The 102,158-nt window shown below is 43.1% G+C and carries 68 protein-coding genes, 1 tRNA gene and 4 pseudogenes (1 of these 73 only partly in view); 28 read left to right on the plus strand and 45 right to left on the minus strand.

Annotated elements, in window-relative coordinates:
* The 4 genes in view from sufB to ACHLI0_RS15055 are tightly spaced (at most 15 nt apart) and all read left to right on the plus strand, a layout consistent with a single transcriptional unit that may run on beyond the window.
* A protein-coding gene (gene sufB / locus ACHLI0_RS15040) for a Fe-S cluster assembly protein SufB (RefSeq protein ID WP_008767607.1) crosses the window boundary here: on the plus strand, positions 1 to 669 show its end. The gene continues 786 nt to the left of window position 1, outside the view; the window shows 669 of its 1,455 coding nt (coding positions 787-1,455); its start codon lies beyond the left edge, outside the window; the stop codon is at positions 667 to 669.
* Positions 670 to 684: 15 nt separating this feature from the next.
* Positions 685 to 1,437: a Fe-S cluster assembly ATPase SufC gene (gene sufC / locus ACHLI0_RS15045; RefSeq protein WP_008763669.1), complete on the plus strand. Its 753-nt coding sequence runs from the start codon at positions 685 to 687 to the stop codon at positions 1,435 to 1,437.
* A 2-nt stretch (positions 1,438 to 1,439) separates the two neighbouring features.
* Positions 1,440 to 2,783 (plus strand): Fe-S cluster assembly protein SufD, encoded by a 1,344-nt coding sequence (sufD, locus tag ACHLI0_RS15050; protein WP_195211405.1) that lies wholly within the window; start codon positions 1,440 to 1,442, stop codon positions 2,781 to 2,783.
* A gap of 12 nt (positions 2,784 to 2,795) precedes the next feature.
* Positions 2,796 to 4,007, plus strand: a complete 1,212-nt coding sequence (locus tag ACHLI0_RS15055) for a cysteine desulfurase (protein ID WP_490749511.1) — start codon at positions 2,796 to 2,798, stop codon at positions 4,005 to 4,007.
* Between the two features lie 261 nt (positions 4,008 to 4,268).
* Here ACHLI0_RS15055 and ACHLI0_RS15060 read toward each other — a convergent pair whose 3' ends face one another.
* The 10 genes from ACHLI0_RS15060 to ACHLI0_RS15105 form a co-directional block, all read right to left on the minus strand.
* Positions 4,269 to 5,789 carry an arylsulfatase gene (locus tag ACHLI0_RS15060; RefSeq protein ID WP_490749512.1) on the minus strand — a complete coding sequence of 507 codons (1,521 nt, stop codon included), beginning with the start codon at positions 5,787 to 5,789 and terminating at the stop codon, positions 4,269 to 4,271.
* Between the two features lie 7 nt (positions 5,790 to 5,796).
* Entirely contained in the window at positions 5,797 to 7,746 is a 1,950-nt protein-coding gene (locus ACHLI0_RS15065; RefSeq protein ID WP_315864116.1) for a RagB/SusD family nutrient uptake outer membrane protein, read from the minus strand.
* Between the two features lie 18 nt (positions 7,747 to 7,764).
* On the minus strand, positions 7,765 to 8,859 hold the full coding sequence (locus ACHLI0_RS15070) for a TonB-dependent receptor domain-containing protein (protein ID WP_490749597.1): 1,095 nt from the start codon (positions 8,857 to 8,859) through the stop codon (positions 7,765 to 7,767).
* Positions 8,860 to 8,916: 57 nt separating this feature from the next.
* Positions 8,917 to 11,178 (minus strand): SusC/RagA family TonB-linked outer membrane protein, encoded by a 2,262-nt coding sequence (locus ACHLI0_RS15075; protein WP_490749513.1) that lies wholly within the window; start codon positions 11,176 to 11,178, stop codon positions 8,917 to 8,919.
* A gap of 143 nt (positions 11,179 to 11,321) precedes the next feature.
* Positions 11,322 to 12,404, minus strand: a complete 1,083-nt coding sequence (locus tag ACHLI0_RS15080) for a FecR family protein (protein WP_490749514.1) — start codon at positions 12,402 to 12,404, stop codon at positions 11,322 to 11,324.
* A 62-nt stretch (positions 12,405 to 12,466) separates the two neighbouring features.
* Positions 12,467 to 13,036: an RNA polymerase sigma factor gene (locus ACHLI0_RS15085; protein ID WP_490749515.1), complete on the minus strand. Its 570-nt coding sequence runs from the start codon at positions 13,034 to 13,036 to the stop codon at positions 12,467 to 12,469.
* 515 nt (positions 13,037 to 13,551) lie between these two features.
* Positions 13,552 to 14,451 carry an alkaline phosphatase family protein gene (locus ACHLI0_RS15090; RefSeq protein ID WP_490749516.1) on the minus strand — a complete coding sequence of 300 codons (900 nt, stop codon included), beginning with the start codon at positions 14,449 to 14,451 and terminating at the stop codon, positions 13,552 to 13,554.
* 72 nt (positions 14,452 to 14,523) lie between these two features.
* Positions 14,524 to 17,097, minus strand: coding sequence for a M60 family metallopeptidase (locus tag ACHLI0_RS15095; protein WP_490749517.1), 2,574 nt, complete (start codon positions 17,095 to 17,097; stop codon positions 14,524 to 14,526).
* A 243-nt stretch (positions 17,098 to 17,340) separates the two neighbouring features.
* On the minus strand, positions 17,341 to 19,530 hold the full coding sequence (locus ACHLI0_RS15100; protein WP_490749518.1) for an alpha-galactosidase: 2,190 nt from the start codon (positions 19,528 to 19,530) through the stop codon (positions 17,341 to 17,343).
* A gap of 89 nt (positions 19,531 to 19,619) precedes the next feature.
* Complete coding sequence (locus ACHLI0_RS15105) at positions 19,620 to 22,037, minus strand: TonB-dependent receptor (protein ID WP_490749519.1); 2,418 nt, start codon at positions 22,035 to 22,037, stop codon at positions 19,620 to 19,622.
* A 242-nt stretch (positions 22,038 to 22,279) separates the two neighbouring features.
* On the opposite strand from ACHLI0_RS15105, the gene ACHLI0_RS15110 reads away from it, so the two are divergent.
* From ACHLI0_RS15110 to ACHLI0_RS15125, 4 genes are all read left to right on the plus strand, one after another.
* Entirely contained in the window at positions 22,280 to 25,126 is a 2,847-nt protein-coding gene (locus ACHLI0_RS15110; protein ID WP_490749520.1) for a two-component regulator propeller domain-containing protein, read from the plus strand.
* A gap of 374 nt (positions 25,127 to 25,500) precedes the next feature.
* Positions 25,501 to 27,705, plus strand: coding sequence for a sodium-translocating pyrophosphatase (locus tag ACHLI0_RS15115; RefSeq protein ID WP_008763676.1), 2,205 nt, complete (start codon positions 25,501 to 25,503; stop codon positions 27,703 to 27,705).
* A 463-nt stretch (positions 27,706 to 28,168) separates the two neighbouring features.
* Positions 28,169 to 28,771: a ribonuclease HII gene (gene rnhB / locus ACHLI0_RS15120; protein WP_490749521.1), complete on the plus strand. Its 603-nt coding sequence runs from the start codon at positions 28,169 to 28,171 to the stop codon at positions 28,769 to 28,771.
* 172 nt (positions 28,772 to 28,943) lie between these two features.
* Positions 28,944 to 30,401 carry a DUF5723 family protein gene (locus ACHLI0_RS15125; RefSeq protein ID WP_490749522.1) on the plus strand — a complete coding sequence of 486 codons (1,458 nt, stop codon included), beginning with the start codon at positions 28,944 to 28,946 and terminating at the stop codon, positions 30,399 to 30,401.
* 175 nt (positions 30,402 to 30,576) lie between these two features.
* On the opposite strand, the gene ACHLI0_RS15130 is transcribed toward ACHLI0_RS15125, so the two are convergent.
* Positions 30,577 to 31,506, minus strand: a complete 930-nt coding sequence (locus ACHLI0_RS15130; RefSeq protein WP_008763680.1) for a magnesium transporter CorA family protein — start codon at positions 31,504 to 31,506, stop codon at positions 30,577 to 30,579.
* A gap of 204 nt (positions 31,507 to 31,710) precedes the next feature.
* Here ACHLI0_RS15130 and ACHLI0_RS15135 point away from each other — a divergent pair, with 204 nt between their 5' ends.
* Positions 31,711 to 31,956 carry a hypothetical protein gene (locus ACHLI0_RS15135; RefSeq protein ID WP_490749523.1) on the plus strand — a complete coding sequence of 82 codons (246 nt, stop codon included), beginning with the start codon at positions 31,711 to 31,713 and terminating at the stop codon, positions 31,954 to 31,956.
* Positions 31,957 to 32,544: 588 nt separating this feature from the next.
* Here ACHLI0_RS15135 and ACHLI0_RS15140 read toward each other — a convergent pair.
* Positions 32,545 to 35,016: a TlpA family protein disulfide reductase gene (locus tag ACHLI0_RS15140; protein ID WP_490749524.1), complete on the minus strand. Its 2,472-nt coding sequence runs from the start codon at positions 35,014 to 35,016 to the stop codon at positions 32,545 to 32,547.
* A 174-nt stretch (positions 35,017 to 35,190) separates the two neighbouring features.
* On the opposite strand from ACHLI0_RS15140, the gene gpmI reads away from it, so the two are divergent.
* The 7 genes from gpmI (at position 35,191) to ACHLI0_RS15175 (ending at position 47,962) form a co-directional block, all read left to right on the plus strand.
* Positions 35,191 to 36,705: a 2,3-bisphosphoglycerate-independent phosphoglycerate mutase gene (gene gpmI, locus ACHLI0_RS15145; RefSeq protein ID WP_490749525.1), complete on the plus strand. Its 1,515-nt coding sequence runs from the start codon at positions 35,191 to 35,193 to the stop codon at positions 36,703 to 36,705.
* A 271-nt stretch (positions 36,706 to 36,976) separates the two neighbouring features.
* A complete protein-coding gene (locus tag ACHLI0_RS15150) occupies positions 36,977 to 38,503 on the plus strand; it encodes a transglutaminase-like domain-containing protein (protein WP_055219422.1) in 1,527 nt (508 codons plus the stop codon).
* A gap of 24 nt (positions 38,504 to 38,527) precedes the next feature.
* On the plus strand, positions 38,528 to 39,814 hold the full coding sequence (locus tag ACHLI0_RS15155; protein ID WP_490749526.1) for a hypothetical protein: 1,287 nt from the start codon (positions 38,528 to 38,530) through the stop codon (positions 39,812 to 39,814).
* Positions 39,815 to 39,826: 12 nt separating this feature from the next.
* Positions 39,827 to 42,544, plus strand: coding sequence for a hypothetical protein (locus ACHLI0_RS15160; RefSeq protein WP_490749527.1), 2,718 nt, complete (start codon positions 39,827 to 39,829; stop codon positions 42,542 to 42,544).
* Between the two features lie 138 nt (positions 42,545 to 42,682).
* Complete coding sequence (locus ACHLI0_RS15165) at positions 42,683 to 43,375, plus strand: hypothetical protein (RefSeq protein ID WP_490749528.1); 693 nt, start codon at positions 42,683 to 42,685, stop codon at positions 43,373 to 43,375.
* A 186-nt stretch (positions 43,376 to 43,561) separates the two neighbouring features.
* Complete coding sequence (locus ACHLI0_RS15170) at positions 43,562 to 46,300, plus strand: hypothetical protein (RefSeq protein ID WP_490749529.1); 2,739 nt, start codon at positions 43,562 to 43,564, stop codon at positions 46,298 to 46,300.
* Between the two features lie 51 nt (positions 46,301 to 46,351).
* On the plus strand, positions 46,352 to 47,962 hold the full coding sequence (locus tag ACHLI0_RS15175) for an O-antigen ligase family protein (protein WP_490749530.1): 1,611 nt from the start codon (positions 46,352 to 46,354) through the stop codon (positions 47,960 to 47,962).
* A 31-nt stretch (positions 47,963 to 47,993) separates the two neighbouring features.
* Here ACHLI0_RS15175 and ACHLI0_RS15180 read toward each other — a convergent pair whose 3' ends face one another.
* Positions 47,994 to 48,167, minus strand: coding sequence for a hypothetical protein (locus tag ACHLI0_RS15180; protein WP_258894378.1), 174 nt, complete (start codon positions 48,165 to 48,167; stop codon positions 47,994 to 47,996).
* A 98-nt stretch (positions 48,168 to 48,265) separates the two neighbouring features.
* Here ACHLI0_RS15180 and ACHLI0_RS15185 point away from each other — a divergent pair, with 98 nt between their 5' ends.
* On the plus strand, positions 48,266 to 48,847 hold the full coding sequence (locus ACHLI0_RS15185) for a DUF3109 family protein (protein WP_490749531.1): 582 nt from the start codon (positions 48,266 to 48,268) through the stop codon (positions 48,845 to 48,847).
* An 8-nt stretch (positions 48,848 to 48,855) separates the two neighbouring features.
* Here the strand turns inward: ACHLI0_RS15185 and ACHLI0_RS15190 are convergent, their stop codons facing one another.
* The 5 genes and pseudogenes from ACHLI0_RS15190 to ACHLI0_RS15210 form a co-directional block, all read right to left on the minus strand.
* Positions 48,856 to 49,056: a hypothetical protein gene (locus tag ACHLI0_RS15190; protein ID WP_258894380.1), complete on the minus strand. Its 201-nt coding sequence runs from the start codon at positions 49,054 to 49,056 to the stop codon at positions 48,856 to 48,858.
* A 169-nt stretch (positions 49,057 to 49,225) separates the two neighbouring features.
* Positions 49,226 to 51,187, minus strand: coding sequence for a DNA topoisomerase (ATP-hydrolyzing) subunit B (gene gyrB, locus ACHLI0_RS15195; protein WP_008763685.1), 1,962 nt, complete (start codon positions 51,185 to 51,187; stop codon positions 49,226 to 49,228).
* 199 nt (positions 51,188 to 51,386) lie between these two features.
* The gene (gene rpsT, locus ACHLI0_RS15200) at positions 51,387 to 51,641 is read right to left on the minus strand and encodes a 30S ribosomal protein S20 (RefSeq protein WP_008767624.1); all 255 of its coding nucleotides are present in this window, start codon (positions 51,639 to 51,641) and stop codon (positions 51,387 to 51,389) included.
* Between the two features lie 42 nt (positions 51,642 to 51,683).
* Positions 51,684 to 51,755: transfer RNA gene (locus ACHLI0_RS15205), tRNA-Glu, on the minus strand.
* A gap of 341 nt (positions 51,756 to 52,096) precedes the next feature.
* Positions 52,097 to 52,219 (minus strand): annotated as a pseudogene (locus ACHLI0_RS15210) (integrase); the annotation flags it as partial.
* A gap of 141 nt (positions 52,220 to 52,360) precedes the next feature.
* On the opposite strand from ACHLI0_RS15210, the gene recO reads away from it, so the two are divergent.
* Complete coding sequence (gene recO, locus ACHLI0_RS15215) at positions 52,361 to 53,089, plus strand: DNA repair protein RecO (RefSeq protein ID WP_008763694.1); 729 nt, start codon at positions 52,361 to 52,363, stop codon at positions 53,087 to 53,089.
* 4 nt (positions 53,090 to 53,093) lie between these two features.
* On the opposite strand, the gene ACHLI0_RS15220 is transcribed toward recO, so the two are convergent.
* Positions 53,094 to 54,833, minus strand: a complete 1,740-nt coding sequence (locus ACHLI0_RS15220) for an ATP-binding protein (RefSeq protein WP_055222063.1) — start codon at positions 54,831 to 54,833, stop codon at positions 53,094 to 53,096.
* A 138-nt stretch (positions 54,834 to 54,971) separates the two neighbouring features.
* Between ACHLI0_RS15220 and ACHLI0_RS15225 the strand changes: the two genes are divergently transcribed.
* Both ACHLI0_RS15225 and ACHLI0_RS15230 read left to right on the plus strand, forming a co-directional pair.
* The gene (locus ACHLI0_RS15225; RefSeq protein ID WP_490749532.1) at positions 54,972 to 55,907 is read left to right on the plus strand and encodes a hypothetical protein; all 936 of its coding nucleotides are present in this window, start codon (positions 54,972 to 54,974) and stop codon (positions 55,905 to 55,907) included.
* Positions 55,904 to 57,139 carry an acyloxyacyl hydrolase gene (locus ACHLI0_RS15230; protein WP_055222058.1) on the plus strand — a complete coding sequence of 412 codons (1,236 nt, stop codon included), beginning with the start codon at positions 55,904 to 55,906 and terminating at the stop codon, positions 57,137 to 57,139. The genes ACHLI0_RS15225 and ACHLI0_RS15230 overlap by 4 nt, the downstream gene beginning before the upstream one ends.
* A gap of 870 nt (positions 57,140 to 58,009) precedes the next feature.
* On the opposite strand, the gene ACHLI0_RS15235 is transcribed toward ACHLI0_RS15230, so the two are convergent.
* The 21 genes from ACHLI0_RS15235 to ACHLI0_RS15335 form a co-directional block, all read right to left on the minus strand.
* Positions 58,010 to 58,378: a hypothetical protein gene (locus ACHLI0_RS15235; protein WP_070750003.1), complete on the minus strand. Its 369-nt coding sequence runs from the start codon at positions 58,376 to 58,378 to the stop codon at positions 58,010 to 58,012.
* Positions 58,375 to 59,724, minus strand: a complete 1,350-nt coding sequence (locus ACHLI0_RS15240; protein ID WP_070750004.1) for a M12 family metallopeptidase — start codon at positions 59,722 to 59,724, stop codon at positions 58,375 to 58,377. Before ACHLI0_RS15240 ends, ACHLI0_RS15235 begins: the two co-directional genes overlap by 4 nt.
* Before the next feature lie 119 nt (positions 59,725 to 59,843).
* Positions 59,844 to 60,263 carry a hypothetical protein gene (locus ACHLI0_RS15245; protein WP_070750020.1) on the minus strand — a complete coding sequence of 140 codons (420 nt, stop codon included), beginning with the start codon at positions 60,261 to 60,263 and terminating at the stop codon, positions 59,844 to 59,846.
* A 1-nt stretch (position 60,264) separates the two neighbouring features.
* The gene (locus ACHLI0_RS15250; RefSeq protein ID WP_070750005.1) at positions 60,265 to 61,551 is read right to left on the minus strand and encodes a C10 family peptidase; all 1,287 of its coding nucleotides are present in this window, start codon (positions 61,549 to 61,551) and stop codon (positions 60,265 to 60,267) included.
* Between the two features lie 44 nt (positions 61,552 to 61,595).
* Positions 61,596 to 61,970 (minus strand): DUF3244 domain-containing protein, encoded by a 375-nt coding sequence (locus tag ACHLI0_RS15255; protein WP_070750006.1) that lies wholly within the window; start codon positions 61,968 to 61,970, stop codon positions 61,596 to 61,598.
* Between the two features lie 159 nt (positions 61,971 to 62,129).
* Positions 62,130 to 63,821 carry a BT3442 family protein gene (locus ACHLI0_RS15260; RefSeq protein WP_070750021.1) on the minus strand — a complete coding sequence of 564 codons (1,692 nt, stop codon included), beginning with the start codon at positions 63,819 to 63,821 and terminating at the stop codon, positions 62,130 to 62,132.
* Positions 63,822 to 64,456: 635 nt separating this feature from the next.
* Positions 64,457 to 64,906 carry a GatB/YqeY domain-containing protein gene (locus ACHLI0_RS15265; RefSeq protein ID WP_008763705.1) on the minus strand — a complete coding sequence of 150 codons (450 nt, stop codon included), beginning with the start codon at positions 64,904 to 64,906 and terminating at the stop codon, positions 64,457 to 64,459.
* 55 nt (positions 64,907 to 64,961) lie between these two features.
* Positions 64,962 to 66,269, minus strand: coding sequence for a cell division protein FtsZ (ftsZ, locus tag ACHLI0_RS15270; RefSeq protein WP_008763706.1), 1,308 nt, complete (start codon positions 66,267 to 66,269; stop codon positions 64,962 to 64,964).
* 17 nt (positions 66,270 to 66,286) lie between these two features.
* Positions 66,287 to 67,729, minus strand: coding sequence for a cell division protein FtsA (gene ftsA / locus ACHLI0_RS15275; protein WP_490749533.1), 1,443 nt, complete (start codon positions 67,727 to 67,729; stop codon positions 66,287 to 66,289).
* A gap of 76 nt (positions 67,730 to 67,805) precedes the next feature.
* A complete protein-coding gene (locus ACHLI0_RS15280) occupies positions 67,806 to 68,552 on the minus strand; it encodes a cell division protein FtsQ/DivIB (RefSeq protein ID WP_008763709.1) in 747 nt (248 codons plus the stop codon).
* Between the two features lie 84 nt (positions 68,553 to 68,636).
* The gene (murC, locus tag ACHLI0_RS15285) at positions 68,637 to 70,040 is read right to left on the minus strand and encodes a UDP-N-acetylmuramate--L-alanine ligase (protein ID WP_055222050.1); all 1,404 of its coding nucleotides are present in this window, start codon (positions 70,038 to 70,040) and stop codon (positions 68,637 to 68,639) included.
* Between the two features lie 202 nt (positions 70,041 to 70,242).
* Entirely contained in the window at positions 70,243 to 71,361 is a 1,119-nt protein-coding gene (gene murG / locus ACHLI0_RS15290) for an undecaprenyldiphospho-muramoylpentapeptide beta-N-acetylglucosaminyltransferase (protein ID WP_258971151.1), read from the minus strand.
* 29 nt (positions 71,362 to 71,390) lie between these two features.
* Positions 71,391 to 72,707: an FtsW/RodA/SpoVE family cell cycle protein gene (locus ACHLI0_RS15295; RefSeq protein ID WP_008763712.1), complete on the minus strand. Its 1,317-nt coding sequence runs from the start codon at positions 72,705 to 72,707 to the stop codon at positions 71,391 to 71,393.
* 1 nt (position 72,708) lies between these two features.
* Entirely contained in the window at positions 72,709 to 74,043 is a 1,335-nt protein-coding gene (gene murD, locus ACHLI0_RS15300; protein WP_048696462.1) for a UDP-N-acetylmuramoyl-L-alanine--D-glutamate ligase, read from the minus strand.
* A gap of 405 nt (positions 74,044 to 74,448) precedes the next feature.
* A complete protein-coding gene (gene mraY, locus ACHLI0_RS15305) occupies positions 74,449 to 75,717 on the minus strand; it encodes a phospho-N-acetylmuramoyl-pentapeptide-transferase (protein ID WP_008763716.1) in 1,269 nt (422 codons plus the stop codon).
* Between the two features lie 97 nt (positions 75,718 to 75,814).
* Entirely contained in the window at positions 75,815 to 77,263 is a 1,449-nt protein-coding gene (locus ACHLI0_RS15310; protein WP_490749534.1) for a UDP-N-acetylmuramoyl-L-alanyl-D-glutamate--2,6-diaminopimelate ligase, read from the minus strand.
* Between the two features lie 23 nt (positions 77,264 to 77,286).
* Entirely contained in the window at positions 77,287 to 79,413 is a 2,127-nt protein-coding gene (locus ACHLI0_RS15315; RefSeq protein WP_032814227.1) for a penicillin-binding protein, read from the minus strand.
* A 60-nt stretch (positions 79,414 to 79,473) separates the two neighbouring features.
* Positions 79,474 to 79,830 (minus strand): FtsL-like putative cell division protein, encoded by a 357-nt coding sequence (locus tag ACHLI0_RS15320; protein ID WP_008763719.1) that lies wholly within the window; start codon positions 79,828 to 79,830, stop codon positions 79,474 to 79,476.
* Between the two features lie 8 nt (positions 79,831 to 79,838).
* On the minus strand, positions 79,839 to 80,753 hold the full coding sequence (gene rsmH / locus ACHLI0_RS15325; RefSeq protein WP_054959785.1) for a 16S rRNA (cytosine(1402)-N(4))-methyltransferase RsmH: 915 nt from the start codon (positions 80,751 to 80,753) through the stop codon (positions 79,839 to 79,841).
* A complete protein-coding gene (mraZ, locus tag ACHLI0_RS15330) occupies positions 80,740 to 81,210 on the minus strand; it encodes a division/cell wall cluster transcriptional repressor MraZ (RefSeq protein ID WP_008763721.1) in 471 nt (156 codons plus the stop codon). The genes rsmH and mraZ overlap by 14 nt, the downstream gene beginning before the upstream one ends.
* A 456-nt stretch (positions 81,211 to 81,666) precedes the next feature.
* Positions 81,667 to 82,170 carry an RNA polymerase sigma factor gene (locus ACHLI0_RS15335; protein ID WP_008763722.1) on the minus strand — a complete coding sequence of 168 codons (504 nt, stop codon included), beginning with the start codon at positions 82,168 to 82,170 and terminating at the stop codon, positions 81,667 to 81,669.
* Positions 82,171 to 82,428: 258 nt separating this feature from the next.
* Here ACHLI0_RS15335 and glsA point away from each other — a divergent pair, with 258 nt between their 5' ends.
* Both glsA and glsB read left to right on the plus strand, forming a co-directional pair.
* Entirely contained in the window at positions 82,429 to 83,247 is an 819-nt protein-coding gene (gene glsA, locus ACHLI0_RS15340) for a lyso-glycine lipid O-acyltransferase GlsA (protein ID WP_195440320.1), read from the plus strand.
* 24 nt (positions 83,248 to 83,271) lie between these two features.
* Positions 83,272 to 84,285: a glycine N(alpha)-acyltransferase GlsB gene (gene glsB / locus ACHLI0_RS15345; protein WP_008763724.1), complete on the plus strand. Its 1,014-nt coding sequence runs from the start codon at positions 83,272 to 83,274 to the stop codon at positions 84,283 to 84,285.
* Here the strand turns inward: glsB and ACHLI0_RS15350 are convergent.
* Positions 84,257 to 85,609: a deoxyguanosinetriphosphate triphosphohydrolase gene (locus ACHLI0_RS15350; protein ID WP_008763725.1), complete on the minus strand. Its 1,353-nt coding sequence runs from the start codon at positions 85,607 to 85,609 to the stop codon at positions 84,257 to 84,259. The genes glsB and ACHLI0_RS15350 overlap by 29 nt on opposite strands.
* 124 nt (positions 85,610 to 85,733) lie before the next feature.
* Between ACHLI0_RS15350 and dut the strand changes: the two genes are divergently transcribed.
* The 6 genes from dut to ACHLI0_RS15380 all read left to right on the plus strand — a co-directional run bounded on the left by dut (position 85,734) and on the right by ACHLI0_RS15380 (position 95,574).
* Entirely contained in the window at positions 85,734 to 86,168 is a 435-nt protein-coding gene (gene dut / locus ACHLI0_RS15355; RefSeq protein ID WP_008767650.1) for a dUTP diphosphatase, read from the plus strand.
* An 18-nt stretch (positions 86,169 to 86,186) separates the two neighbouring features.
* Positions 86,187 to 87,941: a tetratricopeptide repeat protein gene (locus ACHLI0_RS15360; RefSeq protein ID WP_490749535.1), complete on the plus strand. Its 1,755-nt coding sequence runs from the start codon at positions 86,187 to 86,189 to the stop codon at positions 87,939 to 87,941.
* Positions 87,938 to 88,519, plus strand: a complete 582-nt coding sequence (gene lolB1, locus ACHLI0_RS15365) for a lipoprotein insertase outer membrane protein LolB1 (protein WP_490749536.1) — start codon at positions 87,938 to 87,940, stop codon at positions 88,517 to 88,519. The genes ACHLI0_RS15360 and lolB1 overlap by 4 nt, the downstream gene beginning before the upstream one ends.
* Positions 88,516 to 89,823 (plus strand): murein hydrolase activator EnvC family protein, encoded by a 1,308-nt coding sequence (locus tag ACHLI0_RS15370; RefSeq protein WP_490749537.1) that lies wholly within the window; start codon positions 88,516 to 88,518, stop codon positions 89,821 to 89,823. The genes lolB1 and ACHLI0_RS15370 overlap by 4 nt, the downstream gene beginning before the upstream one ends.
* A 23-nt stretch (positions 89,824 to 89,846) precedes the next feature.
* A complete protein-coding gene (locus tag ACHLI0_RS15375) occupies positions 89,847 to 93,884 on the plus strand; it encodes a hybrid sensor histidine kinase/response regulator transcription factor (protein ID WP_490749538.1) in 4,038 nt (1,345 codons plus the stop codon).
* A 589-nt stretch (positions 93,885 to 94,473) separates the two neighbouring features.
* Positions 94,474 to 95,574 (plus strand): glycoside hydrolase family 43 protein, encoded by a 1,101-nt coding sequence (locus ACHLI0_RS15380; protein ID WP_234120031.1) that lies wholly within the window; start codon positions 94,474 to 94,476, stop codon positions 95,572 to 95,574.
* Between the two features lie 62 nt (positions 95,575 to 95,636).
* Here ACHLI0_RS15380 and ACHLI0_RS15385 read toward each other — a convergent pair whose 3' ends face one another.
* The 4 genes and pseudogenes from ACHLI0_RS15385 to ACHLI0_RS15400 all read right to left on the minus strand — a co-directional run.
* Entirely contained in the window at positions 95,637 to 96,344 is a 708-nt protein-coding gene (locus ACHLI0_RS15385; protein WP_490749539.1) for a DUF3823 domain-containing protein, read from the minus strand.
* Between the two features lie 20 nt (positions 96,345 to 96,364).
* Positions 96,365 to 98,229: pseudogene (locus ACHLI0_RS15390) on the minus strand (RagB/SusD family nutrient uptake outer membrane protein).
* Between the two features lie 6 nt (positions 98,230 to 98,235).
* Positions 98,236 to 101,432, minus strand: a pseudogene (locus tag ACHLI0_RS15395) (SusC/RagA family TonB-linked outer membrane protein).
* A 124-nt stretch (positions 101,433 to 101,556) separates the two neighbouring features.
* Positions 101,557 to 102,158: pseudogene (locus ACHLI0_RS15400) on the minus strand (DUF1793 domain-containing protein); the annotation flags it as partial.

The raw sequence follows: 102,158 nt of genomic DNA on the forward strand, positions 1-102,158 counted from the left end.
GATCGTGCAGAAGTGAAATACAGTACGGTTCAGAACTGGTATCCGGGTGATGCCGAAGGTAAAGGTGGAGTCTACAACTTTGTGACGAAACGCGGCAACTGCAAAGGGGTGGACAGCAAACTGTCCTGGACACAGGTGGAAACCGGTTCGGCTATTACGTGGAAGTACCCTTCCTGCATATTGACAGGCGATAATTCGACGGCTGAGTTTTATTCTGTAGCTGTGACAAATAATTATCAGCAGGCAGATACCGGAACAAAAATGATTCATCTGGGAAAGAATACCCGCAGCACGATTGTCAGCAAAGGTATCTCTGCCGGACATAGCGAGAACTCTTATCGCGGACTGGTACGTGTAGCTGAAAAAGCCGATAATGCACGAAATTACAGCCAGTGTGACTCTTTGCTGCTGGGTGATAAATGTGGTGCGCATACTTTCCCGTATATGGATATTCACAATGAGACGGCTGTAGTGGAGCATGAGGCGACTACCAGCAAGATCAGCGAAGATCAGATATTCTATTGCAATCAGCGGGGTATCCCGACGGAGGATGCTATCGGGCTGATTGTTAACGGATATGCGAAAGAAGTATTAAATAAACTTCCGATGGAGTTTGCAGTGGAAGCACAGAAGTTGCTTACTATTTCGTTGGAAGGAAGCGTGGGATAAAAAATAAATAAGCTTATGTTAGAGATAAAAGACCTGCATGCCAGCATTAATGGCAAAGAGATATTGAAAGGTATTAACCTGACGGTGAAACCGGGCGAAGTACATGCGATAATGGGGCCGAACGGTTCCGGAAAGAGTACGCTTTCTTCTGTTCTGGTGGGAAATCCTGCTTTTGAGGTGACAAAAGGTTCGGTCACTTTCTATGGCAAGAATCTGCTGGAGTTGAGTCCGGAAGACCGTAGTCATGAAGGTATTTTCCTTAGTTTCCAGTATCCGGTAGAAATCCCCGGAGTAAGCATGGTGAACTTCATGAGGGCGGCTGTCAATGAACAGCGCAAGTATAAAGGTCTGCCTGCGTTGACTGCCAGCGAATTTCTGAAACTGATGCGTGAGAAGCGTGCCGTAGTCGAACTGGACAATAAACTTGCCAATCGTTCGGTGAATGAAGGTTTCTCCGGTGGTGAGAAGAAGCGTAACGAGATCTTCCAGATGGCAATGCTGGAACCGCGTCTGAGCATTCTTGACGAGACAGATTCCGGTCTGGATATTGATGCCCTTCGTATTGTAGCGGAAGGCGTGAATAAGCTCAAGACTCCCGAAACAAGTACGATCGTCATCACTCACTATCAGCGTCTGCTTGATTATATCAAACCGGATATAGTGCACGTACTCTATAAAGGTCGTATTGTGAAAACCGCCGGACCGGAACTAGCCTTGGAACTGGAAGAAAAGGGATACGATTGGATTAAGAAAGAAGTAGGAGAATAACGATGAATGTAGAACAACAATACATAGATCTCTTCTCTCAGACGGAAGCCATGATCTGCAAGCATAGTGCGGAAGTGCTGAATGCACCCCGTGCGGCTGCTTTTGCCGATTTTGAGCGTCTCGGATTCCCGACCCGTAAGATGGAGAAGTATAAATACACGGATATAAGCAAGTATTTCGAGCCTGATTACGGTCTGAACCTTAACCGTCTTCAGATTCCGGTCAATCCGTACGAAGTGTTTAAGTGCGATGTCCCGAATATGAGCACAGCCTTGTATTTTGTGGTAAACGACGCATTTTATAATAAAGCGCTTCCTAAAACTCACTTGCCGGAAGGCGTCATCTTCGGCAGCCTCAAAGAAGTCGCTGCGGAACATCCCGAACTGGTGAAGAAGTACTACGGTAAGCTGGCTGATACCTCCAAGGATGGCGTGACAGCTTTCAATACGACTTTTGCACAGGATGGAGTCATTTTCTATGTTCCGAAGAACGTAATCGTAGAGAAGCCTATCCAACTGGTGAATATCCTTCGTGCAGATGTCAACTTCATGGTGAACCGTCGCGTGCTGATCATCCTGGAAGATGGAGCGCAGGCACGCCTGTTGATCTGTGATCATGCGATGGATAATGTGAACTTCCTTGCAACGCAGGTGATCGAAGTATTTGCCGGAGAGAATGCGGTATTCGATATGTATGAGCTCGAAGAAACACATACAAGTACGGTTCGTATCAGCAACCTATACGTGAAGCAGGAAGCAAACAGCAATGTTTTGCTGAATGGCATGACGCTGCACAACGGAACTACCCGTAATACAACAGAAGTTCTGCTGGCCGGCGAAGGGGCTGAGATTAATCTTTGCGGTATGGCAATCGCTGATAAAAACCAGCATGTGGACAATAACACCTCCATTGATCATGCAGTACCGAATTGTACCAGTAATGAATTATTCAAGTACGTGCTTGATGACCAGTCGACCGGTGCTTTTGCCGGACTGGTATTGGTACGTCCTGATGCCCAGCATACAAATTCTCAACAGACCAACCGCAACCTCTGTGCCACACGCGATGCGCGTATGTACACGCAGCCGCAGCTTGAAATCTATGCGGACGATGTGAAGTGCTCTCACGGGGCAACTGTGGGACAGTTGGACGAGAATGCTTTGTTCTATATGCGTGCACGCGGAATAGCGGAGAAAGAAGCACGCTTGCTTCTGATGTTTGCATTTGTCAATGAAGTCATCGATACGATTCGTCTGGATGCATTGAAAGACCGTCTGCACCTGTTGGTAGAAAAACGCTTCCGTGGCGAATTGAACAAGTGCCAGGGATGTGCAATATGTAAATGATGAATAAGTAAAATGGATATTCAAAAGATACGTGAAGACTTTCCGATATTGAGCCGTACGGTGTATGGTAAACCATTGGTTTATTTCGATAACGGTGCGACCACTCAGAAACCTCGTTTGGTGGTGGATGCGCTGGTAGATGAGTATTACTCTGTGAATGCGAATGTGCATCGTGGAGTACATTACCTTTCCCAGCAGGCAACGGAACTGCATGAAGCCTCCCGCGAGACGGTACGGCAGTTTATCAATGCCGGCAGTACGAATGAGGTCGTCTTTACACGGGGTACGACGGAAAGTATCAATTTGCTTGTTTCCAGTTTTGGAGATGAGTTTATGCAGGAAGGCGATGAAGTGATCCTTTCGGTGATGGAGCATCACAGTAATATCGTTCCCTGGCAACTTCTGGCTGCCCGCAAAGGAATTGTCATCAAGGTCATTCCGATGAATGACAAGGGCGAACTGTTGCTGGATGAATATGAAAAGTTATTCACCGAGCGTACAAAGATAGTCAGTGTAGTTCAGGTGTCGAACGTATTGGGAACCGTAAATCCTGTCAAGGAAATGATTGCGACGGCTCATGCGCACGGAGTACCTTTTCTAGTGGATGCTGCACAGTCTATCCCCCACATGAAGGTGGATGTGCAAGACTTGGATGCCGATTTTCTGGTGTTCTCCGCACATAAGGTTTACGGTCCGACAGGTGTCGGTGTGCTTTATGGAAAGGAAGAATGGCTGGACCGTATGCCCCCTTATCAAGGAGGAGGAGAAATGATTCAGCACGTCTCTTTTGAAAAGACTACCTTTAACGAACTGCCTTTCAAGTTTGAAGCTGGTACGCCGGACTACATCGGTACTACCGGACTGGCAAAAGCCCTTGACTACGTTAATGGCATCGGACTCGACCAAATCGCCGCCCATGAGCACGAGCTGACGACGTATGCGCTGAAGCGATTGAAGGAAATACCCAATATGCGTATTTTCGGTGAGGCGGCAGATCGGGGAGCAGTGATTTCATTTCTGGTGGGAGATATTCACCATTTCGATTTGGGAACATTGTTAGACCGTTTAGGTATCGCTGTCCGCACGGGGCACCATTGTGCGCAACCGTTGATGCAGCGGCTCGGAATCGAAGGTACGGTACGTGCATCATTTGCCATGTACAATACACGATCGGAAGTGGACGCATTAGTGGCTGGGATCGAACGCGTCAGCCAAATGTTCTAAAGATATTAATCGCTATTCCTGCAAGAATAGCGATTTTTTTATTCTTTAACTAAAAAAGTCTCTTTGAAGTGCAGTGATTTGAAGTTTCCTGCGTCTAATAAGAAAGAATAAAAATCATTTTAGGTATATTAAGTTGGTCGTGAGACCGCGCTTTCTATAAATTCTCTCTCTCTTTAACTCTAATTGGCGGCTATATCGCATATTCTTGCGGTATAGCCGCACTTTTTAAGGAATCGAAAAAGATACTGTGTGCTGTGATGGTCAGTCAGGCATCTTAAATGAGGCTAGTTCCGGTTCCGTATGTTCTTTCTTCATAATATCTTCAATTCTCTTTATTACGTCCGGGTGATATCTTGCCACATCGGTCTGTTCCCTTGGGTCGGATTCAAGGTCATAGAGTTGGATCCTTCTGTTTCCTTTGAAGATATTCAGGATAATGGCTTTCCATTTACCCATTCGGACTGCCTTTTGTCCTCCGCTGTCGGGATATTCCCAATATAAGAAGTCATGTTCACGTTGCTTCTTGCCTAATAATTCTGGCAGAAAGCTGATTCCATCTGTAGGAGGGCACTCTACTTTTGCAATTTCACAGAAGGTAGGCATGATATCCCAAAAGGCACAAAGGAGATCACTCCGGCTTCCTGCCTTTATTTTCCGGGGCCAGCTGGCAATCATCGGTACACGGATACCTCCTTCACGAAGTGAGGCTTTGCCCCATCCCCATTCGCTTTTAAATGGTTTGGCACTGTCGAAGAAGAAAGAATCGCTTCCTCCGTTAAAGGTCGGTCCGTTGTCGCTAGTGAAGATGATGAGGGTGTTATCATAGATTCCTTCCTCTTTGAGTTTCTCGATAAGTCCTCCGATTTGTTCATCCCAGTAGCTAACCATAGCCGCGTATGTTGCCCGTGGATAGCGGCAGGGGAAATAATCCTGATTGCCTGTATATGGTTTTTCATCACCGAACTTGTTGACGTAATGCTTTATCCATCTTTCCGGTGCTTGCAAGGGGACATGGGGGACGGGAGTTGTCCAGAATAGAACAAAGGGGGTATTTTTAGTAAGGTCGATAAAGTTGATTATTTCTTTGTACATTAGGTCCGGAGCATATTCATTGAGAGTATATCGGGCATAACTCTTTTCGTCATACGGGTCGGCATCTTTATCCAGTCTGGTATGGGGGACTACCAATGGATTGTTCAGATACTCTCTTTGTTCATTTCTATATAAAAATGGGGGATAATAGGTATGAGCTTCCCGTTGACAATTGTATCCGTAGAAGAAATCGAAACCCATTTTGTTGGGCGTGCTATCTGAGCCGGGATATCCCAAGCCCCATTTGCCGATACAGGCTGTTGTATAGCCTGCCTGTTTCAGTAGGGCCGGAATCATGACGGTTTCTGCCGGGACAGGGCGTTGCCCTTCCAGTGTAGAGTCTGCCAGTACAGCTTGGTGATTTTTTACATTTCCGCGTTCGGGCATTTCGTCATTACCACGGATATAGGCATGTCCAGAATGCAATCCCGTGAAGAGGATGCAACGTGACGGGGCCGAGACGGCTGTTCCGGAGTAATGGTTGCTGAATGTCATTCCTTCCTTCGCCAGTCGGTCGATATTGGGCGTTTCGATGAGTTGCTGTCCGTAGCATCCCAATTCTGCAATTCCAAGATCGTCGGCGAGGATATAGATAATATTGGGCTTTTTCTTATTAGCCCCGTGCTCCTCCGCAACGGAGGAGAGCGGAGCTAGTAAGGCAAGACCCATCATAAGATGGTTTTGTTTCATGTGCTGATTAATAGAATGGATTTTGAATAATCTGAGGAGTCTTCTCCAGTTCACTGGCACTGATTGGCAACAGATACTGTGCTTTGTTGAAATGGTTGGTCAGTGTCTTGTTCACTGTGGGCTCCTTGAAGAATGTTTCTACATTGGCTCCTTCGATGTTCCAACATAAGAAAGGTTCGTCCAGTTTCTCAGCCATCTTCCAGCGGCGCAAGTCCCAGAAACGTTGCCCTTCCAGGTAGAACTCAATTTGCCTTTCCTGACGTACCAGTTGGCGGAGTGTTTCCTGGTCGTTTTCTTTTCCTTTCCATTCGGAGTTGGCATAGCTTTGAATCGACTCATCTATTCCCGGGATGCCGGCACGCTTTCTTACTTTATCCATATATTCTTTGGCAATCTTGAAGTTGTTGTCGCCTCCCATTTCAATCAGTGCTTCGGCATAGTTGAGGTACAGCTCGGCCAGACGGAATGTAGGGAACGGATATTTAATGATGCTGTTCGTGAATCCGGGATGGGTGAACTTCTTGTTCAGATATCCCGTTACTGAATAGTGTACGGTCATGTCTTTCTTGAAACCGTGTGCTCCGTTGAACAGCATTCTCAGTCCGCCGGGTACGTAAGACTTGTTGAGAGGAAGTGCTACTGCATTATATCGTGCTATTTCGTAATTACTATTATGGAAACCTATCCATGAGTAGAAACGAGGTTCGCGATTGAAATGTAGTTTTATCGACCTGTCGTTGGGACGATCTTCGTAGTTGTTTCCGTCGAAGTTGTGGGGCAGATAGGCTATTTGGTAACGGTTCGGATAGTCATATGTCTTATCTTTGTCCATAGGTAATCCGTGTTCCGTATAGAATAGTTCGACCATTTGCAGCGTGGGAGCTGTAGAATTCGTTTGAGTATACGGAATCTGTGAGGTTTGTCTTACTGACGAACGAATCTGTACACCGTATGTCGATTCGCTACGATTATCTCCCCAGATGATTTCACATAAGTTCTGGTTATCAATCGTACAATATCTGACTCTGCGTTGAGCTCTTCCGCTTTCCGTTTCGCTGGTGAAGCCCGGTTTCTCTTGTGTCGGTGCTCCCGCTTCTACGTCTCCGTATAGCTTATATCCTGCTTTCTCCGCATTCTGAATAGCGTCCAGCGTTACTTCCGCGCATTTCTCCCATTTCTTCACATCATACGTTTGTGAGATTAAATGTTTTCCGTCTGCATCAACGAAGTTGCTGTAGAATTCACTATTACCGTTGAATAGAGGAGAGGCAGCGTATAAATGTACACGAGAGCGAAGAGCGCGTGCCACGTGTTTGGTTGCCCGTCCGAAGTACATCGGGTTATGTGCTTCAACCAGTCCGGGCATTGCTTCATCGAGCATCTCATCAATAAACGCTACTACCTCATCGTAAGAACTACGCGCGGGTAACTCGGATAACTTAGTATCCAGGTCATATTTCTTCCGGATGATAAGAGTAGGGCCGAAAGCTTGTAATGAGCAGAAGTGGTAATAGGCAATTAAGAACTTAGCTTCTGCTCTGTAAATCTCCCGGTCGGCTTCCGTATACACTTGTGCCTTATCTATAACATCCAGGAACTCGTAGCATTGACGAACTCCTTTCCAAGTTGGCCACCAACGGTCGGAAACGATAGAATTATTCGTCGGGTTGTAGAGTCCCATAGTGAACAACTGTTCCGGTTCGTTTGCCTTATAGTAGGTCGTTACTTCTCCTCCGGTCAACAGTGCTGTCGGATACCAGCTTTGGTATGGCTGGCTGTCCTGAGAACTGCGGTTCATAGGCATATATGTGTAGCAAGAATAAAGAAATCCTTCGGTCTTGGCCGGAGTGTTATAAGAGTCCTCTATCTTGGTACGTTCATCCGGCATAATATCCAGATAGTTGCATCCACTTATCAGGATGCACAATGCAATCGCATAAATATATTTTAGTTTCATAGCAATCATCTGTATTTATCAATTAATAGTCATCTGGAAACCAACGTTAAATGTTCTCTGAGTGGGGTAAGCCATACCGGAACCTCCTCCCATTTCAGGGTCCCATAACTTGAACTTAGAGAATGTCAGCAGGTTATTGCCGCTTACATAAATTCTCATATTCTTAAAACTGTATCCTATTTCTGCATTCTTCAGCTTGATGAAGGCAGCGTTTCTCAGCCAGAATGTTGAATTCTGGTTATTGTTTGTATTATAGGCGGTAGTGAGTCGGGGATATGTTGCGTTGGGATTCGGGTTGTCGGTAGTCCAACAGCCGTCTGCTACATAATCCAGAATACCCCTTCTGGCAGTGTTGTCATCGTTTGCGAAAGGATGGAATCCGCTCATCATTAATGATACACGTCCCGTCCCTTGGAAGAACAGAGAAAAGTCTAACTGTTTATACTTGATAGAAGGACCGAATCCATATACGATTTCCGGTACACTGGGGTATCCCAAAGCCACTTTGTCATATTCGTTAATTGCATTATCCGTACCTCCCAGTGCATCCGGGGTATCTTTATATCTGATGTCGCCGGGCATTAACGGAAGGTTGGCAAATTGCTGGGGTAAACTATTGTTAATCATATTCTGGTCGGTGAACAATCCGTCGGCAACGTATCCGAAAATCGTATTAAGTGGATGCCCCACTTTCAATCGGTTAGGATATAATCTAAAGTCAGGTTCATCCATTTCAAGAATCTTGTTATGAGCAAAGGTAAAAGTACCTTTGAAGGATACGAATAAGTTCTTGTTTATTTGGTTGTTGTAGTCTACGCTGGCATCTACACCCCAGTTCCGCATCTTACCCAGGTTACCCTGCACGGTTACGTTCCCAAGTCCCATAAGCGTAGGAATCGTTCCCCGGTCCATAAAGATATCTCTTCTCACTTCCTTGAAGACATCGGCAGAAAAGCTGAATCCTTTCAGTATTCTGACGTCGATACCGGCATTCCATTTCTCGCCGACTTCCCAAGTCAGGTTCGGATTAGCATATCTTTTCCATACAGGTCCTGAGTTGGAGTGAGTCTGGTTACCGGTTCCGGTAGTGAATCCTGCTCCCGAATTAGTCAGGTTCTCAAGGAAAGTAAATCGGCCTGCACCGGTCTGATCGTTACCGACAAGTCCCCACTATGCTCTTATCTTAAATTGAGGGATGATGTCTTTGAGAGGTTCCCAAAACTTTTCTTCCGATATATTATATCCGATGGCTACCGACGGGAAGAAGCCGAATTTCTTATCTGCCGGGAAATTCTCCGAGCCATTATAACCGAAGTTAGCTTCAACCAGATATCTGCCGTCGAATCCGTATGATAAACGACCAGCTATACCTTGTTTTCTTTTAGGAAGCGAAGTTAAGAGGTCCGAAGGATTATTGACATCATTTTGCTCCTGATTATACAGGAACATGACATTCACTTTATGTACATCATTAAAGGTCCGGTTATAATCCAAGCTACCTTGTATGTAGAGTCGGCGGTTACCGCTGTTAGAACCTCCGGTTTTGAGGTCTGTACTCTTTTCGTTACCAATGATATTCAAATCATATGTATCTTCCTGTGCATTGTAGGAAGAGGTTTCATATTGGTTCACGTCACAATAACGATATACTTTGGAATATGAATAGTTGTAATATGAGACAATGGCATTCAGTTTTAGTCCTTTAATAAGCATATCCAGGTCCTGGTTGAGGCGCAGATTGGCTGTCACACTTGTAGAGTAAGTGGAACTATAACCGGATACAAAACTGGCGACAGGGTTGATATAACTTCCCTTAGGAGCCCCTGAACGTCCTCCCCATCGGATATGCGTATCTTCTTCTTCGGCGGGAAAGCGTGTCGGGAAGTCTACAGGATTAGCGTTGAGTGCACTTGAGAATACACTACCGGCGCTGTTATAAGGTCCACTCCAATCGCGTACCGATACGTTAAGCCCTAAAGATACTTTAGTTGTATTGGTAGCCTGTATATTAAGGTTGTTCACAAAGTCGTAGTTGTAGACGTTGATATTGTTATTGAAAGAATAGAAGTCTTTACTCAATGACTTTAAATTACCGTCGCTATGCTTCACACTTGCACTCATGAAGTAGTCCATACGCTTACTACCACCACGGATATTAAAGTTGAAACGTTCTGCAAAAGTGTTATTCTTGAACATCTCGTCATACCAGTCGATATTGGGGTACATATAAGGATTGACTCTGTTTATGGTGCCGTTAATCTTTTCGTCCGAATAAATGTCCGTAGTTCCCGGAGTACGTGTTTGCGCTTCATTGTACAGCTTCATATATGTAACTCCATCTACCATTTCCGGCACATTCGTAAGTTGCGATACAGCTCCTTCTACACGAAAGTTGATAATCGGTTTCTTTAAGTCAGCTCCGTTTTTGGTGGTTACTACCATTACTCCGTTAGCTCCTCTCGTACCATACAATGCCGTTGCCGTTGCATCTTTCAGGATAGAAAAACTTTCGATCACTTCGGGGTCCAGCGTATTTAGCTGAGTGGCATCAATTTCTACTCCATCCAGAATGATAAGAGGGTCGGTTGCACCGCTGAATGTAGAAGCACCACGAATCCAGAAACTTGCACCATCGGCACCCGGTTCGCCGCTTCTTTGGATAGCTATTACTCCCGACAGACGACCGGCGAAGGAAGTAGACAGGCGTGAAGAAGGAACCCTCAGTTGGTCGGGACGTACTTGTTGGATGGCTCCTACAAGACTTTCTTTCTTTTGTCCGATACCGAAGGCGGTAACAACTACTTCTTCCAATGCCTTAGCATCTTCTGCCAGTTGGACGTTGACTACTGTTTTCTTTCCAACTTTCACTTCCTGAGTCACATACCCCATGAAAGATACTACCAGAATAGAATTCTCATCCTGCAAGTCGATTTTGTAGAAACCTTCAAGGTCGGTCAGAGCACCTGTGGCGGTGTCTTTAACTTTGACTGTTGCTCCGGTAATCGGGTTATCGTCTTTGTCCAATACAAACCCCTGTACTGTTTTCTTTTTAGAGTTTTGGGGCTGGACTTTCTTCTGAGTTACTTTTTTAAGAGTAATTTGCCTGTTGTCTATCGTATATTCCACTGACATACCTTTCAGTAACTTGTCGAGTACGGGACGGATAGGTTGATTAGTTACTTTGATAGATACTTTGCGATTAGGATCTATTGTTTCTCCGTAATAAACGAAGATATATTCACTGTTTTTCTCAATATAATCGATGACCTTTTTTAACGGTACGTTTTCAAAACTGAATGTGAAGGTCTTTGCCTCTACATAATCAGGGTTTTCTTCCGCGAAAGCGGATAAAGAAGATAAAAGAATTGCCAGTACAAACAGGATTTTATATCTTTTAATACTCCTGCTTGCAATAAATTTACTGTTTTTCATAACTTTGTGATTTTAAGAACGCTACTTAATTCTGATAGGTAATGTTTTTAGATAATCCGGATAATACTGCGAATATTATTCGGATTTTTTTTGGTATGTGTTTTTCTTTATGTCATAGGCATCGTGAGTATTTGGGTTAGTACTTAGTTTTCTTTTCTCATATGTACATAATAGATATTATCTTTCTCTTCTACCGTAACCGGTGCAGTGATAGCAATGGTCGACAATACTTTCTGAAGTCCTTCATTCAGGTCCAGTTTACCATGCATAGGCATTGTTTCTATGCCTGCATCGTAGTTTATTTCTTGTCCGTAGTATCGGTGCAACTGTTGCAGCACCGTGCTTAATGAGTGGTTTTTCAGTATCAGGATACCGTCAATCCAACTGATATAATCGAGCGCGTTTACTTTCTCCTTATTCATATAGGTGCCCTCATTGAGTGCAATTAATTCATTAGGCATAAGCATATAGTTCTGCTCATTTTTATCTTTCACTTCCACTTTTCCCCGTAGCAGTACTACTTCTGCTTCGGCATCCTCTTTATAGGCTTTCACGTTGAAGGCGGTGCCCAGCACATTAACATCGAAGAGCGATGTCTTTACTATAAAAGGAATATTGTTTTCTTTATGAGTGACGTCTATGAAGATTTCTCCCTCGACGAATATCTCCCGGCAATCCTCTTTAAACTTCTGCGGATAAACGACCTTACTGCCAGAATTGATATCTAGCCGTGAACCGTCGGACAGTTGCAGTTTGATATGTTTTCCCATCGGCACAATAATCTGATTCATCGGTTCTTCTTCCTCGGTTGTATGCTGAGTGGCGACTTTCTTTTCATCGATGAGCAGAGAACCGTCTTGCGCGTATGAGATAGTGGCTTTCTCGTCTACCTTTATTTTTGTCCCCGTAGCTGTGATTAACTCAATATGATTCGTTTGAGCATCAGCGGCAGATACCAGGTCTCGAACATTTCCCGGATTGATAGTATCATAAGCCTGATTGTTCAGCCAGAAAACAAATAATAGAGAAGCGGCTGCAACGGCTGTCACCGGGATAAGCCAGCGATAGACAGGAACGTGCTTCCTCTTCTTATTACTTATCTGCTTGCTGATTTTGCTCCACACCTCATCTTCGGCTTCCTGAGAAGCTGTGCTTTCTCTCTTCCGGAGATAGTGGAACAACAGTTCGCTTATAGGTTTAAAATTTCCTTTTTCTTCTTTCATCATTCAATGTTCTGTTATTATAATGGCAAAAATGAATTTACTCCTCACTTTTAGCGAAAAAAGTTTTATTTATTTTCAAATAAACGTCGTAGCTTGACGATAGCCCTACCTATCAGGTTCATGGAGGAGTGCACGGTAATGCCTAATATCTCGGCTACTTCGTCCCAGGTGAGTTCTTTTATATAATATAGATAGATGGCATGCCGTTGGTTGGCAGATAACTTCCGGTAGGCTTTTTTCAGCAATAAACTTTGTTCCAGGTATGCGTCGTCGTGCGAAAAGAGCTCTTCCAGTTCGTCATTGGTCAATGGAACCTCAAATTCGATGTCTTCTAGCTGGCAGGCTTCTTTTGTGGACGACATCTTATAGATGAGATTATTCTTAAGAGCCGTATACAGATAAGACTTCACATGTTCTATGGGGCGGAACTTAGGATTGTCGAAGACATTGACGAAAAGGTCTTGGATACAGTCTTTTATCAGTTCTTCATTCGTAGAAATGGTATGTCCGTAATTTAATAGATGCGGAAAGTAACGGCGATACAATATCTCCAAAGCCAGATTGTCTCCCTTGATTAGTAGACTCCATAGCTCTGCGTCTTCCTTATTCTGATATTGTGTTTTTCTTTCCTTCATACACGGGTGTTTCTGTGTATCGTTTGTTATGACTATACTATAGAATGATTAACAATCGTTGTATTTTGTATCAACGAGTGGCAAATGTATGAAAAATAAATTTAATTTAGTAGGAGAGGTTATTATGATTTTCTGTTTACTTTAAAGATAAATGCGGTGAAGAGAGATCTTAATACGTGAATATGTCAAAAGTCGCCCGTAGTTGTTCGTCTGTCTTGCTTTTGTTATTAGTCTGCCATACTGTTATTGTTGGTCTGTCATGCTGGAATCATTGTGTTAAGATACCGATGTTGTTACTTGATCACGGACGTGAACAAGACTGCTCACGTCTGTGATAAGATCTGCTCACGAACGTGATAAGGGCTGTTCACGTCCGTGAGCAAGTAACTATATCGGCATCTTAGGGCAACTATGTCTGCTTGTTAGCGCAAGTATCTTTGCTTCTTAAGGGATAAACAAGTGCTTCTTGTTGTTGGAATCGGGTTGATGTATCGGACAGACCGATACATTCGAATCTATTTGAAGACTTGTTTCACCGGACGTCCGATCCATGATTGTGGTTGTTTCAGGCCGAGTATGTAGGCAATCATCGCGGCAGTGTCATATTGCATCATGCTTTCTTTGATTTCTCCTCCTTTACGGACATTCTTACCGGAAATGATAAACGGTATTTCCATCTCTTGCAGTGTTTTGCCTCCATGACCGGTTTTGATGCCTCCATGGTCGGCAGTCATGATGATAATGGTATCATCCCATATACCTGCCTTTTTGATAGCTTGCAGGATGCGGCCTACATAGCCGTCCAATTCTTTGAGCATGTTGTGGTAGGCAGGAGTGTCGTGTCCTTTGGTATGTCCTGTGTGGTCCGGTTCTTCGAAGCAGATAGCCAGCAGTTTCGGTTTCTTTTCTATGATGTATTTTTCGGCAGCTTCGCACAAAGCGGTAGGGGCTTTGGCATAACCCGGCGTTTGATATTGATAGCTCATAGCTAATGTGTCTACCAGATATTTGACTCCGGGCCATTCGTACAGGCAACCGATTTCGGCTTTGGGGCGTTGTTCGCGTAGAATGGAAAAGATAGTAGGGGCAATGCCTCGTTCATTTACTTCCCGCGAAGGTATTTCCGGTGTTTTCGAACCCCAGGTGGTGTATCCGTGCAGTTCGGTTCCTACTCCCATAAACATGGATGCCCAGTTGATGGCACTCGAAGAGGGGAGTACGCTCCGGCTGTGCAGTGTATAGCACCCGTCATTCATTAAACTTTTGATATTAGGTATATCTGCTTTGGGGACGCTATAGGCTCCCCAACCATCCATGCCGATTAGAATGACGTGTTTAGCTTTTTGTTTTGCCGCATTTACGTTGACGGTCATACCTGCCATTAGCAGGCATACGAGTAATAATACTTTTCTCATGTTGTTCTTTTTTAGATTATTATTAAATGAAGTAGATACTGCTGATTAATAGGGCCATATTAATCGAATGTTTTACTTCTTGGTTATTTCAAATCGTGCACCGTCTGCTTGTACGGCATATAGTTTGACACGGTCTAATGCAACGTTGGCGGGTACTTCAAATTCGAAAGAAGTGCCGAAATAGACTACTTTATCGTTGACTTTCACTTCGAAGGCTACGGCTTGCTCTCCGTTTTGGATATTCACTCGCTGCCCGGATGTGGAGTAAGTGATTTGCTTGTTGATTTTCATATCATTGGCAAACTGAGTGTAGTAACCTACATCCGGAGGAGTGGTATCGAGTCCCGGGTCGCCCTTCTTTCTGTCTTCCAGATAGTAAAAGGCATGTTTGGGAGCCGGAAACTGTTTCATGAATTCCTTCGTTTCTTTAATCATGGCATCTGTTACAATGTAGTTGTATGTGCCGTATTGATTGATTTTGGTAGATATCGGTACGAAGAATCCCCATCTTTCAAAGAAGTCGGTCAGGTTTTCATTTGCTGCGCGGCAGGCCATCTTTGCATACATCATTTGGTTTTCTCCCGGGTCAGTGGTCGGTACACGGTTTTCGCGCATTAACTTGAAGAGGGTGGGGAAGAACCGGTCGTTGTAGCCACATCGATGGTAATAGTTCCACAGTTGCCAGTTCATGCGTGCGTGCATTTCGGGGTCTTCACCCTGGTAGTCGGTTCCGAAGTCACACCAAGCTCTGTTTTCTACACATCTTCGGAATACTAATGTGGCTTTCTTGACATTTGCCGCATAATCCGGTACGGCCAGTTCCGTACCGCGGGAACAGTTCTGCCCGAATTTGTAGATGGTATAGTTGGAGAACAGATTGTTGGAAGACTCTGATGTGCTGGCCCAGTTAATGGCGCCCTGATGCACGTGTCCTATTTCGTGTGCCGGTCCCCAGGAGTTTCGGGATGCTATTAAATAGGGTTTCCGCAGAATATCTTTGAGTACGGTGTACACGAATCCTATTCTGCCTTCTGATGCCCACATATATCCGCCTTCGGGAGATATGGCGAAGATATGGTTATTCATCTGTTTGGGGTGTATATCTTCGATACCCATCAATTCCTGTTGCCATTGGATGATGTTGTCCCATAGTTCGATAGCCGACAGAATATCGTATGGAACCGCCTCCTTCAACTGTTTATGGTGGAAATAGAGAATGATGGCATCGCCTATGACGCAGAAATATTTGTAGTTGGCTTTATCTATTAACTCTTTGTATTTCTCGTTCGTCTGATGCTTCTTTAAGGAAAAGAAACCGCATACTTTTCCACTGCCTAGTGGTATGTGTACTTTAATGAGTTGTGCGTTGGGGGCTTGCAGGTCGGTGTTGTACATTACAAACAACATTCCGGGGTACTTGGCTGTTATTTTATTGACTCCTTCTTTCAGAGGATATACATCACCGCTGACAGACGTTTCTGCATAACCTTTACTTGTGCTCTCTCCGATATTCTGGATGGAGATACTTTGTCCGTGGGTGTCGCCTACTAATACAACGACTTCCTCGCCCTCGTCCACATAGATTCCGGTAGGGTTGTCGAGGTCTCCGTATTTTCGGGTCATTAGTTTTTCCGCCCATTCGTCTGCCGAGCTATAAGGTGCGTATTCCTGTATGCGGAATTCTTTTTCCCATTTATTATAGCTGTCGCTTTTGAGTGCCGATGCGGTCTGTATGAAGAATTCGGGCAGTTGTTCTATTTGTTCTTGGGTAACTTCGGGTTTTACTTCGGTACAAGTGATGTCGGTGAAAACTGTCAGCAACTGTTCTTCAAGCGTATTCTTCTTGTTCTTTCTGAAGAATTGCATTTCGTCGCAACTGACATAGCCGTTTTTCCCACTGTGAACTTCGAATTTTACTTTCGTAGCTTTTACCGGCGTGTTGAGTGAGGCGATAGATGGTGCATTGCGCATGTGGAAGTCGTAACTGCCTTGATGCACGTATTCCGGGTTCTCTTTCGTTTGGGTGTATACGTCGAATTCCCCGAATGTTCCGTTGCTGGAATTGGTATGATAGATAAAATAATCGATGCTTTCATTCCCCTCGAAGTAGTATTCGAGGATGACCGGGAAGTTGGCCGATTGTCCCCATTTGCTATGGTAAGGCACTCCGCCGTCGGCCACGAACTTATCATCAAAGGAATGTTCGATGCTGCGGTCCGGGTTTGTTTCTTCTTCACTTGCTTTACCTGCGTATGGTTTCACCTGAATATCGTCTTCGATTACTATCTCGTTGGCTGCATATTGGGTGACTGTAATGGTGTAATATTTCGTTGCAGATGCTACCTTAACACTGGCAGTACGTCTGTCGGTGCCTATGTTTGCATCTACCGATATTTTCAAACTGCTTTTGAGCTGTGTCGCTCTAAGCCACTTGTCGGTAGTTTGGGCCTTCCACCCATCTGTATTTAAGTTTGTCGCGATGGGGATGGTTACACTTGACGCGTCTTTACTGAAATTCTGTATCAAGTCTTCTGCTGCAATTTCAAAAGTTTCAGTTATACTTTCTTCTGTGTTGTCTTTACATCCGTATAGGCACATAGATATAAAGAACCAGATGAAGCCTAAGCAATATCCGGAGTTTCTCATGGTAATGTTTTCTGGGTTATAATTAATACTACTACTTATTTTATTGGCCCTATTATCAAGCAGTAACATTACTATAATGGGAGAAGTCAGTTTTACTCCTCACTTTTCTGAAGAAACTTTCATCAATAAGATGAGTTCTTATCTCAGGCTTATATGAAAAGAATTCGCAGGTAGTCCGGTTTCCCTTTTCTGGAACGACCGGACTACCTGCGAAAGGTATGGCTTTAGATATGGATATGAGGCTTATTCTGCTGTCAGCTCAATCACCCGGCTAAAAGCCTGATTAGTCGTGAAAGCATTCATACCTACCTTCATCAGATAATCACCTGAGTAGGTCTTTTCGTTGGCAGCCAGGCCGGATTTACTATTCGGCATCAGATTGATTTCTTTTACCTTATACATTTTCTTGGCATCCAATCCCTGCAGTTTTACAGGCAGTAGTTTCTCTCCGAAACGTGGGTGTATGTCGTATGTATAAAGCACAGCCTTATTCTTATCAGGTGAAGCATACATTACTGACATGTGATTTCCGTCATACGGAGAGACAAGTCTGTATTGATCGCCGTCCAGGATTACTTTTTTCAGACGCGTCCAGTTGGCAACTGCTTCCTGACAGTATGCCAGCTCGTCAGCGTTCAGTTCTTTCAGACCGAGGTCAAAGCCCAGTTTGCACATACTGGCTACATCGGTACGGAATTTCACACTTGTCTTTTTGTTCCAGCTGGTCACGTGTGCGCACATTGCCTTTGCCGGGAAGATTTGCGAGAATCCCCATTGGATGAACAGGCGTTCTATCGGGTCGGTATTGTCGCTGCACCAAAACTCAGTATAGTATTTCAATGCTTCGTAGTCGCAACGTGCGCCGCCACCGGAGCAAAGCATCATGGGGACGTTCGGGTATTTCGCTTTTACACGTTCCAGCACTTTGTAAATTCCGCGTACATGATCGATGTAAAGTTGTCCTTGCTTGTTCTTCAGATACGGAGAATAGACGTTGGTGATAGGAGAGTTACAATCCCATTTGAAGAATGCCACTTCCGGATTCTCAGTCAGAATCTTGTCTACTACGCCGAATACGAAGTCTTGTACTTTCGGGTTGCTGAGGTCAAGAACCAACTGGTTGCGGTAGTAATATGTCTCGCGGTTCGGCAGGGTGATAGCCCAGTCCGGATGCGTTTCGAACAATTCACTTTTCGGATTCACCATTTCCGGTTCAATCCAGATACCGAACTTGACTCCTGCTTCTTTGGCTGATTTGACAAGGGCAGGGATACCGCCGGGCAGTTTGGATTTCATGGCATCCCAGTCGCCCAGTCCGGCGTGGTCGTCGTTGCGTGGATACTTGTTGCCGAACCAGCCGTCATCCAGCAGAAACATATCCACACCGAGGTGTTTGGCTTCCTTCATTAGTTCGGCAAGCAGTTCTTCGTTAAATTTGAAGTAAGTATTTTCCCAGTTGTTCAGCAGGGTAAGGCGGTCGCCTTGTCCGTCTTTCAGTTGGTAGTTGCGTGCCCAGGCGTGCAGGTTTCGGCTGGCTTCGCCTGTACCGTTGTTGCTCAGGGTGAATATAAATTCCGGAGTTGTGAATACTTCGTTGGGCTTCAGTTCGTAGTTGGAGGCATACGGGTTGATGGCGGGAATCACACGCAGATTGCCGACATTGTCTACTTCGAATGTGAACTGGAAGTTTCCGGTCCATCCGATTGTACCCAACATTACACGGCCTTGCGCTTCCTGTGCCGGTTGTTCCAGTCCCAGTTCGAAGAACGGATGAGTGTGCATGGCGGCGCGGCTGCCCAGTTTCGTGTCGATCACTTTCTTTCCGAACTGTAGTTGTTGCGAACTCATCTGTGCCTCCTTTGCCCAGTCGCTGCTGAACTCCGTCAGATAATAACTGTGGTCGGAGAAGTAAAGCATGGTGGAAGCATAACGCCACAGAGTGACGGGCTTCTTTTCATTATGCTTTATTTCGCTCCATGTCTTGATGACGTTTTCTTTCGGGTAAGCGATATAAAATAAAGTCACTTCAACCGGATACTGGTCATCTTTCAGATGGATGACAGTTTCCGTCCCGCCTGCTACCGCTTTCTGCTCGGAAGATACATAGCGGAAGATGGAACTCGGATTACCGTCATGGTGGGTGATGGCCACAGCAGGTTCAAAGTAGTCTTCGGCTCCGGAGCCCGGATAGACTTCCCAGCCGCGGGTAGATACGCTGCCGTCACTGCCACCTTTTACGGCGTAAGAGAAGTGGTTGATGTCCTGTTCGTTCAGTAGTTTATCGCCCAGATAAGTCTGATAGAGACGTCCGTTGGGGGCTACCTGAAGGATTAAGTCGGTGTTGTCCGTAGAGATACGGATGTTCTTTTTCTCTTGGGCGTTCATTTGCGTCAGAGCGAATAAAGCCGTTAGTAATACAAAAAGTCTTTTCATGGTTGTAAAATAGATTGTTTATTGGTATTAGTTAGTTTGCGGACATAAAGAGCCACAAAGATAATCATATTTGGTTATGTACAATAATCTCAGAATTTGATGCCGGCACTAAATTCGACGGTAAACGGGCGCAGGTAGTTTCCGCTCATATAGCGTCCTGCATAGTTGCCCGCTTCTTCTTTGGTGATCAGTTCCGAACCGTTGATGGTGCCGCTGGCTCCTTGCTGGTTCAGGAAGTTGATCACCGTTGCCCCCAGTGACAGATGCTTGTTTACGTTCCAGTTGATACCTCCGAACGTTTCCCAGCGGCCGTTGAAGTAAAGAGCTTCCTGAAGGTTGGCATACGTCTTCCCGAAATAGCGGAAACTGAGCCAGAGACGTAAATCTTTCGTGATATTATAACTGGGGTCCAGTTCGACGAGTACCTGTGGAATTTCTTTAACTATCATTCCGTTGGCATTGACGGACATTTGGGCACCGTCGTCGAAGGTCACGCTGGCATTGTAGTTCTTGTATACAGGTTTCTGATAAGTGAACAGTGCGTGCAGGTGAAAACCTTTGAAGGGGTCGATTTCGGCAGAAGTGGTCCATCCCAGTGTTTTGATATTGTAGATCAGCAGTACGGTTTTTCCTTCTTTGGTTCCCGGTTTGGTCAGATTCTGCTGGTCGATATTATTCGATTTGGAGATGTAGGTGACCATGGAAGTGAGGTTGAGCCAGTTGTTCTTGTAGAACAGTCCGCCCCGGATCAACGGTATGGTGACGCGTTTGTATTGTTCTTCGGTGGGACCTGTTCCGGCATATTCGTTGATGCGTGGGAAGCGGGTGGCTACTGTTCCGTCGGCTGTCAGGCCGAATTGCTTCGTCATATTATAGGTCATGCGGAGGGTAGCGGCGTAGTTTAGTTTGTTTTTTACCACTTTGGCAGGCTGGATGCTGTGTGGTGTGGCAATAATGTTTCCGGTTTCTTCGTCTTTACTATAAGTGTTGAAGTCGCCGATATGAAATCCGGGGAAGCGTGATGCGGAGATTTGGTCGGCACTCATCCGGTAGTATTCAAGACGACCGCCATAGTAGACGTTGAATCGGGGAGTTACCTGCCAGTTGTCCGTAAAGTAAAGGGCGAGTTTGTTTTCGTATCCTTTGGTGTATTCGGGGCTGAGTTCGTTATAGCCGTAAGTCTGCACACGCTGGCTGCTGAGTGTCGGGTCCAGCGGGTCAACGGCAGTGGAGTGGAGCAGTTGCGGGTATTCCTGTACACTTGCCATCCATTGCAGGGAAGAAGAATGATAGTCCAGATGATAATACCACTCATTAACTCCCAGTCGAAGGTCGTGGGTACCGAAGCGTTTGCTTAGTTCGGAGGTAACGAGGAAATTCTTTACTTTTCCTACATGCAGCCAGGTGCGGCGGCCTTCTGCCAAACCTTCATACACGTCACCATTGGCGAGCGTATAACCATCGGCAGCCGTTGCTTCACTGATGGTGCTGCCTCCGAAGTCCACATAGTTGGCACGGGGAGCATCCATATATTTCAGGTTGAACTTCCAGAGAAGATCATTCTTGAAACGATAGTCGGCAATCAGGGCCACTTCATTGGCACGGTTCTCGTTGCCGTCATTCAGATTCCATGTTTTCATCTTTCCGTCCATAACGTCCATGTATGGGAAAGAACCGCTTTGCGGAACATACGAGTTGGTACCCAGCTTGAATCCTTCCACTTCCTTGACCGATCCGTCGCCTACGTAGATGAAGGGCGCTGCATTGGCAAAGTTGCCGGGATTCCTGCTCCGCGAATGTTTGTAGAGCAGAGATATTTTTCCGCGTCCGTCGTTGAAGAGGCGCGTCAGACCGGCATGATAGATTTCCGTCCGGTCGACAAAGTTCGTGAATTTCAGATCGAAACTTCCCGGATCGAAGTTCTGATAAATACCGGCAGTATACAGCCACTGGTCGCTGATGCCTCCCGATACATTCAGATCGAAGTTCTGCATACCGAAATGATTGGCACGATAGTTGAGTATTCCTTGGAAGTCTTTTTGTCCCAGTTTGCTGAAAGCGTTGACGGAGTAGGCAATGTTTCCTGTGGTGATAGCCGATTCCGAAGGAGACAGCAGACCGACTTCTCCCAGACTGGAATCACTTCGCCAGTGGGCGGCTAGTTTATGTACGGCAGATGAATATACGGCAGGCAATCCGTTCTCGTATACATTAACGTCTTCACTGGGCAGTCCGATTTGGATTTCACGTGGCTTGTTGGCATCTGATGCGTTCAGCATCACGTTGCGTTCGCCTTCTTCTCCTTCTTTTTTCGGGCTGGAAGATGCTGTCCCGGAAATGTCTTTTCCCGGGCGACTGGCGGAGTGTACGGCAGAGATAGTATCCTGCTTTATCTCTGTGCGATTGTTCTTTTCTTTTTGATTCCGGATGTCCCGTGCGTTTCCGTTGGCGGGAATCAGTTGTAGCAGGATGACTGCGGCAAGGCAACTAAAGGTTATTCTTTTCATGTCGGTATTAATTTAAAGATTTTATTCGTTCACATGGGTGTGTCGTATTGACGGAAGCAAAGGTAGGCGGTAGCGGTACAGGTGGCTATATACTCGTTTGTCAAGATGTGCAAGAGATGTTGCAAATGCAGGACAGCACGTTGGAATCGCTACATTTGTAGTATAGGTTGCAACAAATGTTTCATTCATCCTCTGCTTTTTACACGAAAAAAACTATATTTGTAGGCATCTAATATCCATATATGAAAAAAGGACTCCTATTTTTCCTTCTGTCAGTCTGTTTCTTTTTTCCGTCCTCCTTTGCGACGGAACAATACAACTTTATACATATCAATGGTGTGAACGGGCTTTCCAATAGTCATGTCAAATCAATCATTCAGGATAGTTACGGATTTATCTGGCTGGGCACACGCAATGGGCTGAACCGTTATGACGGCGTTTCGATGCAGGTATATCCTTGCTTCGATGAGGCTTCGGGGCGTGGCAATCAGGTGATCTCCGCACTATACGAGGACGACCGGCGCCAACTTTGGGTGGGAACGGACAACGGAGTCTATATTCAGGACTTATCGACCGGAAAGTTCTCCTTTTTTGATGCAAAGACTGACAAGGGCGAACAAATCAGCGGGCAATGGGTGGAAGATATTCTGTCCGATCCTTCCGGCAATATATGGGTGAACGTACCCAATCTGGGAGTATACCGTTATCACGTTCCCACGAAGAAGTTATTCCGCTACATACTTCTTCCCGGTAGCGATAAGAGCAAGAATTTCCCGCAGTCGATCTGCATCGACAAGGAGGGAACGCTATGGGTGGGAACCAACGGAGCAGGTATTTTCCGTTATTGTCCCGCACAAGATACTTTCGAAGCTTGTGCAAAGGAGGCATTGAAGGATGATTTCATCTTCACACTCTGTGATTATGGAGATGAACTGATTGTCGGAGTACACGAGGAGGAACTGAAACGATTTGATAAGAAGACAGGCGAAGTCAGTATCTTCCCTGCACCGGCGGTACACCGTAAGATAATTCGCTATGTCGTTTGTCTGGACAATGATCTTTGGGTCGGTACGCAAGATGGAGTTTACGTCATCGACGAACGGGAGAATACCGTCCGGCATATTCCGGCAGATGCGGGAGGAGCTTATGGACTCAGTGATGCGATTGTAGATAAAATCTATCGTGACCGTGAAGGCGGGACGTGGATTTGTACACAGTTTGGAGGAGCAAGCTATCTGCCTGTCCGTACACTTGACTTTTCTATTTACCTGCCGGATGGCAAGCCCGGTTCAGTCAGCGGCAGGCGTATCAGTGAACTGGGCGAAGGGAAAGATGGAACGATTTGGGTTAGTACGCAGGATGGCGGTGTCTGTTATTGGAATCCGGAGACAAGGCTGTTCACTACTATTCCCGAATCCGCAGACCGGCAGAATGTTTTAAGTTTATTCACCTCTGACGATTTGATCGGTGCAGGCTACTTTAAAGGAGGAATCGACTTGATTACACCGGCCGCATCCGCCCTTTCCGGCAGCATTGCTTTCAAAGGACGTGTACAGACAATACGTCCGCAACAAATGGGTATCAGCGAAGGAACCGTCTACGCCTTGCATCGTGACCGTCAGGGAACCATCTGGCTGGGAGATGGCTGGAATATCTTCCGTTCTGCCGACGGGGGACGGACATTTGAAGAAATGAAACAGTTCGGCTATGCCTTTATGCGCGATATTCTTGAAGACAAAGAAGGGAATATATGGGTGGCGACTATGGGCAACGGAGTCTTCCGCTATCAACCGCAAACGGACGAAACGGTGAACTATCTGCATATAGAAGGAGACAGTACTTCCATCGGCACCAACGAAGTGACCGGAATTTCGGAAGACAGCAAAGGTCTTCTCTGGTTTTCCACCGACCGTGGCGGACTTTCATGCTTTAACCCCCAAACAGGAACTTTCCGTACCTATACGAAGGCGGACGGCCTCCCTGACAATGTAACCTACAAGGCGGTAGAAGATCGGCAGCACCGCATCTGGTTCGGTACCGACCGTGGCCTGGTCTGCCTGTATCCGGAGACGGACAGCCTGCACGTCTTTACCCGAAACGACGGTCTTCCTGACAATCAGTTCAACTACAAATCGGCATTGGCTGCCGGCAACGGCACGATCTGGATGGGAACCATCAACGGATTAGTCTCTTTTAATCCGGATCAGATACATCGAAATACGTTTGTACCGCCCGTGTATATCACCCGTATCAAGGTGCAAGGGAGGGAAATACTTTTGAAGCCCGAAGGAATGCGATTGCCTTACCGTTCTAACGTCAGCTTTGACTTTGTCGCATTGAGCTATACTTCACCGGGAGCCAACCGCTATGCCTACAAGATGGAAGGCATTGACGATGACTGGAACTATACCTCCGATGCACATACCGCCTCCTATGCCCAGCTTCCTCCGGGAGATTATATATTCCGTGTGCGCGGGAGTAATAACGACGGCGTCTGGAATCAAGAGGAAGCGACTCTGTCCGTACAAATCCTTCCTCCCTGGTGGCGTACGGTATGGGCATATCTGATATATATCATTCTCCTGTCCGGCAGCTTCGTGCTGACTCTCCGCACTTATCGGCGACGGGAAGTGCAGAAGATACGTGAACAGCAACTACTCGCAGAGTTAGCCCGTGAGCGTGAAGCGCATCGTACGCACGAGAGATTCATTAATCAGATTACTTATGGCGCCTGCACCCCGCAGGGAGATGCCATGACACGTGCCGATGAACAACTGATGTCGCAACTCATCACCAGGGTACGTGAGAATCTTACGGATGCGAACTATAATGTGGAAGCACTGGCTGCCGCCATGAATATGTCCCGGTCCAGCCTTCATCGGAAAATAAAGGCATTGACAGACCTTTCTCCGCTCGATTTTATTCGGGTCATCCGCTTAAAGCGTGCGGCAGAACTCTTGCAGGAAGGAGAATTACGCATCAATGAGATATGTGATCGGGTAGGTTTCCAGTCTCCTTCATACTTTGCCAAGATATTCCAGAAACAGTTTGGGGTGACTCCTACGGAGTTTATGCAGAAAAAGGCATAAAAAAAGGCTATCTATCCCAGACAGCCAATCTTTTGTTAACCTTAAATCTAATACTATGAAAAACACACTACAAAGATAGGGACTTTTCGGCTATCTCCAAATTTTCGGGGCAAAGTGCGGCTCTTTATAACATGGTTTAATAGAAATAATGGGTTTGTTAACGATTAACGTAATTAGACTAAAAATTAACTAACGTGCTGTTGGCCTGATGCTCTTCTGTAGGATTCTCAGAGGACTTTTTTACTTGTTTTCCCTTCGCTTCATTGAGAGTTACCGCATCAATCGGCAAGTCGGATTTTTTTCCTTTTTTGCTTGCTTTTTTCGTTTGATTTCCATACTTTTAGCCTCCATAAAACCCTTTAATAATTAATTCTATGGATAGCATTCTTTTCTGGCTGGTTCCGGTCGCTTCAGTGTTAGCCCTCTGTTTTGCTTATTACTTCCATAAGCAGATGATGAAAGAGAGTGAAGGTACTCCCCAAATGATAAAAATAGCCGCTGCGGTACGCAAGGGAGCTATGTCTTATCTGAAACAACAGTACAAGATTGTAGGTTGTGTTTTCCTTGGGCTGGTTATTTTGTTTTCAATTATGGCTTATGGCTTTCATGTTCAGAATGCGTGGGTTCCCATAGCTTTCCTGACGGGTGGTTTCTTCTCCGGTCTTTCCGGTTTCCTGGGTATGAAGACGGCAACCTATGCTTCGGCACGTACGGCGAATGCGGCACGCAATTCATTGAACTCCGGGCTGAGAATCGCTTTCCGCAGTGGTGCGGTAATGGGACTCGTAGTAGTCGGACTGGGGTTGCTCGATATATCTTTCTGGTATCTGTTGCTGAATGCGGTGATTCCCGCTGACGCACTGACACCGACTCATAAACTTTGCGTAATCACTACCACGATGCTGACGTTCGGTATGGGAGCTTCCACACAGGCGCTCTTTGCCCGTGTAGGTGGCGGTATATATACAAAAGCTGCCGATGTAGGCGCCGACCTTGTAGGTAAGGTAGAAGCCGGAATCCCCGAAGACGATCCGCGAAACCCTGCCACCATTGCCGATAATGTAGGCGATAACGTAGGCGACGTGGCAGGTATGGGAGCCGACTTGTACGAATCTTATTGCGGTTCTATCCTGGCGACTGCCGCATTGGGTGCTGCCGCCTTTATACATTCGGCAGATACGGTCATGCAGTTCAAAGCAGTTATTGCCCCGATGCTGATTGCTGCGGTAGGTATTCTGCTTTCCATTATCGGCATCTTCTCCGTGCGCACCAAAGAAAATGCGACGATGAAAGATTTGCTCGGCTCGCTGGCATTCGGAACAAACCTGAGTTCCGTGCTGATTGTGGCTGCTACCTTCTTAATCCTGTGGCTCTTGCAGTTGGACAACTGGATTTGGATTTCATGCGCTGTCGTAGTCGGCCTGTTGGTCGGCATTGTGATCGGACGTTCTACCGAATATTATACTTCCCAGTCATATCGCCCCACTCAGAAACTGAGTGAAAGCGGAAAGACCGGACCTGCCACCGTCATTATTTCCGGTATCGGTCTGGGTATGCTTTCTACGGCTATTCCCGTGATTGCGGTGGTGGTGGGCATCATTGCCTCCTTCCTGCTTGCTTCCGGTTTCGATTTCTCCAACGTGGGTATGGGGCTCTACGGAATCGGTATTGCCGCTGTCGGTATGCTGTCCACATTAGGAATCACACTGGCTACGGACGCTTACGGCCCGATTGCTGATAATGCAGGCGGTAATGCGGAAATGGCCGGTCTGGGTGCCGAAGTCCGCAAGCGTACCGATGCGCTCGACTCTTTGGGAAATACAACCGCGGCAACCGGAAAAGGTTTTGCTATCGGTTCCGCTGCGTTGACCGGACTGGCTTTGCTGGCATCCTATATCGAAGAAATCCGTATCGGTCTGACCCGCTTGGGAACAATAGACCTGAGTATGCCGAACGGTGATGTTGTCTCAACCGCCAATGCTACCTTTGTCGATTTCATGAACTATTACGACGTGACGCTGATGAATCCGAAAGTTCTTTCCGGTATGTTTCTCGGTTCGATGATGGCGTTCTTGTTCTGTGGATTGACGATGAATGCGGTCGGCCGCGCAGCCGGACACATGGTAGATGAGGTGCGTCGTCAGTTCCGTGAGATCAAAGGCATTCTGACAGGAGAAGCCGAGCCGGATTATGAACGTTGTGTGGCTATCTCAACCAAGGGTGCGCAGCGCGAAATGGTGATTCCGTCGCTGATTGCTATCCTTGCGCCTATCGCTACCGGATTAATCTTCGGAGTGACCGGAGTACTGGGACTGCTGATCGGCGGTTTGAGCACAGGTTTTGTGCTGGCTATCTTTATGGCCAACGCAGGCGGTGCGTGGGATAATGCGAAGAAATATGTAGAAGAGGGGAACTTTGGAGGCAAAGGCGGTGAAGTGCATAAGGCAACCGTAGTAGGCGATACTGTGGGCGACCCGTTTAAGGATACTTCCGGCCCGAGTCTGAATATTTTAATCAAGCTCATGAGCATGGTAGCCATTGTGATGGCAGGGCTTACCGTCGCCTGGAGTTTGTTTTAACTAAAAGAAGGTTTGTTTATTGAAGAGGGCGATAGCCGGAGATAAGTCCGGTTATCGCTTTCTGATTATATAGAACCGGGTAAACACCTTTTTTGCGCACTTAATCACTTTTTTCCGGCAGATAATCCTGTTTCGGGGCATTTCATGCAAATACTCGCTCAAAGCCATTTTCCCGTCTCTTATTATTTAGATACTTTTGCAAGACGATATATTATAAGTTATAAAGGGGAAATGGAAGAAATCTATCATAATGGCTAAGGGGAAAGGCTGATGTTATCAACGAACAAAATCTGTAAAACGAATGGTAGGGTGATGGTTCCGGTCGCTAGGGCTGTGAACCGGTAGAATATATTTGGGGAACAATTGTTTGTTTGTGTGAATGAATGACGGAAAAAGGGGACCTTGGATGAGGTCTCCTTTTTTATTTCCTTTATCTTTGTGGCAGATAAAAAAAAGAATAAGTATGCTACTACCTTACTTAAATAAAGACCTGATAGAGGCCGGCTGCGATGAGGCCGGCCGCGGTTGCCTGGCAGGATCAGTGTATGCTGCCGCCGTCATTCTTCCTAGAGATTTCAAGAATGAGTTGCTAAATGATTCGAAGCAACTGACCGAGAAGCAACGCTACACACTTCGTGAAGTGATAGAGAAAGAAGCGCTGGCATGGGCGGTAGGAGTGGTGTCGCCCGAAGAGATAGACGAGATAAACATTCTCCGCGCCTCCTTTCTGGCGATGCACCGGGCTGTCGATCGGCTCTCTGTCCGTCCTCAGCATTTGCTGATCGACGGAAACCGTTTCAATAAATATCCTGACATTCCTCATACTACCGTGATAAAAGGAGACGGTAAATACCTCTCGATAGCCGCCGCTTCTATACTGGCTAAAACCTACAGAGATGATTATATGAATCGTCTTCACGAAGAATATCCGTTTTATGACTGGAATAAGAATAAAGGATACCCGACTAAAAAACATCGTGCCGCCATCGCCGAACGTGGAACGACTCCCTACCACCGAATGACCTTCAATCTGCTTGGTGACGGGCAGTTGAACCTAAATTTCTGATATTTCCTTTTGTTTCACTTTCTACATATTTTTGCAGAATAAGCACGATTTTTCTCCAAATAGCCATGAAAATGTTCGGTTTATGCTAAAAAAGTGTTGACTTGTGCTTTTATTTGTTACTTAAATGCTATATATTTGCATTCGATAACAAGAATTAAAAAAAGATAAAATCATGACAACAAGCAGACTTTATGCATCTAAGAAGTTGATGGGGGCTTTACTTCTTATGATGGGTTTTGTTTTACCTGCCAATGCGCAGTTTTTACGTACTTCTTATTTTATGGAAGGTACTCATTATCGTATGCAGTTGAATCCGGCTTTGGCACCGACTAGTGGATATTTTAATATTCCGGCAATTGGTTCGTTGAATGTATCGGCAAGTTCAAATTCTTTGGGTACACAAGATATTATAGATATTATTGATAATAGCGATGGTTTCTATAATAATCAGAAATTCATGAATCGTTTGTCTAATGATAACCGGTTGAATGTCAATGTCAATACGGATATTCTCTCTTTCGGATGGTATAAAGGAAAGAACTTTTGGTCGGTTAATGTAGGTGCCCGTGTAGATTTAGGTGCTCAGATACCTAAGTCCATGTTTAGCTTCTTGCACGATATTGATCAAGATGGTTTCAGTTGGAATAATTCAAAATTTGATATTGGAAAGGAAGAATTGAATATAAATGCTTATACTGAAGTTGGTATTGGTTATGCCCGCGCTATTAATGATCGCTTGTCAGTAGGTGGTAAATTTAAGGTATTACTTGGTATGGGTAACTTGAATTTGAAGGTAGACGGAATGAATGTAGATGCGAATTTGCCACTAAACATTAACGATATTACTGATGTCAATCAGATTCGTGATTATCATGCTAAAATGAAAGTAAATGCGCGTCTTGAGAGCTCTTTCAAAGGAATGGATTTGGTGGAAAATACGAGTGATCCTGATCCTCGGAAACACTATATTGATGATTTTGATTTTAACGGATTTGGCATTGCAGGTTATGGGGGTGCCATCGATTTAGGGGCATCTTATAAGATTCTTGATAATTTGACAGTGTCTGCTTCTGTGTTGGATTTGGGCTTTATCAAGTGGTCAAAGGGGAGTACAAGTGTTGCAACAGCTAAAGGAAGTATGGATTATGATGGCAAAGACTATGCACTTACTCTGGAAGGGTTAGAGGATTTCCAGCGGGATGCCCAAGATTTTATGAATCGTGTGGAAGGTGGGGATGTTTTGAATTACGAAATGCTCCAACTGCAAAAAGAAGATGTTGTTGAGTCTCGTACCACTTCTCTTCATTCTACAGTAGTAATTGGTGCTGAGTATGAACTGTTGGATAAATGGTTGGCGATTGGTGCTCTTTCCACTACCCGCTTCACTAAGCCGAAAACTCAGACTGAAATTACACTTTCGGCTAATATTCGTCCGAAAAGTTGGTTGAATGCGGCAATCAGTTATTCTATGATTCAGAGTGCTGGTAAATCATTTGGTTTGGCTGTGAAACTTGGGCCTTTGTTTATCGGTACGGACTATATGTTCTTTGGAAAAAGCACAAAGACAGTAAACGGATTTGTTGGTATTTCTGTGCCATTGGGCGGAAAGAAATCCAATAAAGAAGGATAAAATAATTTCTCTCTCTTAAACATTCTCTTTTTAATATTCTCTATCGAATAAAAAACGTATTGTGTGCAGCCTGTCATCGCCGACCTTGAATTCAGGTCTTAAGAATGACAGGCTGCTTTTTTATGTCTCTGACGTAAAGGGAAATTGAGAACTGCTTGAATTGCAGTCGCTTGAATTAGAACCACTTGATTTTCCGGAATACGATAAACGCTAATGTCGACAGCACGACGGAGCACAGGATAATCAGTGCAAAGGCATACGGCATCTCTTCCAGATGGATATCCACATTCATTCCGTAGAAACTGGCTATCAATGTCGGGATCATCAGTGTAATGGAAAGGCTGGTCATGCGTTTCATGATGGCATTCACGTTGTTGGAGATGATGGAGGCAAAGGCGTCCATCGTTCCGGTGAGGATATCGCTGTAGATATTCACGGTATTAAATGCCTGTTTCAACTCGATAATCACGTCTTCCACCAGTTCCTTGTCCAGAAAGTCGGTGTCCTGAAAGATACTTTGCAGCTTTCCGATCATTACTTCATTTCCTCGGATGGAGGTGTTGAAGTAAACGAGTGTTTTCTGCAGTCTCATCAGACGGAGCAGGTCTTCGTTGCGGATACTGCGTTCCAGTTCCTTTTCGGCGGCGCTGATATCCAGATTTATCTGTTTCAGATATTTCAGAAACCATACGGCAGACGAATAAATCAGCCGGAGAATCAGATCGAGCTTGTTGCGGACTTCGATTCCCTTTCGGCGGGTGTGTTCGATGAAGTCCGGCAGCAGGTCTGTGTTGTGGTAGCAGACTGATACAATGATTTCATTGTTGGTGATGATGCCGATGGGTACGGTGCCGAAGGGAAGACTTTCGTTCTGACCGTTTTGCATCGGGATGCGCAGAATCGTCAATAGCCAGTTGCCTTCCGTGTCGGTTCGCGGACGTTCGTCTGTATCGGCTATATCGTTCAGAAATGATTCGGGTACGTTCAGGGTTTTAGTCAGAAACTCAAAGTCATCGTTGTCCGGGCATACTACATTTACCCAGCAGTTAGGAAGCCATTGCGGTTTTTCCACAAAGCCAGCTTCACAATAAAGATATGTTCTCATCTTATTGCCTCCTTTCGTTTGTTTACACGAGCAGAGGCATCAGTTTTCAATGACTCTGATCGCTTTAATTAATACTATAAGTGCACGTTCGCGGGTTTGAATCGTCCATTTTTCTATGATTTAATTTAAAAGCGATACAAAAGTACGGAAAATTAACCGAGGTTCCGTCTTTTGCATCGCTTTTTTTAGATTTTCTTGTTGTTTATGGTCTTTCGGCGTGTGGGGAGTTCATTGGTTGACTATGGTAAAATCACTTGTAAGATAGTGCTAAAGTTCCCGTTAGCTCCTTACATAGTAGACTTTCCTTATAAGGAAAGTTGGGATAAGGTACCGACATTATTAGTTGTTCACGGCCGTGGTAAGAGTTGCTCACGGTCGTGGCAAATACTGCTCACGGATGTGATCAAGTCTTGTCACGGCCGTGAACAGGTAAAGATGTCGGTAGCTTAATGGAAGTATAAAGGCATGATGAGCTAAAAGCATTGGTAGCTTATCGTATTTGTGGTATAAGGTCAAGACTCGGATGAGGCGTGATAGGTAATAAGTAACAGGTAATAAGTAATAGGTAATAAGATGGGGAGGAAATGACAGGTAATAAGTCATGAAATAGGGGTGAAGTGACAATAAAAAGCATGATTTACGGCTATTATCACCTTATTATCACCCTATTGTCACCAGCTATTATCATCCGAAATGTATTCATTATCAGCTTGTTATCTCCAAAAGGTGATAAGTGACAATAGAAAAGCATTTTATTTCTAGAGAGTACCTGTCATGCTGAATTTGTCGAAGAGGAAGGCAAAAGTCAATAGTAACTGAAATTGGGCTGACTAAAAAGTCAATAGTATCTTAAATCTCCTCCTTCGGGAAGGAGGAGTACCCGTAGGGGGAGGTGGTAGGTAAATACATAAATTATTGTTATTCAATTATAAAGTATGCCTACCACTCCGGTTTTCAATAGGAAAAGTGCCTACTGACCTTTGATTTTATCCTTAATGTGCATTCTTGTCAAAGTGTCACAACCAGACTCAACCGGGATTACTGATCATTCTCTCCCTGTCCGGCAGACTCGGAAACGGGGAAGTGCTCCTCCAAATACTTTCTGATTCTATGCGTCCCCAGTTTTTCCTTGGAGATACTGCCATCTTTTAGCACAAGTTCATAGTGCGGAATGCCGTTGAAGCGGAAGAGTTGGCGCAGATAATTGAACTCTGAGTCGGTGACATAATAGCTGGCTTCTCCTTTCAGATTCTTTTCCACGTATTGCTTATATGCATCGGCTGGTGAGTCTTTCTGTCCGGTGATATAGATGAACTCGAACTCCGGATGATCTTTGTATTTTTTGCGCAGGTCTGCCGTCGCTTCTATTCCTGCGCGACAAGGTCCGCAGGTCGTTGCCCAGAAGTCAACGAACAAGACTTTTCCCGGATGATTCTTAATAATGTTGCGGAAAACGTCGGTGGCTTTGCCTTCCGGAAGTTGATAGGAATTGACTTTTTCCTTCGGATGCGTTTTGGCGAACAGATATTCGGCCTCTTCTGCCAATTGTGGGTGAGTGAGCTTTTGCTTGATGCTGTCCACATACTCACGGGCAATGGAACGTGTCTTGATATTCTGCAGGCTGAAACCCAGGTTGCGGACTTTGGCTATTTGCCAAAGCAAAGGATCGGGCACATCATATAGCCGGGCAAGAATGCTGTCTTTCTTATGACCGGTTTTTTGTTCCATCGAGATAAAGTTTCTGTCCATGTCTTGCTCTGACTGCTTGTTTTTATACTGCTTGTCGATGTACTCCAGGACCAGTTTTTCTTCTTTTTCGTATAAGCCTGTCACCTTGTCATTCTCTTCTTGAAGTTCTTTTAAGGGGATTCTGACGGTTGTTCCTGCCAGTTTCTCCTGTTTCAGTCTGATTGCCTCCTGTTCTGCATTCAGTTTTACTCCTTTCTCTTTAAGGAAAGCGAGAAGCGATTCTTCCGGATACGTGTAAGAGATGGTATCCTTTGCTTTCGGTGCATGATAATTATAGGCTGTTCTGAAGGCGTCCATATATTCAAACCGGTTGATAAAAGAGCTGGCATTGGCATCGGCGAGCACTGTTTCATCATTCAGCGGCATCTTCTTCAAGAAGTCGTAATAAGAATCTTCTTCTTTCACTTTCAAGGCTTGGTTGGCTGTATCCTGCTTCGCATAATAATCTCTGCTCATCAGAAAATCGAAGAATAAGCCTCCTGCCTGCAGGTCTGCCTTATTCTTGATCAGACGGGCAGCCTTTGCCGATGGGCGGCAAATCTGAATAAGTGAATCGGCTGTATGCTCCCATCGGGCGACAATCGGCTTCATGTGCTCCTGATATTGGCTGGGAGTCAGTTTGTTACGCGCGTTGGATAAATCATCGTAACGGTAGGGGATCAGCGACTTGAATTCTTTCAGCAGATAGGAGAGGGAAGCCGACGGGCCCATGTAGGCTGTATTCTTGATCGGGAAATAATAGTCGCGTGCACGACTGCGTGCCAGCAATGCTTCCCAGTCGATATACATGGTAAGCGTCTGTCCGGGCTCGATATAGAATGGAATCCAGTTGTTGTCAAGCGTGACGAACTGTTCCACAGGATGCTTGATGACAAACTTGCACAGGAAGCTGCCGTCTTCGTCTATCTGAATCACAGTCGGGTAGTCCTGGCGGGTGATATGGTTGGATAGATAGATGAGACCGGTGTCGAATCCCAGCCGGCGGTCGTAGCCGTCGATGTACCCTTGCAGACAGGTGGTGTCTGTGTGGAAGAACTGCTGGAAACCTGTGTCGGCAGCGATTGTCTTTGTAGCTCCCCTTTGCCGGGTATACAGCTGATTCTTTTCTCCGTTCACTTGTATCTGGCAGCTTCCGTCTTTCTGCGGAGTGACCAGCAGGGTGCGTATGTCTCCATTCTGCTTGTCCTTGACGGTGATTTCCACCCGCTTCCCTTTCTTGCGGATGTTTTCGTTGGTAAATATCCGGTTGTCCATAATCGTAACAGAATCGTAGATGCCGTATTCCCAGGCGTTTAAATCATCTGCCTTGAACCAGTTTCCCTTGATTGCCGCCAACGGCGAAACATTTTTGCCGGAGGACGGTACTAAAGATATGTCATACGTATTTCCTTCCGTATCGCTCGGACTGAGGAGATGGATGACCTGCGTCTCTTCCGGCAGAGCTTCGAAAACGAGCACATAGTCCATCTCGCCCGAATCGGGCATATACACTTCCTTATTGAGCTCAATGCCTTCCGCACTCTTGAACTGATATTTCTTGCCGGTAGCTGCATCTTCCAGATAACTGTCTCCTTCTTCCTTTATCCACCAGTGCGGACGGAAGATGGCGTGAATATAAACACGCGTGCCATCGGGCGTGCGTTCTATACGGGTGATATTGCCAATACTTCCCGAACGGGCTTTGAATGGCGGATTGTCGACGGTTTGTGCTGTGAGCATACCCGACAGCATGAGCATCATGCAGAGTAGAATCGTTTTCATAATATTAAATTTTGAATAAATGCATTTAGTAGTTCCCTATACAAAGAAAGAAAAATATCCATCGCTCCCTCTCTTTTTCCCCTTTAACTTAACATAGATTAAACGTTTACGTAATCATCTTTTTTGTACCTTTGCACCCGAAAATCAGAGTGATAATTTAAATATTGAAATATTATGAGTAAGAAAGCCCTTTTAATGATCCTCGATGGTTGGGGACTAGGCGACCAAAAGAAAGACGACGTAATCTTCAACACTCCCACTCCTTACTGGGATTATCTGATGAACAATTATCCTCATTCCCAACTTCAGGCAAGTGGTGAGAACGTAGGTTTGCCCGACGGACAGATGGGTAACTCGGAAGTAGGTCACCTCAACATTGGTGCCGGACGTGTGGTTTATCAGGATTTGGTGAAAATCAACCGCGCATGTGCTGACAACAGCATCCTGCAGAACCCCGAAATCGTTTCTGCTTTCTCTTACGCGAAAGAAAACGGAAAGAGCGTTCATTTCATGGGACTGACTTCCAACGGTGGCGTACACAGCTCAATGGTTCATCTTTTCAAACTTTGCGACATCTCCAAAGAATACGGCATCGACAATACATTCATCCACTGCTTCATGGACGGTCGTGACACTGACCCGAAGAGCGGTAAGGGATTTATCGAAGAACTTTCTGCACACTGCGAGAAATCGGCAGGCAAGATCGCTTCTATCATCGGTCGTTATTATGCTATGGACCGTGACAAACGTTGGGAACGTGTAAAGGAAGCCTATGACCTGCTGGTAAACGGTCAGGGTAAGAAAGCTACCGATATGGTTCAGGCTATGCAGGAATCTTACGATGAAGGTGTAACGGACGAATTCATCAAGCCGATTGTAAACGCCAACTGCGACGGAACCATCAAAGAAGGTGATGTCGTTATCTTCTTCAACTACCGTAACGACCGTGCCAAAGAACTGACTGTCGTACTGACTCAGCAAGATATGCCGGAAGCGGGAATGCATACGATCCCGGGACTGCAATATTACTGCATGACTCCGTATGATGCATCCTTCAAAGGTGTTCACATCCTGTTCGACAAGGAAAACGTTGCCAACACACTGGGCGAATACATCGCTTCCAAAGGACTGAGCCAGCTCCATATCGCTGAAACAGAGAAATATGCTCACGTTACTTTCTTCTTCAACGGCGGTCGTGAAACTCCGTTCGACAACGAAGACCGTATCCTTGTTCCATCTCCGAAAGTAGCCACTTACGACCTGAAACCGGAAATGAGCGCTTACGAAGTGAAGGATAAACTGGTAGATGCTATCAACGAAAACAAATATGATTTCATCGTGGTGAACTTCGCTAACGGTGACATGGTTGGTCATACCGGTATCTACGAAGCAATCGAGAAGGCTGTTGTGGCTGTAGACGCTTGCGTGAAAGACGTAATCGAAGCTGCTAAGGCACAGGATTACGAAGCTATCATCATCGCCGACCACGGTAATGCAGACCGTGCCTTGAACGAAGACGGCACTCCGAATACGGCTCACTCTCTGAATCCGGTTCCTTGTGTGTACGTAACCGAAAACAAAACTGCGAAAGTAGAAGACGGTCGCCTGGCTGATGTGGCTCCGACTATCCTGAAAATCATGGGTCTGGAAGCTCCGGCTGATATGAACGGTCAGATTTTGATTAAGTAATTTACTTGATACTGTAATAATGAAAGGGGGCACTTCGCAAAGTGCCCCCTTATTTTGTTTCTTTAATTTCACAAACAGCTTGATTTCGTAAGAAAGTTATAACTGCAGTCATTGTGCAGTGAAATTTGTAGTTTATCTGATTTATATTATCCTATTTTTCCTTTCTCTTTCACGAAAAATGTGATTGAATGAAATTCGAACTCTTTTGGTTGATTCTAGTACTCTTCTGAAGGTAAAAACAGCTTCCTTTGTGCAAATATATTTTTTTACGATGAAAAACATCTACCTATTTATAGTAAGTCTGTTTTTTTTCTATACCGGATGTGACACACAACAAACAAAATATCCATTTAGTGTAGAAACTGTATTAGCGAAAGCTGGGAATAACCGTAAGGAACTTGAAAAGGCACTGGATTATTTTTATAAACAGGGAGACAGTATAAAGATAAAAGCCATAGAGTTTTTGGTGGCGCATATGGATATCCATTACAGTGAAACTTACTATTGGAAAACGCGCGAAGGGAAAAGAGTGGATTTTTCGGAGTTCGATTATGCTAATTTGGAAACAGCCGTAAAGGCAATCGATTCAATGAGGAAAAAATATGGTTCCTTGGATTTTCAAGATACTATCATTTACGATGTAAATAGTTTAACTGGTAAATATCTTATTAATAATGTAAATCATGCGGTTGATACTTGGCGGCTATCTGAATATAAAGACATACCTTTTAACGATTTCTGCGAATATATATTACCTTACCGGGTTACAGTAGAGCCTGTAACGGAATGGCGAAAAGAATATTGTAAGAGATATCACTGGTTGACAGACAGCCTTCAGAATAAGCCATTAGAGAATGTACTTGATTATGCTGCTATCGATTACAAAGATTGGTTTACATTCACTTATGGAAGTGAAACGAGAAATGAGCCTCTCTCCCGTCTAAGTGCGCAGCAATTGTTGTTTCGTAAGAAAGGAGCTTGTGAGGATATAGCAGCTTTGGAAACATTTATTTTTCGTTCGCAAGGTATTCCGGCTGCTTACATATCTGTGCCATTATGGGCAACCTCTGCCGGAGCACATTTCTCGAACACCGTTTTTGATACGAAGATGAAACCAGTGAAGTTGGATGTTACCACACACGCTGTTGTAGATCATCCACTTGATCGGGAACCGTCTAAAGTAATCCGTTATACTTATTCCAGCCAACCTGGCACCTTAGCATCTAAAGAAAAGGAAGAATGTATTCCTACTGGATTTTTACAAAAAACAAACTATATTGATGTAACCCATGAATATTGGGAAACATCTGATGTGACCATTCCTTTGTTTAATGATACTACTCACATTATATATGCCTGCATGTTTAGTATGGGTAAATGGAATGCTGAGTGGTGGGGTGAACGAATGGAAAATTCAGTTACATTTCATAATATGCCTCGTGGCGTGGTTATTCTTCCTATGATATATAAGGAGCATCAACTTATACCGATAGGTTATCCTATAGTAAATGGTTATAACCATCAATTGTATTTAGTTCCGGATTTATTGCATACTATGACTGTTGAAATTGAAGAACAAGACCGCTATCTGCGTTTTCGCCCGGATAAGAAATATGAACTTTTTTATTGGGATAATGCATGGATTTCATTGGGAACACAAGTTGCAACAATGGATGCCGATTGTCTGCAATTCAATCAGGTACCGCAAAATGTACTAATGCTTCTTGTGCCGGAGTATTCCGAACGAAAAGAGCGTCCTTTCATTATTATGCCGGATGGGACACGATATTGGTGGTAATTTGTAATATAATAAAGAAGAAAAATGAAATTAATAAGCACATTTATTGTAATAGTGTTGTTATCTGGTTGTCAAAGCAAAGAGCAGTCTGTTGTCATATCTCAGAATTCTATAAGTATTGCTATGCAAATTTATGCTATCAGCAGTAAAATATCACTTTCTGATGAAAGTATCATGAATTTGAGGACCTTCTTCCAAGAAAACGATAGTTTGGCGGAAATGGAATTGAAAAAAGGAAAATCATTAGATGAGATTGCCCGATGGTATTGTCCGTCAATAAATACAATAGCGAGTTTATTGACCCCGTTAGAAGGGAATGATTATATGTTCTATCAAAAGAATAACGGTCCCCAACTGCCATATATTTCAGATCTGCGTACGGTGGTTAAATATAGACAGGAATTGAACTTGTCTCATGTTCAAATTGAGCAACTCTTACATCATAGTGAAGAAATAGAGAAACGATTCGGAGTTCAAGATTACAAACATGATAGTATGGAAAAACAATATTTGGCTGAGATTCTTTCAGAAACGCAATATAAGGCTTTTTTTATAATTAGAAAAACGCGACAGGCTGAAAAAATAGCTGCACAGCAATGGAAGCAGATACAGGTGCACCAATTATGTTCTACGACTTGCGATAGTTTAGCTATTATAAAACAATTGTATGAGTTTGAAAGAGAAAAAAGCGGGATATTAGAGTATATGAGCAGTAGGGGAGATAATAAAGGATACGATAAAGAGCGTGACCGACTCAATGCACATAAGCCACTGCTACTACTTAAGTTGGAAACTATTGAATCGTTTTCTCATAATAAACTGTTGGATATTATTTGTAAACGGGAAGTGACGAAGTTATCAGAACAGCAAATTGAACAGTTACTGGCTGAATATTATCGAATTAAGCAGGCAGAGTACAAAGCTATGTATGAAGACGCATCCAAAAACGGAGAAACTAAATTTGAACGGAGTAAATTGGAAGGAAAATGTTTGATAAATGTTGTTACTCATCAGCAATTGGAAGATTATTTTAAGTTTGTTTCTCAAAAAAGAGCAGATGAACAGGCTCAAAGATATTGGGATGAATTAAAAAACTATGATTTTATAAGGAAGAAGGATAGTGTACAAGTAGTAAGTGAGTTGGCAGATTATGAATTGCGTTTGGCTGTGGCTGAGCAGTGGATTTCATTGGATAATTCCCGCAAGCATCTATTTGCCAGAGAGGATGTTGTGAATGGGAAACCGGAAATACTGAAGAAAAAGGAAGAATGGGACAAAAAGGAAAAAGAACGTAAAATGGTAAGATTTTAAGATATAAAGAATATGTATAAGATAATTTGTAGCCTCATTTTAATTTTATTAGTTGTCCCCTCACTTCCGGCACAGGAAAAAGTATCATTTGATACTATAACCAGCCGTATGGCCGAGCAGCTTAATATGTATCCCAAGGAAAAATTGCACGTTCATATCGATCGTTCGTGCTACCTTCCCGGAGACACTTTGTGGTTCAAAGCCTACATGGTCAATGTGTCTTCTCATATTCCCATCCGGTTGAGCCGATATGTATATGTTGAATTGGTCAATCCGGAGAATGAAACAATAGACAGGGTAAAAATCAGACCGGATGAAATGAATCAGTTTCATGGATACATCTCTATCCCCGAGGATCTGCCCGGTGGGAACTATTCCCTGCTAGCTTATACCCGCTATATGCTTTTTGAAGAGAATCAGCCTGTCTTTAAAAGGGACGTCTGTATCGCCCTGGCAAGCAATTGGGAGACTGCACACTTGAAAGCGAATATCTTGTCACCTCATGGTGAAATCACGGGTGCGCAACTCCAGCTTTGGGACAATAGCCAGAAACAGATACCCTTGAAAAGAGTGAAAGCCGTTTGTAACAAGGGGAAGCCGGTTTCTGCAAAACTGTATGACGAAGGAAAGATAGAGTTGCGTATTCAAAATGAAAAAGTGACGTCCGAGGCTTGTATGCGAATCGATATGACGGATATCCGGAACAACGTTTTCAGACAGTATGCTGCGATAAGTACAGGAACAGAAGATTATGATGTCACGTTCTATCCTGAGGGAGGCTACTTGTTGGAGGGTACCCCTTGTAGAACAGCTTATAAAGTGCTTGATATTAGTGGTAATAGTATAGCAGCTACCTTGCAATTAATGGATGAACAGGGAAATGTAATGGCAACAAGTGAAACGCTGCACTCCGGAATGGGAGTATTTACCTTTACTCCGGAAAGTGGAAAAAGGTATATCGTACAAGCATTCAACAAGCAAGGGGTAAAGAAAGTCTTTGAACTTCCTCCGGTGCAATCATCTGCTTATGGAATTGTCATAAAAGACCATCAAGAAGATATGCAGATATCCATAAATTCCGCTTTACACTCGCCTCACGAGGAACTTCTATTGCTGGCGCATGTACGTGGAAAAATGATTTGTGCGCAATGGTTACTGTCTGATAAAGGCGACATAATCACTATTGCAAAAGATCAGTATCCGTCTGGAATCGTTCAATGTCTGCTGTTGGATAAGAATTATAATGTATTAAGCGAAAGGCTTGGCTTTATTCCTTATCGAAAGGCTATAATGTGTAAAGTGAGAAATGACAAGGATAGCTATGGGAAAAGGGAACTGATTCACACGAATCTGTCGCTCGTTGATGTAAACGGTAATCCAGTAAAGGGTAACCTTTCTGTCTCAATCACAGACGGCTCCATGTGTGTTGCGGATACCACACATTCTATTTTGTCTACTTTGCTGCTTTCATCCGAACTGAAGGGGAGAATTGAAACTCCGTCTTTTTATTTGCAAACGGATAATCCTGAGGCTGAAAAGGCATTGGACTTGCTTCTTATGATACACGGATGGAAAAGATACCGACTGCCGGAGATCATAAAAGGTAACTTTGAGAAACCAGCAATGGAGCCGGAGCGATTTACTTCCTTATCTGGAAGGCTAAAAGATAAGATAGGTGATGGTAAAAGCCGTTATGAAGTTTACGTGAGAAATCTGGAATTCGGACTGAATAAGACGATAACCCCCGGTCCGGATGGTGCATTCCGGCTTGATAGCCTTGAATTTGCGGAAGATACTCCCATCGGAATGATCGGCCAGCGATTTATACGGAAAGGAGAAACTTACGGGCGTAATAAAACAGAAATAATTCTGGATAAGGAACAGACATATAATATTTCCGACAGAACAGTTCCACAACCTGTTCTTTCGGAAATGTCCAGTGGTATCCGGCGGGATATAATATATCCGGCTGGTATGAGTAATTATTTCTTAAAACAGGTGACAGTTAAGTCGGATGCACTAAATAAGAGTTTAAATTCAAGGGAGATTGCGAGACTTAAATTAAAGAATGTGTGGGAATTAATGGAATATTTAGGAATGAAATTTAGTTATCCATTCATTGATTCATTAATGCAAGGACGTTGTCATATTGGTGTCACATTGTGGGGTAGTTGGAAGTGTCTTTATAAAGATATGCCACTTGCATTAATTGTAAACGGCTATATCCCACTTCTGGATCCTGGGATTTTTAACTATTTATCTTTGAGTGATCTTTGCGCGATTCATTTATATAGTATTGGTAGAGAAAAGTTTTTGGGATTATACAGCTATGCACGGAGCTATGAACACCATACCTCAGTGGCCATTCTTGAATTAAAACTTCATTCTGATGTTGATGTTGAATCTTTAGAATATGTTAATGGCATTGATAAACGTATAAAGGGTTATGGCAAACTTGATATTCAAACGGATGTTTATCCCTTTGGAGGATATCAAGAACCGATAGCATTTTATTCTCCTAAATATGAAAAAGGTAATAATAATGATGTGTTGATACCGGATTTTCGCTCTACACTCTATTGGAATCCTAACTTACAAACAGATTTATCAGGGAAATGTAATTTTTCTTTCTATTCCGCAGACAGGATTACCACATATAAAGTGTTGATTGAAGGTATGACAGAGGAAGGAGAAATAGTGTACGAAATAAGAGAGTTGGTAATAAAATGAAACAATAAATTTAAATGTAAAGATTATGCTTTTGCAAGATAGACGGTGGGCTACTGTCTAAGATTTGTATGAGATGCAGATACTTGATTCGGTATGTAAAATTAAATTAGCTCATAACTTATTCTAAAAATCATAAAGATGAAACATAAATTGTTATTAGTACTCTTAACTGCTTTGATACCCTGCCTTTTTATGCAGGGTTGTATTTCTAATTTCGAAGAAGATAATACGGAATTAAGTGAAGAAGATAGAGTAGCAGAAATGTTTAGAGAAGCGGGGTTTAAAGTGGAAAAACTTAGTAGTAAACCAGTTAATCCTCCAATGACTGAAAAGGAGGCATCTCTTTTTTTAGCAGCGTATAAAAATAGGGAACGCTCCGGTTCGATTCAAATACCTTCAGAAAATATAGAGCTGAAGCCAGATGGTCATTTGGTAGTGAAAGTTAAATGTAATTCTGAAAAAAAGAATTTTTCAAGAACAAGAACTGTTTACAAGGAAGAGTTCGATTTTACACATTGGGCAACTTATACAGTTCGAGACATTGAGATTGAATGCTGGCAAGATATTGCAGGATATTGGAAATCCGATAATGTGAATTGCACTTTTACTACTAGAGACCCTGAGTATATATGTGGTTTTCCAGATATCAATCCTAATACAGGCTATAGTAAAGGTAGTCTTTATTTTAGTATAAATATAACTGTTTCTAGATATTCGGGCTGGCAGATTTATTCGGTTGATGAAAATTATAATTATACGCTAATGCTTACATGGCTACCTGTAGCACAAGAGTGGAATGCTAGTCTTAGTTGGCATGAGACTTCTTGGTAATATGACTTGTATTATAACTTCTTTAATGAAGGAACTTAAGAGATTATATTCAATTTGAAGTTTTAAAATTCTCTTTATTTACATTGTATCGAATAAAGAATTAGGAGGTTTAATTTCAAGTATCCTATTCATTGTTTGGTATATTTAATGGAATGATTGTTTTGGTCGTTGGTTAAACTGATTATTATGAAGGATTTAATAAATAAATATAAGAAAATCTGCTGCTTTGCCCTGATTTCATTGACCGTCCACTCCCTGTCTGCACAGACAATAGTATCATTCGATACTATTGCCCATTGTATGACAGAACAGTTTCGTATCTATCCCAAGGAAAAATTGCATATTCACATCGACCGTTCGTGCTACCTTCCCGGCGACACTTTGTGGTTCAAAGCCTACATGGTCAATGCGTCTTCTCATATTCCTATTCGGCTAAGCCGATATGTATATGTCGAACTGGTCAATCCGGAGAATGAAACAGTGGGTAGGGCAAAAGTTAGACCGGATGATATGAATCAATTTCATGGATATATCTCCCTCCCCGAAGGTCTGCCAGGTGGAAAGTATGCTCTTCTTGCTTATACCCGCTATATGCTTTCGGAAAAGAATCAGCTGGTATTTAAAAGGGAAGTCTGCATCGCGATGGCAAGTAATTGGGAGACTACGCACTTGAAAGCTTGCAGCAAAACATCATCACATGAAGAAAATACAGAATTGCAACTTCAACTTTGGAATAACAGGCAGGAGCAAATCCCGTTGAAAAAAGTGAAAGCTGTTTGCGATAAGGGAAAAGCAGTCTCTGTCAAACTGGATAAAGAAAAAAAAATAGAGCTGAGCATTCGCAATAAAAAAGTAACTCCCGACGCTTGTGTACGGCTGGATATGACCGATGTCCGAAACAATACTTTTCGACAATATGCCGCTATCAGTACGGGGATGGAGGATTATGATGTCACTTTTTACCCGGAGGGGGGACACTTGTTGGCGGATACGCCTTGTCGGACTGCTTATAAAGTGCTGGATGTTAGTGGCAATAGCATAGATGCCACCTTACAATTGATAGATGAACAGGGGAATGTGATGGCAGAGAGTAAAACTCTGTATGCCGGAATGGGGGCATTTACCTTTACTCCCAAAAGTGGAAAAAAGTATAGCGTGCAAGTGCTTAATAAACAGGGTATAAGAAAAAACTTTGAACTGCCACAAGTGCAGGAATCAGCATACGGAATCGTTGTGCAGAGTCGAAAAAAAGATATACAGATATCCATAAATTCCGCTTTACATTCACCTCACGAGAAACTTCTATTGCTGGCGCATGTACGTGGAAAAATGATTTGTGCGCGATGGTTACTGTCCGATAAAGGCGACATAATCACTATTGCAAAAGATCAGTATCCGTCCGGAATCGTTCAATGTCTGTTGTTGGATAAGAATTATAATGTATTAAGTGAAAGGCTGGGTTTTATTCCTTACCGGAAGACCATTGTGTGTAAAATGGAGAATGATAAAAACAGTTATGGAAAAAGAACACCGGTTCGCACGAGCCTGTTGCTTACGGATATGAATGGCAATCCTGTAAAGGGTAACCTTTCTGTTGCAATCACAGACAAGTCCATGGCAGTTGCGGATACCACACATTCTATTTTGTCTACTTTGCTGCTTTCATCCGAATTGAAGGGGAGAATTGAAACTCCGTCTTTTTATTTGCAAACGGATAATCCCGAGGCTGAAAAGGCACTGGACTTGCTTCTTATGATACACGGATGGAAGAGATACCGATTGCCGGAGATTATAAAAGGAAACTTTGAAAGACCTGTAATGGAGCCGGAGAAGTTTACCTCCTTATCAGGAAGGCTGAAAAATGAGAAAGGAGAAGGTAAAAGCCGTTATGATGTGTACGTGAGGAATTTGGAGTTCGGTCTTAATAGGGTAATAAAACTTGGTCAAGATGGAGCGTTTCGAGTGGATAGTGTTGAGTTTGCGGAAGGCGTTCCTATTGGGATGATAGGCAAGCGGTTCATACGGAAAGGTGAAAATTATGGGCGTAATAAGGCAGAAATAATTCTCGATAAGGACCAACTGTATATTCTGTCAGACAAAACAGTGCCACAGCCGTTTCTGTCAGAAATATCCGGTGGAATTCAGCGGGATATGGTGTATCCGGTTGGTATGAGTGATTATTTATTAAATCAGGTGACGGTTAAATCCAAATTACTGAATAAGAGATTGACCTTAAGGGAGATAGCAAAGTTTAAATTTAAGAATATGTGGGAATTGGTTGACTATATGGGAGTTAAATTCAAATATCCATATTATACCTCAACAATGAAAGGATCTTGTAAAGCTTCTGTGAAGATAATGAATGCTTGGGCATGTTTTTATAAAGATATGCCTCTTGTGTTAATGATAAATGGTAACATGCATTCCAATGCTGGAATTCTTAATTATTTGTCATTGAGTGATATTCAAGTTATTTCTTTAAATAGTATTGATAGAAAAAAAATCCTAAAGCCTTATTTGTATTTATGGGAATATGAGCAGCATACTTCTGTTGCCATTCTTGAATTAGTACTTTATCCAGGCGTAATATTGGATCCTTTATTACATTTATGTTCTATTGAACAACGATTTAAGGGCTATGGCAAGCTTGATGATATTCAAACGGATGTTTATCCCTCTGGAGGATACCAAGAACCAGTAGCTTTCTATTCTCCCAAATATGATAAAGGCAATAAGGATAATGCGTTGATACCGGATTTTCGTTCTACACTTTATTGGAATCCTAGCTTACAAACAGATTCATCAGGAGAATGTGATTTTTTATTTTATTCAGCAGATAAGGCTACCACATATAAAGTGGTAATTGAGGGCTTGACAGAGGAAGGAGAAATGGTGTACGAAACAAGAGAATTTGAGATAAAATGAAATAATAAATTTAAAGTTGAAAATAAAATGTGATGATAATACTTTAACAAAATGACTGGAAGGAGACTGCTGCCTAAGATTGGTATGAGATATAAGGTTCTCTATATACTGGCATTTCTTTTATGTGCCAATTCTCTATTCTTGCAGATAGAGAGTCCGATTATTACTATAGGGGATAAATGGTATGCTTCCATTATCCTTTTATTACTATTTCTAATAGCAAACAGTACTTTTAGTATGTCCTCTTTTTCATGGAGTCTGAATAAGTTACTGCCATCTTTCTATATCATTGTTCTTCTATCTGATGTTGTTTTAGTGATGCATGGGATATTGCAATATACTCATATTATTCCATTTCATTCTTATTTAGGTCTTAGTGGCAGTTTCGATAATCCTGCCGGATATACCGCTTCCCTTTGCGCTGGATTTCCTGCAGTGTTTTATATTTATATGCATTATTGTTCAAAACTAATAAGGGGGAGTGTTATTCTTGCCGGGCTATGTGTTATAATAGTTGTTGTATTGTCCGGTTCACGAGCAGGGATATTAAGTATTGCGGTAATGTGTATTGTTTGTTTTTTACAGAAAACAGAAATAGGTTCTCGAAAGAAATATTTGTTGTTACTTTTATTACTATTTCCGGTATTTGTAACTTTGCTGTATTTCTTTAAAAAAGACTCGGCAGACGGTCGTCTGCTCATTTGGAAATGTTCCGCGCTAATGATAAAAGACAACCCGGTTACAGGATATGGAAGTGGAGGCTTTTTGGCTAATTATATGAATTATCAGGCTGAATATTTTGCGCGAGATACTGATAGTAAATATGCGATGTTAGCAGGTGATGTTAAACATCCATTTAATGAATATATATTGTTGGTTGTAAATTATGGTCTAATAGGTTTTCTTCTTTTTCTTACTTTTGTTTATTTTTTGTGGAAATGTTATCGACGTAATTCTTGTCTCGAAACTAATATTGCAACCGTTTGCTTGATAGGCATTGCTGTTTTTGCTTGCTTTTCTTATCCGCTATCTTATCCTTTTGTATGGGTGATGATGATATACAGTATATATGTTATTATTTTTCACGCCGGATATATAGCTAAATATCCTCAATGGCTTCGGAGAAGTATGTGTCTGTTGATAATCGGTTTATCATTGGCGGCTTTCATTTATATAACCCGACATATACTCTATACCACAGCATGGAACCGCACGGCTAAATCTTCATTAATAAAGCAAACAGATATGACTTTTGCTCGTTATAATGAGTTGTTGCCTAAATTAGGAGACAATTATTTGTTTCTCTATAATTATGCTGCTGAACTTAATTATGGAAAATATTACAATCAAAGTCAAGAGATGGCAGAGCAATGTAGTGAACTTTGGGCTGATTATAATTTACAATTGCTGATGGCTGATAATTGTATAAATACGACTCAATATGATAACGCTGAAAAGCATTTGAAGTTAGCTTCTTTGATGTGCCCGGCTCGATTTGTCCCATTGTATGAATTAATGAAGTTGTATCAGTTGAAGGGGGAAGAAAAGAAAACAATTCAAATTGCAGAAATTATTTTGAAGAAAAAGGTGAAAGTACCATCTTCTAAAGTAGAATGGATAAAAGAGAAAGCAAAAAACTCTGTAAAGTCCGTCATCCATTAGTTTGACTAACATTCATAATGTCTCTAGTTTTTTAGTAATTGTCTTTTCCATCAATGGGTTCATCATTTTCAAGTCCTTTGATGAATGCTTTTTCTCCTTCTCTACTTAGGTCGATTGTTTTACCCAATGTAGGATTAAATTCTTTCCAAGTTTGCCCCCAGCAGTTCGAAGAGACAATTAATAATATCCAGAATAGTGCTCTCATAGATGATTTTTTAGTGTTTACTATATACAAATGCAGTAATTTAAAATCTCTTTTACTACTTTTTCGTACTTTTGTGGGCTTAACATAAGAATGAAATTATGATTCAGATAGAAGATGTAGTAGTGAGCTTCGATGTCCTTCGGGAAAAATTCCTTTGTAATCTGGACGCCTGTAAGGGCGAATGTTGCGTTGAAGGGGATGCAGGGGCACCTGTGGAATTGGATGAAGTCGAAAAGCTGGAAGAGGTTCTGCCGATAATATGGGAAGAGCTGTCGCCGGAAGCGCGTGCTGTCATTGAGAAGCAAGGAGTGGTATACACGGATCAGGAAGGTGATCTGGTGACTTCTATTGTTAATAATAAGGATTGCGTCTTTACTTGCTATGACGAGAAAGGATGTTGTTACTGTGCCATCGAAAAGGCTTATCGGGATGGCAAGACGGACTTTTACAAACCGGTATCATGCCATCTCTATCCCATCCGGATTGGAGATTACGGACCTTATAAGGCGGTGAACTATCATCGTTGGGATGTGTGTAAGGCGGCTGTGTTGCTGGGGAAAAAAGAAAACGTGGCTGTCTACCAATTCTTGAAAGAACCTCTGATCCGTAAATTCGGTGAGAAGTGGTATCAGGAACTGGAAGTCGCAGTGAAGGAATTAAAGGCGCATGATATGATCTGATGTTTCTCTCATCTCCTCGACTCTTTGCGTTTGGATCGTATCAGAAGAAATAACAGGCAGATCATAGCTACGATAATGCAAGCCGGAGTAATCCATGCCTCCGGATGGATAATAATCAGGAACAGGCAAGTGACAATCACACAGGATGCCAGAATTCTGAGATAGAGCCTGATCTTGGCAAATACAGGATTTGGGGTAGTCGTTTTCATAAGTGTCCTCCTTCATTTTCGGCAAGATAGTGATTTTGACCGGAAAAAGATTTAACTGTTAGGTTTTATTAAGACATAGAAAAGCGCCGGCACGGAGGATTTTCCTTCGCTTGCCGACGCTTCTTCGTTGTAAGATGTGAGGTTGGTTTATAAAAACGTAATATTAAAATTATGTATCGATATTCGCATATGTTGCATTCTCTTCGATAAACTCGCGGCGCGGACCTACGTCTTCACCCATTAGCATGGAGAAGATGTAATCGGCTTCAGCGGCATTATCGATGTTTACTTGCTTCAGCATACGGTTGTCGGGGTCCATTGTTGTTTCCCACAACTGCTGGGCGTTCATTTCACCCAAACCTTTGTAGCGCTGTGTATGAACCGCATTTTCCAGACCGCCGCCATAGGTATCGATAAACTTCTGGCGTTGCGCGTCTGTCCAGCAATACTCTTCTACTTTACCCTTTTTGCAGAGGTAGAGCGGGGGAGTAGCGATGTATAGATAACCGTTCTGAATAATCTGCGGCATATAACGGAAGAAGAATGTCATGATCAGTGTGTCGATGTGAGAACCATCGACGTCGGCATCGGTCATGATGATAATCTTGTGATAGCGCAGCTTTTCGATGTTAGCCTCTTTGCTGTCGTCTTCTGTTCCGATAGTGACACCCAGTGCCGTATATATATTGCGGATTTCATCGCTTTCCAGTGCTTTGTGATACATCGCTTTTTCGACGTTCAGAATCTTACCGCGTAGCGGAAGGATGGCCTGGAACATACGGTTACGTCCTTGCTTGGCAGTACCACCTGCCGAGTCTCCCTCGACGAGGAACAATTCGCATTTTGAGGGGTCTTTATCCGAACAGTCGGCCAGCTTACCCGGCAGACCGCCTCCGGACATCGGAGACTTGCGTTGTACCATTTCACGGGCTTTTCTTGCTGCGTGGCGTGCTGTGGCAGCAAGGATTACCTTGTCTACAATCGTTTTTGCCTCCTTTGGATGTTCTTCCAGGTAGTAAGCCAGTACTTCACCGACAGCCTGGTCTACGGCACCCATTACTTCGTTGTTACCCAACTTCGTTTTGGTCTGTCCCTCGAACTGTGGTTCGGCAACTTTAACGGAAATAACGGCAGTCAGACCTTCGCGGAAGTCGTCTCCCGAGATTTCAACTTTCACCTTTTCCAGCATCTTGCTGTCTTCGGCGTATTTCTTCAGCGTACGGGTCAGTGCACGGCGGAAACCGGCAAGATGCGTACCTCCTTCGATTGTATTGATATTATTGACATAGGAATGTACATTTTCGGAGAATCCTGTATTGTACATGATGGCTATTTCAATAGGTATTCCCTGCTTCTCAGAGTTCAGATAGATAACGTCGTTGATCAAGTGTTCACGTGAAGACTCGATGAAGCGTACAAACTCTCTCAGCCCTTCTTCGGAATAGAATACTTCACTCTTGAAGCTGCCGTCTTCTTCATTCACTACCCGACGGTCGGTCAGTGAAATGCGGAGACCTGCATTCAAGTATGCCAGCTCACGCAGACGTGAAGCCAGTATTTTATAATCATATACCGTTTCGGTAAAGATTGTATCATCCGGCCAGAATTGTTGGCGGGTTCCTGTAATATCCGATACACCCACTTCTTTCACAGAATAAAGCGGCTTACCGATTTCATATTCCTGCTGATAGATTTTACCATTGCGGAATACCTGTGTAGTCATGTGTGTTGACAGTGCATTTACGCAAGACATACCTACACCGTGCAAACCTCCGGAAACTTTATACGACCCTTTGTCGAATTTACCTCCGGCGTGCAGAACGGTCATCGCTACTTCCAGTGCCGACTTCTTTTCTTTTTCATGATAGTCGACCGGAATACCACGTCCGTTGTCCTGTACGGTGATTGAATTATCTTCGTTGATTGTCACTTCGATGTGGTCGCAATACCCGGCCAGTGCCTCGTCAATGGAGTTATCAACGATTTCGTATACCAAGTGGTGAAGTCCCTTTATGCTGATGTCACCGATGTACATCGCAGGGCGTTTTCTCACTGCTTCAAGACCTTCCAATACCTGGATGCTATCCGCAGAATAAGACCCGTTATTGGGAGTGATTTGTTCTTCGCTCATAATTGCCTTTCTAAGTTATAATAACAGAGCAAATATAGTGAAAATTGTCGAGTTGGCGAAGTTTCGGAGGCGAAAAATGCAGAATAAAAGCGGAATTAGTGAATGGGAAAGTAATCTGATATTCAATGGTTTATAAACACAAAAGGCCGAACTTAAAAGTTCAGCCTAAATGCTATATAGAATTGTTATTTTTCTATTATTAAGCGAGCTTGTTGATGTAAAGAGCCAGCTTAGATTTCAGATTGTTAGCTTTGTTTTTGTGAATAACATTTGTTTTAGCTAACTTGTCCAACATCTTAGTGATGCCAGGATACATTGCAACAGCTTCTTTTTTGTCAGTAGTTGCACGAAGTTTTCTAACAGCATTTCTCATGGTCTTACCATAATATCTGTTATGAAGTCTTCTTGTCTCTTCTTGTCTGATTCTCTTCAGTGATGATTTGTGATTTGCCATTTCGACTAATCTATTTTTTTAGTTCTTTATTCTTTTTACTTGTAGCCCGTGGGGGAATCGAACCCCCCTTTCAAGAATGAAAATCTTGCGTCCTAACCGATAGACGAACGGGCCATCCTGTTGTTGCATTTCTGCTTTTTGCTCTCTCGAATCAGTGTTTGTTTCTCGATTGCGGATGCAAAGGTAGGAACTTTTTTGAAACTGACAAACAATTCATGAAAAAAATATGTAGTTTTTTCTCTTTTTTTCTGTGGGGTGGGGCTATAGTGCTTGATTTTCAATAAAATATGAGATTGCGATTTTTCGAAAAAAATATCTTCGTCTATAAGACTATGAATAATGTGCTATATTTACACCTTATTATATATAAAGGTTAAGGAGTATAGTTGTGAATTATGAGAAAAGTAAAGTGTTTATAGATATAGCCAGGTGTATTATTTGCACCTTCTGCTTCATGTATAAATCAGAATTGCATTTTTGTATACATGTGCCGTCGAGTAACGACCCTCTTCTTGTAGATTCCGGATGTATGCTTTTGCGCATCCGGTAAAGCTGTTTTTATTACTTTTTCTTTTCATACTCTTGTCTATATTTACTTGTTCTTCAGGGAGTATAACAAAAATAGCAATCTTTTTTGTTGTTAACGCCTCTAAAAAGCTCCCGAATGCCAGACATTTTTTTGTAGTTTTGTTCCGGAATGATAAAAAGAGGAGTGCGCTATGCTGCAAAAGACGAAAGGAATAGTTCTACATACGCTTAAATATAATGATACTTCTATCATTGTAGATATGTACACGGAGTTATCCGGGCGGACTTCTTTTCTCGTTCCTGTACCCCGTTCGCGGAAGGCGGCAGTCAAGTCAGTGCTCTTCCAGCCTTTGTCTTTCATTGAGTTTGAGGCGGATTATCGTCCGAATGCCACTCTCTATCGGGTAAAAGAGGCGAAGTCTTTTTATCCTTTTACCTCCATTCCTTATGACCCGTACAAGTCTTCAATGGCACTTTTTCTGGCAGAGTTTCTGTATCGTGCTATCCGTGAAGAGGCTGAAAACCGTCCGTTGTTCGCTTATTTGCAGCATTCTGTCATTTGGCTGGACGAATGTCGCGAAGGGTTTGCCAATTTCCATCTGGTTTTTCTGATGCGTCTTTCCCGTTTTTTGGGGTTGTATCCGAATCTGGAGGATTATCACACCGGTGATTACTTTGATTTGCTGAATGCCTGTTTCACTTCTACTCGTCCGCAGTTGCATTCTTCTTATATTAATCCCGAAGAGGCTGGACGTCTTCGCCAGCTGATGCGCATGAATTATGAGACGATGCATCTATTTGGCATGAGCCGTGCGGAACGCACTCGCTGCCTGACGATTATGAATGATTATTATCGTTTGCATCTGCCGGATTTTCCTGCATTAAAGTCGCTGGATGTGCTGAAAGAATTGTTTGATTAGCAGTTTATACTTCTTCCACTCTCACCAGTTTCCAGCCTTGGAATACTAATGCGATACTCTTTAATTCTGTAGTCCCTTTGTCTTGATGAATCCATTCGCTTGCTGCATACTGTTTCAGTTGTATTTTTGCATTGGACAGCAATTTTTCTATCTCGGTGTCAGAAGCATCCCGTTTTGCATATTTCACTTCGATACAGTAGCTGTATACCATGTCGGGAAGTTGCAGCAGGCGAGGTTGCAGAAAGATATCCGCATATCCTTTGTTGCTTTCATATTCGGGACGGGCAATATAATAATGTGTCAATCCGAGGTAAGCCAAAATAAAGGTTTTTACATAAGCTTCACCTTCTATGAAGTCGCGAACACTGCTTTGGGCATTCAAGCGGTCGGCAATGTATGTGAAGCAATTTTCCCATTCTCCTTTGTATGCCATTCGTTTCATTCGGTCCACCAGCTTATCTGTCTCCAGATATAGGTCGGCGGAATCTTTGTAGATGTCTGCCATGTAACCGTAAAGTTGTTCGCGCACTGCCCAGTTGGGGACGCTCAGTATGGGCTCACCCATTTCCATTCCGCTGATGGTTAGCATGCCGTAATAGTAGAGTAGGCTTTTAAAGTTCCTTGTTTTAACGATGTCCTCGGCTGGAAAACTATCGATGATAATTCCGGTAGTAGAGCCTTTCTCAACAATTTCTTGTACGACGCTCGCATTCTCACCAAAAGTTTTGTCTACGTGGATGAGGTGGCGCAGCTTGTTGTAGTCGGTACGGATATTAGCATCAAGCATGTTGTTGGGAATACGTTTATTCAGTAGGTAGCGATTCATGAAGTAAAGTACCATGTCTGAGTTGTACATAGGCGGTTCGTCCAGTGAGTCTATGGAGAAGCAATAATTATCATACCATGGTTTCATGATATCTATCAGTTCGTCCGTAGAATGGGGAAGTTCTATGCAACTCTTGTAGTAATCTATCAAGGCGCGTACTTCGTATTCGTTGAAACCTATCATGTTGTTGAATGCGGAGTTACTGCTATAATTATCCGCAATGTTGAATCCGCTAGTGAGATCGTCCATTGTTACTGGGCTTACGCCTGTAAGGAAGATGCGCTCGATCACTGAACTTGAATAGTCTTTTACCACTTTAAGGAAACTACGGAAGAATCCGCTGCCATGAGTGATGCTGCGATATCGTTCATTACCATAATCTACCAGAATATTGTTGGCAAAGTTATCGTACTCATCGAGGATAAGATATATCTTTTGTCCCTTGTTTTGGGCGCTTTGGCACAGTGATCCCAATAAGGCATCTCCTGTTTTTAATTCATGTAGCTTTTCAACGGCTTCTTTCCCTAACAGATGAGCATTTCGTTCTGCAAATCCATCCATTACGATTTTGCAATAGGTGTTGAATGTTTCTTCCAAACGATCCATATTGGCGGCTACACTACTGAAATTGAGTGTAAGCACCAGATATTTGTTGCGATCAGGCGTAGGATGCTTGCCTATATAAAGATTACCAAAGATTTTCTCGAATTTATCTTTTTGGTTGATGTCGTAGTATAAACCGAGCATGTTTAGGAAAAGGCTTTTTCCGAAACGTCGAGGACGGACAAAGAAGAAGAAGGAGGTCACTTTTTCTACTTTGGCGATATATTGTGTTTTGTCTACATAGTAATAGTTTTCAAGAATTATTCTCTCGAAGTCCGTCATCCCATAAGGTATTTTCTTTATTGCTGCATCCATAATTGCTCCCTCTTTAATGTTGAGAACAAAAATAGTTTATTTTCCTTTATGTGGCAACTAAAACAGGGTAGATAATAACTCTCTTCTAAAAATATGTATTACTTTTGTCGTCAACAAAATAACTAGATAACGACCGACATGAAAACAATCGTAAACTTAACAGCATATATTCTTATTCTATTAGGACTTTATAGTTGTAACGATGATGTATTCGTCGACGACTTCCGGACTTCCGATTCCGAATTTACTTTGGACGGGAATGGTGATGAGGTAACTATTCGTTTTGCATCCTCCAATTGGGATTTGGTTTGGATGTATACTTACGATAGTGACTTTACCCATCAATATGAAGTTTATGATGCCGACGACAATCTGATAATGAGAAACCAGGATGCCTACCTGAAAGGATTAGGTAAGATTGTATGCAATGAAAAGCTGACTGATTTCATCATTCAACGCAGTAACCCCAAAGAGCTAAAGATAACAGTGGGCGAAAACGTCCGCAACGACTACTTTAGATTCATGCTTGTAGTGAGCAATGAGTATGAATCACAAGAAATATATGTTCAAATTACTCCGTCGGACAAATATGTGTTCGACCATATTTCTTATTCTTTAAATGCGTATTATAGTGAAAGAAAAATAGAGGAAGAAGTGAATATTGTACGATCTAATTTTGAGAATACTCCCTCTCCATTGCACTTGATAGTACAAGGGATTCGCCATAAAGTAACGTTCAGAAGCGATACGTCCGAGGCTTTCCAACTACTGGGAGATGGTAATCTGACAGTAGAGATACCAAGCATAGAGAATGGGTCTTTGGTGATGAACGGGGTACAGGCGCAATATACTTCTATGGAGCAAGAATTTCCTTTCCCCGATATATATAGAGATATTTTTATCCCGGCTAATACCACGCAGCACATCACCTTAATGCAAGAGTATGAATGGTTTGAAACGGAATATACCCTTTATGCCATTCATCCTAAGACCAAGAAGCAACGAGTCATAACTGGTATGTTTCAAAGCACCATACCTACGGATAACTACGTTAAACAAGAGAATATCAAATGAGTAGAAATATGAATACTAGACGGTCTCTGTATATAATCTGCTTGCTGCTGCTCTCAGCAGTCGGCTGCAAATTGGATGCTCAGACAGTAGTGAAACCTGTCCGACAAGCGAATGACAGTACCAACCATGCCCTCATCCATCAGATCGGTTTTGACGTTCGTCCGGGCTATGTAGCTCCGACAAACAGTTTCCTCGAAGGCGATAATGCACAACGGCAGAAAATCGATCGGTCACTTTCCCTGCACTTGAAGTATGCTTTCCAGTTCAGCAAAGATTCCTATTTGGGGAGGTTGTATCCTCATGCCTATCAGGGCATCGGTGTTTCGCATAATACATTTTATAATTCCGCTGAACTGGGAAATCCGGTGGCGGTATATGCTTTTCAAGGGGCGCCTATTGTACGACTTTCATCTCGTTTGTCGTTGGATTATGAATGGAATTTCGGTGCTTCTTTCGGTTGGAAACAATATGACGAACACAGCAATTGGTACAATGATGCTATCGGTTCTAAAATCAATGCGTATATCAATTTGGGCTTTGTCTTGAACTGGCAGTTTTATCCACAGTGGAAACTAGCAGCAGGTGTGGACTTCACTCATTTCTCCAATGGAAATACGCGTTATCCCAATGGAGGTCTCAATACTATCGGAGGGAGAGTCGGCATTGTACGTACCTTTAATGCCGAAGATAAGGCGTCCGGAGCAATTGCTCCCAAACGTCTTTACATAAAGCCACACGTCAGCTATGACTTGTTGGTATACGGTGCCACTCGCAAAAGAGGATTCGTTAAAGAAGGGATACCCACTTTGGTTCCCGGTTCGTTCGGAATCGTTGGTCTCAATTTTGCCCCGATGTATAATTTCAATAACTATTTCCGGGCAGGACTTTCTGTGGATGCGCAATTTGACGAGAGTGCTAATATTAAGGACTATAAACTAGTAGGAACTTATGGAGACGATATAAAGTTTCATCGTCCTCCATTCCGCGAACAATTTGCGGTGGGGTTGTCTCTTCGGGCAGAACTGGTGATGCCTATTTTCTCCATCAATGCCGGTATCGGACGAAATATGATATATAGTGGCGATGATACGGAAGGTTTCTATCAAATTTTGGCTCTCAAAACTTATGTTACCCGCCATTTGTTTTTGCACGTGGGGTATCAGTTGAGTAAGTTTAAAGACCCTAACAATCTAATGCTGGGGATTGGATATAGATTTCACGATAAGCGGTGAAAGGGGCTGTAGTTTTCAAGAAACACTTCGCTTTTGAACTATATTTATCTGAAGATTAAACTACAGATAACAAATAGATTATTTATCAATAAAATAAAAAAACTCCAAAACGAATATCTGTTTATTCGAAATGTTTCTTTAATGCAGTACAAAATCGCAATGATTAAAAGTATAAACTGAAAAAGTATAAATGGTATCGTTAGTAGTTCTTGAACCCACCCTATGAAAACTAAGTCGGATTTTGCGAAGTAAGCATTTAAATATAATAAACAAAAATACCCAACTATGGCGAAACTTATCCAAAAAAGTTTCTTCTCCGAAATTATTTTTGTTATCATATCCATATAACTAATTTGAAGGTTTGTATAAAATCCTGTTTTTTAGAGACTTTGTAGTATTAAAGAACTAATCTCTTGACTATGAAGTGCACTAAGATAGGGGCAAAAGTAAAGATATAGAATTAGTATCTATTCTGCAAATATATTTTGGTAAAAATATAAACTTAGGACGTATAAAGTTTATTGCACTGTTTTTGTGTTATCGGTGTAAGGCTTGAACAGTAAGCTACGAAAAAATAACTGCATATTTTGGAAAAAAACAGTTTAGACATGAGCTGGTATCAATGTTTTCTTTGCAGCCAATTAGGATGAAAGCTGTGAATAGAAAATCTAATAATTTAGTTTGATCTAGTCTCATATCTTTCTAATGGCTTCTTTATGTAGATGAATATATGTCGACATGCAGTTATTTATGATTATGCAATATTATAATAAAAAACGAATAGTCCAATAAGGGAGTGATAAAAAGCTACCACTCCCTACTGCTAATTCATAGAGGATTTTTTATATGACCAGTTTTCTAATCAGCGCCTTAAACTTTCTCCTTACTTAATACTTCCAATAGATAATAATAATATCCCAATAGATCTTGTACCGGTTCGCCTTGATTTTTGTTTACTGCTTTGACTTTAATCACAAACTCATACCCTTCTTCATACTCATCTTCAAAACCTTTGATTGTTTCGATGATGTATGTCTTGTTGTTTTCATCCGTAACAACATAACCCAATATATTGGTAGTTATACCATGCTCTGGTGCAACATAATAATCTCTATAAGCTGCGACTTTTAGAGTCATTATTTTATATTTTTCTTTTTGCTTCTCATCGTCATTACAAGAATAAAAGCATAAACCTATAATGATTAAAAATACAAAAGTGTTATATATCCTGTTTATCATATTGATATGAACGTAAAGATTCTATCATCATTTCCAAATTCATTGGGAATATGTTTATTTACTCCTTTTATTTCAACTTTATCAAGATGCAAATATACACTTGGATTGTACATAACTCTTTTTAGAGCATTTAATTTATCAGAGGTAGATGTCCCCTTCACTGAACCTATTAATGTTACCTTTGTAGTGAATCCGCCTTGTGGTATATTGATACCTCTTAAATAGATATCTGTCCATGTTGTAGTGACGCCAAGGGGGATTTCTTTTGAATAAACTTCTTGATTAGTATTTCTATTGATAATTGAGATTATGGTTCTGACATTAAAATCGTCTACAGTATATCCGCCTAAGTTAGATGATGTAGGTTTATAATTATATTGAAATTTGAAGTCTATCTTAGCCCCTTCAGGACATTGTATGATTTTGGTCCTTCTATATTCATAATCGCTGTCGTAAGGTTCATTATAACCGTATGGATCGAAAAATTTGAATTGGTCTCCTATAGGTTGTAATGTTGCCAGAGTTAACATGTCAGTATTTGATAGACTATCTCTTTGTGATCTTATGTAACTATTATCAAGTTTGTACATGACTCCCCCAGAAGAATACATCATTATAGAACCAAAATCGAAACTTCCTACATTTACTCCATTCTGATTCATTTCGGCATAAGTTTTATACTGATATCGTGTATCTTCATCCATACCTTCAAAATTAATACGTATGTAATTGTCCCTATCGGTTCTGCTCATTTCATGATACATCCCAATAGTATGGCATATTTCATGAGCAATAGTGCCAACGCTTATAATTGCTTCCCGGGATAGTCCTATATTTTGAGTGCCTCCTTTTCTGCCTACATAATCGGAATATGCTGACCATTCATTTTGATCCAAAAAATTGAATTGAATATAGTCTCCTTCATTGTAACGGGGTACCATATCGATATATGAACCATTCTCAATCCATTCTATTGCTTTGTATATATACTTTGTATATATAGCCGGAATACCGTCCACAGAATAATAAACTTTATTGTTAGGCCATCTACGATCTATTCTGGCAGCACCTCTGGTTTGGATTAAATCTTCTTTTAATAAGTGAATGTCACCTTGAAAAATATAGTAGTCTCCTTTGTCAACTACAGCCGCTTCACTACCCCATAAGTTTATAGTATTAAAACTATAGTTATTTTCGTCATATTTTGAATTATCAGACTCAGATTTTATACTCGAATCTTTTTCAATATAATTCCCATTATCTGCACACGAAGCAACAAATAGACAACCTATTACTGATAAAGTATAGGTAAGTCCTGATAGAATATTAGATTTTGTTGTTTTCATGATTACTTATTATTAGATTGTTTAATTAATGTGTCTTTTGATTGATCTTTTATCTTTTTAAGAGAATACTCTTCGTATTACTGTTATGCCAACTATATAATACATATTCATCGAAACTTTTAGTTTCCAGAGTGTTCAATGATATTGATATCAGGTAGCTGTACAACAGTTATAGTATGATATGTATTTACATGTCTGCATATAAATTTTATGCTTCTACTTTTTCCTGTTGTGTTTTCTAGTATACAAATAGTAACTTTCTTTCCTTCGATTTTAAAAGAGAAAAAATCAAATTCAAATTTGTCAGGTGGAAAACTCTGATTTTTATCAATATATTCTGGACTATATTCTTTAATAATAATTCCATCAAGTATTAACTGATCAATTTTCCATTCTTCTTTATTGGATGTGAATATTTCCTTACCTCCTTCTTTGGGGCATTCCCAACTATAGTTAGAGAAAGCGAATTCATTGGAATCAGTATTATTGCACGAACTTATGATCATATAAAGGACAACTATGGTTAATTTGTATTTCATTTTATTCATTTTTTGTTTGCCATACACTGAATGCTTTCATTTGATATGGAAAGGTTCTAGATGTGCCTTCCCATCTCAAATCCTGATCATAATTATCTGACTGTGGTATATAAAGATAATAACCATTATAACTTTCCCCCCATCCATAATTGATATGGAAATATCTCTTTACATATTTTGTTGCATCTATGCATGTGCCACAAGCCCCAGTAGTAAATACGAAACGTAATGCATCTATTAGCATTGAATGCCCTTCGTCATTACTATTTCTGGCAGATAACCATACTATACCACTTTTCTGTATTAAAGTATTTTCAATAGTTTCATTAAAAGGGGACCTTTCATATTTAAGATAACCTTGTGATAAAAGGCATACGGCTTTTACTGCATCTTCTGTATTCGCACTACTACTCGGTCCATACTTCATTCCTACTGCTTGTCCGATTTCATGTATTAAATTTGCGACATCAGTTTCTTCATCACTTCCGGCAATAAACTGATTGTCATGTTTTATTTCGCTTAGCCGATCCCATGATGTTATTAATGTGTAGTAATAAAAAGTAGTTTTTGAACGGTCCCATAAACATAATAGAGCTTGTGCTGCTGCAACTGCAACGCATCCCGCAGCAGAGTGTACTTTATCTCCATTGCTGTTGGTATATAGAGGACATGCATTATTAAACGGAGCGAATTGATGCCAAGAAACTGGACACCTTGGCTCCATGGTAAACATTTCTTTTCCTCCAACTATATCTGAGTCTGCCCTTGTGGAAACGTTTACCGTTTTCCAATCGTCATTAACTTCAGTATTGTATTTTATAGAATACTTAATATCGGCTATTGCATTGCTTAAAATGGCAACTAATCCACCGGGTATGTTGCTGTTTATGAGATCAGTATTGTCAAGCTCTACATTTCCATCTGCAATGCCATATAATGATTTGGCACGCTTATCAGCTGCAACAAAAGCAGTATTTCCATTAGATAACTTTACTATATAAAGAATGTCATTCACATCTATATCAGAGTCACTGCCAATATTTCGTGTCTTGCTTTTAGTCAATGAAGTTATTTTTTTTATACTAACAGAATTCTCTACCCTTGTAGGAGAGAGAGAGGATACTCCATAAAACTCATCAATAGTCGATTGAATGTCTTCTTCATTAACTTTGAATTCAGGGTTCATGCTACTACTTGTTTCCGGTAAGTTTTCACTGTCAATCATACCAAGATTCTCTTGACATGACATCATTGTAAACAATGATACGATAATTAATAGTTTTCTCATGGTATAATTTTTAGTTAATATTATTTTATGAGCTGAGGTTTTACCTACTCGATTTCAAACTCTCCAATGAAAGTCACAGCTTTTTCTATATAAAGTAGTTCATATTGATCGGCTTTAAAGCCATCTAAATCTATTTGATAGATTTCTAGCTTATCAGGAATCACCACGTCTTGGAATACAATGTTTCCATTTTTGTCTTTAACTTGGAAGGTGGCTGGCTCGTTCGATTTTTCAAAAAACTGCACTTCAATGTTATTTTCTTCTATAGTAGCTTCTATAGGTAAAAAAATAACTGTCTTTTGGCGTTCATTCCACTTCTTAAAATAGATTCGAGTTTTGTGGTCTGTTGAATAATTATTGGCTTCCATTGTCATGAATGAAATGCCAATTAATAATAGTGTAATGCTTAACTTTCTCATATGTCTAAATGTTTTCTGCAAATTTATGAAAAATAGAGATCTACATTTAGTAAAATGATTGTTTTGACATGGACAAGTGGTGCTTGATAATCAGCTGGTTATGCTTTTTGTGTGTACCATCAGTGTGACAGATACAAAATGTTCATATAAACATGAAAGCTACCCCATATTTATCATCAAGTATTCATATAAAGTTGAGTTGCTTGGTAGTGTTATATTCAGTTTTCCTTTAAGCCTGGTATGCTTTCTACTTACAGAGCCAATGGCAATATTTAATAATTTTGCTTCTACATTAGTGTCGAATCCATATAGGTAGAAACAACAATATTGAAAATCTTCGTCTGATAAAGTCGGGCATAAGCTAAATAAATAATTGTAAAGGTTGGGATAAATACTTGTTATTTCGTTAACTATGAGTTTCCATTGATTTTTGCTTATCAATGGTTCTGTAATTCTAGGTGTATTTTTATTAGCAAGAGAAACAAGTTCTTTATATAAAGGAGAATCGGTTAATATTTTGTTCTGTAATTTCCTGTAATTAGTGAATAGGTGATCTATTTCTTTTTGCATTTTATCATAATTTTCGTCTTTTTCTTTGAATGTGTTTAATAAACTTCGTTTTTTTTCAAGTTCAAGAGAAAGTGTGTATAGGTCTAATTTCATCTTATCTAATTCTTTTTGCTGCTTTAGTATCTTCTCTTTTGCTTGTTTTCTGTATAATAAATATCCTATAACCATTAATAGTAGAGCTGCAATGCAGATAACAGAAACTATAATGTAGCTTTGTTGCTTCATCTTTAATTTATCTATTTCCTTGCTAATTTTCAAGTGGTTATATTTAGATTCTATGTTTAGTATCTTAGATTGATTATCTGCATATACAATGGAATCTACCAAGTCTGTACATTCTTCCAGATAAGTGAGTGCTTTCTCATATTTTTTCTCCGATTTGTATATCTGGTAATACAAATATTTAATACTATAAGTATAGGTAGGATCATCTTGTGGAATCTTCTGTAGCAGCCCTTTTGCTTGGCTTATAGAGTCAGACGCTATGTATAGATCAATTAATGCCATGTAGTTAGGCATTTTTTCTCTTCCTTCCAGTGCTTTGTAGAAGAATTTTTTGGCTTCATCATATTTGTTTTGCATTACATAGATATTTCCTAAAGCATTGTCGATGGCAGCTCTTACATCTATGTCCTTGGAGTTTGCTGTAAGAGAGTCCGCTGTAGATAGAATTTCTATAGCGTGTGATAACGAATCAATACTTGCATATTCACGTCCCATGTCTCTTAGAGCACAAGCGTAGCTATCAGTGTTATTTTCTTTTTTGAAATTGTCGGCAGCCATTTCGTATTTTTTGATAGCTTCTGTTCGCATGGCTTTCTCTCTATATAAGTCGCCTATATAGCTATATGTATACCCAACTAAATTATAGAGTTTATTCTTTTCGCCAATCTCTAACGCATTAGTATATATAGACATTGCTTTGTCATAATCCCCGTCATTTGCATAGGAACGTCCTAAATAAATTAAGATTTGTACTTGTTCATTGGGTTTACCGTAGGATGAATACCAAGCGTTAGCTCGCTCGAATTGATAAGATGGCAATAGGGTATTAAAGATTTCGTCAGTGACTTTGCCCGATAACATACACCAACGTGCAAAGGTTTTATCATCCAGCTGCTCCGGAGATGCTATGTTTTCCAGTATGCTTGATGCGCTATCAGGATTTACTTCTATGATTTTTTCAACCTCATCCAGTTGTTTGTCCAAAGTGGATTGTTGTTTGCTGCACCCTACTAATAAGAATGTAGATAGAATAGTTATCAATGTACTGCTTTTCATCTGTTTGTCGTAATTTAGTTCGTTGTAGAAACTATTCAAAAAGAATGTTTTGCCTGTCGTCAAAGCAGGAATGTTATCTTCCTATTGTTACAAAAGTAAGAATTTAATTTATATAATGCCATTTATTATGTTTTTATTCTTGTAACTTGATGTCAAATAGGTAATTTCATAAATCAAGAAGTTATTGTTTACCGCTCTTTTAGATGCAAATGATCCTATGTTTTCCTGTCTTTCAATTGGTATTATCATATTATCTCACCGATATCTTCATCGTTCTACCCGGGTGATATGATTATCGCACTTAGGTGAACTGATCGTGTCACAGTAGTAGACAGTTCGTCCTACCCGGGTGGAACGATGAAGATATCGGTAAGAAAACATGCAGATGTAGGTATCAAAAGAGAAGGATATAGGTATCAGGATAACATATAAAGCCTTAAAAACAATGAGAGATACCCTTGAAGTGAATGAGAGATATGTGAAAAATAGCTGTTTGAATGAAGAAAAGAGTGAGAGACACCTGCTTGAAAAGGATCTCTCACTCTTTATGTTGCTGATTATCTACGGCTTATCTTAATGGAATGAGACCGTGAGACCAAAAAGTTTTTTTTATTTCTGGGAGGAGGTGTGGGGGCTTATCCCAACAACTCTTTTACTTTTGCAGAAATAGCACGGCCTTCTGCCAGTCCTGCCAACTTCTTGGAGGCAACTCCCATCACCTTACCCATATCTTTTCCGCTGGTAGCACCTGTTTCGGCAATGATTTCCTTCAATGCAGCTTCCAGTTCTTCAGCAGTCATTTGTTTGGGCAAATAAGCTTCCATTACGGCAACCTGTGCCAGTTCTCCGTCAGCCAGATCCTGGCGTCCCTGTCCGATATATATTTCGGCAGAGTCCTTACCTTGTTTCACCAGTTTCTGAATGATTTTCAAGGCTGCTTCGTCTGTCAGTGTATCGTTGGCTCCCGGAGCTGTTTTAGCTTCGATGAAGAATTTCTTTATGTTTCTTAAAGTCTCCAAGGCAACTTTATCTTTTGCCTTCATTGCGTTTTTAATGTCTTCGCTGACTTTGTCAAATAAATCCATGATGATATTTATATTTTAATTATTTACAATTTGTAATAGCAAGGGGAAGAACCATCTAGAAAGTGATTACTCCGTCATTGTCCGTAGCCTCTTCCATGGCAACTTCCTCTTCAAGAGCCGCTTTCGTCTTGATCTTCAACAGCTTCGTTTTATCGCGCGTGTAAGTAGGAGATTCCTCTATCATGGCGATGATGTCGTCGTTGTCCAAATCTTCGGTATTGAAGATATAGATATGGCGACGGCTGCGCAGGCTTTTCTTTCCGATACCGGCACTTTCACCGTATGCCTTGCGGATACGTTCTTTGTTCTTCTCCTTCTCTTCTTCAAGCTGCAACTGGCGTTCTTCTTCCTCCTGACTGCGGGCTTCGTGCAGTGTGTCCATACCGGGCACGTCTTCTACACCAAATCCGGTGGCGAGTACGGTGATCTTTACCTTGGTGTCCAAAGAGTTGTCTACGGCGACACCCCAGATTACTTCCACACCTTCGCGGAACTTGCTCATGAACTCGTGTATCTCGTTCATTTCTTCCATCATCAGTTCGGACGTGGGACAGAAGGATACGTTCAACATCACCTTTTTAGCGTTGAAGATGTCGTTGTTGTTCAGCAACGGAGAGTGGAGGGCATCATCGATAGCTTTGGTGACACGGTTCTCGCCTTCTCCGAATCCGGTACTCATGATGGCTACACCACCGTCTTTCAGGATGGTCTTTACATCGGCAAAGTCCAGATTCACGGTACCACGCATGGTAATAATCTCGGCGATACTCTTTGCAGCGATGGAAAGCGTATCATCGGCCTTGCCGAAAGCATTCATGAAGGTAAGATCGGCATATATTTCGCGCAGGCGCTCGTTGTTGATGACCAGCAGGGCATCTACGTGCTGGGCGATACGCTCGACGCCGTCCAGTGCCTGAATGATTTTCTTTTCTCCTTCGAAAATAAATGGAATGGTGACAATACCTACTGTCAGAATATCCATCTCCTTCGCAATGCGGGCGATGACAGGGGCGGCTCCGGTTCCGGTTCCTCCTCCCATTCCGGCAGTGATGAATACCATCTTGGTGCCGTCGTTCAACTGTTCTTTGATATCGTCAATACTTTCTTCGGCGGCGTCGCGTGCCCGTTCGGGACGGTTGCCGGCTCCAAGTCCTTGTGTGATGCTACGGCCCAGTTGCAGTTTCACCGGAACGGGTGACTCGGCCAATGCCTGGTTGTCCGTGTTGCAGAGAACGAACGTTACGTCATGTATGCCTTCCCGGTACATGTGGTTCACAGCGTTACCGCCACCGCCACCTACACCAATCACTTTGATGATTTTCGGTGAGTCGGTCGGGAAATCGAATTGTACTATCTCGTCCATATTATTGAATTTTGAATTTATTTCATATCGTCATCAGAGAAGATTTCCTTGGTCAGGGAGTCGATCTTGCGTTGAATCCAACTGGGACCGGCTTCTCTCTTGCGTCTTTCTTTCTCTTCTTTCTCCTTCTGCTTGCGGAGTCTTTCAGCTTCCTTGGCGGCTGCCCGTGCTTCTTTCTCTTCCTCTTCTTTTTTGAGGCGTGCCAGTCGGGCTTGCTCTTTCAGTTCCTGATCGTCCTCAAACATATCTACGGTCTTGTGAACTTCCGGTTCCGGTTTGGGAGTGACCGGTATCTGGGGAGCGGTTTCTATCAGGCAGCAGTTCTGGTTGCCTTCGAACAGAAGTCCGAACAGGGTGTTCTGCGAACCGTCCTTCTTCAGTATATTGCTGGGAGCGTGAACGGTGTTGCGAGGCAGTTTTGCCATTCTCATCTTTTCTATCTTCGAGCGTCTGCGAAGCATTTCTTCCAGATTCTTCAGGTTGGCGGCGCCACCTGTGAGGATGATGCCGGCCAGCAGTTTGTCTTCGTAGCCGGAGATTTGAATCTGGTTCCATACGTTGGCGATGATTTCCTCGGCACGTGCCTCGATGATGTTGTTGAGCTTGCTCAGTTCGATTGTGCGGCTTTCATCTTCGAGCTTGCAGGTGGCGGGCTCTTCGCTTTCGTCTTCTTCGTATAGGGCGTCTCCGTAAGTTTTCTTCAGACGTTCCGCTTCTTCTTCCTCCATTTGCAGGGTGGTGATGTCGCGGGTGATGCTGTTTCCTCCCAACGGCAGTACTGTCAGGAAGCGGAGAATGTTGTTTTTATAAACCGAAATAGTGGTGGTATCAGCTCCGAAGTCGATGAGTGCGCAGCCCGAACGGCGTTCGCTCTCGGTCAGCACGGCATTGGCTGTTACCAGTGGTGCGATCAGTTGGTCGGCAATATCGATCTTTGCCTGCTGGAAGCAGTGTTCCAGATTCTTCCGTACGGAAGAGCGGGCGACGATATTGAGGAAACGTCCTTCGATGTGGCTTCCTACCAGTCCCACCGGGTTGGCTTGCAGATTATTGCCGACTTTGTATTCTTGCGGCGCTACGTCCAGTATATCCATATCGACTACCGGAATCGCTACGTTCTCATCGCCGATAGCGTTTACCAGCTCTTCCGAGATAATCGCTTCTTCTTCGAGGTCGCGACTTACTACGTTGCGGACTGTGCGGAGGGATTGTCCGCCAATGCCTACGTATACCTTGGCGATTGAGTTTTTCAACTCACCTTCCAGTCTGTTGATGATAGAAGTCAGGCTTTGTGCTGTCTTGTCCAGATTGAAGATCACTCCTTTGCGGATAAACGTTGAAGAGTCTTCCTGGGCGTATGCCAGTATCTGCATGCTTCCGTCACTGTTCTTTCTTCCGGCCACACCGGTTATCTTCGATGAACCAAGTTCAATAGCGGCGATAAATTCTGTTGTTGCCATCTCTTTATTTACAATTTAATTATTTTCAACTTTCTATTTTGAGAGCTTCATCCCATCACCTGTTACCTGTTACTTATTACCTATTACTCTCTCTCTTCGTACAGATAATCTGGTTGCTGAATTCAAGACTGATGCGTGAATATTTGTTCCAGCCTACCTGATTGAGTCCTTTTTGGTAGAATTCTTTCAGGCGTGCCAGTTTGTTTTCAAAGTTTTCAAGTTTGCCGAGATAGACGAGGTGGTCGCCTACACGAGGTACCAGTTCGATGTTGCGGTCGGGCAACACATGGATTTGTTCTATCTGGGCGTCCCAGAACTTATTGTTTTGCAAAAATACACCAAACTTATATAAATCCTTCATTGCAAACGACTTTTCTACGTTTCCGGTGACAATTGCCCGATGTGCGACGCATTTTGCTTCCGGCGGCATGACGGTTCCTTTATTATCAAGGTAATAATTCTCTCCGTTGGCACTCATGATGCGTAATATCGGTATACGTTGTGTCACTTCTACGCAGACTTTGCCGCTGGGTGTCTTGTAGCATTCCGCTTCGTCGATCAGCGGATGCTTGCTCAGTTCCCGTTCCAGCGACTTGGTAGAGATGCGCTCCATCTTTTTCCCGATAGGGTAGATACCTTTATGCTGGAGGATGCCTTTCACTTCTTCTTTGGTGATGAAGCCGGCATAAGTGGTATCCTTGATGACCAGTTCTACGTCACGGCAGGTCTGGTCGGCAGGCTTGCGGTTGAAAGCGGTGATGGCTATGCCGAGGTAGGCGATAAGCATCAACATGACGATAGATAGAAGGATTCTCTTTACCATAGTTTTTATTTAATTGAGAATTGAAAATTGAAAATGAAGAATTGAGAATTGGCTGCGCGACTGTATGATGTAGCGTAGAAATTCTTAGTTCTTCGTTCTTCGCTCTTCGTTCTTCATTTTTTCCAGTTCTTTCTTTATTTCGGGGACATAATTGTCTATGTCTCCGGCTCCCAGAGTTATTAATACTTCAATGTTTTTATCTTTCAGAATGTTCAGTATTTCTTCCTTTTTGCACATACTTTTTTCGATGCCCGGACGGAGGTTGTCGTATATCAGCTTGCTGGTGACACCGGGGATCGGTGTCTCACGAGCCGGATAGATGTCTACCAGAATGACTTCGTCCAGTAGCGACAGGCTATCGGCAAAGTCCTGATAGAAGTCGCGGGTACGGGTGTACAGGTGCGGCTGGAAGATGGCTGTGATCTTCTTGTCCTTATAGAGTTCGCGGATAGACAGCACGCTCTGTTTGATTTCAGAGGGATGATGGGCGTAGTCGCTCAGAAAGACTACCTGGTCATTCTTGATCTTGAAATCGAACCGACGGTCTACACCGCGGAAGCTGTTCATTCCTTGTCTGATCTCTTCGTCGGTCACTCCGTTGAGGTGGGCGAGTGCCATGGCGGCTACACCATTCTCGATGTTGATGCTTACCGGAACTCCCAGTTGGATATCGTTGATACGTGTGTCGGGGGCAACGAAGTCGATGAAGATTTCACCGTTTCCGATGCGGATATTCTCGGCGTGGAAGTCTCCTTCGTCACGCGAATAGGTATAGACACGGACTCCGGCCTGTACTTTCGGTTGCAGTGAGATACCTTTGCGGATAATCAGTGCACCGCCCGGCTGGATCAGGGTTGTATAATGTTCGAAGCTTTCGAGGTATGCCTTTTCTGTTCCGTAGATGTCCAGATGATCGGGGTCTGTGGCAGTGATGACAGACATATAAGGGGACAGCCAATGGAAAGACCGGTCGAACTCGTCTGCTTCGATGACCGTATAAGGGCTTTTCTGAGAGAGCAGCAGATTGGTGCCGTAATTCTTGGAGATGCCTCCAAGGAAAGCGGTACATTCTATGTGCGATTGGTGGAATAGGTGGGCGGTCATGGTAGAAGTGGTCGTCTTGCCATGAGTGCCGGCTACACACAGACCTTTGCTGGAATGAGTGATCGTTCCCAGTACTTGCGCGCGTTTTTGTATTTCGAATCCGTTGTTGCGGAAATAAACCAATTCTTCGTGTTCCTGCGGAACGGCGGGAGTCAATACGACTAAAGTGCTTTCTTTGTCTTTGCAGGCTTCCGGAATCAGTCGGACGTTTTCTTCGTAATGTATTTGTGCGCCTTCGGCGATGAGGTTTTCAGTCAATGGAGTCGGGGTGCGGTCGTATCCGGCTACCACTTTTCCTTTGGAAAGGAAATAACGGACAAGCGCACTCATACCGATGCCTCCGGCACCGACAAAGTAGACTGATTTGATCGTTTCAATATTCATTTCTTTATACTGTTTCTTTATATAATTCTTGTTCCAAATAACATTTCAAGTTTTAATCAGAGTCGGTACTATCTTTAATTCCCCTCCTTCCAGAAGGAGGAGATTTGAGATAGTACTGACTTTTTAGTCAATCCCATTTAGGAGCCTACTGACTTTTTAGTCAATCCTAATTGGGATAGTTGCGATTTTTGCATTACCTCAACTAGTTTTCTGCTTCTGCCAGCTTGATTACTTCCTGCGCGATGATTCGTGCAGAGTTGGGCAAAGCCAACTTGGCTATATTCTCACTTAGTTCTTTCAGTTTCCGGTCGTCAGCTACTGTGCTCAGGGCTACATCCATCAACTTTGCTTCCGCTTCGCTGTCTTTTACATAGATGGCGGCTTGTTTGTCTACCAGTGCCAGTGCATTCTTGGTCTGATGATCTTCTGCCACATTGGGCGAAGGAACCAGAACCACAGGCTTGTGCAACAGACAAAACTCTGAAATAGAGCCGGCTCCCGCGCGTGAAATCACGAGGTCGGAGGCCGCGTAAGCAGCTGCCATATCTTTGATGAAGTCCGTCACATGCAGATTCGGAAGCTCTCCTGCTGCCCGTACGGCTTCTGTCACCTGCGGATAGTAATATTTTCCGGTCTGCCAGATGAACTGTATATCGTTGTTTTCTCTAATTGTGGCTAATGCTGCAGTCAGCGTATTATTAATGGTACGTGCGCCGAGGCTGCCGCCTACAATCAGAATTGTCTTCTTATCCGGTTGCAGATTGAAGGAACGCAGTGCCGCGCCTTTTTCCGGCATATCCTTCGTCAGATTCTGGCGAACAGGATTTCCGGTCATTATAATCTTATCGGCAGGAAAGAACTTTTCCATTCCATCATAAGCGACACAAATAGCCTTTGCTTTTTGTGCCAGCAACTTATTCGTGACTCCGGCATACGAGTTCTGTTCCTGAATCAGAGTCGGCACTCCCATCATTCCGGCTGTTTTGAGTGTCGGTCCGCTGGCGTATCCTCCTACGCCTACCGCTACTTGCGGGCGGAAGTTTTTGATGATGCTGCGCGCTTTCCATTGGCTGCGTGCCAGTTTGATCAGTACGGATACGTTTTTCCATAAATGTTTGCGGTCGAAACCGGCTATCGGCAGTCCGATAATCTTATAGCCTGCATCGGGAACCCGCTGCATCTCCATACGTCCTTCGGCGCCCACAAATAAGATTTTCGCGTCCGGTCGCAGCTCTATTATAGCGTTGGCGATAGATACGGCAGGGAAGATATGTCCTCCTGTGCCTCCACCGCTGATGATAATTCTAAGTTCTTTTTCCATAATAATCCTTTCTTTCTATCCGTTCATCTTCATTTACTGCTATCATGTTCATCCTCAAACTTGGCATCGCTGTTCAGAATCTGTGCAGTGGGTTCGGCGGCGGCTTGTGCCTCCGAAGTAGCTGTTCCGGTTTCTATCTGCATCTGAATCTGTGCATCATGCGCTTTCTGTTCTTCCAGATGAGCGGTATATCGGCTCACGCTTAATATCATTCCGATATAAGCGCAGTTGATCAGTGTACTTGTACCTCCCTTGCTGACCAAAGGCAGGGGCTGCCCTGTTACGGGGAACAGTCCCACGGCAACCATCATATTCAGTATCGCCTGCGATACCAGCAGCAAAGCGATACCCATGACAAGGAAGGCGGGGAAGGTCCGTTCGCACTTTTGCGCGATGCGTCCCGCCCGCATCAGCAGACAGAGGTAGAGGAATACGACAAATATGCCTCCTATCAATCCCATTTCTTCGATGACAATCGCAAAGATAAAGTCGGAGAATGCTTGACTGAGGAAGTCACGCTGTATGGAGTTTCCCGGTCCTTTGCCCACTACATGACTGGTAGCGATGGCAATACGGGCATGCGCAATCTGTGCGTCTTTGTCTATATCGAATTTGGCTGCGGGCACTTCGTCTTTATCAAAGAAGCCTTTGATACGGTTCTGCCAAGTCTCCAGACGATGAAGTCCGGGGGTATTGTGCAGTGTTTTGGCAGGGATGGCAACTACCGTACCTACACCGAGTGCGACAATCAGCACAAGTCCTCCTGCCAACAGAAGGAGTTTCTTTGCCGCTACCCGTCCGATGAACATCATCATGAATACGACGCCGAACAGCAACATGGCTGTCGACAGGTTTTCCGGAGCAATCAGCAAAAGGACCAGTCCGGTAAGGATCATGATGTATTTAAAGGCTTTGGGGTTGGCTCCTTCTTCATCCTGCCTCTTGGACAGGATGAACGAAACGGCAATGATGACAGCCATCTTTGCCAGTTCCGAAGGCTGGAATTGCAGTCCCATAAAGGTCATCCAGCGGGCTGCCCCATTGACACGGTCGCCTGTAATGATACCCATCAGCGTGACGAATGCCAGCAGAACGAGGGAAATCGGATACAGGAAGACGGGGAATACCTGGAACCATTTGTAGGGGACGTTATGCAGAAATACCACTACTACGGCACCCACCATCAGGATGATGGAGTGCTGTGTTATCGGTCCCCAGTGGTCACCACTTTTGTACGTCAGCGTCGATGCTGCCGAAAACACCTCGATAATCGAGATGAGGCAGAGACAGAGGAAGATAATCCAGATTACCTTGTCGCCTTTAAATATGCTCTTTAATAAATCCATTTTATAATTCTCTTACATATTTCTTAAACTGATCACCGCGGTCTTCGTAACTTTTGAAGAGGTCGAATGAGGCGCAGCAGGGGCTTAACAATACGGTTTCTCCTTTCTTTGCCAGTTTATAGGCTGCTTCTACTGCATCCTTCATTCCGGTCTGCACATCGGCTACGGGCAGTCCGAAACGGTCGAAAAAGTCGTGCAGCTTTTCGTTGTGCAGTCCCAGATAAACCAGTGCCGAGCACTTTTCACGTACCAGGTCTTCTATTTCCGTATAGTCGTTGCCTTTGTCTTTGCCGCCCAGTATCAGCACTGTCTTGGTGGTCATGCTTTGCAGGGCATACCAGCAAGAGTTGACATTGGTCGCTTTTGAGTCGTTGATGAAGTCGATACCGCGTACGCGCGCTACTTTCTCCAGGCGATGTTCCACTCCCTTGAAGTCGGAGAGCGCCTTGCGGATATTTTCTTTAGTGATACCTGCCAGGTTTGCCGATATACCGGCAGCCAGCGAGTTGTAAAGATTGTGCTGTCCGGTCAGTGCCAGTTCCTCCTGTTCCATGTTGAAGGCGATGGGCTCGGTAATCTTCACTTCGTGATCTTCTACGTATGCGATGGCTCCGTCTTCCTTCACGGCTGCGAAAGGATACAGATGAGCTTTCAGACCGTGCTTTGCCAGTTCCTGTTTGATGATCGGGTCATCGTTCCAGAAGATGAAAGCGTCGTCCGTTGTCTGGTTCTGCGTAATACGGAATTTGGCATCGATGTAGTTCTGCATACAATGGTCGTATCGGTCCAGATGGTCCGGAGTGATATTCATCAGTACGGCGATATTGGCACGGAAGTTATACATATTGTCCAGTTGGAAAGAGCTGAGTTCGATGATATAATAGTCATGATGCTCTTCGGCTACTTGCAAAGCCAGACTCTTGCCGATATTTCCGGCCAGTCCTACATTCAGATCTGCACTCTTAAAGATGTGGTAGATCAAGGAAGTAGTCGTTGTCTTTCCGTTGGAACCGGTGATACAGATCATTTTTGCATCGGTATAGCGTCCGGCAAACTCAATTTCGGAGATAACCGGTGTGCCTTGGGCTTTCAGTTTCAGGATCAGCGGGGCGTCATTCGGGATACCGGGGCTTTTAATCACCTCATCGGCATTCAGAATGAGTTCTTCGGTATGATGTCCTTCCTCCCAGGCAATATGGTGGCTGTCCAGAAGTTCCTTATACTTATCCTTGATAGCGGACATATCCGAAACAAATGTTTCAAATCCTTTTACTTTGGCGAGTACGGCTGCACCAGCGCCGCTTTCACCGGCTCCTAAAATTACAATTCTTTTCATTTACAATAATGTGCTTTTGTTTTCCGACAGGCAGACTCTTCTCTCTTCCTTTTCATCTTTTCTTTTTCGCTCGTCGGCTGCGCACATCTTTTTAAAGTTAATAATCGGGTTAATACTCTCAACTATATTAATGTTACAAATATCCTGCATTGGTCAATCAGTATTCTCGGTTCCCTCTCCCTTGGGTAGAGGTTGACTAAAAAGTCGGCTCTATCTCCATTCTCCTCCTTCGGGAAGGAGGAGTACCCGTAGGGGGAGGTGGTAGGTGAGTACATAAGTCTGTTATTTACTATATAATAGGAATAACCTTATTTGACCTACCACCCCGCCCTTTGGGCACCCCTCCTTCCAGAAGGAGGGGAATGGGAGTTACTTTTGACTTTATCGTTTGCAGTCTATTTGTTTTCATCGTATTTTTAATGTAATAATCGTTATCGCTGCCAGTACAATCGTTACAATCCAGAAACGGACGGTAATCTTTGATTCGTGAAACAGTTGGTCGGGTTTCGTGAACTTCACCGTACATCCCGGTTCTACCAGACTCATCGAAGTACGGAAATGATCGTGTATCGGAGTTCGTTTGAACAACCGCTGTTTCACTCCCTTCCGCTTACCTATCTTATAGTAGAAGCGTTGCAGTATGACTGATAGATTCTCTACCAGAAATACACCGCAGAGAATCGGTATCAGCAATTCTTTGTGGATGATAATGGCAAATACGGCAATGATACCACCGATAGTCAGGCTGCCTGTGTCTCCCATGAATACTTGTGCCGGATAGGCGTTGTACCATAAGAAACCGATCAGTGCACCGATAAAGGCACAAATGTAGATTACCAGTTCTTCCGATCCCGGAATGTACATGATATTCAGGTAGCTGGCAAATTCGATGTGTGATGATACGTACGCCAGTATTCCCAGCGTGGCACCGATAATGGCGGAGTTCCCGGCCGCCATGCCGTCCATACCGTCATTCAGGTTGGCTCCGTTGGAAACGGCGGTTACAACGAAGATCGTTATGATCACGAACAGGAACCATCCGGCTGTCTGTGCATGTTCGCCCATAAAGCCCACCAGGTCGGCATAATCTAAGTTGTTACTTTTGAAGAAAGGAATAGTGGTTTGGGTAGATTTTAAATCATTGGTTCCGTGAATCACTTCCATTTCCTGTCCCGGTGTGTGAACCTCGATATTCTCACGGATAACTACATCCGGACTCAGATACAGGGTTAGGCCTACAATCAGCCCCAGACCCACCTGACCGATGATTTTGAACTTACCGTGCAAGCCTTCCTTGTCTTTCTTGAATATTTTGATATAGTCGTCGGCAAAACCGAGTGATCCCAGCCATACAGTGGTGATCAGCATCAATATCATGTATATATTATCCAGCTTACCCAATAGCAGGCAAGGTATAAGGATGGCTACAATGATGATGACACCTCCCATGCTTGGCACGCCTACTTTGTTGACACCGAACGGGTCGGTCTTGGCGTCACGCTGTGTTTCCGTGATTTGCTTCTTTTTAAGCAGATTGATGAATTTGTCTCCCCATATACTTGATATAAGCAATGCGAGGATAACAGCCATCAAAGCACGGAATGAGGTATAACCGAACATTCCCGCTCCGGGAAAATTAAGCTTGTGCAGCCATTCAAACAGATAGTATAACATCTCTTTTCTATTTACAATTTATAGCCTGCAATTTACAGTTTCTCATTGTTGCCCCACGCTTGATAAGATGCTGTCTATTGCAAATAATTATATGTTGTCAATTAAATATTTCCTTCAAAACTTCCTTGTCGTCAAAGTGGTGTTTCACTCCTTTGATTTCCTGATAGTTTTCGTGTCCTTTTCCGGCAACGAGTATCACGTCTCCTTTTTCTGCAAGCATGCAAGCCGTGCGGATCGCTTCTTTCCGGTCGGCGATGCTGAGCGTTTTTCTCATATCTTCCGCATCCAGTCCGGCAAGCATATCGTTGATAATCTCCTGTGGCTCTTCAAAACGCGGATTGTCCGATGTGATGATCACCCGGTCACTGGCTTTCGCTGCCTCCTTTGCCATGATGGGGCGTTTCCCCTTATCGCGGTTGCCGCCGGCACCTACTACGGTGATCACTTTTCCTTTGCCTTCGAGTACGCCATGAATGGCGTTCAATACATTCACCAGCGCATCCGGAGTATGTGCATAGTCAACGATGGCCGTTACCCCTTTCGGAGAACGGATGGCATCGAAACGTCCGGCTACCGGATGGAGCGTACTGAGCGCAAGAAGTATATCTTCCTCTTTTTTGCCCAATAATACGGCTGCTCCAAATACCGCCAACAGATTGGATGCATTGAACTTGCCGATAAACTGAACGGCCAGTTCATGATTATTGAAGTCGAGCAGCATTCCTTCAAAATGGGATTCTATAACCCGGCCTTTGAAGTCGCTGAGGCTTCTTAATGAATAGGTGTAGACCTTGGAACGTGTATTCTGTGTCATTACCAGCCCGTTCTTATCGTCAAGGTTGGTGAGGCTGAAAGCGTTTTTAGGCATATCGTCAAAGAACTTTTTCTTTGCCTTCAGATAGTTCTCTACTGTTTTGTGATAATCCAGATGATCGCGCGTCAGGTTCGTGAAGATACCTCCCGCAAACTTTAATCCGCTGATACGTTTTTGAGCGATGGAATGTGAACTGACTTCCATAAAGACGTACTTGCATCCTTCGTCTGCCATTTGCCCCAACAAGCGGTTGAGCGTGATAGGGTCGGGGGTGGTATGTTCTGTCGGAATCGGCTGATCGTCGATATAGTTGCAGACAGTAGAGATTAATCCCACTTTATATCCGAAGTAGCGGAATGTATTATATAATAAGGTGGCGATGGTTGTCTTGCCGTTTGTGCCCGTCACACCGACCAGCTCGAATTGTGAAGTCGGATTACCGTAGAATGTCGTTGCAATCTTTCCTACTGCATCTTCGCTGTCTTTCACTTGGATATAAGTGATTCCTGCTGCGGGTTCCTCGGGTAAATCTTCGCAGAGGATGGCAGTCGCTCCCTTCTGAATGGCAGCGGGGATATAGGCGTGACCATCGGTCTGCGTACCGCGCATCGCCATAAACAGCTGTCCGGCTTCCACCAGACGGGAGTCAATGTTGACTCCGGTGATCTCTATCCTTGAATCTCCGGTCACTTGCACCGGCTGGATTGTTTTCAGTAACTCGTTTAATAACATATCTGTCCTACTTAATTTAATTCTTAATGCAACGTAAGCGTAATCGTCTGCCCTTTTCTTGCAACACTGCCGTTGGCTATCGACTGGCTTTTTACTTTCCCGACTCCCACCAGATTGACTTTCAATCCTTTGCTTTCCAATAGATAAACAGCATCTTTCGCTCCCATACCTACGACGCTTGGCACGAAGTTCTGCATGATACCCCGGCTTTCAAGAACTACCGCCTGAGGAGCAGGATGGGTGCTTCCCCATACTTCTTTTCCCGAATCGGTGATTTTTCCTTGTATCTTTATATTCAGTTCTTCCAACACCCGTTGCGTTTCCCTCATTTCTCCTGCCTTAACGTTCGGGATGACTACCGTATTGGTATCAATGGCACTTGTGAGTGGCAAGCGCAGGTCTTTGGCATACACTCTTTCTGCAATCTTGCTGAATACGCTACCTGCCATCAAACCTCCCGAAGCCGGCAAACCGGGTTTCTGGATCGAAACAATCATACTGTACTTCGGCTCTTCCGATGGGAAGTATCCGCAGAAGCTGACGAGATAATTGGTTCTTCCTGTCTTGTAGCCGGCTGCTCCCTGCGAAACCTGTGCTGTTCCGGTCTTACCGGACACATGGAACTGCTTGCTTCCTGCCGGTTTGGCAAGTCCTTCACCTACCACTTTCCGCAGGATTTCCCGTATTTGTGCCAGCGTCTTGTCCGAACAGATCTTGGGATTGATGATTTCCGTCGGATATTCCTTTATCACTTCTCCGTCTCTGACGGCGGCTTTTACAAACTTCGGACGTATGGATACTCCGTTATTGGCTATTGCATTATAGAATGTCAGAATATTGATCGGTGGAACCTGCGTTTCATAGCCGATGCTCATCCATGGCAAAGTCGTTTTTGAAAAATAACGTTCTTTCGGACCACGAATATTCGGCTTTCCTTCTCCGGATATTTGCAGGTGGAGTGGCTGGTCGATGCTCATCCGTTTCAGTCCGTCCACAAACTTCTGCGGGTTGCTTCCGTAAAAGTTCTCGATGATGCTGGAAGTTCCGACATTGGATGATACTCCCAAAATCTCGGTAACAGTCAGTTTGCCGTATCCGCCTCGATGCCAGTTGTGGTCTTTCATGACACGGCCATGCATCGGCTTTTGTCCGTTGCCGGTGTCTACGATATAGTCCGGAGTGATTTTTCCGTCTTCCAGAGCTACCATGATAGAGGCTGTCTTGAAGGTAGAACCTGGTTCGAGCATATCGCTGATTGCATTGTTGCGCACTTCATAATATTCACCGTCTCTGCCTTGCGTCATATTGACGATGGCCTTCACCTCTCCGGTTGCAACTTCCATCAATACGACTACACCCACGGTGGCGTTCAATTCTTTCAGCTTGTCTACCAATGCTTTTTCGCAAATATCCTGCATACCTACATCGATGGTAGTGATCAGGTCGCAACCGTCGATCGGGGCGACATCGACAATGTTCAGGTATTTGTTCATCACCTTTTGGCGGTGAGTTAGCCCGTCACGTCCTTTCAGAATCGTATCGAACGCGAGTTCTATACCGTTCTTTGCTCCTTGGGCTGTATCGGCATATACATCTCCCAGGGTACGGGCTGCCAATGAGCCGAAAGGTTTCTTGCGCTGATTATATGCCAACTCCTTGAATCCTCCCTTATAGCGGTTCAGGCAGAAGACAGGCAGACGTTTCACCTCTTTATATTGTATATAAGAGATACGCTTCGGGTAGATCAGGTAGTTACGGCTTTTGGCCTGACGTCCTTTTTGAAGGTGTGCCTTGAATTGTGCCGCACTTCTGTCGGGGAATATCTTATGCAGTCCGATGCAAATCGAATCCATATTGGCTTTGAGGATGGAATCCCGACGTGCCTGATCCTTCTTTCTTCTTTTTTCGTCCTTTTCACCGGACATAAAGTCCATGTAGATTCTGTATTCAGGCAGTGAACTTGCCATCAGTTTACCGTCAGAAGAAATAATGTTTCCGCGGTTAGGTTTCACCGTCACGTTTTCTTTTACGAAACGATCGGCTACATCCTGCCAGTACTGTCGTTCGGCAAACATGGTCACGCCTGCCTTGACGACAATTGCTACTCCTATCAGTGCCATGATCAGAATGACAAAGAAGTAACGGGTCATTATATTTTTCTTATTTACTGCCACAGTGCTTATTCTCTTTTAAGACTCTCCACTTACACCTTATTTAATAAGGTAAGGCGGGTTGGTAGAGGTCTGCAAATCACTTTCCTTGTTTGATATATACTCTTCGATGCGTGACTGACGGCTTTTCTCCATCAGCTCCGAACTACGGGTCAGTGCATCGTATTTAATGTCGATTAATTCTTTTTTCAACCGGTCGATCTCGATCTGTTGTTGCTGGCTCGCATAGCGGTTATGGATGTAGAAGATGATGAATACCATAATCAGCACCAACAGCTTCGTCTGCCGGCGGAAAAAGTCTGTGGCGAGGATATCTCCTCCCAGAATACTTTTCAATGAGGTACGTTTTTTCTTTTTGCCCTCTTCTGCTTTTTTGTTTACTGCTTCTTCTTCCATATCTGAGATTATTTTTTCTCTGCGATTCGTAATTTGGCACTTCTCGACCGTGGATTTCTTTCTATCTCTGCTTCATCGGGGACAATCACTTTATTGTTGACCAACCGGAACGGAGTTTGCAGGTTTCCAAAGAAGTCGGTTTCCGCTTTCCCTTCTACGTTTCCTGTTTTCATTATATTCTTCACCATGCGGTCTTCCAGTGAGTGATACGTGATCACTACAAGGCGTCCCCCCGGTTTCAGCGCTTCGGTGGCTGCTGCCAGCATTTCTTTCAGTGCTTCCATTTCCTGATTCACTTCAATGCGGAGTGCCTGAAATACTTTCGCCAGTTCTTTCTTCTCCCGTTCGCGTCCGAAAAGCGGCTTGATGATTTCCAGAAACTCACCGATAGTCCGGATAGACTGTCCGTTTCTGGCCTTTACGATGACGGATGCCAGTTTGCGGCTGTTCTTCAATTCACCGTACAGATAGAAAATGTTCGCGAGCCGTTCTTCTTCGTATGTGTTGACGATGTCGGCGGCGGTTAGTCCTGCACGTTTGTTCATGCGCATATCCAGCGCTCCGTCAAAACGGAATGAGAAACCACGCTCGCTGTCGTCGAAATGGTGGGAGGACACGCCGAGGTCGGCGAGGATTGCGTCCACCTGTTCGATGTCATGATACCGCAGGAAATTCTGCAAATAGCGGAAGTTGCTGCGTACAAAGGTGAAGTGGGGATCATTGACGATATTCCGTTCGGCATCCTCGTCTTGATCGAATCCCAGCAGGCGCCCGCCTTCTCCAAGGCGTGAAAGAATCTCGCGCGAATGCCCTGCTCCTCCGAAGGTAACGTCTACATACGTTCCGTCCGGATGAATATTCATTCCGTCAACGCTTTCCTTTAGCAGTACGGGTACGTGGTATGTCAACTCATCTTTCTCCATCTTGTCTATTTTCATCGTTCATAATCTCTTCTAATGCTGCACCGAACTCTTCGGGGGACATGAACGGTTGTTCTGCCCGTTCTTTGGCCCATATCTCTATCTTGTTGTCGATACCGATAAATCGTATATCTCCACGGATATTACAAATCTGTAAGTAACGCTTCGGGATCAGTATGCGTCCGTTGCTGTCGGGCGTAACTACTTCGACGTCACTCACAAACTGTCTGAAAATGAGCTGGTGTTTGCTATTCCATTTGTTCAGCCTGCTCCGGAGCTCATTCAGCTCCTCGTTCCACACGCTCTCGGGGTACAGTGTCAGGCAGTCCTGAAATACGTCTTTACGCATAATAAGTCTCTCTTCGGAAGCAGCTTGCAGTTGCTTCCTGAAAGTAGCGGGGATGAACACTCTTCCTTTGGCGTCCGCCCTGACTTCAATATTGCCTAAAAAACGTATCATTTACCTTATTATAATAAGAGAGCGTAAAAGTAGGAAATTCCCCACAATTCCCCACAATTTTCCATAAAAATCTTTTAGATAAGTTTTCAACCGATTGTTAAATGCTTATTTACTTGAAAGAGATGCGGTTTGGGAAATGCTTTATTAGTGGGCGAAAACGGAAAGATGCGGTGCTTTTTTGTTTGTATTGAGGAAGAATCTTTTTTTTATCGAAGGATAGGCTTTCTCTCTTTGCGAGGGAGGTTTGCACGACACCCGGGTCTCGGTATGTATGACACCCGGGTGTCAGGACGTACAACACCCGGGTGTCGGTATGCTCGACATCCGGGTGTCATACAGGATGGATTAGTAAAAAAAGGCAGAAGGTATGGTAACTCTTCTGCCTTAAACTAACACAATTAAAAATCTGCACTAAAAATATCTAACTTGGAATTGATAAATAATATAGTTAAAGGTTTAGCGAAAGTCTTTCAGTTCTTCCTGCAATTTCTGGCGGGTGAAAAAGATACGGCTCTTCACGGTGCCCAGCGGGAGGTTCAGCTTTTCAGCGATTTCGCGGTACTTGAAGCCGGAAACGTGCATAGCGAACGGAACTCTATATTCTTTCGGGAGCGCGTTGACTACCCGATGCATTTCTTTCAGGTCGTACGTTCTTTCCGTACTTTCAAAGCCGGTGTCTTGCGGCAGGTTCAGATGATAAAGATTATCGGTCTGATCGATGAATGTCTGGTCGCGAACTACTTTACGGTAGTTGTTGATAAAGATATTGCGCATGATGGTATACATCCATCCTTTGAAATTTGTGTCGGGCATATATTTATCCTCATTGTCTAATGCTTTGAGTGATGTCTCCTGCAACAAATCGTTTGCTTCTTCGCGGTCGGTTGTCAGTTTGTATGCGAAGCGGAGTAACTCATCCTGTACTCCTACTAAATCTTTTCTGAAGCTTAAACTTTTCATATACGTTGCTTTTAAAAAGTGAATATTCGTTTGTATTTTTCGATGGTGCAAGTTTACGGCATTTCTGATAATGAGATAGGGGATGAACCGACAAAATTTAGGGGAAAAACTATCCGCGGATAGTTTTTAGGTGGTATTTGATAGTTTTTGGGTGTTCTTTTTTCAAGTTGCAAACTTAAATCCTGCATTTTCTGGCAAATTATTGCGATTAATAAAAAAGAACCGTTAATTTTGTGGCATCATTTTTATTTGAAAAGAATGACTGATGACTCTTTATTTTTAATCGATGTCGATAAGATACTTCGGACGAAAGCTCCGAAGCATTATAAGTACATCCCTAAGTTTGTGGTTTCTTATCTGAAGAAAATAGTTCATCAGGACGAGATTAATGTGTTCCTGAATGAATCGAAAGATAAACTGGGAGTGGATTTCCTTGAAGCATGCATGGAGTTCCTTGATGCGAAGGTAGAGGTGAAAGGTATAGAGAACCTGCCGAAAGAAGGATTGTATACCTTTGTGTCCAATCACCCGCTGGGAGGACAGGATGGAGTGGCACTCGGCTATGTGCTGGGACGCCATTATGACGGGAAAGTAAAGTATCTGGTGAATGACCTGCTGATGAACCTTCGCGGTTTGGCCCCACTTTGTGTCCCTATCAATAAGACAGGAAAGCAGGCAAAGGACTTTCCCAAGATGGTGGAAGCCGGGTTTCAGTCCGACGACCAGATGATCATGTTTCCTGCGGGACTTTGCTCGCGGCGTCAGAACGGAGTGATCCGTGATCTGGAATGGAAGAAGACATTCATTATAAAAAGCATACAGGCGAAGCGAGACGTAGTTCCCGTTCATTTTGGTGGCAGAAACTCTGATTTCTTCTACAATCTGGCGAATGTTTGTAAGGCACTGGGTATTAAATTCAATATTGCTATGCTGTATCTGGCGGACGAGATGTTTAAGAACCGCCACAAAACCTTTACTGTCACTTTTGGAAAACCGATTCCCTGGCAGACTTTCGATAAATCGAAGACTCCTGCGCAGTGGGCGGAGTATGTGAAGGACATTGTATATAAACTGTAACTGATAGAACACTATAACAAGAATATGGAAGAGATTATTAAACCGGTGAGCAAAGAACTGCTGAAAGCAGAGTTGACGGAAGATAGACGCTTGCGAATGACCAATAAAAGTAATAATCAGATTTATATTATTACCCATCAGAATGCACCTAATGTGATGCGTGAAATTGGTCGTTTAAGAGAAATTGCCTTTCGTGCTGCGGGTGGAGGAACGGGCCTGTCGATGGATATCGACGAATACGACACGATGGAGCACCCATATAAGCAGTTGATCGTATGGAATCCGGAGGCGGAAGAAATATTAGGTGGTTACCGGTATTTGCTTGGAACGGATGTGCGCTTTGACGAAGCGGGGGCTCCGATTCTGGCTACTTCTCACATGTTTCATTTCTCGGATGCGTTTATAAAGGAATATCTGCCTCAGACCATTGAGTTGGGACGCTCTTTTGTGACACTGGAATATCAGTCTACACGTGCCGGCAGTAAAGGTCTGTTTGCGTTGGATAATCTGTGGGACGGATTGGGAGCGCTGACAGTGGTGATGCCGAATGTGAAGTACTTCTTTGGCAAGGTGACTATGTATCCCAGCTATCATCGTCGTGGACGCGACATGATTCTGTACTTCCTTAAGAAGCATTTTAATGATCGGGAAGAGTTGGTTACACCGATGGAACCGCTGATTCTGGAAACTTCCGACGAGGAACTGAGAACGTTGTTCTGCAAGGATACCTTTAAAGAGGATTATAAGATATTGAATACGGAGATTCGCAAGCTGGGTTATAATATCCCGCCGCTGGTCAATGCCTATATGAGTTTAAGCCCTACCATGCGTATGTTCGGGACGGCTATCAACTATGAGTTTGGTGACGTGGAAGAAACCGGTATCCTGATTGCTGTAGATGAAATCCTTGAAGACAAGCGAATCCGGCACATCCAGACCTTTATAGAAAGTCATCCGGATGCGCTGAAAATGCCTTGTGAGAGCGAAGGGGTGTTTACTCCTAAGGTAGTTACACCGCAGGAAGGCTGTTGCCATTAATTTTCCGGTAAAGATCGAGTGCGAAGACATCGGTCATTCCAGATATATAATCAAGTACCGCCTGTATTCTTTCGTAGAGTACGGGCGATTTTATATTGTATTGGTCGGAAACACGGTTGGTTAAAAGCTCGGAGTAAGCTTTTTCTTTTCCCGGTAAGGTGACGGCATCTACCATCAATTCCAGCAAAGTGCTGATGATACGGAAGCCTGCCAGCTCGATGTCCAGTACATCTTGCGAACGATAAATTCTTTTCAATGATATTTCCGCACAATGATTGTAAGCGGCTGCCGGACCTTCGGCGATGTGCTTGATGAGCGCTCCTTCGAAAGTTCCTGCCAGTATTTCCTGCTCGTGTTCCAGAAAGACACGGGTGCACTCGCGTACTAACAGACCGATAACAGAAGAACGCAGATAGGCTATCTGTTCATTGATATCATTGACTATTTGGAAAGTACTTCGGAGACGGGATTGCCGGTCTTCGGAGAAAAACGCCATCAACAGTTCCTTGGTCTCGTCTGTAGTGATAATCTTTAGTTTATGGGCGTCTTCGATATCCATCATCTGATAACAGATGTCATCTGCTGCTTCCACCAGATACACTAGCGGGTGTCGCGCGTACTTTAACGGCTGTTCGCTAAGCTGGATGAGTCCCAGTTCATTTGCGATTTTACGGTAGCTTTCTTCTTCACTGACAAAGAAGCCGAATTTAGATTTCTTGCCGGCAAGGCTCGATGAAAAGGGGTATTTTACGATGGAGGCAAGCGTTGAATATGTTAAGACGAATCCTCCTCTGCGGCGTCCTTCGAACTGGTGAGTGAGGATGCGGAAAGCGTTCGCATTTCCTTCGAAATGTGTCAAATCTTCCCATTCCATCGGAGAAAGTTGCTCTCCGTCCGGCTGCTTTTCCTGTAGCCTTTGTCCTTTTCCTTCTGAAAAGAACGTAGAGATAGCCCGTTCGCCGGAATGCCCGAAAGGCGGATTGCCTAAGTCATGTGCCAGGCAAGCGGCCGATACGATTGAGCCGATTTCCGGCAGGAAGGAACTTTCCAGTTCCGGTTGGCGTTCCAGGATTGCTTTGGCTACATCGTTGCCCAAAGACCGTCCTACGCAAGATACTTCGAGGCTGTGCGTCAGTCGGTTGTGCACGAAGATACTACCGGGCAGCGGGAATACCTGTGTTTTGTTCTGCAGGCGGCGGAACGGTGCGGAAAATATGAGGCGGTCATAGTCCCGTTGGAACTCGGAACGGTTCTCTTGTCGTTCTTCGTGAAATTCTTCCATTCCGAAGCGTTTGGCTGATATTAGTTGCTTCCAATTCATCATTTTATTTACTATTTGGCTGATTACAATTTGCAAATTGGTTGTTACCACATTATTTAACTGCAAACTTAACTAATTTTCAGTTCAAAATGTGTATTTTCGCCCGTTAAATAGTAAATGTGCATTTATGAACGTTCAAGTTATCAATAAATCGAAGCATCCGCTTCCGGCTTACGCCACTGAGTTATCTGCAGGAATGGATATCCGTGCTAATCTTTCTGAACCTATCACATTGGCGCCATTGCAGCGTTGCCTGGTGCCGACAGGAATCTATATTGCTCTTCCACAAGGATTTGAAGCTCAGGTTCGTCCCCGTAGCGGACTAGCCATTAAAAAGGGTATTACCGTGCTCAACTCTCCGGGAACGATTGATGCGGACTATCGTGGAGAAGTCTGCATTATTCTGGTCAACCTTTCTTCCGAACCTTTTGTGATCGAGGACGGGGAACGTATTGCCCAGATGGTGATCGCAAGACATGAGCAGGCAGTATGGCAGGAAGTGGAAGTGCTGGATGAAACAGAACGCGGAGCAGGGGGCTTCGGACATACAGGACGAGGATAAGTACCATAAAAAGAGAAAATGAACAAGAAAAATAGTATATGGCTTTTGGTTGCTGTATGGACATTGGTTTCGTGCGGAACGGTGAAAAGTACAAGGGAAAAGCCAGCTGTCGCTTTGGCGCAGTCTTCATTAACGCCCGAACAGCAGCGGAAATATGATTATTTCTTTCTGGAAGCTATGCGCCTGAAAGAAAAGAAGGATTATGCGTCCGCTTTCGGATTATTGCAGCATTGTCTGGATATTCATCCGAATGCGGCTTCTGCGCTTTATGAGGTTTCGCAGTATTATATGTTCCTTCGTCAGGTGCCGCAAGGGCAAGAGGCGCTGGAAAAGGCTGTGGCGAATGCGCCGGATAACTACTGGTATAGTCAGGGACTGGCATCTTTGTATCAGCAGCAGAACGAACTGGATAAGGCTGTCACTTTGTTGGAACAGATGGTGGTACGTTTTCCTGCCAAGCAGGACCCGCTTTTCAACCTTTTGGACCTGTATGGCCGACAAGAAAAGTATGATGAAGTCATCTCTACTTTAAACCGTCTGGAAAAGCGTATGGGTAAGAATGAACAGTTGTCCATGGAGAAGTTTCGTATCTATCTTCAGATGAAGGATGACAAGAAAGCATTTCAGGAAATAGAAAGTCTGGTGCAGGAATATCCGATGGACATGCGTTATCAAGTCATCTTGGGGGACGTATATCTTCAGAATGGCAAGAAACAGGAGGCTTATGACGTTTATCAGAAGGTACTGGCGGCGGAGCCCGATAATCCGATGGCTATCTTCTCGATGGCTTCTTACTATAAACAGACAGAGCAGGAAGAACTCTACCAACAGCAGCTGGATACGCTGTTGCTGAATAAGAAGGTGACTCCTGATACCAAAGTGGGCGTCATGCGTCAGATGATTGTGGAAAATGAGCAGGCCGATAAGGACAGTACGCAGATCATCGCTTTGTTTGACCGGATCATGAAGCAGGAACAGGATGATCCTCAGATTCCGATGCTTTATGCGCAATATCTGTTGTCCAAGAAGATGGAGTCGGAGTCGGTTCCCGTCTTGGAACAGGTGGTTGACCTGGACCCTACCAATAAAGCTGCCCGTATGATGCTGATCGGCGCTGCGGCAAAAAAAGAAGATTATAAGCAGATTATCAAAGTCTGCGAGCCGGGTATTGAAGCGACTCCGGATGCGCTGGAATTTTATTATTATCTGGCTATTGCCTATAATCAGGCGGAGAAACCGGATAGTGTGATAAGCATCTGCAAGAGAGCGCTGGAACATACGACGGCTGACAGTAAGAAAGAAACCGTCTCGGAGTTCTACTCTATTCTGGGGGATATGTATCATACGCAGAAGCAGATGAAGGAGGCTTATGCTGCCTATGATTCGGCACTGGTCTACAATCCGTCCAACATTGGCGCACTGAACAACTATGCCTATTACCTGTCAGTAGAGCGTCGTGATCTGGATAAAGCAGAAGAAATGAGCTATAAGACTGTAAAGGCAGAGCCAAACAATGCCACTTATCTGGATACGTATGCCTGGATTCTCTTTGAAAAAGGGAATTATGCGGAAGCTCGCATTTACATCGATAACGCCATGAAAAGTGAGGGCGGCGATAAGAGTGACGTGATTGTAGAACATTGCGGAGATATCTATTATATGACCGGAGATGTGGACGGCGCACTTACCTACTGGAAGAAAGCACTGGAAATGGGCAGTGAGTCGAAAACATTGAAACAGAAAATAGAAAAGAAAAAATACATTGCAGAATGAAAAGAATCGCTTATTTTTTGTTGATTGCAGTCGTATTGGTAGGTTGTAAGAGTTCAAAGCGTCTGACGGCGACAAAGGTGCCGGAAGTAGCTGCTTCCGAAGTAGCTATTCCCAGCTATCTGGCTTCCAGACTTCAGCTGACGATTCCGAGTAAAGGCGGAAGTATGTCAGTGGGCGGTACCATGAAGATGAAGAGCCGTGAACGGGTACAGATTTCCTTGCTGATGCCTATTCTCCGTACGGAATTGGCACGCATCGAGGTGACTCCTACTGAAGTATTATTCGTCGACCGGATGAACAAGCGGTTTGTACGCGCAACCAAAAAAGAGCTGAAAGAAATATTATCGAAGAACGTAGAGTTCTCCCAATTGGAGAAATTGCTGACTGACGCTTCTAAACCCGGAGGAAAAACTGAACTATCCGGGAAAGACATGGGAATCCCCAAACTGGAGAAAGCGAAAGTACAACTCTATGATTTTTCGACCAAAGAACTTTCGATCACTCCGACAGAAGTTACTTCCAGATACCGTCAGGTCTCTTTGGAAGAATTAATGAAAATGCTGGTAGCTTTATTATGATAAAACGTCTCTTTGTAATTCTGGTAAGCAGCCTTTGGCTGGCAATTCCGCTTTCTGCTCAATCGAACAAGCTGATTCGTGAACTGGAAGGTAAGCGCGGTGCACTGCAGAAGCAGATCGCCGAGACGGAGTCGATTTTACAGAATACAAAGAAGGACGTAGGCAGTCAGTTGAACGGACTGGCGGCACTGACGGGACAGATTGAAGAACGGAAACGGTATATCCTTGCGATCAATAACGATGTGGAGACTATCGAACGCGAATTAGTGTCATTGGACCGGCAACTGAACAGTCTTGAAAAAGACCTGAAAGAGAAAAAGAAGAAGTACGAAGCATCTGTTCAGTACCTCTATAAGAATAAATCGATTGAAGAGAAACTGATGTTTATCTTCTCCGCCAAGAACCTGGGACAAACGTATCGTCGTATGCGTTATGTGCGTGAATATGCCACCTATCAGCGTCTGCAGGGGGAGGAAATATTAAAGAAGCAGGAGCAGATACGGAAGAAAAAAGCAGAACGCCAGCAAGTGAAAGCCGCCAAAGAGGGACTGCTGAAAGAACGTGAGAACGAAAAAGCGAAACTGGAAGCTCAGGAGAAAGAGAAGCGTACGCTGGTAGCTAATCTGCAAAAGAAACAGAAAGGTCTGCAAAGCGAAGTGAACAAGAAGAGACGGGAAGCCAATCAACTGAATGCCCGTATCGACCGGTTGATCGCAGAAGAAATAGAACGCGCCCGCAAACGTGCCGCGGAAGAAGCCCGCCGCGAAGCGGTAGCCCGCAAGAAGGCGGATACAAATGACAAAGGTGCCTCCGAAACCGGAACGGCTGCCAAACCGAAGTCGGAGCCATTGGACGCTTTTACGATGAGCAAGGCAGATCGTGAACTGTCCGGTAGCTTTGTTGCCAACCGTGGAAAACTTCCGATGCCTATATCCGGACCTTATATCATAACCAGCCGCTATGGACAGTATTCCGTTGAAGGACTCCGTAATGTGAAGCTGGACAATAAAGGAATTGATATACAAGGAAAGCCGGGAGCACAAGCCCGTGCCATCTTTGATGGTAAGGTAGCAGCCGTGTTCCAGTTGAACGGACTATTTAACGTCCTCATCCGGCATGGTAATTATATTTCCGTTTACTGTAATCTGTCTTCCGCTTCGGTGAAATCCGGCGATACGGTGAGCACAAAGCAGTCTATCGGACAGATATTCTCTGATGGCGCGGATAACGGACGAACGGTACTGCATTTCCAGTTACGCAGAGAGAAAGAAAAGTTGAATCCGGAACCCTGGTTGAATCGTTAATCTAAACATAAGACACACTTGGTATGAAGTTAACAAAGATACTGATACTTTTACTGGCCTTCTGGCTCGAACCATTGTCTGCATCTCCCTATTTCTCCTTCAAGAAATATCAGGTGGAAGATGGCTTGTCACATAATACGGTATGGTGTGCTATACAGGATAGCTATGGATTTATCTGGCTGGGCACCAGTGACGGACTGAATCGTTATGACGGTCGGGGCAATAAAGTTTATCGGAATGTATTGAACGATAAATTCTCATTGGAGAACAACTTCGTTGAGGCACTGATTGAAGAAGATCAGAATATATGGGTTGGAACGAACTCCGGACTGTATATCTATGACCGGGCAACGGACCGTTTCTCCTATTTTGATAAGACCACTCAATATGGCGTATACGTCAGCAGTGAAATCAAGAAGATTGTAAAGACGGAGAACGGACTTCTCTGGATTGCCACCTTGGGGCAGGGACTTTTTATTTATGATCCCAAGACCGAAGTGTTGACTCAGAATAGTATTCAGACCTCTTTTGTCTGGGATGTCTGTCAGAGTTATGATAAGAAGAAGGTGTATGTTTCTTCGCTACAGGAAGGACTGCTTTGTTTCGATGAAAACGGCAAATTTCTGCAATCATATAAAGTCTCATCGGACGTGAACTCTTCCGATAGTTACAAAATAAACTGTGTACTCGATGTAGAGGGAGAAGTATGGCTGGGAGCAGGCAACAATTTGTTGGGGAGATTGAACCGGCAGACCGGAACGGTTGAGAATTACATGGCTCCTTCATTGAACTTCGGGGCAGTTCGCAGCCTGCTGAAATATACGGAGAATGAACTGCTGGTAGGAACCGATAATGGACTCTATCTATTCAACCGCGAGTCGAAAACCTTCCTCCGTGCAGATAATCCGGCTGATCCGCGAAGTCTGAGTGATCAGACCATAAACGGCATGATGTGGGATGCGGAAGGTGCTCTGTGGGTATTGACGAACTTGGGAGGTATCAACTATATGTCCAAGCAGACCAAGCGTTTCGATTACTATTCACCCGCCTATCTGTCGGGGATAGCGGGAGCAGGAGAGGTGGTAGGCCCATTCTGTGAAAATAAAGACGGAAACATCTGGATTGGTACTCAGAGTGGCTTGTATTTCTTCAATACCGTTACACGGGAGCTTTCGGAATATCATATCGGTGGTGTAAAGAGTCAGAAATATGATATTCGCTCTTTGATGTTAGACGGCGATTGTCTTTGGATCGGTACTTATGCGGAAGGAATACGTGTGCTTAATCTGCGTACCGGTTCGATAAAGGAATATACCCACTCGCGCGGAATCCCCAATACCATTTGCAGCAATGACGTACTATGTATGTATAAAGACCGGAAAGGGGAAATCTTCGTTGGAACAAGCTGGGGCTTATGCCGGTATAATCCTGATGCCGATAATTTCATGACGATCACCAGTATCGGTTCCATGATTTCCGTGGGCGATATATATGAGGATATGTATAACAACCTGTGGATTGCAACGACCAACAGCGGCGTGTTCTCCTACAATACCCTGAGCGGACACTGGAAACATTTCCAGCACGAACGGGAAGATTCGACCACCATTACCAGTAATTCGGTGATCACGGTATTTGAAGATAACAAAGGCGTGATGTGGTTTGGCACGAATGGGGGAGGATTATGCTCCTTCGATCCCAAAACAGAGGCATTTATTGAGTTTGATTCTGCGCTTCCCAATAAGGTGATCTATTCTATTGAACAAGATCAGACAGGAGATTTCTGGATATCCAGCAATGCAGGGATATTTAAGATTAATCCGATTTCTAAAGCTCATTTCCGACAGTTTACGATTAATGATGGTCTGCAGGGAAATCAGTTTATGGCACGTTCTTCTTTAAAGTCTTCTGAAGGTAAACTATATTTTGGCGGAATCAATGGTTTCAATGTTTTCCAGCCGGAACGTTTTGTGGATAATTCCTACATTCCTCCGGTATATGTGACTGATATCCGTTTATCCTACCTGAATGACGAACAGGAAGTGAAGAAGCTGCTTCAACTGGGGAAACCGATTTATATGGCTGACAAGATAACCTTGTCTTATGAAAATAATAGTTTCACGATTCGTTTTGTGGCGCTAAGCTATGAAGACCCGGCACGAAACCGATATTCCTATATATTAAAAGGAGTAGATAAAGAGTGGATTACCAACTCCGAGAACAACTCTGCTTCTTATACCAATCTGCCTCCCGGAGAATACGAGTTCGAAGTGCGTGGCTCCAATAATGACCATCAGTGGAACGAGAAGACAACTACTCTGCGGGTAGTGATTACTCCCCCTTGGTGGCGTAGCTCTTTCGCCTATTTTATTTATATTCTCCTGTTGATGGGCTGGATTGTCTGGATTGCATGGCGCTGGAATCTTCGCGTGAAGCATAAGTACAAACGCCGGATGGAGAAATATCAGATTGCTAAAGAACAGGAAGTTTATAAATCAAAGATCGGCTTCTTCATTAATCTGGTACATGAGATACGTACCCCTCTCAGTCTGATCCGATTGCCTCTTGAAAAGTTGCAAGAGATAGAACATGAAGGAAAAGAGGCTAAGTATCTGTCTGTAATAGATAAGAATGTAAACTATCTTTTAGGGATTACCAATCAGCTGCTCGACTTCCAGAAGATGGAAAACGGAGCTTTGCAACTGAATCTGGCAAGTTGCGATATTAAGGAAATAGTGAATGATGTATATAGTCAGTTCACCAGTCCTGCCGAGTTAAAGGGAATTGAACTGGTATTGACTCTGCCCGAGCAGGAACTGGTATCAATGGTCGATCGGGAAAAGTTGAGTAAGATACTGGTGAATCTGATGGGCAATGCGATAAAATATGCCCGTACGCGTATCGATTTGAAACTCGTGACAACTGATGCGGGATATGAGATATATGTGAGTGATGACGGTCGTGGAGTACCGGATGCCCAAAAGGGAAAGATATTTGAAGCCTTCTACCAAATGCCGGATGATAAAGTCGCTACCGCCACAGGTACCGGTATCGGACTGGCTTTTGCGAAATCTCTGGCAGAAGCTCATCAAGGCAGCCTGCGCCTTGATGATAACGAACCGCAAGGTTCTTCATTTATATTATCTCTTCCTTTAAACGAAAAGAAGGCAGAAGAAGCAGCTGATATCGTTGAAGTTCATTCCGAAAACGAAGGTTCGGCAGAGAATATTCCTTCAGAGTTCTCCGGAAAGAAATTCACCGTATTGCTGGTAGAAGATAATGTCGAACTGTTGAATCTGACGCGTGACTCGTTGGTTGCCTGGTTCCGTGTGCTGAAAGCCCCGAATGGGCGTGCGGCACTTGAGATACTCGAACAGGAGAGTGTAGACGTCATCGTCAGTGATGTGATGATGCCGGAAATGAACGGGCTGGAACTCTGTAGCAAAGTGAAATCGGAAATCGACTATTCACATATTCCGGTCATCTTACTGACGGCAAAAACGACGCTGGAATCTAAGGTGGAAGGACTGGAATGCGGAGCCGATGTGTATATTGAGAAGCCATTCTCTATCAAACAACTGCATAAGCAGATCGAGAACCTGCTCCGCTTGAGGCAGTCTTTCCATAAGCTGATGGCCAGTTTGTCCGGGAATGCCAATCAGGCCTCGGCAGAACTTGCGATGACTCAGAGAGATTGTGAGTTTGTTGCCAAGATACAGGAAGTGATTGCCGACCAGTTGGCAGACGAGAATTTCTCCATCGATACTCTTGCAGAGCAGATGAACATGAGCCGTTCCAACTTCTATCGGAAGATAAAAGCATTGTCGGGAATGTCACCCAATGATTATCTGAAGGCCCTCCGTATGAATAAGGCAGCTGAGTTAATCCAGGGCGGTACACGTATCTCCGAGGTTGCGGCACAGGTTGGATTCACTTCCTCCTCTTATTTTGCCAAGTGTTTCAAGGCACAATATGGAGTTCTCCCGAAGGAATATGTTAATCAGTTGTCTGCTTCCGAGACAGCGGCAGAAAGCACTCCGGATGCCGATTCTACCGTTTGATTTGTCATCAGATGGATGAAAGAAGCATGCAGGGCTTGACAAACCGTTTTTTATGTTGTATATTTGTAAGTGAGAACCGGAAGTAAATTCGATAACATTGATAATATAGACGAAAAATGAGTAATAATAAGTACAATATAATAACAGATTGCAAGCGTTTCCACTTCGGATAGTGCTTGCCGGATAGTCTGATACAAGCTAAGGGCTGCGATTCTTTATGGGAATTGCAGCCCTTTTTGTTGCTTAAAATTAATATTTGTTACTGAAATAACGAAATCCTAGTTTATAATAAACTTGGGGGACGTTTATAATAAACGATGAAAGAATTTATTAATAAATGATTCGGAAGAAGTATATAAAGGGTTAATATATTTCGTGTGAAAGTGTGTAATGATACCAAGAAACTTTCTGTTTTTATTATTAATAGGTAGTTTGTCTTTACATTCTCTTTTTTCTGTTTTCCTGTCATCAGCAGGATGTGTCACGATGTAATGACGAGAATGATATTCCAAACTTAATTTTTATTTTCGCTTTATTAACTATTAATGAAAAAAAAGTCTTTTCTTTGTATCATCTTAAAAATGAAACTATGAGAATCAATTTATGTTTGTTATTATTCCTTGTTTTGCTGAACATCTCTTGTAATTCCAAACGGGCAGGAAAGAAAGAAGATGTTGAAAAAGATACTTATGCCAATCCATTATTTATGGAAGGGGCTAATTCAAGCGCGATTTACCATAATGGTAAATATTATTATACCCATGAAACTAATGAGCAAATATATCTGTGGGTAACCACCGATATTACCGATATGGCTCATTCCACTTGCAAAGAGGTCTGGGTGCCTAAAGATCCTTCGAATAGCCATAACCTCTGGAATCCGGAAATACGGAATATCAATGGTAAATGGTATATCTATTTTGCTGCCGATGACGGAAATACAGATAATCATCAGATTTATGTGATTGAGAATGATTCTCCTGACCCTATGCAAGGAGAGTTTCGCATGAAAGGAGCGATCATGACCAATCCCGATTGGAACTGGGGAATACATCCCTCAACTTTTGAACATAAAGGGGAGCTTTATCTTCTATGGTCCGGGTGGCCTAATCGGAGGATAGGCAGTGAAACACAATGCATCTATATTGCCCGCATGGAAAATCCCTGGACATTGGCTACGCAAAGGGTTATGATTTCGAAGCCGGAGTATGAATGGGAACGGCAGTGGGTAAATCCGGATGGCGGGCGGACTGCTTATCCGATTTATGTAAATGAAAGCCCTCAGTATTTTCATTCCAAAGATAACCGGACTGTCATTGTCTATTATGCGGCAAGCGGTTGCTGGTCTCCTTATTATTGTACCGGAATGTTGACTGCCGACGCGGATAGTGACTTGCTGAATCCGGCTTCCTGGAAGAAGAGCCCCGTTCCTGTATTTCAGCAGAGACCGGAAGATGGAGTGTATGGTCCGGCTAACCTTTCCTTCCTTCCTTCGCCTGATGGAACGGAATGGTATATATTGTATCAGGCAAGAAGTGTTCCTAGCGGTAATACGGGAGAGTCGGAGAGTCGCAATCCACGATTGCAGAAGATAGGATGGGATGCTGATGGAATGCCGGATTTGGGAGTCCCTTTACCTGTGAATACTCTGTTGCCTAAACCATCTGGTACAGTTCCGTTTACTCCTTGAGTTAGAATAAATGATAAGAGGGTGTCCGAAGACACCCTCATAAATAAAACTGAAATATAGTTCTATTTAAGTCTAAATACTTCCGAATAAATTCCTTGATCAGACCCTTTGGGCCACAGGCAAATACGTCCAAACAGTGTTCCTCTTTTTAAAGCTGTTTGGAACATACTGTTATTAGTATAATCTTTGGTAGTAAAACTATATATCTTACCTGTTTCGTCGTATTGTGCTAAATTTTCGGTTTCGTCATAACGATCTACATTATGTTCAGCATCACTCAAGAATTGTGTGGTACTTAATAACATAATCATACGATCAATTCCAGTACCTGCTATTTTATTTACTTTAAATGAAGCGTCAACTTTATTACCATTCAGAGCTATTTTAGCATTTTCTATTAAGTAATAAGGAGTTACTTCAACATCTTGTGTGGTAAGTCCATTTAATTTTATCTCTATAGTATCGCGTCCCTCATCACTCCAAGGTCCATTGCCAGCCTTCGTTATTAATTGATATTGTCCATCAAAGATACAGATAGAGAACTCTCCATCTTGGTTTACAAAAACCTCTACTGGATCGTGTTTTTGATAGCCACGTTGGTATAGCTGCAATTTGACTGCTTCATTGCCACGTAATTGTAAAGCCTCTCCTTTATAAACCACACGGCCTTTTATAAAGGAAGTCGGTTCGTCATAATTATCTTTGCTACAGCTTATTAATGCAAAAATAGACAATATGACTATTGAATATATTTTTAATATTGTTTTCATCTTCATTGTTTCTTATTAAGTTACTGATAAGGATTCTTCACTAACTTTGGATTATTATTAATCCAGCCGTTATCAATTTCTGAATAATATTGTGCATCTGTACATTTTAACGGACGGCGCCATAAATCTAACTTTTGCATATCTTTTTCAATAAATACCCATTTGCCATCGTTAGGATCACCTGAAGCAACCACTTTGAATGGCCATAGCCCTAAGCGTTGTGAAGTTCTTGCTGTTGGTTCACCAGTCCATATTTTGCTTGCCTCCATCCAGCGTTTCAGGTCCCACCATCGATTACCTTCAAATGCAAATTCTACTCGGTATTCATGCATGATTTTCTCATGATCAATTGTATTTAATGACGAGATTCCGGCCCGATTACGAACGGCATTAATATACTTCAGTGCATCTGTATCAGTATTATCCGTGATAGCTCCCAGCTAGCTTCAGAGGCAATTAGATAAGCCTCTGCTATACGGAAATAAACATTCCACATTTCGGAACCACGTCCAATAGTACCTGCTGAAGGTGTAGCATCCAAATATTTGCGCACGTAGAAACCGGTACGGTTTATTTCTCGGTCATTACCGCCGAAAGGACCATTATTAGCTGTAATCAACCTGCCATCCTCGTCATAAGAATTACGGGCTCCAGTTACTTCAGACCATGAACCATTTTCTTTTCGCAGTTGCCCAGCTTGTAATTCAATAACCTTACTGTCAAAAGTTGCTCCAGGTACAATGATAGAACCCATTAGGCGCGGGTCACGTTCCATGAATAGTTCTGTTGGTTCGGTAAAGAATTTCGGATTTTCAAGGGTACCAATTTCAAATGGTATACTCGTTCCTTTTTGTTCTTCTGTGGCATCAAGCGGTTCGAAAGCCTCAACTAGATTTAGCAAAACAGATAAACGGTCACTTCCAGTATCTTGTTCTATACTTTTGGGCAGGTTTCCTTTAGTGAACTGATGTGTTTGTCCCGGAGAGACATAATCACGACACCAAATGACTTCTGTATTACCATCTTTTTGGCATACAGCTTTATAGAAATTGTCCGCATGTGCTTTGTGAGTTTGCTCTGATGCCAGCATGAGCTTGTAAGGTCCATTTTCTATAACATCTTTTGCAGCGGCCAATGCTATTTTATAGTATTCTTGGGCTTTGGAAACCGGTATACCTACTTCTCCACCATTTGTGCGCAACTGCGGATGTGTCTCGGCCGTGTTATAAGTAGCTAATGAAGCTGCAGTTAAAGCCGCACGGGCTTCCAGCATTTTTGCTACCCAATAATTGGCTCGTGCAGAGTTTTTGTTAGTGTCTTTGGTCAACATTTTGGCGGCTTCCTGACATTCTGAGATTACATAATCGTATAAATCAGCTTCAGTAGAACGGGGTATCTGCAGAGTTGTAATATCCATACCTGGAGTGTAATTGAATATTTCATCATTTATTATAGGTACACCACCTAAAGTACGTCCCATGCAAAAATAAAGCCATGCACGAATATAGCGTACTTCACCTATATAAGCAGTTTTCGTGGCTTCATCTACAGCGTCTGAGGGTTTAATACCTTCTAAGAACTGATTAAGGTCATGTACTAGAGTATAGTCATATGTACGCCATTTGTTTCTATCGACATTTTCGTCGCTATTTGTGTCGAAATGAATTACCTCGTCTAGCATTGTCCATTGATCCCAGTCATCAATACGCTGTCCTATTGTTACGCGTCCATAAAAATTTGCCAATACGGATTTAACCAATGTAGGGTCTCCAAAAGTCTGATCTTGGGTTAATAATGTATCGGGCTTTGTGTCCAAGAAGCCACTACAACTGCCCAATGCCAACATCGTGGCAGTCATTACTGTATATAAATATTTCTTTTTCATTGTTTCTTAAAATTTTAGGTTTACGCCAATGTTTATTACTCGCATCGGAGGGTAATCCAAACCGTTGTCAGATGCACATTCCGGATCCATCACAGACAAATTGGATAAAGTCAGTAAGTTTGTACCTGAAACAAACAGTCTTAAATTACTAATGCCAGTTCTGTTTAACCATGTTTTGGGGAATGTGTAGCCGACTTCCAAATTACGTAACTTTAAATAAGTTACATTATGTAACCAATATGAACTTTTATCATAAGCACTAGTTTCATCAGTATTTAGACGAACCATGGGGTATTTACCAGGAATTAACGGACTATTAGCATCCCATATATCAGATAAATGCCATGCATCCTTCAATACTTCATCAGGGCTGTTTCCATCGTTTTGGAACGGACGGGCTGTCTCATAACATTGATTCCATGATGTCATACCGGAGCCGGTCCAATCCATTGCCAAATCAAATCCTTTCCATGATGCAGAAAGATTAATACCAAAATTGAGGGTAGGAGTACTATCCACACGATACCCAATGGGACGTTCATCCAAATAATTGATCACGCCATCATTGTTTTGATCTTTATACATAATATCCCCTGGAACTACTGTGCGATTCCCTTTTCTATCATTATCAACTGGATAATTGGCAATTTGTTCCCAACTATCAAAACGACCGATAGCTTCATACCCCCAATTCACATATCCTACACGATGCCAAATGCTGTTACGGTATTCATCCCACGAATTACTAAAGCGCGGCTTATACTGTTCCCAATCCCAAAAGCGGGAATAGGTTATATTGCCCCCAACACTATAATTGAAATCATTGATATGATCAGTCCACATAATGGAAGCATCAAAACCTTTGTGCATATCTGATTTAAGATTCTCCTTTGGTAGACTAAAACCTGCTTCGTTCGGTATTAACACATCATAACGAGGTTCAGGAATTCCATCACGTACACGACGAAAATAATCAAATTGTATATTCAAGCGGTTATTTAGAAAACCTAAATCCACGCCAATATCTAAAATCTTTGCTGTCATCCAGGATAGTGTTTGGTTAGGTAGTCCGCGAGTTGAGGTTCCTACTACCCAGTTGCCGTCAATTACCGCACCTCCACTGTTGTAATTATAGCCAGGTAGATAGTCAAAAGCAGAATAGTCAGAAACAGCATCATCACCAACTTCTCCATATGAACCACGTAGTTTTAAATTAGTTACGATCTCACCAACTTTGCTCTCTTTCCAGAAGTTCTCTTCAGAAACACGCCAGCCTAAAGATGCTGATGGGAAAAAGCCCCAGCGATTATCCGGACGGAATTTCCATGAGCCATCCCAACGAGCTATTAATTCAACTAAGTATTTGTCTGCATAACTATAATTGATACGTCCCAAATACCCCATACGTGCTTCTGTTCTATTTCCATCATCATTAAACTCCTGAATTTCTTTCAGACGAATCAAATCCATTGCATTAGAAACTGGTGTAGAATGAATCCACATTTTAGGGCGTTTACGTTGACTTGCCTCAAATCCGGCTACAGCAACAACCGCATGTTTACCAAATTTGCGGTCAAAGTTTAACTGAAAGTTTGAATATTGATCTTCTACCTTCTCGCGGTTACGTTCACGATAAGGATTTGACATACGGTTGGTTACATAGTAATTATCTTTTTGTTCGTCATAACCATATAGTTCGTAAGTGAATTCTTGGTTATCCAGTTCGTTATAAGCATAATAGTAACCTAGCATCCCTTTGAATTTTAATCCTTTCAGAATCTCATATTCAGCAGTACCGTTCATTTGAATTACGCGCCATACATCCGATACCTTTCCTGTAGTTTCGTAATTCAGAATAGCAAAGTTTGTTTCCGGTTGGTCGGATACGAGCTGTGGATAATTCGGATTATCATTAGCAAATGGTCGTTTAGTCGGTTGGTTTTTCATTGTTGCAAAACGAGGCAGCCATGTATCATCTGCTCCCGGTACTCCAGGATGACGACGATCTTCAATGCGTCCATTCATACTTGCCCCCACCTTGAGACGTTCATTTACATTCATTTCGATATTCATCTGTACATTTGTACGACGAAATCCACCGTAATTGCGGATAGTTGCATCTTGATTAATGTGGGATACTGCTACATAATAGTTTGCTTTATCTGTACCTCCAGAGAAATTAGTATTAATATAATACTGTGGAGCGCTTACCCAAATATAGTCTTCCCAGTCCCAGCCTTGATATTTAGGTTCTGTACCACTCATCCATTTTTCGTATTCTTCTTTGCTGTAACGACGAGAATCACCATTACGTCCAGAGAATGTTTCTGCTGTTACATAGGCATGAACATAATCCTTTACATTAGCTGGACTAACATATTTGGAGTTTTTCTGCCAACCATAATAAGCATTAACAGAAACTGTATTTTTAGAATTACGACTACCTTTCTTAGTTGTAACAACCACTACTCCATTCGCCGCGCGTACCCCATATAAAGCAGCTGATGCATCTTTTAGTACAGATATAGATTCAATATCATTAAAATCCATCTGACTAAATTGCCCTGTATCTGAAATAACACCATCAATTACAAATAATGGAGTACCCATGTTACGAATTTGCAAAGCTGTTTCAGCACCAGGACGTCCATCTTGTTGACGAGTATTTACACCTGCAATTTTACCAACCAGAGCTCCACCTGCAGTAACTGCAGAGGAACGAGCAATTTCTTCAGATTTAATTGAAGAAACAGCGCCTGTCAATGTCGCTTTCTTTTGTGACATACCAAACCCTGTTATAACAACTTCATCTAAAAACTTGTGTATCTTCCTGTAAGGTTATAGTAATTTGTCTTGCCTCTCCCACAGTAATATTCTGTGTTTGATAACCGATAAAAGAAATTTCTAATATTGTTTTTGGGCTACATTTAGAGAGAATTCACCGTTTATATCAGTGATTGTACCAGTACTCCCCCTGCTTCTTTTACATTGACTCCTATTAATGGCTCACCGTTGGCATCAATAACAGTACCTTTTACAATACGTTGTTGTTGGGTAGAGTTTACTATTAATGTATTTTCATCTATTATACTGGCAGCATGAGTATAGCTACTAGGTAATAATGAAAATGCAGCCAGACAGAGTGGGATACACCACATCTTGTTATGGCTTAAAAACCAAAATACTTGTTCTTCACTTTTCATAGCAAATTAATTTTATCACCTGTATTATACTTTAGAGAATAAGTACAATACAGATGGATGTTTAAAATATGTTGAGTTATTTCACATTCTATTTAATTGTATCAACTTTGAACGATTATTTATTTTATTGTTTGTTCTGTACTTTATCTATTAATACTTTCATCCAGTATCCTCCAATTACTGAACGCGCTTTAAAACCTGTCATTTTACCTGTCTTGGTTTCATGCCAATCGCTGATGGGCACACGTGAAGTCGTTTCATTGATATATTTATAAAGAGGAATTATGAACTTCTCGAAAGTATTTTGGTCTGGAGACATAGCTGCAATCCACATAATCCAGTCAGATTTAGTGTAATCTTTGCGGGAATCTAACGGTAATCCGTAACGGTTCTGTTTTGTTAAATAATAATTTACTTCTTTGCTGATTACGTTATTAGGGAATAAATTTAGGTTCCACATCTTATCCCAAATCATATTGTATTTTTGGCTCCAGGTATTCTCACGGTCGAACGCCAAACGGTAGTGATCACCTTCATTTGCCATTTCTTCCCATTTCACCGCATTTTCTTGGCTATACCTGCATATTTCTCTGCAACATCATCTAAACCAAGCATATGCGCCATTTCGCTATATCCGGCTACACCCATGATCGCTTTCACCGAAGATTGGCATTATGAGCCCAATGACCGGCGAAGTCATCCGTACATAATTGGTTCTCCGGGTCC

This window comes from Bacteroides sp. RCH18 (assembly GCF_058231005.1).

Bases quoted from the DNA above. Each gene is read 5' to 3' on its own strand.
- ACHLI0_RS15240 (WP_070750004.1), bottom strand. From the start codon at position 59,724: ATGAAAACAACAAAATCTAATATTCTATCAGGACTTACCTATACTTTA.
- ACHLI0_RS15280 (WP_008763709.1), bottom strand. From the start codon at position 68,552: ATGGTAAAGAGAATCCTTCTATCTATCGTCATGTTGATGCTTATCGCC.
- gyrB (WP_008763685.1), bottom strand. From the start codon at position 51,187: ATGAGCGAAGAACAAATCACTCCCAATAACGGGTCTTATTCTGCGGAT.
- rsmH (WP_054959785.1), bottom strand. From the start codon at position 80,753: ATGGAGAAAGATGAGTTGACATACCACGTACCCGTACTGCTAAAGGAA.
- ACHLI0_RS15175 (WP_490749530.1), top strand. From the start codon at position 46,352: ATGACTGGAAGGAGACTGCTGCCTAAGATTGGTATGAGATATAAGGTT.
- ACHLI0_RS15370 (WP_490749537.1), top strand. From the start codon at position 88,516: ATGATAAAACGTCTCTTTGTAATTCTGGTAAGCAGCCTTTGGCTGGCA.
- ACHLI0_RS15265 (WP_008763705.1), bottom strand. From the start codon at position 64,906: ATGGATTTATTTGACAAAGTCAGCGAAGACATTAAAAACGCAATGAAG.
- ACHLI0_RS15115 (WP_008763676.1), top strand. From the start codon at position 25,501: ATGGATAGCATTCTTTTCTGGCTGGTTCCGGTCGCTTCAGTGTTAGCC.
- ACHLI0_RS15295 (WP_008763712.1), bottom strand. From the start codon at position 72,707: ATGGATTTATTAAAGAGCATATTTAAAGGCGACAAGGTAATCTGGATT.
- ACHLI0_RS15160 (WP_490749527.1), top strand. From the start codon at position 39,827: ATGTATAAGATAATTTGTAGCCTCATTTTAATTTTATTAGTTGTCCCC.
- ACHLI0_RS15385 (WP_490749539.1), bottom strand. From the start codon at position 96,344: ATGAAAACAATATTAAAAATATATTCAATAGTCATATTGTCTATTTTT.
- ACHLI0_RS15230 (WP_055222058.1), top strand. From the start codon at position 55,904: ATGAGTAGAAATATGAATACTAGACGGTCTCTGTATATAATCTGCTTG.
- dut (WP_008767650.1), top strand. From the start codon at position 85,734: ATGAACGTTCAAGTTATCAATAAATCGAAGCATCCGCTTCCGGCTTAC.
- ACHLI0_RS15075 (WP_490749513.1), bottom strand. From the start codon at position 11,178: ATGAAAAACAGTAAATTTATTGCAAGCAGGAGTATTAAAAGATATAAA.
- ACHLI0_RS15190 (WP_258894380.1), bottom strand. From the start codon at position 49,056: ATGAAAACGACTACCCCAAATCCTGTATTTGCCAAGATCAGGCTCTAT.
- ACHLI0_RS15095 (WP_490749517.1), bottom strand. From the start codon at position 17,097: ATGAGAAACTCCGGATATTGCTTAGGCTTCATCTGGTTCTTTATATCT.
- ftsA (WP_490749533.1), bottom strand. From the start codon at position 67,729: ATGGCAACAACAGAATTTATCGCCGCTATTGAACTTGGTTCATCGAAG.
- ACHLI0_RS15165 (WP_490749528.1), top strand. From the start codon at position 42,683: ATGAAACATAAATTGTTATTAGTACTCTTAACTGCTTTGATACCCTGC.
- ACHLI0_RS15135 (WP_490749523.1), top strand. From the start codon at position 31,711: ATGGTCTTTCGGCGTGTGGGGAGTTCATTGGTTGACTATGGTAAAATC.
- ACHLI0_RS15130 (WP_008763680.1), bottom strand. From the start codon at position 31,506: ATGAGAACATATCTTTATTGTGAAGCTGGCTTTGTGGAAAAACCGCAA.
- ACHLI0_RS15250 (WP_070750005.1), bottom strand. From the start codon at position 61,551: ATGAGAAAACTATTAATTATCGTATCATTGTTTACAATGATGTCATGT.
- ACHLI0_RS15360 (WP_490749535.1), top strand. From the start codon at position 86,187: ATGAACAAGAAAAATAGTATATGGCTTTTGGTTGCTGTATGGACATTG.
- ACHLI0_RS15065 (WP_315864116.1), bottom strand. From the start codon at position 7,746: ATGAAACTAAAATATATTTATGCGATTGCATTGTGCATCCTGATAAGT.
- murC (WP_055222050.1), bottom strand. From the start codon at position 70,040: ATGAATATTGAAACGATCAAATCAGTCTACTTTGTCGGTGCCGGAGGC.
- glsA (WP_195440320.1), top strand. From the start codon at position 82,429: ATGACTGATGACTCTTTATTTTTAATCGATGTCGATAAGATACTTCGG.
- ACHLI0_RS15170 (WP_490749529.1), top strand. From the start codon at position 43,562: ATGAAGGATTTAATAAATAAATATAAGAAAATCTGCTGCTTTGCCCTG.
- murD (WP_048696462.1), bottom strand. From the start codon at position 74,043: ATGAAAAGAATTGTAATTTTAGGAGCCGGTGAAAGCGGCGCTGGTGCA.
- ACHLI0_RS15080 (WP_490749514.1), bottom strand. From the start codon at position 12,404: ATGATGAAAGAAGAAAAAGGAAATTTTAAACCTATAAGCGAACTGTTG.
- ACHLI0_RS15105 (WP_490749519.1), bottom strand. From the start codon at position 22,037: ATGAAAAGAATAACCTTTAGTTGCCTTGCCGCAGTCATCCTGCTACAA.
- ACHLI0_RS15100 (WP_490749518.1), bottom strand. From the start codon at position 19,530: ATGAAAAGACTTTTTGTATTACTAACGGCTTTATTCGCTCTGACGCAA.
- ftsZ (WP_008763706.1), bottom strand. From the start codon at position 66,269: ATGGACGAGATAGTACAATTCGATTTCCCGACCGACTCACCGAAAATC.
- rpsT (WP_008767624.1), bottom strand. From the start codon at position 51,641: ATGGCAAATCACAAATCATCACTGAAGAGAATCAGACAAGAAGAGACA.
- ACHLI0_RS15110 (WP_490749520.1), top strand. From the start codon at position 22,280: ATGAAAAAAGGACTCCTATTTTTCCTTCTGTCAGTCTGTTTCTTTTTT.
- ACHLI0_RS15220 (WP_055222063.1), bottom strand. From the start codon at position 54,833: ATGGATGCAGCAATAAAGAAAATACCTTATGGGATGACGGACTTCGAG.
- ACHLI0_RS15375 (WP_490749538.1), top strand. From the start codon at position 89,847: ATGAAGTTAACAAAGATACTGATACTTTTACTGGCCTTCTGGCTCGAA.
- ACHLI0_RS15245 (WP_070750020.1), bottom strand. From the start codon at position 60,263: ATGAAATACAAATTAACCATAGTTGTCCTTTATATGATCATAAGTTCG.
- ACHLI0_RS15185 (WP_490749531.1), top strand. From the start codon at position 48,266: ATGATTCAGATAGAAGATGTAGTAGTGAGCTTCGATGTCCTTCGGGAA.
- lolB1 (WP_490749536.1), top strand. From the start codon at position 87,938: ATGAAAAGAATCGCTTATTTTTTGTTGATTGCAGTCGTATTGGTAGGT.
- murG (WP_258971151.1), bottom strand. From the start codon at position 71,361: ATGGAAAAAGAACTTAGAATTATCATCAGCGGTGGAGGCACAGGAGGA.
- recO (WP_008763694.1), top strand. From the start codon at position 52,361: ATGCTGCAAAAGACGAAAGGAATAGTTCTACATACGCTTAAATATAAT.
- ACHLI0_RS15150 (WP_055219422.1), top strand. From the start codon at position 36,977: ATGAAAAACATCTACCTATTTATAGTAAGTCTGTTTTTTTTCTATACC.
- ACHLI0_RS15055 (WP_490749511.1), top strand. From the start codon at position 2,796: ATGGATATTCAAAAGATACGTGAAGACTTTCCGATATTGAGCCGTACG.
- ACHLI0_RS15255 (WP_070750006.1), bottom strand. From the start codon at position 61,970: ATGAGAAAGTTAAGCATTACACTATTATTAATTGGCATTTCATTCATG.
- ACHLI0_RS15060 (WP_490749512.1), bottom strand. From the start codon at position 5,789: ATGAAACAAAACCATCTTATGATGGGTCTTGCCTTACTAGCTCCGCTC.
- mraY (WP_008763716.1), bottom strand. From the start codon at position 75,717: ATGTTATACTATCTGTTTGAATGGCTGCACAAGCTTAATTTTCCCGGA.
- ACHLI0_RS15380 (WP_234120031.1), top strand. From the start codon at position 94,474: ATGAGAATCAATTTATGTTTGTTATTATTCCTTGTTTTGCTGAACATC.
- glsB (WP_008763724.1), top strand. From the start codon at position 83,272: ATGGAAGAGATTATTAAACCGGTGAGCAAAGAACTGCTGAAAGCAGAG.
- ACHLI0_RS15260 (WP_070750021.1), bottom strand. From the start codon at position 63,821: ATGAAAAGCAGTACATTGATAACTATTCTATCTACATTCTTATTAGTA.
- ACHLI0_RS15125 (WP_490749522.1), top strand. From the start codon at position 28,944: ATGACAACAAGCAGACTTTATGCATCTAAGAAGTTGATGGGGGCTTTA.
- ACHLI0_RS15350 (WP_008763725.1), bottom strand. From the start codon at position 85,609: ATGATGAATTGGAAGCAACTAATATCAGCCAAACGCTTCGGAATGGAA.
- ACHLI0_RS15140 (WP_490749524.1), bottom strand. From the start codon at position 35,016: ATGAAAACGATTCTACTCTGCATGATGCTCATGCTGTCGGGTATGCTC.
- ACHLI0_RS15090 (WP_490749516.1), bottom strand. From the start codon at position 14,451: ATGAGAAAAGTATTATTACTCGTATGCCTGCTAATGGCAGGTATGACC.
- ACHLI0_RS15155 (WP_490749526.1), top strand. From the start codon at position 38,528: ATGAAATTAATAAGCACATTTATTGTAATAGTGTTGTTATCTGGTTGT.
- ACHLI0_RS15235 (WP_070750003.1), bottom strand. From the start codon at position 58,378: ATGATAAACAGGATATATAACACTTTTGTATTTTTAATCATTATAGGT.
- rnhB (WP_490749521.1), top strand. From the start codon at position 28,169: ATGCTACTACCTTACTTAAATAAAGACCTGATAGAGGCCGGCTGCGAT.
- ACHLI0_RS15315 (WP_032814227.1), bottom strand. From the start codon at position 79,413: ATGACCCGTTACTTCTTTGTCATTCTGATCATGGCACTGATAGGAGTA.
- mraZ (WP_008763721.1), bottom strand. From the start codon at position 81,210: ATGATACGTTTTTTAGGCAATATTGAAGTCAGGGCGGACGCCAAAGGA.
- sufD (WP_195211405.1), top strand. From the start codon at position 1,440: ATGAATGTAGAACAACAATACATAGATCTCTTCTCTCAGACGGAAGCC.
- sufC (WP_008763669.1), top strand. From the start codon at position 685: ATGTTAGAGATAAAAGACCTGCATGCCAGCATTAATGGCAAAGAGATA.
- ACHLI0_RS15320 (WP_008763719.1), bottom strand. From the start codon at position 79,830: ATGGAAGAAGAAGCAGTAAACAAAAAAGCAGAAGAGGGCAAAAAGAAA.
- ACHLI0_RS15225 (WP_490749532.1), top strand. From the start codon at position 54,972: ATGAAAACAATCGTAAACTTAACAGCATATATTCTTATTCTATTAGGA.
- ACHLI0_RS15335 (WP_008763722.1), bottom strand. From the start codon at position 82,170: ATGAAAAGTTTAAGCTTCAGAAAAGATTTAGTAGGAGTACAGGATGAG.
- ACHLI0_RS15310 (WP_490749534.1), bottom strand. From the start codon at position 77,263: ATGTTATTAAACGAGTTACTGAAAACAATCCAGCCGGTGCAAGTGACC.
- gpmI (WP_490749525.1), top strand. From the start codon at position 35,191: ATGAGTAAGAAAGCCCTTTTAATGATCCTCGATGGTTGGGGACTAGGC.
- ACHLI0_RS15085 (WP_490749515.1), bottom strand. From the start codon at position 13,036: ATGAAGGAAAGAAAAACACAATATCAGAATAAGGAAGACGCAGAGCTA.
- ACHLI0_RS15180 (WP_258894378.1), bottom strand. From the start codon at position 48,167: ATGAGAGCACTATTCTGGATATTATTAATTGTCTCTTCGAACTGCTGG.